The organism is Rhizobium phaseoli, from assembly GCF_003985125.1.
Taxonomy (GTDB): Bacteria; Pseudomonadota; Alphaproteobacteria; order Rhizobiales; family Rhizobiaceae; genus Rhizobium; species Rhizobium phaseoli.
Window position 1 is genome coordinate 1 of record NZ_ML133581.1, and the last position, 112,078, is coordinate 112,078.

104 protein-coding genes, 1 other RNA gene and 1 pseudogene (1 of these 106 cut by a window edge) are annotated in these 112,078 nt (G+C 62.0%); 59 read left to right on the plus strand and 47 right to left on the minus strand.

Annotated features, from left to right (window positions below; translation table 11 throughout):
* On the plus strand, positions 1–338 hold a 338-nt coding region (locus tag EFD56_RS23180), incomplete at its 5' end, for an IS3 family transposase (RefSeq protein ID WP_164736853.1).
* Positions 339–402: 64 nt separating this feature from the next.
* On the opposite strand, the gene EFD56_RS23185 is transcribed toward EFD56_RS23180, so the two are convergent.
* Together EFD56_RS23185 and EFD56_RS23190 are read right to left on the minus strand one after the other, a co-directional pair.
* Positions 403–870, minus strand: coding sequence for a chemotaxis protein CheW (locus tag EFD56_RS23185; RefSeq protein WP_004668786.1), 468 nt, complete (start codon positions 868–870; stop codon positions 403–405).
* Positions 871–872: 2 nt separating this feature from the next.
* The gene (locus EFD56_RS23190; protein ID WP_126906387.1) at positions 873–2,837 is read right to left on the minus strand and encodes a methyl-accepting chemotaxis protein; all 1,965 of its coding nucleotides are present in this window, start codon (positions 2,835–2,837) and stop codon (positions 873–875) included.
* 378 nt (positions 2,838–3,215) lie between these two features.
* Between EFD56_RS23190 and EFD56_RS23195 the strand changes: the two genes are divergently transcribed.
* On the plus strand, positions 3,216–3,818 hold the full coding sequence (locus EFD56_RS23195) for an SCO family protein (RefSeq protein WP_126906388.1): 603 nt from the start codon (positions 3,216–3,218) through the stop codon (positions 3,816–3,818).
* Positions 3,819–3,886: 68 nt separating this feature from the next.
* The gene (locus EFD56_RS23200; protein ID WP_037140262.1) at positions 3,887–4,765 is read left to right on the plus strand and encodes a 50S ribosomal protein L11 methyltransferase; all 879 of its coding nucleotides are present in this window, start codon (positions 3,887–3,889) and stop codon (positions 4,763–4,765) included.
* A 255-nt stretch (positions 4,766–5,020) separates the two neighbouring features.
* On the opposite strand, the gene EFD56_RS32730 is transcribed toward EFD56_RS23200, so the two are convergent.
* The gene (locus tag EFD56_RS32730; RefSeq protein ID WP_004668779.1) at positions 5,021–5,194 is read right to left on the minus strand and encodes a hypothetical protein; all 174 of its coding nucleotides are present in this window, start codon (positions 5,192–5,194) and stop codon (positions 5,021–5,023) included.
* Between the two features lie 278 nt (positions 5,195–5,472).
* On the opposite strand from EFD56_RS32730, the gene EFD56_RS23205 reads away from it, so the two are divergent.
* A complete protein-coding gene (locus tag EFD56_RS23205) occupies positions 5,473–7,308 on the plus strand; it encodes an aminopeptidase P family protein (protein WP_126906389.1) in 1,836 nt (611 codons plus the stop codon).
* A gap of 24 nt (positions 7,309–7,332) precedes the next feature.
* On the opposite strand, the gene EFD56_RS23210 is transcribed toward EFD56_RS23205, so the two are convergent.
* Together EFD56_RS23210 and EFD56_RS23215 are read right to left on the minus strand one after the other, a co-directional pair.
* Entirely contained in the window at positions 7,333–7,641 is a 309-nt protein-coding gene (locus EFD56_RS23210) for an AzlD family protein (protein WP_126906390.1), read from the minus strand.
* A gap of 3 nt (positions 7,642–7,644) precedes the next feature.
* Complete coding sequence (locus tag EFD56_RS23215) at positions 7,645–8,376, minus strand: AzlC family ABC transporter permease (RefSeq protein WP_012484483.1); 732 nt, start codon at positions 8,374–8,376, stop codon at positions 7,645–7,647.
* 132 nt (positions 8,377–8,508) lie between these two features.
* Between EFD56_RS23215 and EFD56_RS23220 the strand changes: the two genes are divergently transcribed.
* Positions 8,509–8,772: a DUF2164 domain-containing protein gene (locus tag EFD56_RS23220; RefSeq protein ID WP_004668769.1), complete on the plus strand. Its 264-nt coding sequence runs from the start codon at positions 8,509–8,511 to the stop codon at positions 8,770–8,772.
* An 11-nt stretch (positions 8,773–8,783) separates the two neighbouring features.
* Here EFD56_RS23220 and EFD56_RS23225 read toward each other — a convergent pair whose 3' ends face one another.
* Positions 8,784–9,449: a dihydrofolate reductase family protein gene (locus EFD56_RS23225; protein ID WP_126906391.1), complete on the minus strand. Its 666-nt coding sequence runs from the start codon at positions 9,447–9,449 to the stop codon at positions 8,784–8,786.
* A gap of 156 nt (positions 9,450–9,605) precedes the next feature.
* Between EFD56_RS23225 and EFD56_RS23230 the strand changes: the two genes are divergently transcribed.
* On the plus strand, positions 9,606–11,198 hold the full coding sequence (locus tag EFD56_RS23230; RefSeq protein ID WP_126906392.1) for a hypothetical protein: 1,593 nt from the start codon (positions 9,606–9,608) through the stop codon (positions 11,196–11,198).
* A 12-nt stretch (positions 11,199–11,210) separates the two neighbouring features.
* On the opposite strand, the gene pncA is transcribed toward EFD56_RS23230, so the two are convergent.
* Positions 11,211–11,837 carry a bifunctional nicotinamidase/pyrazinamidase gene (gene pncA, locus EFD56_RS23235; RefSeq protein WP_004668764.1) on the minus strand — a complete coding sequence of 209 codons (627 nt, stop codon included), beginning with the start codon at positions 11,835–11,837 and terminating at the stop codon, positions 11,211–11,213.
* 251 nt (positions 11,838–12,088) lie between these two features.
* Here pncA and EFD56_RS23240 point away from each other — a divergent pair, with 251 nt between their 5' ends.
* Positions 12,089–12,436, plus strand: coding sequence for a hypothetical protein (locus EFD56_RS23240; RefSeq protein WP_012484479.1), 348 nt, complete (start codon positions 12,089–12,091; stop codon positions 12,434–12,436).
* 24 nt (positions 12,437–12,460) lie between these two features.
* On the opposite strand, the gene EFD56_RS23245 is transcribed toward EFD56_RS23240, so the two are convergent.
* The gene (locus EFD56_RS23245; RefSeq protein ID WP_126906393.1) at positions 12,461–14,941 is read right to left on the minus strand and encodes an ATP-dependent helicase; all 2,481 of its coding nucleotides are present in this window, start codon (positions 14,939–14,941) and stop codon (positions 12,461–12,463) included.
* Positions 14,942–15,176: 235 nt separating this feature from the next.
* On the opposite strand from EFD56_RS23245, the gene EFD56_RS23250 reads away from it, so the two are divergent.
* The 9 genes from EFD56_RS23250 (at position 15,177) to EFD56_RS23295 (ending at position 29,220) form a co-directional block, all read left to right on the plus strand.
* Positions 15,177–15,653, plus strand: a complete 477-nt coding sequence (locus EFD56_RS23250; RefSeq protein ID WP_097602298.1) for a VOC family protein — start codon at positions 15,177–15,179, stop codon at positions 15,651–15,653.
* A gap of 411 nt (positions 15,654–16,064) precedes the next feature.
* The gene (locus tag EFD56_RS23260) at positions 16,065–18,008 is read left to right on the plus strand and encodes a PrkA family serine protein kinase (protein ID WP_004673346.1); all 1,944 of its coding nucleotides are present in this window, start codon (positions 16,065–16,067) and stop codon (positions 18,006–18,008) included.
* Between the two features lie 12 nt (positions 18,009–18,020).
* Positions 18,021–19,295 carry a YeaH/YhbH family protein gene (locus tag EFD56_RS23265; protein WP_037140254.1) on the plus strand — a complete coding sequence of 425 codons (1,275 nt, stop codon included), beginning with the start codon at positions 18,021–18,023 and terminating at the stop codon, positions 19,293–19,295.
* Positions 19,292–20,842 (plus strand): SpoVR family protein, encoded by a 1,551-nt coding sequence (locus tag EFD56_RS23270; protein ID WP_064822380.1) that lies wholly within the window; start codon positions 19,292–19,294, stop codon positions 20,840–20,842. Before EFD56_RS23265 ends, EFD56_RS23270 begins: the two co-directional genes overlap by 4 nt.
* 285 nt (positions 20,843–21,127) lie before the next feature.
* A complete protein-coding gene (locus EFD56_RS23275) occupies positions 21,128–22,033 on the plus strand; it encodes an adenylate/guanylate cyclase domain-containing protein (RefSeq protein WP_064822379.1) in 906 nt (301 codons plus the stop codon).
* Positions 22,034–22,329: 296 nt separating this feature from the next.
* Positions 22,330–23,535 carry an efflux RND transporter periplasmic adaptor subunit gene (locus EFD56_RS23280; protein WP_004673340.1) on the plus strand — a complete coding sequence of 402 codons (1,206 nt, stop codon included), beginning with the start codon at positions 22,330–22,332 and terminating at the stop codon, positions 23,533–23,535.
* Complete coding sequence (locus tag EFD56_RS23285; RefSeq protein WP_126906394.1) at positions 23,532–26,687, plus strand: efflux RND transporter permease subunit; 3,156 nt, start codon at positions 23,532–23,534, stop codon at positions 26,685–26,687. Before EFD56_RS23280 ends, EFD56_RS23285 begins: the two co-directional genes overlap by 4 nt.
* A 273-nt stretch (positions 26,688–26,960) precedes the next feature.
* Entirely contained in the window at positions 26,961–27,959 is a 999-nt protein-coding gene (locus EFD56_RS23290; protein WP_037140247.1) for a flagellin N-terminal helical domain-containing protein, read from the plus strand.
* 595 nt (positions 27,960–28,554) lie between these two features.
* Positions 28,555–29,220: a YiaD family glycine zipper/OmpA-like lipoprotein gene (locus tag EFD56_RS23295; protein ID WP_126906395.1), complete on the plus strand. Its 666-nt coding sequence runs from the start codon at positions 28,555–28,557 to the stop codon at positions 29,218–29,220.
* A 52-nt stretch (positions 29,221–29,272) separates the two neighbouring features.
* On the opposite strand, the gene EFD56_RS23300 is transcribed toward EFD56_RS23295, so the two are convergent.
* A complete protein-coding gene (locus tag EFD56_RS23300) occupies positions 29,273–29,680 on the minus strand; it encodes a DUF2000 family protein (RefSeq protein ID WP_064818616.1) in 408 nt (135 codons plus the stop codon).
* A 45-nt stretch (positions 29,681–29,725) separates the two neighbouring features.
* Here EFD56_RS23300 and EFD56_RS23305 point away from each other — a divergent pair, with 45 nt between their 5' ends.
* Positions 29,726–30,625 (plus strand): AraC family transcriptional regulator, encoded by a 900-nt coding sequence (locus EFD56_RS23305; protein WP_126906396.1) that lies wholly within the window; start codon positions 29,726–29,728, stop codon positions 30,623–30,625.
* Positions 30,626–30,646: 21 nt separating this feature from the next.
* Here EFD56_RS23305 and EFD56_RS23310 read toward each other — a convergent pair whose 3' ends face one another.
* The 5 genes from EFD56_RS23310 to EFD56_RS23330 form a co-directional block, all read right to left on the minus strand.
* Positions 30,647–31,258 carry an ATP-dependent Clp protease proteolytic subunit gene (locus tag EFD56_RS23310; protein WP_004673331.1) on the minus strand — a complete coding sequence of 204 codons (612 nt, stop codon included), beginning with the start codon at positions 31,256–31,258 and terminating at the stop codon, positions 30,647–30,649.
* A gap of 45 nt (positions 31,259–31,303) precedes the next feature.
* Positions 31,304–31,663 (minus strand): SRPBCC family protein, encoded by a 360-nt coding sequence (locus EFD56_RS23315; protein ID WP_126906397.1) that lies wholly within the window; start codon positions 31,661–31,663, stop codon positions 31,304–31,306.
* A complete protein-coding gene (locus EFD56_RS23320) occupies positions 31,660–31,974 on the minus strand; it encodes an ArsR/SmtB family transcription factor (protein ID WP_064818612.1) in 315 nt (104 codons plus the stop codon). Before EFD56_RS23320 ends, EFD56_RS23315 begins: the two co-directional genes overlap by 4 nt.
* A gap of 221 nt (positions 31,975–32,195) precedes the next feature.
* A complete protein-coding gene (locus tag EFD56_RS23325) occupies positions 32,196–33,281 on the minus strand; it encodes an AbrB family transcriptional regulator (RefSeq protein ID WP_126906398.1) in 1,086 nt (361 codons plus the stop codon).
* Between the two features lie 231 nt (positions 33,282–33,512).
* Positions 33,513–34,415, minus strand: a complete 903-nt coding sequence (locus tag EFD56_RS23330) for a LysR family transcriptional regulator (RefSeq protein WP_126906399.1) — start codon at positions 34,413–34,415, stop codon at positions 33,513–33,515.
* Positions 34,416–34,507: 92 nt separating this feature from the next.
* Between EFD56_RS23330 and EFD56_RS23335 the strand changes: the two genes are divergently transcribed.
* The 3 genes from EFD56_RS23335 (at position 34,508) to EFD56_RS23345 (ending at position 40,916) form a co-directional block, all read left to right on the plus strand.
* A complete protein-coding gene (locus EFD56_RS23335; RefSeq protein WP_126906400.1) occupies positions 34,508–35,542 on the plus strand; it encodes an aldo/keto reductase in 1,035 nt (344 codons plus the stop codon).
* A gap of 149 nt (positions 35,543–35,691) precedes the next feature.
* Entirely contained in the window at positions 35,692–37,104 is a 1,413-nt protein-coding gene (locus tag EFD56_RS23340) for an FAD-binding oxidoreductase (protein ID WP_126906401.1), read from the plus strand.
* Between the two features lie 113 nt (positions 37,105–37,217).
* Entirely contained in the window at positions 37,218–40,916 is a 3,699-nt protein-coding gene (locus EFD56_RS23345; RefSeq protein WP_126906402.1) for an AsmA family protein, read from the plus strand.
* Positions 40,917–40,979: 63 nt separating this feature from the next.
* Here EFD56_RS23345 and EFD56_RS23350 read toward each other — a convergent pair whose 3' ends face one another.
* The 4 genes from EFD56_RS23350 to ssrA all read right to left on the minus strand — a co-directional run bounded on the left by EFD56_RS23350 (position 40,980) and on the right by ssrA (position 42,558).
* A complete protein-coding gene (locus tag EFD56_RS23350) occupies positions 40,980–41,201 on the minus strand; it encodes a ribbon-helix-helix domain-containing protein (RefSeq protein ID WP_012484462.1) in 222 nt (73 codons plus the stop codon).
* A 105-nt stretch (positions 41,202–41,306) separates the two neighbouring features.
* Positions 41,307–41,501 (minus strand): DUF4169 family protein, encoded by a 195-nt coding sequence (locus EFD56_RS23355; protein ID WP_004677236.1) that lies wholly within the window; start codon positions 41,499–41,501, stop codon positions 41,307–41,309.
* Positions 41,502–41,551: 50 nt separating this feature from the next.
* Positions 41,552–42,067, minus strand: a complete 516-nt coding sequence (locus tag EFD56_RS23360) for an SspB family protein (RefSeq protein WP_126906403.1) — start codon at positions 42,065–42,067, stop codon at positions 41,552–41,554.
* A gap of 128 nt (positions 42,068–42,195) precedes the next feature.
* Positions 42,196–42,558: a transfer-messenger RNA gene (gene ssrA, locus EFD56_RS23365) on the minus strand.
* Between the two features lie 111 nt (positions 42,559–42,669).
* Here ssrA and EFD56_RS23370 point away from each other — a divergent pair.
* The 5 genes from EFD56_RS23370 (at position 42,670) to EFD56_RS23390 (ending at position 48,114) form a co-directional block, all read left to right on the plus strand.
* Positions 42,670–43,464, plus strand: coding sequence for a thymidylate synthase (locus EFD56_RS23370; RefSeq protein ID WP_037140230.1), 795 nt, complete (start codon positions 42,670–42,672; stop codon positions 43,462–43,464).
* 13 nt (positions 43,465–43,477) lie between these two features.
* Positions 43,478–43,996 (plus strand): dihydrofolate reductase, encoded by a 519-nt coding sequence (locus EFD56_RS23375; RefSeq protein ID WP_064827991.1) that lies wholly within the window; start codon positions 43,478–43,480, stop codon positions 43,994–43,996.
* A 149-nt stretch (positions 43,997–44,145) separates the two neighbouring features.
* Entirely contained in the window at positions 44,146–45,231 is a 1,086-nt protein-coding gene (gene hflK / locus EFD56_RS23380; RefSeq protein ID WP_004677233.1) for an FtsH protease activity modulator HflK, read from the plus strand.
* Between the two features lie 3 nt (positions 45,232–45,234).
* On the plus strand, positions 45,235–46,200 hold the full coding sequence (gene hflC / locus EFD56_RS23385; protein ID WP_126906404.1) for a protease modulator HflC: 966 nt from the start codon (positions 45,235–45,237) through the stop codon (positions 46,198–46,200).
* Positions 46,201–46,407: 207 nt separating this feature from the next.
* Positions 46,408–48,114: a DegQ family serine endoprotease gene (locus EFD56_RS23390; RefSeq protein WP_126906405.1), complete on the plus strand. Its 1,707-nt coding sequence runs from the start codon at positions 46,408–46,410 to the stop codon at positions 48,112–48,114.
* Between the two features lie 266 nt (positions 48,115–48,380).
* On the opposite strand, the gene serB is transcribed toward EFD56_RS23390, so the two are convergent.
* On the minus strand, positions 48,381–49,271 hold the full coding sequence (gene serB / locus EFD56_RS23395; RefSeq protein ID WP_126906406.1) for a phosphoserine phosphatase SerB: 891 nt from the start codon (positions 49,269–49,271) through the stop codon (positions 48,381–48,383).
* Between serB and miaA the strand changes: the two genes are divergently transcribed.
* Positions 49,270–50,166, plus strand: coding sequence for a tRNA (adenosine(37)-N6)-dimethylallyltransferase MiaA (miaA, locus tag EFD56_RS23400; protein WP_183819511.1), 897 nt, complete (start codon positions 49,270–49,272; stop codon positions 50,164–50,166). The genes serB and miaA overlap by 2 nt on opposite strands.
* A gap of 32 nt (positions 50,167–50,198) precedes the next feature.
* On the opposite strand, the gene pdxR is transcribed toward miaA, so the two are convergent.
* Positions 50,199–51,677, minus strand: a complete 1,479-nt coding sequence (gene pdxR, locus EFD56_RS23405) for a MocR-like pyridoxine biosynthesis transcription factor PdxR (RefSeq protein WP_183819527.1) — start codon at positions 51,675–51,677, stop codon at positions 50,199–50,201.
* A 95-nt stretch (positions 51,678–51,772) separates the two neighbouring features.
* Here pdxR and EFD56_RS23410 point away from each other — a divergent pair, with 95 nt between their 5' ends.
* Complete coding sequence (locus tag EFD56_RS23410; protein WP_126906408.1) at positions 51,773–52,387, plus strand: LysE family translocator; 615 nt, start codon at positions 51,773–51,775, stop codon at positions 52,385–52,387.
* 20 nt (positions 52,388–52,407) lie between these two features.
* A complete protein-coding gene (locus EFD56_RS23415) occupies positions 52,408–53,334 on the plus strand; it encodes a dihydrodipicolinate synthase family protein (RefSeq protein WP_126906409.1) in 927 nt (308 codons plus the stop codon).
* Here the strand turns inward: EFD56_RS23415 and EFD56_RS23420 are convergent.
* Entirely contained in the window at positions 53,319–55,358 is a 2,040-nt protein-coding gene (locus EFD56_RS23420; protein ID WP_004677220.1) for an ATP-binding protein, read from the minus strand. The two genes, EFD56_RS23415 and EFD56_RS23420, sit on opposite strands and share 16 nt — an antisense overlap.
* A 323-nt stretch (positions 55,359–55,681) precedes the next feature.
* Here EFD56_RS23420 and EFD56_RS23425 point away from each other — a divergent pair, with 323 nt between their 5' ends.
* Positions 55,682–57,472 (plus strand): acetolactate synthase 3 large subunit, encoded by a 1,791-nt coding sequence (locus EFD56_RS23425; RefSeq protein ID WP_126906410.1) that lies wholly within the window; start codon positions 55,682–55,684, stop codon positions 57,470–57,472.
* A 23-nt stretch (positions 57,473–57,495) separates the two neighbouring features.
* Complete coding sequence (gene ilvN / locus EFD56_RS23430; RefSeq protein WP_004677216.1) at positions 57,496–58,068, plus strand: acetolactate synthase small subunit; 573 nt, start codon at positions 57,496–57,498, stop codon at positions 58,066–58,068.
* Positions 58,069–58,238: 170 nt separating this feature from the next.
* Here ilvN and EFD56_RS23435 read toward each other — a convergent pair whose 3' ends face one another.
* Positions 58,239–59,087: an aldo/keto reductase gene (locus EFD56_RS23435; protein ID WP_126906411.1), complete on the minus strand. Its 849-nt coding sequence runs from the start codon at positions 59,085–59,087 to the stop codon at positions 58,239–58,241.
* 153 nt (positions 59,088–59,240) lie between these two features.
* Between EFD56_RS23435 and EFD56_RS23440 the strand changes: the two genes are divergently transcribed.
* A complete protein-coding gene (locus EFD56_RS23440; RefSeq protein WP_064827984.1) occupies positions 59,241–59,834 on the plus strand; it encodes a LysE family translocator in 594 nt (197 codons plus the stop codon).
* On the opposite strand, the gene EFD56_RS23445 is transcribed toward EFD56_RS23440, so the two are convergent.
* Together EFD56_RS23445 and EFD56_RS23450 are read right to left on the minus strand one after the other, a co-directional pair.
* Positions 59,826–60,302: a DUF2269 family protein gene (locus EFD56_RS23445; RefSeq protein WP_085742863.1), complete on the minus strand. Its 477-nt coding sequence runs from the start codon at positions 60,300–60,302 to the stop codon at positions 59,826–59,828. The two genes, EFD56_RS23440 and EFD56_RS23445, sit on opposite strands and share 9 nt — an antisense overlap.
* Positions 60,302–61,572, minus strand: a pseudogene (locus EFD56_RS23450) (SDR family oxidoreductase). The gene EFD56_RS23445 and the pseudogene EFD56_RS23450 overlap by 1 nt, the downstream one beginning before the upstream one ends.
* Before the next feature lie 420 nt (positions 61,573–61,992).
* Here EFD56_RS23450 and nthA point away from each other — a divergent pair.
* Genes nthA through EFD56_RS23465 form a run of 3 tightly spaced genes read left to right on the plus strand, consistent with a single transcriptional unit; the run spans position 61,993 to position 63,582 of the window.
* Positions 61,993–62,568, plus strand: coding sequence for a nitrile hydratase subunit alpha (nthA, locus tag EFD56_RS23455; protein ID WP_225881630.1), 576 nt, complete (start codon positions 61,993–61,995; stop codon positions 62,566–62,568).
* Positions 62,565–63,224, plus strand: a complete 660-nt coding sequence (gene nthB / locus EFD56_RS23460) for a nitrile hydratase subunit beta (RefSeq protein WP_004674779.1) — start codon at positions 62,565–62,567, stop codon at positions 63,222–63,224. Before nthA ends, nthB begins: the two co-directional genes overlap by 4 nt.
* Positions 63,211–63,582, plus strand: coding sequence for a nitrile hydratase accessory protein (locus EFD56_RS23465; protein ID WP_126906412.1), 372 nt, complete (start codon positions 63,211–63,213; stop codon positions 63,580–63,582). The genes nthB and EFD56_RS23465 overlap by 14 nt, the downstream gene beginning before the upstream one ends.
* A 3-nt stretch (positions 63,583–63,585) precedes the next feature.
* On the opposite strand, the gene EFD56_RS23470 is transcribed toward EFD56_RS23465, so the two are convergent.
* Genes EFD56_RS23470 through EFD56_RS23480 form a run of 3 tightly spaced genes read right to left on the minus strand, consistent with a single transcriptional unit; the run spans position 63,586 to position 65,291 of the window.
* Complete coding sequence (locus EFD56_RS23470; RefSeq protein ID WP_126906413.1) at positions 63,586–64,368, minus strand: anti-sigma factor family protein; 783 nt, start codon at positions 64,366–64,368, stop codon at positions 63,586–63,588.
* Complete coding sequence (locus EFD56_RS23475; protein ID WP_010025744.1) at positions 64,365–64,880, minus strand: RNA polymerase sigma factor; 516 nt, start codon at positions 64,878–64,880, stop codon at positions 64,365–64,367. The genes EFD56_RS23470 and EFD56_RS23475 overlap by 4 nt, the downstream gene beginning before the upstream one ends.
* Before the next feature lie 30 nt (positions 64,881–64,910).
* The gene (locus EFD56_RS23480; protein WP_004674773.1) at positions 64,911–65,291 is read right to left on the minus strand and encodes a COG4315 family predicted lipoprotein; all 381 of its coding nucleotides are present in this window, start codon (positions 65,289–65,291) and stop codon (positions 64,911–64,913) included.
* A gap of 203 nt (positions 65,292–65,494) precedes the next feature.
* On the opposite strand from EFD56_RS23480, the gene EFD56_RS23485 reads away from it, so the two are divergent.
* Positions 65,495–65,983 carry an RrF2 family transcriptional regulator gene (locus tag EFD56_RS23485; protein WP_126906414.1) on the plus strand — a complete coding sequence of 163 codons (489 nt, stop codon included), beginning with the start codon at positions 65,495–65,497 and terminating at the stop codon, positions 65,981–65,983.
* Here the strand turns inward: EFD56_RS23485 and EFD56_RS23490 are convergent, their stop codons facing one another.
* The 3 genes from EFD56_RS23490 to EFD56_RS23500 form a co-directional block, all read right to left on the minus strand.
* Positions 65,984–67,465, minus strand: a complete 1,482-nt coding sequence (locus EFD56_RS23490) for a mechanosensitive ion channel family protein (RefSeq protein ID WP_126906415.1) — start codon at positions 67,463–67,465, stop codon at positions 65,984–65,986.
* Between the two features lie 94 nt (positions 67,466–67,559).
* Positions 67,560–67,976, minus strand: coding sequence for a cupin domain-containing protein (locus tag EFD56_RS23495; protein WP_085743665.1), 417 nt, complete (start codon positions 67,974–67,976; stop codon positions 67,560–67,562).
* 141 nt (positions 67,977–68,117) lie between these two features.
* The gene (locus tag EFD56_RS23500; RefSeq protein WP_004674765.1) at positions 68,118–68,597 is read right to left on the minus strand and encodes a carboxymuconolactone decarboxylase family protein; all 480 of its coding nucleotides are present in this window, start codon (positions 68,595–68,597) and stop codon (positions 68,118–68,120) included.
* Between the two features lie 131 nt (positions 68,598–68,728).
* On the opposite strand from EFD56_RS23500, the gene EFD56_RS23505 reads away from it, so the two are divergent.
* Positions 68,729–69,655: a LysR family transcriptional regulator gene (locus EFD56_RS23505; RefSeq protein ID WP_126906416.1), complete on the plus strand. Its 927-nt coding sequence runs from the start codon at positions 68,729–68,731 to the stop codon at positions 69,653–69,655.
* 71 nt (positions 69,656–69,726) lie between these two features.
* Positions 69,727–70,854 carry an ATP-dependent DNA helicase gene (locus tag EFD56_RS23510; RefSeq protein ID WP_039620823.1) on the plus strand — a complete coding sequence of 376 codons (1,128 nt, stop codon included), beginning with the start codon at positions 69,727–69,729 and terminating at the stop codon, positions 70,852–70,854.
* Positions 70,855–70,904: 50 nt separating this feature from the next.
* Here the strand turns inward: EFD56_RS23510 and EFD56_RS23515 are convergent, their stop codons facing one another.
* Positions 70,905–71,597, minus strand: a complete 693-nt coding sequence (locus tag EFD56_RS23515; protein WP_126906417.1) for a MerR family transcriptional regulator — start codon at positions 71,595–71,597, stop codon at positions 70,905–70,907.
* Between the two features lie 454 nt (positions 71,598–72,051).
* Here EFD56_RS23515 and EFD56_RS23520 point away from each other — a divergent pair, with 454 nt between their 5' ends.
* Complete coding sequence (locus EFD56_RS23520; RefSeq protein ID WP_126906418.1) at positions 72,052–72,804, plus strand: pyridoxine 5'-phosphate synthase; 753 nt, start codon at positions 72,052–72,054, stop codon at positions 72,802–72,804.
* A gap of 50 nt (positions 72,805–72,854) precedes the next feature.
* Here EFD56_RS23520 and EFD56_RS23525 read toward each other — a convergent pair whose 3' ends face one another.
* On the minus strand, positions 72,855–73,760 hold the full coding sequence (locus EFD56_RS23525; RefSeq protein WP_126906419.1) for an SDR family oxidoreductase: 906 nt from the start codon (positions 73,758–73,760) through the stop codon (positions 72,855–72,857).
* Positions 73,761–73,883: 123 nt separating this feature from the next.
* On the opposite strand from EFD56_RS23525, the gene EFD56_RS23530 reads away from it, so the two are divergent.
* Positions 73,884–74,300 (plus strand): winged helix-turn-helix transcriptional regulator, encoded by a 417-nt coding sequence (locus EFD56_RS23530; RefSeq protein ID WP_064827970.1) that lies wholly within the window; start codon positions 73,884–73,886, stop codon positions 74,298–74,300.
* 2 nt (positions 74,301–74,302) lie between these two features.
* Here the strand turns inward: EFD56_RS23530 and EFD56_RS23535 are convergent, their stop codons facing one another.
* From EFD56_RS23535 to EFD56_RS23550, 4 genes are all read right to left on the minus strand, one after another.
* Positions 74,303–75,511 carry an MFS transporter gene (locus EFD56_RS23535; RefSeq protein WP_004674752.1) on the minus strand — a complete coding sequence of 403 codons (1,209 nt, stop codon included), beginning with the start codon at positions 75,509–75,511 and terminating at the stop codon, positions 74,303–74,305.
* A gap of 120 nt (positions 75,512–75,631) precedes the next feature.
* Positions 75,632–76,249 carry a TetR/AcrR family transcriptional regulator gene (locus tag EFD56_RS23540; protein WP_126906420.1) on the minus strand — a complete coding sequence of 206 codons (618 nt, stop codon included), beginning with the start codon at positions 76,247–76,249 and terminating at the stop codon, positions 75,632–75,634.
* A gap of 59 nt (positions 76,250–76,308) precedes the next feature.
* Complete coding sequence (locus EFD56_RS23545) at positions 76,309–77,226, minus strand: bifunctional helix-turn-helix transcriptional regulator/GNAT family N-acetyltransferase (protein WP_126906421.1); 918 nt, start codon at positions 77,224–77,226, stop codon at positions 76,309–76,311.
* A 229-nt stretch (positions 77,227–77,455) separates the two neighbouring features.
* On the minus strand, positions 77,456–78,175 hold the full coding sequence (locus tag EFD56_RS23550; RefSeq protein ID WP_037115748.1) for an aspartate/glutamate racemase family protein: 720 nt from the start codon (positions 78,173–78,175) through the stop codon (positions 77,456–77,458).
* Between the two features lie 154 nt (positions 78,176–78,329).
* On the opposite strand from EFD56_RS23550, the gene EFD56_RS23555 reads away from it, so the two are divergent.
* The 5 genes from EFD56_RS23555 to EFD56_RS23575 all read left to right on the plus strand — a co-directional run bounded on the left by EFD56_RS23555 (position 78,330) and on the right by EFD56_RS23575 (position 83,869).
* Complete coding sequence (locus EFD56_RS23555; RefSeq protein WP_004674742.1) at positions 78,330–78,794, plus strand: Lrp/AsnC family transcriptional regulator; 465 nt, start codon at positions 78,330–78,332, stop codon at positions 78,792–78,794.
* Between the two features lie 26 nt (positions 78,795–78,820).
* Complete coding sequence (locus tag EFD56_RS23560) at positions 78,821–79,378, plus strand: PH domain-containing protein (RefSeq protein WP_126906422.1); 558 nt, start codon at positions 78,821–78,823, stop codon at positions 79,376–79,378.
* A 128-nt stretch (positions 79,379–79,506) separates the two neighbouring features.
* Entirely contained in the window at positions 79,507–80,022 is a 516-nt protein-coding gene (locus EFD56_RS23565) for a BA14K family protein (protein WP_126906423.1), read from the plus strand.
* Positions 80,023–80,266: 244 nt separating this feature from the next.
* Positions 80,267–81,532, plus strand: a complete 1,266-nt coding sequence (locus EFD56_RS23570; protein WP_126906424.1) for an NAD(P)/FAD-dependent oxidoreductase — start codon at positions 80,267–80,269, stop codon at positions 81,530–81,532.
* A 381-nt stretch (positions 81,533–81,913) separates the two neighbouring features.
* Positions 81,914–83,869 (plus strand): elongation factor G, encoded by a 1,956-nt coding sequence (locus EFD56_RS23575; RefSeq protein ID WP_126906425.1) that lies wholly within the window; start codon positions 81,914–81,916, stop codon positions 83,867–83,869.
* Positions 83,870–84,053: 184 nt separating this feature from the next.
* Here EFD56_RS23575 and EFD56_RS23580 read toward each other — a convergent pair whose 3' ends face one another.
* Positions 84,054–85,100: an NAD(P)-dependent alcohol dehydrogenase gene (locus EFD56_RS23580; protein WP_126906426.1), complete on the minus strand. Its 1,047-nt coding sequence runs from the start codon at positions 85,098–85,100 to the stop codon at positions 84,054–84,056.
* Positions 85,101–85,317: 217 nt separating this feature from the next.
* Here EFD56_RS23580 and EFD56_RS23585 point away from each other — a divergent pair, with 217 nt between their 5' ends.
* The 3 genes from EFD56_RS23585 to EFD56_RS23595 all read left to right on the plus strand — a co-directional run bounded on the left by EFD56_RS23585 (position 85,318) and on the right by EFD56_RS23595 (position 89,068).
* Positions 85,318–86,226, plus strand: coding sequence for an AraC family transcriptional regulator (locus EFD56_RS23585; protein ID WP_126906427.1), 909 nt, complete (start codon positions 85,318–85,320; stop codon positions 86,224–86,226).
* 104 nt (positions 86,227–86,330) lie between these two features.
* The gene (locus EFD56_RS23590) at positions 86,331–87,386 is read left to right on the plus strand and encodes a glycosyltransferase family 2 protein (RefSeq protein WP_126906428.1); all 1,056 of its coding nucleotides are present in this window, start codon (positions 86,331–86,333) and stop codon (positions 87,384–87,386) included.
* Entirely contained in the window at positions 87,386–89,068 is a 1,683-nt protein-coding gene (locus EFD56_RS23595) for a hypothetical protein (RefSeq protein WP_126906429.1), read from the plus strand. The genes EFD56_RS23590 and EFD56_RS23595 overlap by 1 nt, the downstream gene beginning before the upstream one ends.
* On the opposite strand, the gene EFD56_RS23600 is transcribed toward EFD56_RS23595, so the two are convergent.
* Together EFD56_RS23600 and EFD56_RS23605 are read right to left on the minus strand one after the other, a co-directional pair.
* Entirely contained in the window at positions 89,063–90,067 is a 1,005-nt protein-coding gene (locus EFD56_RS23600; protein ID WP_126906430.1) for a sugar-binding transcriptional regulator, read from the minus strand. The two genes, EFD56_RS23595 and EFD56_RS23600, sit on opposite strands and share 6 nt — an antisense overlap.
* A gap of 81 nt (positions 90,068–90,148) precedes the next feature.
* On the minus strand, positions 90,149–91,183 hold the full coding sequence (locus EFD56_RS23605; protein WP_126906431.1) for a sn-glycerol-3-phosphate import ATP-binding protein UgpC: 1,035 nt from the start codon (positions 91,181–91,183) through the stop codon (positions 90,149–90,151).
* 151 nt (positions 91,184–91,334) lie between these two features.
* On the opposite strand from EFD56_RS23605, the gene EFD56_RS23610 reads away from it, so the two are divergent.
* The 6 genes from EFD56_RS23610 (at position 91,335) to EFD56_RS23635 (ending at position 97,856) form a co-directional block, all read left to right on the plus strand.
* Entirely contained in the window at positions 91,335–92,693 is a 1,359-nt protein-coding gene (locus tag EFD56_RS23610) for an extracellular solute-binding protein (protein ID WP_126906432.1), read from the plus strand.
* 13 nt (positions 92,694–92,706) lie between these two features.
* Complete coding sequence (locus tag EFD56_RS23615) at positions 92,707–93,672, plus strand: ABC transporter permease subunit (RefSeq protein ID WP_064827958.1); 966 nt, start codon at positions 92,707–92,709, stop codon at positions 93,670–93,672.
* 2 nt (positions 93,673–93,674) lie between these two features.
* Positions 93,675–94,595: an ABC transporter permease subunit gene (locus EFD56_RS23620; protein WP_064803652.1), complete on the plus strand. Its 921-nt coding sequence runs from the start codon at positions 93,675–93,677 to the stop codon at positions 94,593–94,595.
* A 27-nt stretch (positions 94,596–94,622) separates the two neighbouring features.
* Complete coding sequence (locus tag EFD56_RS23625; protein ID WP_126906434.1) at positions 94,623–95,351, plus strand: glycerophosphodiester phosphodiesterase family protein; 729 nt, start codon at positions 94,623–94,625, stop codon at positions 95,349–95,351.
* A 3-nt stretch (positions 95,352–95,354) separates the two neighbouring features.
* Positions 95,355–96,071, plus strand: a complete 717-nt coding sequence (locus tag EFD56_RS23630; protein WP_064827955.1) for an HAD family hydrolase — start codon at positions 95,355–95,357, stop codon at positions 96,069–96,071.
* Between the two features lie 153 nt (positions 96,072–96,224).
* Complete coding sequence (locus EFD56_RS23635) at positions 96,225–97,856, plus strand: FGGY-family carbohydrate kinase (protein ID WP_126906435.1); 1,632 nt, start codon at positions 96,225–96,227, stop codon at positions 97,854–97,856.
* 27 nt (positions 97,857–97,883) lie between these two features.
* On the opposite strand, the gene EFD56_RS23640 is transcribed toward EFD56_RS23635, so the two are convergent.
* Positions 97,884–98,342, minus strand: coding sequence for a hypothetical protein (locus tag EFD56_RS23640; RefSeq protein ID WP_064827953.1), 459 nt, complete (start codon positions 98,340–98,342; stop codon positions 97,884–97,886).
* Positions 98,343–98,511: 169 nt separating this feature from the next.
* On the opposite strand from EFD56_RS23640, the gene EFD56_RS23645 reads away from it, so the two are divergent.
* The 4 genes from EFD56_RS23645 (at position 98,512) to EFD56_RS23660 (ending at position 103,035) form a co-directional block, all read left to right on the plus strand.
* Positions 98,512–99,177, plus strand: a complete 666-nt coding sequence (locus EFD56_RS23645) for a TetR/AcrR family transcriptional regulator (RefSeq protein ID WP_038689891.1) — start codon at positions 98,512–98,514, stop codon at positions 99,175–99,177.
* A 50-nt stretch (positions 99,178–99,227) separates the two neighbouring features.
* Positions 99,228–100,247 carry a ketol-acid reductoisomerase gene (ilvC, locus tag EFD56_RS23650; RefSeq protein ID WP_004668557.1) on the plus strand — a complete coding sequence of 340 codons (1,020 nt, stop codon included), beginning with the start codon at positions 99,228–99,230 and terminating at the stop codon, positions 100,245–100,247.
* Positions 100,248–100,556: 309 nt separating this feature from the next.
* Positions 100,557–101,618, plus strand: coding sequence for a polysaccharide pyruvyl transferase family protein (locus EFD56_RS23655; protein ID WP_085742840.1), 1,062 nt, complete (start codon positions 100,557–100,559; stop codon positions 101,616–101,618).
* Positions 101,619–101,733: 115 nt separating this feature from the next.
* A complete protein-coding gene (locus EFD56_RS23660; RefSeq protein ID WP_126906436.1) occupies positions 101,734–103,035 on the plus strand; it encodes a Coenzyme F420 hydrogenase/dehydrogenase, beta subunit C-terminal domain in 1,302 nt (433 codons plus the stop codon).
* On the opposite strand, the gene EFD56_RS23665 is transcribed toward EFD56_RS23660, so the two are convergent.
* From EFD56_RS23665 to EFD56_RS23675, 3 genes are read right to left on the minus strand one after another with little or no spacing between them, the layout of a single operon-like run.
* Positions 103,009–103,983 carry a beta-xylosidase gene (locus EFD56_RS23665; protein ID WP_126906437.1) on the minus strand — a complete coding sequence of 325 codons (975 nt, stop codon included), beginning with the start codon at positions 103,981–103,983 and terminating at the stop codon, positions 103,009–103,011. The two genes, EFD56_RS23660 and EFD56_RS23665, sit on opposite strands and share 27 nt — an antisense overlap.
* 32 nt (positions 103,984–104,015) lie before the next feature.
* Entirely contained in the window at positions 104,016–104,615 is a 600-nt protein-coding gene (locus EFD56_RS23670; protein WP_126906438.1) for a histidine phosphatase family protein, read from the minus strand.
* Entirely contained in the window at positions 104,612–105,715 is a 1,104-nt protein-coding gene (locus EFD56_RS23675) for an inositol-3-phosphate synthase (protein WP_064818585.1), read from the minus strand. Before EFD56_RS23675 ends, EFD56_RS23670 begins: the two co-directional genes overlap by 4 nt.
* A 146-nt stretch (positions 105,716–105,861) precedes the next feature.
* Between EFD56_RS23675 and EFD56_RS23680 the strand changes: the two genes are divergently transcribed.
* Positions 105,862–107,610 carry a protein kinase family protein gene (locus EFD56_RS23680; protein WP_126906439.1) on the plus strand — a complete coding sequence of 583 codons (1,749 nt, stop codon included), beginning with the start codon at positions 105,862–105,864 and terminating at the stop codon, positions 107,608–107,610.
* A 26-nt stretch (positions 107,611–107,636) separates the two neighbouring features.
* Here EFD56_RS23680 and EFD56_RS23685 read toward each other — a convergent pair whose 3' ends face one another.
* The 4 genes from EFD56_RS23685 to EFD56_RS23700 all read right to left on the minus strand — a co-directional run bounded on the left by EFD56_RS23685 (position 107,637) and on the right by EFD56_RS23700 (position 110,672).
* Complete coding sequence (locus EFD56_RS23685) at positions 107,637–108,383, minus strand: TIGR04290 family methyltransferase (RefSeq protein WP_126906440.1); 747 nt, start codon at positions 108,381–108,383, stop codon at positions 107,637–107,639.
* Between the two features lie 26 nt (positions 108,384–108,409).
* Entirely contained in the window at positions 108,410–108,673 is a 264-nt protein-coding gene (locus EFD56_RS33730) for a helix-hairpin-helix domain-containing protein (RefSeq protein ID WP_126906441.1), read from the minus strand.
* Positions 108,674–108,896: 223 nt separating this feature from the next.
* Positions 108,897–109,484, minus strand: coding sequence for a class I SAM-dependent methyltransferase (locus EFD56_RS23695; RefSeq protein WP_064819440.1), 588 nt, complete (start codon positions 109,482–109,484; stop codon positions 108,897–108,899).
* An 87-nt stretch (positions 109,485–109,571) separates the two neighbouring features.
* Positions 109,572–110,672, minus strand: a complete 1,101-nt coding sequence (locus tag EFD56_RS23700) for a branched-chain amino acid aminotransferase (protein WP_126906442.1) — start codon at positions 110,670–110,672, stop codon at positions 109,572–109,574.
* A 319-nt stretch (positions 110,673–110,991) separates the two neighbouring features.
* Here EFD56_RS23700 and EFD56_RS23710 point away from each other — a divergent pair, with 319 nt between their 5' ends.
* Positions 110,992–112,078: the 5' portion of an aminotransferase-like domain-containing protein gene (locus EFD56_RS23710; RefSeq protein ID WP_126906444.1), read on the plus strand. The gene runs 134 nt beyond the window's last position; the window shows 1,087 of its 1,221 coding nt (coding positions 1–1,087); its start codon is at positions 110,992–110,994; its stop codon lies beyond the right edge, outside the window.

Consider the following 112,078-nt stretch of genomic DNA (forward strand, 5'->3'; position numbering starts at 1 on the left):
CCGTGAGCCGTTTGCAAGACGATGACCGGCCGATCCTGCATTCCGACCAGGGATGGCACTACCAGATGCCGGCCTGGCAGCGCATGCTTCAGAAACGTCACATCAATCAGAGCATGTCACGCAAGGGTAACTGTCTCGACAATGCTGCCATCGAAAGCTTCTTTGCCATTCTCAAATCCGAGTTCTTCCACCCCAACGACTTTGACAGCGTCAAGAGCCTGCAAGATGGGGTGGCAGACTACATCAACTACTACAATCATCAGCGGATCAAACTGAAACTCAAAGGGCTGAGCCCTGTACAATACAGGACCCAGCCCCTAAATCTCCCCAGCCTTTAGACCGTCCAACTTTTGGGGGTCAGTTCACGAGCCGGGCCTTCCAATGTCAATGTGGAGAAAAATTTCAAGCCGCCTGGTTCAGCTCGTCCGCAATCACGGTATCGAGGTTGAGGAAACAGACCATGGTCTTCTCAAGTGCGACGATGCCGCGGCAGAAGGCGCGCTGGGCTTCCGGGATGATTTCCGGCGGCGGCTGCAGGTCTTCGCTCTTGATGGTCATCATGTCGGAAACCTGCTCGACCAGCAGGCCGACCAGCTTGCCGGCGATGTCGGTGACGATGATTGCCGAGCGCTCGGAAGGCTCGGTCATCTTCATGCCGAGGCGGCAGGCCATGTCGATGACCGGGATCACCGCGCCGCGCAGGTTGATGAGGCCCAGCACGTAAGGCGGAGTATGCGGCATCGGCGTCACCGGCGCCCAGCCGCGGATTTCGCGGATGGCCATGATGTCGATGCAGAATTCCTGATCACCCAGGTGGAACGATACGATTTCGAGATAAGCGCCCGACTGCTTGATGGCGTTGTTGTTCATGGTCAGAATTCTTCCCAGTTGTCCCCGGCGGGAGAAGCGATGACTTTGGCGGCAGAACCGCCGTTGAATGCGCCCGCGACCTTGCCGATCAGGCTGCGCGCGGGAGAAGGTCTCGAATGCGAGGCGGCGGTAGCCTCTCGCGGCGTTTGCCGGGCGCTCATGCCCTCGCCGGTCTTGAATTGCTTGATCAGCTGCGTCAGGTTTTCCGCGTCGATGGCGAGCGCATGGCTTGCGGCGTTCGTCTCTTCCACCATGGCCGCGTTCTTCTGCGTGACCTGATCCATCTGGCTGATCGACGTGTTGATTTCGTTCAGTCCGACAGATTGTTCGCGCGCAGAGGTTACGATTGATTTAACATGTTCGTCGATGCGCAGAACATCTTCGCCGATCTGGCGAAGCGCTTCACCGGCGGCCGTCACCAGTTCGCCGCCGATCTTCACTTCTTCGCCGGATTTCCCGATCAAAGCCTTGATATCCTTGGCCGCACCCGCTGCACGGCCGGCGAGTTCGCGCACTTCCTGGGCAACCACGGCGAAACCCTTGCCGGCCTCGCCGGCACGGGCGGCTTCCACACCGGCGTTGAGCGCCAGCAGGTTCGTCTGGAAAGCGATTTCGTCGATGACGTTGATGATCTTGCCGATTTCGCGCGAGGCACCTTCTATCCGTTGCATCGCAGCCATCGCATCTCCGACGACGATGTCCGACTTCGCCGTATTCTCTCGGGTATGCGAGACCATGTGGCCGACTTCCTCGGCGCGGTTGGTCGCGTTGCGGACGGTGGCGGTGATCTGGTCGAGGGCCGCGGACGTTTCTTCCAGTGACGCGGCCTGCTGCTCTGTGCGCTTGGCGAGATCGTCGGCGGCGGCGCGCATCTGGCGGCTGTTCGCTTCGATCGAGCTGCTGTTGACGGCAATGTCGCTCATCGCCTTGCGCAGCGTCGCCGTCGTCTGGTTGAAATCCAGGCGCAGACGCTCCAGCTCCTCGCGGAACGGCTGGTCGATCGTAACGGTGACGTCGCCGCCCGACAGACGGGTGAGGCCGGCGCCGAGCGCGGCGACCGCGGCATTCAGCGCCTCTGCGTCGGCAAGCTTGGCGGCTTCGCGGGCGCGGTGCTCGGCGTCGCTGCGCTGGCGGTCGGTTTGGGTCTGGGCTTCGAGGTCGCGCTTCTCGATTGCGGCGAGCCGGAAGGCATCGGCAGCCCGGGCCATTTCGCCAATCTCGTCGCCGCGGTTCTTTTCCCTAACGTCGCTGGCAAGATCGCCGTTCATGACGCGCTGCATGCTTTCCCGAACGGCACCGATGCCGCGGCGGATCGAGCCGCCATGGATATATTGCAGCACGCCCATGGAGAGGATCGCTAGGATACCAAGGCCGATCTGCAGGAACAGAGCTCGCTGCGATATGGCATTGGCGGCTTCGACATGCTGGTGGGCGTAGGTGGCGCCTTCGGCGGCGAGCTTGTCGAGGGTTTGGGTCAGATTTTCGCCGGCGCCATCGATCTTGTCGTCGATCTTGTCAAAGTCGGCATCGGGCGCGCCCTGCTGAACCAGAGCGATGAGGTCGGTCTGGATCGCCTTGCCGATGTCGGCGACATCGGCGTCGTAGCTCTTCAGCAAAGCGCCGGCCTTCATGTCTTCCGCAAGCAGGCGCATATCCTTGGTGCCGTTGGAAAGCGTGGTCAGGGAGTCGCCGATCACCTTGATGCGTTCCGGCGGCACCACCTTGTCGTCCTTGTCGACGATGACGTCCATGGCGGCCAGCACCAGCGTCAGATTGGCAAGCCGCATTTCGTCGATCCGGTCGACGCTTGCCTGGATCTCGCTGGCGCGGCGCAGGCCGGCGTCGACCCGCGCATTTTCGTACCAGCCGACGCCGAGCATCGTTCCGAACCCGAGAAAGGCCGCGCCGCCGAGCGTCCAGAGCCGCTGGCTGACCGACAGGCTCTTAGGCACTGCTGAATTCGTCATCAAAAGACCCCCTCCACAAACCGCTTGGGTTCATGTTTTTCCTACCCTCATGCGGATGTCCGGGGGTTCGCCACTCGGCAGACTTCATGTCAGAACGGCACAATGGGCCGCACGCATTGCTAAATATAGATATGACGGCTTAAGTCTTTCCTAACGATATGTCTTTCGCTGTTGCCTGCCACGCTGCAAAGCATGTTATTCAAAACATGAGGTTTTTTGACCTTTGCCACTTGCGGCGGACGGATCTTCCGCAAGCGGTGTCCTTATCCGATGAGACAATTAATCACGGGTCAGAAAACATATTCTTGAATTGCGTGCATGGGGCCAAGACTATAATCACGCGGAACGCGCAAGCGCGTCGCGATCGAGGTTCATAAAATGAAGACATTCCGTATCGTCATCTGGGTCGCCGTGCTGATCGTTGCCGGCGTTCTCGGCGCAATCACGCTCTATCCCAAGAAGTCTTCCGATGTCGTGGCGGAGGCGCCGTTCGGCGTGCCCTTTACCTTGGTCTCCCAGAGCGGACAGTCGATCACCGAGCAGGCGCTACGCGGCAAGCCGACAGCGCTGTTCTTCGGCTTCACCCATTGCCCGGAGGTGTGTCCGACGACGCTGTTCGAGCTGAACGGATGGCTGGAGAAGGCCGATCCCAAGGGTGACAAGCTGCAGGCCTATTTCGTGACCGTCGATCCCGAGCGCGACACGCCCGAAATCATGAACGCGTACGTCTCCAACGTGTCCAAGCGTATCACCGGCATTTCAGGCCCGCCGGAGAAGATTGCCGAAGTCATCAAGGGGTTCCGCGTCTATGCCAAGAAGGTGCCTGTCGATGAGAAGGATCCGAACGGCGACTATACGATGGATCATACCGCCTCGGTTTTCCTGCTCGATTCGGCCGGCCGGTTTTCCGGAACGATCGCCTATGGCGAAAACCCGGACACAGCGGTAAAGAAGCTGGAGAATCTCGTCAGCAAAGGGTGACGGCTTCAGCGTGATAGGGCGTTGGCTCGACCGGTGGCGGGCAACGAAAACGGGAAAGACCGCCTATCGTGAGTGAAATCCGCCTTTACGTATCGACGACCGAGAGCCAGGCCGAACAGATTCTCGATCTTCTCAGTGAAGTCTTCGGCGAAGAAGACTTTGCCATCGGCACTACCGAGGTCGATGAGAAGAGGGATATCTGGGAAGCCTCCGTCTACATGATGGCCGAGGACGAGGCGCAGGTGCGCTCCCGCGTCGAGACGGCGCTGAAAAGCGCCTTTCCCGATGCTCAGCTGCTGCGGGAGGTGATCCCCGACGTCGATTGGGTGGTGAAGTCGCTGGAAGGACTGAAGCCGGTCGGGGCAGGACGCTTTCTGGTGCATGGCTCGCATGACCGCGACAAGGTCCGTCCCGGCGACATCGCCATCGAGATCGATGCCGGCCAGGCCTTCGGCACCGGCCATCACGGCACGACGGCCGGCTGCCTGGAAGTGATCGATCGTGTGGTGCGATCCCGCCGCGTCCGCAACGCGCTCGATCTCGGCACCGGCAGCGGTGTGCTGGCGATTGCGGTGCGCAAGCTCAAGAATATACCGGTACTCGCCACCGACATCGACCCGATCGCGACGCGGGTGGCGGCCGAAAACGTTCGCCGCAACGGCATCGCCTCGGGTATCGTCACCAGAACCGCGCCAGGCTTTCACTCGACTGCTTTTTCCGAGCATGGTCCCTTTGACCTTATCATCGCCAACATCCTCGCCCGGCCGCTGATCCGCATGGCGCCGCAGCTTGCCGCCCATCTTGCGCCGGGTGGTTCGGTGATACTTTCGGGGATTCTGGCCGCGCAGCGATGGAAGGTGATCGCCGCCTATAGCGGTGCGAGGCTCCGGCACGTCAGGACGATCTGGCGGAACGGTTGGGTGACGATCCATTTTGATCGGCCTTGACGAGGGAGAAATTTGGGCCTGACGGTGCGGCTTGCTCCCATCTTCGCTCAGCGGGGAGAAGAGGAAGCAAACCGCGACCTTGATCACCTTTCCTGATTTCCCGAAACAACAAAAAAGGCGGCGCCAGTGGCACCGCCTTGGACCGGTCTATCCGGTCAATGCCCGCGAGCTCGAAGGAGGAGGAGCGCTCGAGCGGGCTCTACTGCATTCCAATAGGCCGGTCCGGGGAGGGAGGAGACGGACGGGCTTTCAGGCTTAAAACGCGTAGCTGGGGGCGCCCTGGTGACGCGTGACGCGCTGGCCGGCACCGAGCAGCTTGAGGCTGTCCTCGTTCTGCGGGCGGCGGGCGCCGATCACGTGACGCACGGTCTGGCGTTCGCCAGCCTGCACCGGGCTGCTGTATGCGAAGCGCGAGAGAGAGGCGGTCATTTCGAAAAATCCTTTGTTTGCTGGTTCGTCCGAACCGTTCGATGGCGCCTATATAGCTATTCTGAAATGTGGAGGCAGAGGGTTTTACTCATGGGAGCCATGCGGCCAATGCATAAAGCGTGCCAAATTAACTTTTGCCGTCACAGTTCTGTCAAAATGCTGAGCGGCCCCAAGGGTTTCGACTCATTTCGTCGCTTTTTCTCCCCATCGATTGAAATTTCGCTAACATGGCCGGCATCCCATTAACCGGATTCGTCTCAACCATTCAGGTTTTCAGCATGTTCCAGTCCTTCGACGTCACCTCCACGCCGCATTTCGGCAGGGATCGGGTATCGGCACTGCGCGCCACTTTCGATTCGCTCGGAATCGACGCCTTCCTCGTGCCGCGCGCCGATGAATTCAACGGCGAATATGTTCCAGCATGTTCGGAGCGGCTGGCATGGCTGACGGGTTTCACCGGCTCGGCAGGCGTTGCGCTCATTCTGCGTGCGCAGGCAATCGTCTTCGTCGACGGGCGCTATGTGACGCAGCTGGCCGAACAAGTCGATGGTTCCGTCTTTTCCGGTGGCGATCTCGTCAACGAGCCGCCGCATGTCTGGCTTGGCGCGAACGGAGCCAAGGGTCTGAAGCTTGGCATCGACCCCTGGCTGCACTCCGGCGCCGAGGTTCGCCGTCTGGAAAGGGCGCTTGCGCAGATCGGCGGAACGCTCACCTTCCTGCCGCACAATCCGCTCGACAGGCTTTGGAGCGACCGGCCGGCCGAGCCGCTCGGCACTGTGACCATCCAGAATGTCGCCCAGGCCGGAGTGCTGGCGAGCGACAAGATCGCGACGATCGCCGCCAATCTTTCGAAGAAGGAACTCGCGGCGGTGCTGATCGCCGACCCCTCGTCGGTCGCCTGGATCTTCAACATCCGTGGCGCCGACGTGCCGCACACGCCGCATCCGCTGGCGCGCGCCATCATTCTTGCCGACGGGCGGGCAGAGCTATTCCTTGACAAGCGCAAGACCGGCATCGAAGCGGAGGCCTATCTTGGGCAGATCTGCACCCTGCTGCCGCCTTCGGCGCTGGAAGAGCGACTTGCCGCAGTTGCCAGTAATGGCGGCCGCGTGCTGGTCGATCCCGATATCGCTTCCTATGCGCTCGTCGAGATCATCCGCAAGGCGGGTGGAGAGGCTGTCGAAGGCATCGACCCAGCCAAGTTGCCGCGGGCGGTGAAGAACGATGTCGAGATCAACGGCTCGGCCGCCGCGCACCTGCAGGACGGCGCGGCGATGGTGGAGTTCCTCTACTGGTTGTCGCAGGAGAAACCCGGCACGGTCAGCGAGATCGCCGCCGCCGAACGGCTCGAAGCAGCGCGCGCCCGCGTCGGCCAAAGCATGCAGAATCCGCTGAAGGACATTTCTTTCGATACGATATCAGGCGCCGGCGAACATGCGGCGATCATGCATTACCGGGTGACGACCGAGACCAACCGGATGATCGAGGCCGGCGAACTCTTCCTGATCGATTCCGGCGCGCAATATATCAACGGCACGACCGACATCACCCGCACGGTGGGGATCGGCGCGGTTTCGGAGGAGCATCGCCGCTTCTTCACGCTGGTACTGAAGGGCATGATACAAATCAGCACGGCGCGCTTCCCCAAGGGGACACGCGGCTGCGACCTCGATCCGCTGGCGCGCATCGCACTGTGGCGGGCAGGGGCCGATTTCGCCCATGGCACGGGCCACGGCGTCGGCTCTTATCTCTCGGTGCATGAGGGGCCGCAGCGCATCTCCAGGCTTTCGACGCAGGAGCTGCTGCCCGGCATGATCCTTTCGAACGAGCCGGGCTATTACCGGCCGGGCAGCTTCGGTATCCGCATCGAAAACCTGATCTATGTGCGTGGCGCCGAGGAGATCGAGGGTGGCGACATGGCCATGCTCGGCTTCGAGACGCTGACCTTCTGCCCGATCGACCGCAGCTTGGTCATCCCAGAGCTTCTGACCCATGACGAACTGCACTGGTTCAACGACTATCACCGCCGCACCCGCGAGGCGCTGATGCCGCTGATCCACGATCACGACGTCAGAGCGTGGCTCGAAAACGCGACGCTGCCCTTGGAATATTAGAGTGGTGCCGCCTGAACGCCGGCGTTAAACGCCGGCGCTATGGCGCCAGATCATCACGACGATCCAGGCGGCGACCAGCATCCATGTATGGGTGAAACGCAGGCCGACGAAGAGGGCGACGGCGAGCGCCAGCTTCGAATCCCAGCCGCCGATGAAGAAGGCAGGCGCGACCAGCGTCGTCAGAACGGCGGCCGGCACGGCATTCAGCGCCACCTCCATGCGTGGCGGGATGCTCTTCATCCGGGTGATGAGGATGTAGCCGCCGATGCGGGTGGCGAAGGTCGCCGCCGCAGCGGCGAGGATGACGAGCGCCATGTGGAGATCGAATTCCATGGCTCAGACCTCGTGCACTTCGGATTGAAGGGCGTCGGCTTGAAGATCCGGCATTCGGCGCGGCAGCGGCAGCAGCGCGGCGAGCACGATTCCGGCGGCCGCACCGAGGCTCACATGCCAGGGCGAGCCGACATAACGATAGGCGAGGACGGAAGCCGCCGCGCTGACGAGTGCGACGGGCAGGAAATTGTCGCGCTTGCGGAAGCCGAGGACGATGCCGAGGAAATAGGCGGGAAGCAGGATATCGAGGCCGATCGCCTTGGGATCGCCGATGAAGCCCCCGAGCAGACCGCCGGCGACGCTGATCAGCACCCAGGGAATGTAGATGATGATGCCGAAGCCGAAATACCAGGCAAAGGTCAGCGGTTTGCCGGCCTCGCTGCGCTTCACCGCTTCGGCAAATTGCGGATCGACGAGCAGGAAGAAGGTGAAGAATTTCTGCACCGGCGTGAAATGGCCGATATAGCGCGCCAGTGCCGCCGAATAGAGCACGTGGCGAAAATTGACGGCGAGGATCGACAGCACGATCAGCCAGGCGTGGACATTGTGGCCGAAGAGCTCAATGCCGACCATCTGGCTGGCACCGGCATAGACGGTGGCGCTCATGAAGGCGGTTTCGGACAGCGACATGCCGTTTTCGACTGCGAGCGCTCCGAACAGCGCGCCGAAGGGTGCCGACGCCAACGCAACGGCCGAGCCGCCCCGCAAACCTTCAACAAAGTCGGCGCGATTCATGTGGATGATCCTGTTGGAAATTCCGTTTTCCCTTATGGTCTGAGATCTGCAACCGCAATTGAATTTCGTTGATTGATCAATCGATTTCGCTGAAGCATCAACGTGCTGATCGCAACCGGCGGAGAGGTGCCCATGAAGAAGATCGAATTTTCCAAGGACGCGAAAGCGGCGATGGTCTCGCGCATCCGCCGCTATTTCGAGACGGAACTCGACCAGCCGATCGGCGCCCTGCCGGCGGAGTTCCTGCTCGACTTCTTCGCCGAGGAAATCGGCGCCCACTATTATAATCAGGGTCTGCGCGATGCACACGCCGCCCTTTCGAAGAAGATGGAGGACCTCGCGGAGGACATCTATCTGCTCGAGCGCGACGAGAAGAACAGGGCCGCGAGCGCCTGAGCGGCGCCGCCTTAGCCTTCGCGCTTCATCCGCTCCCGGCGCGCCAGTTCGGCCTGCGAGGGCACCTGCATCGCGAAGCTGCCGGGTTTGACGTCGCCGGCGCGCTCATAGATGCTCATGATGACGCCGGTCGTCGATACGGAGTTGGCGGTAAGCCTCAGCGCTTGGGGTGTGGCACCCGCGCCGAACAGGCGCTTGCCGGGGCCGAGGATGAGCGGGAAGGTCAGGAGCCGGAGTTCGTCGATCAGGTCGTGGGCCAGCAGGGTTTGCAGCAGGCCACTGCTGCCCTGCGTCAGCAGGTCGGGGCCGTCTTCCCGCTTCAGCCGGGCGATTTGCGCGGTGACATCGCCGCGCAGCGGCACGGAATTTTCCCAGGTGAGCGGCTCTTGCGATGTGGTCGCGACATATTTGGTCGCGGTATTGAAGGCCTTTCCGATGGGGTCGCCTTGCCCGACAAAGGGCCAGTGAGCGGCGAAGATCTCGTAGGTCTTGCGGCCGAGCAGCAGAGCGAAGGGATCGGTAAAGATCCCGTCCATGAACCCGCCCATCGCCTCGTCCCAGTAATTGACGGTCCAGCCGCCCAGCTTGAAGCCGCCGGTCGGATCTTCCTCAGGCGCGCCGGGTGCCTGCATAACGCCGTCGAGGCTCACGAAGGCCGCAGTTACAAGCTTTCTCATCTCTCAACTCCCATGGTTGGTCGGTTCAGAAGCTAGGACGGATCGATATAAGCCGAACCGACATGGATGCATTATTCCGGCGAGGATATTTCACCTTAACGTCAAATTATCGGGGCGCCGCTATGGTCACGGCATTTCGATGACCGGGTGCTTCCGTTGGCTGTTATTGTCTCTAAAATCGATGAACCTCGATCAACAACGCTCGGCAAGACGTTGATCTTCCTGGTGTGGTTTGCGCTGGCCTGCGCGCTTTGCTGGTCAGAAACCGTGTGGCGAGACGAGGTTCGCGCCTTGTCGCTCGCCCTTCAGGGAGACAGTTTCATCGACATGCTTCGCCAGATGCATGGCGAAGGTCATCCGGCTCTCTGGTATATGCTGTTGCGCGCCGCTCATCTTGTCGTCGGCTCACCCGTCGTCCTGAAAATCGTCGCGCTGACGATCGCGGCTGCCTCGGCCTACCTTCTCGTTTTCAGGCTTGAACTGCCGCGCTCGATCATGCTGTTGTCGTTGTTCAGCAGCTTTTCGGTTTTCGACTACGCCGCGATGGCGCGAAATTACGGCATCAGCATGCTTTTGGTCTTCCTTATCGCCCTGAGCTGGGAGAGGGGAATGCGCAATGGCATGGTGCTCGGCCTGTTGTTTGCCTTGCTGGCAAATACCAACGTGCACTCGGTCGTGCTGGTCGGCGGCTTTCTGGCCTACTGGTTTTTCGATCTGGTCCTGGCGCGTCCGAGACCTTCTCTGCCGGCATATCGGGCCTTTGCGACAGCCGCGGTCATTGCCGCAGTCGGCGTTGTTCTGTGCGTTATGACGGTCTATCCCACCTTCAACGATGCCGGGCAGAACAATCTCGCAGGCAAGAATTTCGCCCCGCTTGTCCTTCATGCCTTTGCCGGGGCGACTTCCTATTTCATGGAATTCTACCCCGACGGTATCCTTCGGCTGGCCGTGGCCGATCCATCGATTGCTCGGGTTTTCGCCTCGCTGATGGCGGTGCTCATCTATGGCAGTCTGCTTGGGCTGGCCAACCGGCGACCCGCGATGTTGGCGGCCGCATCGGTTCTCCTCGGATTTTCACTGCTTTTTACGCTCGTTTACCCAGGTAGCTACAGACATCAGGCCCTATGGCTGGTCTTCATGATCGGCATGATTGCCTTGATCAGCCGCTCCCGATCTGCAGCCGTGGGCATTGCCGGTGTTGGGCCAGCCGGTGGCGTCGTCAAGATCGGACGGCTGTGCTTCATGATATTGCTGGCGCTGCAGGTCGCCTCCGGTATCGAAAAGGTTCATCAGTTCCTCTTCACCGACATACCGTTTAGCCGAGCCCGGGATCTCGGGTCATTCATTCAATCGCGCCCGGATCTCAGGGATGCGATCATCATGGCGGATCCCGATTATCTCGTGGAACCCTTGCCCTATTACATCCCCAATCGCACTTATCTTCTGCGAGAGCAGCGGTTCGGCGCGATCGTGCGGTATACCCGCAATGCGCGGCTTTCGCTCAGCCTTGCCGACATCCTGCAGACGGCGCGGCAACTGCAGCAAAGCGAGCACGCACCCATCGTCATTCTTCTCTCACCGCGGCTTGACCAAATTGCCGGCCCCGTCTCCTTGCATGAGAGTTACAATTGGCTGCTGTCGCTGACGCCTGAGGAGATTTCCGCATTCCGGAGCGAGACGACCCTCCTCAAGCGCTTCGGCCCGGTTGCCGGCAGCGATGAGACATTCGATGCCTATCTGTTGAATTAGGGGATCGGCGGTTTATTCGCGCAAGGCATCCGCGCTGTTGATCACGGTGATGCCGTGCACCCGCATCTCATCGATGGCAGCGGCGACGCCTTCAGGCGTGATGCCGCGGCTTGCGTCCTCGATGAAGCGCACGCGCACGCCCGGAATCATCTCCAGTGCGTCGAGCGCGGAGAATTTGACGCAGTAATCGGTCGCCAACCCGCAGACGTCGAGATCGGTCACACCCTGGTCTGCGAGGAAATCGGAAAGGCCGGTCGAAGCGTCGCGGTCATTGTCGCGGAAGGCCGAATAGCTATCGATCCCGGGATCCTCGCCCTTCTGCTGGATCAGGTCGATTTCTTCGGATTTGAGCGCCGGATGCAGTTCGGCGTCAAGCGTGCCCTGGATGCAGTGGTCGGGCCACATCATCTGGGGTTTGCCGGACAATTCGCCCATTTCGAAGGGGGCGGCACCCGGATGAGCGGAGGCGAAGCTGCCGTGGCCGGGGGGATGCCAATCCTGGGAGGCGACGATCAGATCGTATTTGCCGCTGTCGATCAGCCTGTTTGCGACGGGAACGACCTTGTCGCCGTCCGGCACCGGCAGATTTCCACCCGGACAGAAGCCGTTCTGAATATCGACGAGCAGCAGCGCTTTCATCAAGGCCAATCCCTTTGCGTTATTGCCGTGCAAATGCCAGATGCACCGAATGCATCAACTAGTGAATTCCCGGAAGCCCGCATGCAAGCGTTAATTCTGTCACTGATGGTAGTATTCGACGGAAAAAGAATACGCTAATTCAACCATTGCGATAGTTATTGGTGATGTAATAGCAACCGCAAAGGACCTGGTCTTGCTGAAGGCCGCGAATTCTGCCTTTCTTGCCTCAGCAGCAAGCCGGAACCCAAATCATGTCCGAGCCTCAGCCGGAGGAAAAGATCGATGCGACTTTCCGCAACGGATCGCTGACGGCGACCGGGATCATTCTCGGTTTCTCCCTCAATTTCATCAGCCTTTGGGTGTCCAATCCCAATGACTGGAGCCGCGTCGATTTGCTGCCGATGTCATTCCTGACCGTCGGCATCGCCATCCAGGTGAAGGTGTTTGCCGATCTTTTGGCGCGAGACTCGCTGCTCGCCGTCAAATACGACCGGGCGCGCCGGCTGTTCCTGATCGGATTGTCGATCGTCGCCACCGGAATGGGGATCGCCCTGCTGAACGACATCCTCGGGCTCAGCAGCATGCGGATGTTCGGGTGACGGTCCTGCGGTATCGTCGCGCGGTCAGACGCGCTCGACGAAACCGTCCAGCACCCGCTTCTGCCCCGCACGGTCGAAGTCGATCGTCAGCTTGTTGCCTTCGATGCCGGTAATGTTGCCATTGCCGAATTTCATGTGGAATACCCGATCGCCGAGGGTGAAGCGCGACGGCTCCGACGAGGTCGATTTTGCGACCAGCTCGCCGTCGATCGTGCGTCCCTTCGGGCCGCTTTCGCCATAGCCGATGCGTTCGACGGCGTGGCCGGAGCGGGTGCCCCAGTTGTCGCGCGTGGCGTCGGTCTTGTTGGCCTGGGCGCGTTTCCAGCCGGGCGTGGAATAGGAGTTGGCAAAGGGTTCGGCCTTGTCGAAGCGTGACTGGCCGTAGCCGCCGCGGCCGTAACCGCCGTAGCTCTGCTCCATCTCGGCAACCTCGACATGGGTTTCCGGCAGCTCGTCGAGGAAACGCGAGGGCAGTGTCGATTGCCAGAGGCCGTGGATGCGGCGGTTCGAGACGAACCAGATATGGCAGCGGCGCTTGGCGCGGGTGATGCCGACATAGGCCAGGCGGCGTTCCTCCTCCAGGCCGGCCCGGCCGCTTTCATCCAGCGAGCGCTGGTGGGGGAACAGGCCTTCTTCCCAACCCGGCAGGAACACAGTCTCGAATTCCAGGCCCTTGGCCGAATGCAGCGTCATGATCGAGACGGCGTCGAGGTTCTCGTTGGTCTCTGCGTCCATGACGAGGGAGACGTGCTCGAGGAAACCGCGCATCGACTCGAAGCTTTCCATCGAGCGGATCAGTTCCTTCAAATTTTCGAGGCGGCCCGGCGCTTCGGCGCTCTTGTCGTTCTTCCACATGTCGGTATAGCCGGACTCCTCGAGGATCTGCTCGGCAAGCTCGGTATGCGGTGTGTTTTCAAGCAGTTCCTGCCATCGGCGGAAAGATTGAATCACGTCGAAGAGGGCTTTGCGCGCCTTCGGCTTCAGCTCGTCCGTCTCGATCATGTCGGCAGCGGCCGCCAGCATCGGGATATCGCGGGCACGCGCATAGTCGTGCAGGGCGCGCACCGTCGTGTCGCCGAGGCCGCGCTTCGGCGTGTTGATGATGCGCTCGAAGGCAAGGTCGTCGGCCGGCTGCGCGACCAGGCGGAAATAGGCCATGGCATCGCGGATTTCGAGGCGCTCGTAGAAGCGCGGGCCGCCGATGACGCGATAGTTGAGCCCGAGGGTGACGAAGCGGTCTTCGAACTCGCGCATCTGGAAGGAGGCGCGCACAAGGATCGCCATGTCGTTCAGCAGGTGCTTGTTGCGCTGGAGCTGCTCGATCTCCTCGCCGATGGCGCGGGCTTCCTCCTCCGAATCCCAGGAGGCGTGGACCTGCACCTTGACGTCGTCGGGATCGGCGCGGTCGGTGAACAGCGTCTTGCCCAGGCGGCCTTCATTGTGGGCGATCAGATGAGCGGCGGCTCCGAGGATATGCTCAGTCGAGCGGTAATTGCGTTCGAGTTTGATCACCTTGGCGCCAGGGAAATCCTTCTCGAAGCGCAGGATATTGTCGACCTCGGCGCCGCGCCAGCCGTAGATCGACTGGTCGTCGTCGCCGACGCAGCAGACGTTCTGCGGCTCGCCCTTGCTGCGCTGAGCCAGCAGCCGCAGCCACATATACTGGGCGGTGTTGGTGTCCTGATACTCGTCGACGAGGATATAACGGAAGCGGCCGTGATATTCCTTGAGGAGATCCGGATTCTTGCGGAAGATCGCAATTGGATGCATCAACAGATCGCCGAAATCACAGGCGTTGAGCGTCGACAGACGCGCCTGATAGGCGAAGTAGAGATCGCGGCCGCGGCCATTGGCAAAGGCGCGGGCGTCGCCTTCGGGAATATCGGCCGGGCCGAGGCCCTTGTTCTTCCAGGTGTCGATCATGCCGGCGAACTGCTTGGCCGGCCAGCGTTTGTCGTCGAGGCCTTCGGCTTGGATCAGCTGCTTGATCAGGCGGACGACGTCGTCGGTGTCGAGAATGGTGAAGTCGGAGCTGAGGCCGACGAGCTCGGCATGGCGGCGCAGAAGCTTGACGCCGATCGAATGGAAGGTGCCGAGCCAGGGCATGCCTTCGACAGCGCCGCCGACGAGGAGCGCGATGCGCTCCTTCATCTCGCGTGCGGCCTTGTTGGTGAAGGTGACGGCGAGAATCTGCGAGGGGAAGGCGCGGCCTGTATTGAGGATGTGGGCGATCCGGGTCGTCAATACCCGTGTCTTGCCGGTGCCGGCGCCGGCAAGGACGAGAACCGGACCTTCCAGGGTTTCCACGGCTTCCGTCTGTTCGGGATTGAGGCCGGCGAGGTAATCCGGCCGCTTGCCGCCGTCACGCGCCGCCATGGCGCGGGCGGCGATCCCGCCGGCCGCGGCGGGCGCCCCTCCGGCGAGTGCGGCAGGCGGCTGCGGCCTGCGCGCCATCTCACCCGGCTCTTCGTCGAAGAAGGGAATATCGTCAAAACTATTGCTCATGGCGCGTAATGTAGTGATTCGGGAAGGAAAGACCAGAAAAGATGTTCTGCTTTCATTCCCGAACCACCGCTATTGCGGGCCGATGCGGACGGCAGGGCGGCCACCGGTGTGACTGCGATCGTCGTACGGCCGAGCAGCGAAAAAAACGAGCGCAGCCTGTCGGAACCGATGCAGGCGAGACGTCCTCGGGGCATCGGACAGGTGTCCGGCAAACCTTGCCAACAGGAGGCTGTTCATGCCGCAGGTCGTTTCAAATCTCTGGTTCGCGGAGCAAGCGCGCGAAGCCGTCGAATTCTACGTATCGGTCATTCCAGATTCCAGGATCGGCCGCACCACAATATTGCCGGCGGAAACGCCGAGCGGGCCTCCGGGCAGCGTCGAACTGATCGAATTCACGCTCGGCGATCAAGCCTTCCTGGCGATGAAGGCAGGCCCGCTCGACAGCTTCAACCATTCCTTCTCGATTGCCATCCTGCTCGACAGCCAGGCCGAGATCGATCGGATCTGGGATGCGTTTCTCGCCAATGGCGGCACGCCTGAAGCCTGCGGCTGGCTCAAGGACCGCTGGGGCCTTTCCTGGCAGATTGTGCCGCGGGCGCTTTCCGAGATGGTCGCCGACAGCGATCGAGAGCGGGCCAAGCGCGTCACCGAAGTGATGCTCGGCATGGTCAAGATTGATCTTGCTGCACTGGACAGAGCGTTCAACGGCTGAGGCCGGCGGAGGCGCGATTGCGAATCGGGCGCGTGATCGCCACGCGCCATTTTCCCCTGAAATTTACCGAATTTACTGACGGCGCATCGGCAGCCGCCCGATCGAAGCTGCCCTATCGGTTGCCGATCGCTGTTTTTTCGCATTCTCGAATCACGGGCGCCATTGCACACCTTTTTGACAACCATGTCACGTCGCTAAATGTGCTGATATCGCAATGACCCTTTTCTCAACTACAATATGAAACAGTTTCGCAGAGTAAAAAAATACCGGTGCATGCAATTTTTTGTGCATTGCTACAAACAGCCGGTGAGCGTCGAATATACCTACGAAACTATTGATTCTAAGGAACGCCGTGGCCATCTCGATGGTTATACGGCTTAGAGCCTGCGGCATAACCTTAATGGAGGTCCCATGCTGAGTGAATCCGTATTCGATGCGTTCACGCGCAGTTATGAAGCGCGACGCGAGACCGACATCTCGGTTTCGGAATATCTCGATCTCTGCAAGAAAGAACCGATCGCCTATGCGAATGCGACGGAGCGCCTGCTCGCGGCGATCGGCGAACCGCAGATGGTCGACACCGCCAGGGACGCGCGCCTCGGTCGGATCTTCATGAACAGGACCATCCGGGTCTATCCGGCTTTTGCCGGCTTTCACGGCATGGAAGAGACCATCGAACGCATTGTTTCCTTCTTCCGGCATGCGGCGCAGGGGCTCGAAGAGCGCAAGCAAATTCTCTATCTGCTCGGTCCCGTCGGCGGCGGCAAGTCGTCGCTCGCGGAGCGGCTGAAGCAGTTGATGGAGGTCCATCCGATCTACGTCCTGAAAGCGGGCGACGAGATCAGTCCCGTGTTCGAAAGCCCGCTCAACCTGTTCGACCCTGAGACAATGGGCTCGCTGCTCCAGGAGCAGTACGGCATCCCGCTGCGGCGCCTGAACGGGTTGATGAGCCCATGGTGCCTGAAGCGGCTCGACGACTTCGGCGGCGATATTTCCCGCTTCCGCGTCGTCAGGATACAGCCTTCGCGGTTGCGCCAGATCGCGATTGCCAAAACCGAGCCTGGAGACGAGAACAATCAGGACATCTCGTCGCTGGTCGGCAAGGTCGACATTCGCAAGCTGGAAACCTACTCCCAGAACGATCCCGATGCCTACAGCTATTCGGGCGGGCTCAACCGCGCCAATCAGGGCATTCTCGAATTCGTCGAGATGTTCAAGGCGCCGATCAAGATGCTGCATCCGCTGCTGACGGCGACGCAGGAGGGCAACTATATCGGCTCCGAAAATATCGGCGCCATACCCTTCTCCGGCATCGTGCTTGCGCATTCGAATGAGGCGGAGTGGCAGACCTTCAAGGCCAACAAGAACAACGAGGCGTTTATCGACCGTATCTGCGTCATCAAGGTGCCTTATTGCCTGCGCGTGACGGAAGAACAGAAGATCTACGAAAAGCTGATCGAGGGATCGGAGCTGGCGGATGCACCATGCGCCCCGGCAACGCTCGAAATGCTGGCTCGGTTTTCCGTGCTTTCGCGCCTGCGCAAGCATGAGAACTCGACCTTCTTCTCGAAAATGCGCACCTATGACGGCGAAAGCCTGAAGGAGAGCGATCCGCGCGCCCGCAGCGTTCAGGAATACCGGGATGCTGCCGGCATCGACGAAGGCATGGACGGGATATCGACCCGCTTCGCCTTCAAAGTGCTCGCCTCCACCTTCAATCACGACACCACGGATATCGGCGCCGATCCTGTTCATCTGATGTATGTGCTGGAACAGGCGATCCGTCGCGAGCAATTTTCGGACGATGTCGAGAAGCGCTATCTGGAATTCATCAAGGCCGATCTTGCGCCACGCTACGCAGAGTTCATTGGCAACGAGATTCAGAAGGCTTATCTTGAATCCTATGCGGACTACGGACAGAACCTGTTCGACCGCTACGTGGATTATGCCGATGCCTGGATCGAAGATGTGGACTTCAAGGATCCCGATACCGGCCAGCTTCTCGACCGCGAGCTCCTCAATCAGGAACTGACCAAAATCGAAAAGCCCGCCGGAATTGCCAATCCGAAGGATTTCCGCAACGAAATCGTCAAGTTCTCGTTGCGATCGCGGGCAGCCAACGGCGGAAAAAATCCGTCATGGACGAGCTACGAGAAGATCCGGGAAGTCATCGAGAAGCGTATGTTTTCGCAGGTCGAGGATCTTTTGCCGGTCATTTCCTTCGGATCGAAGAAGGATTCGGAGACCGAAAAGAAGCATAGCGAATTCGTCTCGCGCATGGCCGCGCGAGGTTACACCGAGAGGCAGGTTCGACGCCTTGTGGAATGGTACATGCGCGTCAAACAGGCAAGTTAATGCGGAGCCATTATGCACATTGTCGACCGGCGGCTGAATCCGCGCGGTAAAAGTCTGGAAAATCGGCAGCGGTTCCTTCGACGCATGAAGGGCGCCGTGCAGCAGGCGGTCAAACGCTCTCTGCAAAACCGCAACATTCGCGATGTGCTCGACGGCGGGGAGATCAGCCTGCCGATCGATGGAATGACCGAACCGAGCCTGCGCAGGGGCGAGGGCGGCATCAGCGATCATATTCTGCCCGGCAACAGGGCCTTCGTGGAAGGCGATATCCTCCCACGTCCGCCCGGCGGCCGAGGTGGAAAACCAAAGGATGCGGGCGAGGGCGATGGTGAGGACGGCTTCCGTTTCGTGCTGACGCGGGAGGAATTCCTCGATGTGTTCCTCGACGATCTTGAATTGCCCGATCTCGCCAAGCGGCGTCTAGCCGAAACCGAGGAGGAAACGCCATTCCGGGCCGGCTATTCGGTATCGGGATCACCCTCCAACATCGCCGTCGGCCGCACGACGAAGCTTGCGATGATGCGCCGTGTTGCGCTTGGCCGTCCGCGCCGCGAGGAAATCGAAGCACTGCAGCGGCAGATCGAGGAATGCGAGGATGACGAGACCCGCCTGGCGCTTGAGGCAAAGCTCAAATCGCTGACGGAAAAAAGCCGCCGCATTCCCTATATCGATCCGCTCGACGTGCGATATCGCCGTTTCGAAAACGAGCCGAAGCCTGTGGCCAAGGCCGTGATGTTCTGCCTGATGGATGTCTCGGGCTCTATGTCGGAGCACATGAAGGACCTGGCGAAGCGGTTCTATCTGCTGCTCTATCTGTTCCTGTCGAAACGCTACAAAAAAGTGGAAATCGTCTTCATCCGTCATACCGACAGAGCCGAGGAGGTCGACGAGGAAACCTTCTTCTACGGGCCGGCGACGGGCGGCACGCTTGTCTCCAGCGCGCTTGCGGCAATGCGAGCGATCATCGCAGCCCGTTTCGATCCGGCCGAGTGGAATATTTACGGCGCCCAGGCCTCGGACGGCGACAACGCCCATTCCGACGGAAACCTGACCGGGCATTTGCTGCGCGAGATTTTGCCGTTGTGCCAGTATTTTGCCTATATCGAGGTCGGTGAGGAAGGCGGCGATTCTTCCATATCCCGGTCACCGCTGTGGATGCTCTATGACGGGATTCGTTCCGAAGCGTTGCCGCTTTCGATGCGCAAGGTCTGCCGGCGAGGCGAGATATTCCCCGTTTTCCACGATCTCTTCCAGAAACGTGACGCACAGGCGAGGGTGACGCCATGACCATGACGATGAGGCCGAGAGACCGGCTCTTGTTCGAGGGTGCCGACTGGGATTTCGCAACGCTGCAGCGCATTCACGACGCCTGCGAGGCGATTGCGCTCGGCGAACTTGGCCTCGACGTCTATCCCAACCAGATCGAGGTCATCACCTCGGAGCAGATGCTGGATGCTTATTCCTCAACCGGCATGCCGCTTTTTTACCGCCATTGGTCCTTCGGAAAACACTTCGCGCATCATGAAACATTCTACCGCCGCGGGATGCGCGACCTTGCCTACGAGATCGTCATCAACAGCTCCCCCTGCATCTCCTATCTGATGGAAGAGAACACGGCGACGATGCAGACGCTCGTCACCGCTCATGCGGCCTTCGGCCATAATCACTTCTTCAAGAACAACTATCTCTTCAAGCTCTGGACCGATGCGGAGGGAATTCTCGATTACCTCGATTTCGCAAAGGGTTATATCACGCGCTGCGAAGAACGGTATGGCGAGACGGCGGTCGAACGGACGCTCGATGCTGCGCATGCGCTGATGTCGCACGGCGTGCATCGATACGCAGGCAAGACTGCGACCGATCTTCGCCAGGAGGAGAAGCGGTTGCAGGAGCGCCGCGCCCACGAAGAGCAGATGTTCAACGACCTCTGGCGCACGGTTCCCGTCGGCAAGGCGAAAAAGGCGGGTGACATCGGCTTGGAAAAGCGCCGCGCCGCGCTTGGCCTGCCTCAAGATAATATCCTGTATTTTCTTGAGAAATCTGCACCGCGACTGCAGCCATGGCAGCGCGAGATTCTTCGCATCGTTCGCCATGTCGCGCAGTACTTCCATCCCCAGCGGCAGACGAAGGTCATGAATGAGGGAACCGCAACCTTCGTCCACTACCAGATCATGAACCGGCTTCACGAGCGGGGGCAGATCAGCGATGGGAACTTCCTCGAATTTCTGAAGTCGCACGCCAATGTCGTCTTCCAGCCAAGCTACGACGATCGGCGGTTTTCGGGTTTCAATCCCTATGCGCTTGGTTTTGCGATGATGCAGGACATCGAGCGGATCGTCACGAAACCGACGGAAGAGGACCGCGCATGGTTCCCCGACATCGCCGGCCGCGGCGATGCGATGGCGGTTCTGCGCGACGTCTGGGCCAATTACCGCGACGAGAGTTTCATCAGCCAGTTCCTGAGCCCGAATCTCATCCGCCAGCTGCGGCTGTTTCATCTCTACGATGATCCGGAACAGACCGAGGGCGTGCTGGTTTCGGCGATTCACAATGAGCGGGGCTACTTGCGCATCCGGCGTCAGCTCTCCCGCGAATATGATATCGGCTGGACCGATCCGGCCATCGATATCGTTGATGTCGACCTGGCCGGCGACCGCCGGCTACTGCTGCAGCATATCGTCATGAACGGCTGCTATCTTCAGGAAAACGACACGAAGCTCGTTCTGCAACATCTCGCCGATCTCTGGGGCTACGACGTCTTGCTCCAGGAAATCGATGGTTCGAGCACCGTGGCCAGGGAACATACGGCGAGCCCGCGCAAGATCATTCAGTAACGGGGTAGGAATGATTGCCGCGGATTGCAGCCGCGACCCCGGCAATCCTCGTTGCCCGTCAAAAGCACTTGCGCGTATTTCAGAGCTTTCAATGTGAAGGGCGGGGCGAACGCTCGCCGTCAAACCTTCCGCTTCTGAAATGGCAATGATCCGCAATTTCGGTGGCAAGAACGGCCAAGCCTTCGTAATCTGCCGCTGCTGCGATCGCTTTATCCATCATTTTCAAACGGATTCAGCCTCTGCGGCGAAAGCTTCCGGATCGGAACGGTACGGAGACGAGGGATCATGGGTGAAACGCGGCGCAAGCTGACGACGATCTTCTGTGCTGACGTGCAGGATTATACGCGGCTGATGGGAGCCGATGAGGAGGGGACGCTTGCGACCCTGAAGCGCTGTCGCGAGGCGATGGGGCGGCTGATCGAAAGCCATGGCGGCCGTGTCATCAACACCTGGGGTGACGGGCTGATCGCCGATTTCCCGAGCGTCGTCGAGGCGGTGCGCGCGGCGGTCGACACACAGAATGAACTTGCCGGTTTCAACGCCCGCCGCCCGGCGGATGGACGCATGCTCTTTCGCATCGGCATCAATCTCGGCGACGTGATCGTCGAAGGCGATGATATCTACGGCGACGGCGTGAACATCGCCGCGCGCCTGCAGGCATCCGCTGCGCCCGGCGGTATCGTCATATCGAGCACGGTTTACGACCAGGTGCGCAACAAAGTGGCTGTCGGTTTCGAATTTCTCGGGCCACTGACCGTCAAGAACGTCCAGGACGGCGTGCCGAGTTATGCGGTGAAGATCGGCGACGGAAGCGACGAGCCGCCGCCTTTCCAGCGGCCAGCCGCGCCCCGGCCGCAGCCGGCGGCGGTCACCGAGACGAAGCCGGCGCCTGAGAGGCGAAGACTGTTCAGCGTCCTCGGCGTCATCGGCATCGTGCTGGTCGGCATCAACCTCCTCACATGGGACGGCGTTTTCTGGGCTCGCTTTCCCTTGCTCGCCTTCGCCGTCATTGCCGCGCTCGCCTGGAGCCGCGACCAGAGGCGTTTCGACCGCAGGATGACTGGGCTCGCAATCGTGGCGATCGGGATTATCGGCATCAATGTCCTGACCTGGAGCGGGACGTTCTGGGCCGTGTGGCCGATACTCGGGATTGCAGCGGCGTTCGGCCTGCGATGGTCGATGCGCCGATAGATTTTCTGCCCTCAATTTTGGTGGCTCTGCGCGATATTGACTGGCAAGCCGGCTGCGCTGAAGAGGTTTGCGACCTTCGTTCAAACAAAAGTGAGCGGCCGGGTTATTTCCATTCTTCGCTGATATTACAAATCGGTAATGCCGGGTGCTTATGCTTGCCGTTAAGCTGCAAAAGCGCGATATTGTCGCACCAGCGGGGAATCCTGATCCTTGGGGTAAAGATCCCTTCGATCGCCATCCGCAGCGCCTCTTTCGACCGACCCTGGTCCAACCTCGAGTCCCTCCGGGAGACGTGAATGGCCTTTTGGAAGCAGTTTGTACTTTCGCTCATCGTCATTATAGCCGGCTTTGCCGCATGGGTTTTCTTTGCGCCGGGCGCCGGCGATATGATGCGCGATGCAGGCATTCCAGAGAGCCTCGTTTCCAAGATTGTGCCGAAGGCTGAAATGACGGCCGATTCCGACGCTCCGGCCGGGGCGCAAGGTCAGCGGCGTGGCGAGGGCCAGGGGCAGAACCGCCGCAGTGGCGGCGGGCGCAACAGCGCGATTCTTGTCGCGATCGAGGCCGTCGTCCAGGGCGTCGTCAACGATCGGCTGAATGCCATCGGCACAGGTGACGCGATCCGTTCCGTCGTCGTGACGCCGCAGGCATCCGGGACCATTCGCGAGATTCTCATCAAGTCGGGCGACAGGGTCAAGGCCGGCCAGGTGCTCGCCAAGCTCGACAGCGAGGAGCAGGTGATCGCCCGCGGCCAGGCGGATGTGGCGGTCAGGGCCGCCGTCGAAAAATCCAATCTCTATCATAACATCAAGTCCAGCGTGTCGCGCATGGACGTGTTCGATTCCGAGATCGCCGAGCAGGGCGCCCGGCTGCAGCTGCAGGCGGCCGAGCTCAACCTCGCGCGGCGCGATATCGTGGCGCCGATCGACGGCATCGTCGGCATCGTGCCGGTCAATATTGGCGACAACGTCACGACGACGACGCCGATCGTCACTCTCGACGATCGTTCGGAGATACTTGTCGATTTCTGGGTGCCGGAGCGCTTTGCCAATACGGTCGCGGTCGGCCAGCCGGTCGAGGCGATGTCGGTCGCAAAGCCGGGGCAGATGTTCGCGGGCGTGATCGAGGCCGTCGACAACCGCATCGATGCCGCGAGCCGCACGCTGCGCCTGCGCGCCCGGATCGACAACTCGTCGGACGAGTTGCGCGCCGGCATGTCCTTCAGCGTCAGCATGAAATTCCCTGGCGACAAATATCCGGCGGTCGATCCGCAGTCCGTGCAGTGGGATTCGCAAGGGTCTTTCGTCTGGCAGGTGACCGACGACAAGTCGCATAAGGTGCGGGTGAGCATCGTGCAGCGCAATCCGGACTCCATTCTCGTCAAGGCCGACCTCAAGGACGGCGACAAGATCGTGACACAGGGCCTGCAGCGGGTGCGTGAGGGTGGGGCGGTGCGTGTTTCCGCCGATGTCGCCGCGAATGCGGAGGTCGCGACCCAATGAGCGTGACCGAGATTCATCACGGCGGATCGCCAGGAAAGCAGGGCTTCACCGCGCTGTTTGTTCGCCGGCCGATCCTGGCGCTGGTGTTCAACACGCTGATGGTCGTTGCCGGCCTTGCGGCCTATGTCGGCGTCGAAGTGCGCGAGCTGCCGGATGTCGACCGGCCGGTCGTCACTGTGCGCACCACTTTCGACGGCGCCTCGCCGCAGACGATCGACCAGGAATTGACCAAGGTGATCGAGGGCGCGGTCGCCCGCGTCAGCGGCCTGAAATCGATCTCGTCCACCTCGTCCTTCGGCCAGAGCCGGGTGACGCTCGAATTCTCCGATGCGATCGATCTCGCGGTCGCCGCCAACGACGTGCGCGATGCGATCGGCCGCATCACCCAAAACCTGCCCGACGAGGCGGACGCGCCGCAGATCGTCAAGGCGGATTCGGATTCTTCGGCGATCATGCGCCTCGCCGTCACCTCCACCAAGCTCAACATGGACGACCTGACGCAGCTCGTCGAGAACGAGGTGATCGATCGGCTGGCCTCCGTCGACGGCGTGGCCGATGTCGAGGAATACGGCGACCAGGAGAAGGTTTTTCGCGTCGACGTCGACCAGGGCGCACTGGCGAGCCGCGGACTGACGATCGGCGACCTGACGAAGGCGCTCGACAATGCCGCACTCGACGTGCCGGCCGGCTCGCTGAAGAGCAGGACGCAGGATATCGTCGTACGCGCCACCGCCAACCTGCAGACGCCGGCCGATTTTGCCAATGTCATGCTGCAGGACCGTGTCCGCCTCGGCGACGTCGCGACAGTGACGCTCGGACCGCGCGACGGCGATACTGCACTGCGTTCCAACGGCAAGCCGGGCATCGGCCTCGGCATCATCCGCCAGGCGCAGTCGAACACGCTGAACATCTCGACCGGCATCAAGGCCGCCGTTGAACAATTGTCGAAGACGCTGCCCGAGGGAACGACGATCGCCATCACCAGCGACGACGCCGTCTTCATCCAGGGCGCGATCCATGAGGTGGTGCTGGCGCTGCTGCTCGCCGCCGTCATCGTCACCGCCGTCATCTACCTCTTCCTGCGCGACTGGCGGGCGACGGTGATTCCGGCGGTCAGCATGCCGGTGGCGCTGATCGGCACGCTGGCGGCGATCTACATGGTCGGCTTCTCGATCAACATCCTGACGCTGCTCGCCATCGTGCTGGCGACCGGCCTTGTCGTCGACGACGCGATCGTGGTGCTCGAAAACATCGTTCGCCGGCGCGCCGAGGGCATGGGACCGCGGGCGGCGGCCGTGCTCGGCACGCGCGAGGTGTTCTTCGCCGTTATCGCCACGACCGCGACGCTGGCGGCCGTATTCATTCCGCTCTCCTTCCTGCCGGGGCAGGTCGGCGGCCTGTTCCGCGAATTCGGCTTCGTACTCGCCTTCTCGGTCGGGCTGTCGTCGATCGTGGCGCTGACGCTCTGCCCGATGCTTGCCTCACGCATGCTGACCAAACCGATGATCGAAGATCACGGCGCGCTTGGCCGCGTCGGCGGCGCCTTCGCCAGCCTCTACAAATGGGCGCTGCACGGCTGCCTCAACGCGCCTTTCGTCGTTATTTTCTTCTCGGTGATGTTTGCTGCCGCGGCATTGATCGCTTTCTCGACCGTCAAGAGCGAGCTGACGCCGGAAGAGGACCGCTCGATGGTGATGATGCGGCTGACGACGCCGCAGGGATCGAGCCTCGAATATACCCGCGACAAGATGCAGCTCCTTGAGGAATATCTGCAGCCGCTGGTCGACAGCCGCGACATTCGCAACGTCTTCTCGATTTCCGGCCAGGGCGGCTCGCTCAACAGCGGCTTCATGGTGCTGACCCTTGCCCCCTGGGGAGAGCGCCAACGGACGCAGGCCGAGATCGTCGCCGACATCAACCAGGCTGCCGCGAAGGTGCCGGCGCTGCGCGGCAACGCCATCTCCTCCAACAGCCTGCGCATCCGCGGCGCCGGCAGCGGCGTGCAGATGGCGCTGATCGGCAATGATCACGAGGCACTGACGGCGGCGGCCGCAAAGCTGGTGCAGGCCCTGGAGGCGACGGGTCAGTATGATACGCCGCGTCTGACCAACGAACCCAGCCAGGCGCAAGTGTCGGTGGCGATCGACCGCGAGCGCGCCTCGGATCTCGGCATCGACATCACCGGACTTTCGACGGCGATCCAATCGTTGCTTGAAGGGCGCTCGGTGGTTGACGTCTTCGTCGACGGCGAATCCTATCCCGTGCTCCTGACCTCCACGACAAGGCCGATCGACGATCCAACCGACCTCGAAAACGTCTTCCTGAAGACCGGCGACGGCAAGATCGTGCCGATGTCGGTCATCGCCACGATGAAGGAAGGTTCGGTCGCGCCACAGCTCAATCGCGAACAGCAGCTCGCCTCCGTCGCGATCACCGCCGGTTTGAAGAACGACATGTCGCTCGGCACCGCAGTCAGCCAGGTGACCGAACTCGCCGCACCGTTGCTGCCGCCGGGCGCGCGTCTGCTGCCGCTTGCCGAAGCGGCAACGCTGGAGGAGAACTCGAGCGGCATGGCGCTGACTTTCGGCTTCGCCATCGTCATTATCTTTTTGGTGCTGGCCGCACAGTTCGAAAGCGTGCTGTCCTCGTTGATCATCATGTCGACGGTGCCGCTCGGCCTTGCCTGCGCCGTCTTCGCGCTCATCATCACCGGCTCCAGTCTCAATATCTACAGCCAGATCGGCCTCGTGCTGCTGGTCGGCGTCATGGCCAAGAACGGCATCCTGATCGTCGAATTCGCCAATCAGTTGCGCGATCGGGGTGAGGATGTGCGGTCGTCGATCGAGAAAGCCTGCGCGCTGCGCCTTCGCCCTGTGATGATGACGATGATCGCCACCATCCTCGGTGGCGTGCCGCTGGTCTTTGCCCATGGCGCAGGTGCGGAAGCGCGCGTGGCACTCGGCTGGGTAATCGTCGGCGGTCTCGGTTTCGCGACGCTGGTGACGCTGTTCATCACGCCGGTCGCCTATCTGCTGCTTGCCCGCTTCGCCAAGCCGCACGCCCATGAGGAAGCGCGCCTGCACGAGGAAATGGCAGTCGCCGCGCGTGAGCGCGCAGCACAAGACGACGAGCAGCTGCAGGCTGCCGAATAAGCGCTTACATCCTGACTGAACACCCCCGCCGGATCCCCATTCGGCGGGGTTCCTTATGGTATATCAAGTCTTGCGGAATAAGATAAATTTCGTCTGAAGTTTAGCCGTTTATTAAGCATAAGCGGCAATGATCGTGATCAGGAACCGACTGGTCTTCTCCGTTTCTCGAAGGCCGCAATGCGTTGAATTCAGCGCCCCCGGACATGAGTGTCTGCGCGGATGGTTCAGTCCTGGTTCAGTTGCGTTCTGTTGCGTTTTTGGAGTTTAGTTCCCGTGAGTATTTATCAGCGCGTCTCCGTTGATGCGGCGCTCCATGTGCTGCGCGATATCAATCGCAATATGACGGTCACGCAAAATCACATCACGACTGGGATGCGTGTCGCCAAAGCGGCCGACAACGCCGTCTACTGGTCAATCGCTACCACCGCACGCACCGACAACAAGGCGGTTTCGGCGATCCAGGATGCACTCGGCATGGCCGCGGCGACGATGGGGACGGCTTATACCGGCGTCCAGAACGTCATCGACGTTGTCTCGGAGATCAAGGCGAAGCTGGTCGCGGCCACCGAGGACGGGGTCGACAAGTCCAAGATCGACGAAGAAATCAAGCAACTGCAGGAGCAGCTGCGCAGCGTTTCAGAATCGGCAACCTTCAACAGCGATAACTGGGTGATCCTCAACAACGACGCGACCCCGACGCAGCCGCGCCAAATCCCGGCCTCCTTTATCCGCAACGCCGACGGGACGATTTCGGTCGGCATGCTCAGCTATCATATCGACAACACGCCGGTCGGGGCCACGTCCTCCAAGGATGCGCGCTATCTGATCGACGACCGGGCCACCGGTTCGGGCGAATACGGCGTGCTGACCTCGGCCTATTTCGCAACCGAGCTCGGCACCTCGCAGGACTATGTGCTGATGACCAGCAAGAACGGCACCACCACGGGTCAGGTGGTGATCTCCCTGTCGTCGAGCACGACGAAAGGCCAGGTCAGCGAAATGATCAGCGTTGTCGATGCAGCGCTGACGCAGCTGACCACGGTCGGGTCCGCCTTCGGCGCGTTGGAAAAACGCATCGAGCTGCAGAATGACTTCGCCACCAAACTGCACGACAACATCACCGCCGGCATCGGCCGGCTCGTCGATGCCGACATGGAGGAGGAGTCGAGCCGGCTCAGGGCGCTGCAGACGCAGCAGCAGCTCGGTCTGCAATCCCTGAACATCGCCAACGCGACCTACGACACCGTCCGGCAGCTGTTCCAGAATTTCTAAAGGCTATCGCGCCCCACCCGCCCTCGTGGTTCGAGACGGCGCTGCAGGCCTCCTCACCATGAGGGCTAGTTGTTGTGCTCTGCCGCGAGGTATCGGCGGCGGGGCAGTGCGTTCTCCGATGGGCATGCGGCAACCTCTCTCCGGCCTTATCCTGAGGTGCCCCGCAGGGGCCTCGAAGGACGGGGCCGGCCACCGGTACTCGGACGTATCGGCACCCGCCCTCATGGTTCGAGACGACCTTGCGGCCCTCCTCACATGAGGGCTGGTTGTTGTGCACTGCTGCGAGCTATCGGCGGCCGGGCACTGCGTTTTCCGTTGGGCAAGCGGCAACCTCTCTCCGGCCTCATCCTGGGGTGCCCCGCAGGGGCCTCGAAGGACGGGGCCGGCCACCGGCATTCGGAGGTAGCGGCATGAGGGCTGATCTCTGCTGCCCGTCAGCTTGATCGAATTGCTAAAACTGGTGATATCAGCGCATTGCTGCAACATGGCTGCTGTTTCGGCGCCTGAAATTCCCCTATCAAGGGAACATCTTCATTTTCTTGCCGTAATCCTTGCCATTTGCTCGCATCAGCTTCGAACGGAGACCATCCTGTCCATGATCAAGAAATTCATACTTCTGGCTGTCGCAGCAAGCTATCTCAGCGGCTGCACGACGACCGACCCCTATACGGGTGAGCAGAAGGTTTCCAACACGGCCGGCGGCGCGGCGCTCGGCGCGCTTGGCGGCGCTCTCGTCGGCGTCGCCGTCGGCGGCGGCGGACACGGCAAGCGCAATGCGGCGCTGATCGGCGCCGGCATCGGCGCTCTCGCCGGTGGCGCGATCGGCAACTACATGGACCAGCAGGAAGCCGAGCTTCGCGCCCAGCTCGAAGGCACCGGCATTTCGGTGACCCGCAACGGCGACAACATCATTCTCAATATGCCGTCGAACATCACCTTCGACGTCGACCAGGATGCGGTGAAGCCGGGCTTCTATCCGACGCTGAATTCGGTGGCGATCGTGCTGCGCAAGTTCAACCGGACGCTGATCGACGTCAACGGCCATACGGATTCGACCGGCAGCCTGCAGCACAATCAGGACCTGTCGCAGCGCCGCGCGCTTTCGGTTGCCGATTATCTCGGCGGCCAGGGCATCGACCAGCGCCGCGTCTCCGCCGTCGGCTTCGGCCCGTCGCAGCCGGTCGCCTCCAATGCGTCCGAAGCCGGCCGCGCCCAGAACCGTCGCGTCGAAATCCAGATCGCGCCGATCACCCAGGGCTGAGCCCCGTCTCGCAGCGTTTGCGGAAAGGCCGGGTCATGCCCGGCCTTTTTCGTCAGTGCTGCATCGTCGCACCCTTGGTGATCTTGTCGACGATCTTCTTTTCGGCGCGTAGCGCGATGCCGACGACCTTGGCATCGTCGGGCGCATATTCGGCGAAGACGGCGCGGTTGGCCGCGTCGTGGCCGGTGGCGAACATCTCTTCGATGAAGAGTGAGGCAGTGACATCCCGTTCCAGCGCGCGGCGGTGGATCGCCTGCATCACCGCCTCGTCAGCGGACAGCACGATGATCGGCTGGATCGACAGCGGATTGTAGATGTTGCCGGCACGGTCCTTGTAGGGTTCACCGAGGATCTCGGGATGCCCGCCGGCGATGCCGGTCATCAGGAAGGCGGTGACGTTCAGCTTCTGCCAGGCGGCAAGATTGTTTCGCAGGACGACGGCGATTTTGGTATCAAACATCAGACGGTCTTTCACCTATATCAGGGTTATGGAGTCTCGGGCGACTTGAACCAGGATCTACATCCGCAGGTCTTCGAAGGTCTTGAACGTTTGTGCACGGGGCCATCCGGCAATGGCATCCTGACGGCGCCGGCCTTTCCCGGCATCGAGCGCATCGGTGCGCAATTCTCCGGCAACGCCTTCGAGCCGCACCGGCACGACACCTACGCGCTCGGCGTCACGCTGAAGGGCGTGCAGACCTTTACCTATCGCGGCGAGCGGCGCTTCAGCCTGTCAGGACAAGTGATCGTGCTGCACCCTGACGAGGAACACGATGGCGGGGCGGGAACGGAGGACGGGCTGCAATACCGCATGCTTTATCTGGAGCCGGCGCTACTGCTCGAATGCCTGGAGGCGGAAGGCCTTGGCCTGCCGTTCGTCGATGAGCCGGTCATCGGCGATCCGGCGCTGGCCGGCGTGCTGCTGGCCGCGCTCGGCGAACTCGACCGCGAACTGGACGAGCTCTTCGTCGATGATTTTGTGTCGCGGGTGACGGGCGGCTTGTCACGACACGCGCGGTTGCCGCGCCGCCCGCTCGGGGCGATCGCCTGGCGGCAGACACGGGCGGCGCGCGATTATCTCGAAGCGCATGCCACGCGGCCGGTTCATTCCGGCGAACTGGAAGCGGTCACCGGGCTCGATCGTTTTGCGCTGTCGCGGCATTTCCGGGCAGCTTTCGCCACGAGCCCGCATCGCTACCTCCTGATGCGGCGGCTGCAGCAGGCCCGCGCCATGATCGGCGCCGGTGAGGGCATTTCGGACACGGCGGCGGCGACGGGCTTTGCCGACCAAAGCCACCTCAACCGCCACTTCAAGAAGGCCTACGGCATGACGCCCGGGCAATGGTCAGCACTCGTTCATGGCAACAGAACGTCGCAGGCCTTGAGAAAACAAGTGTCGCTTTAGTCGGGATTTTTGCGGCAAGGCTTATAGGCTGCCCGTGTCTTCCCGAACCTTCAAAATACGGTCGATAAGACCCCATTCGAGCGCTTCCTCCGCCGTCATGAAGCGGTCGCGATCCATCCCGTGCTCGAAATCTTCGTAGGAACGTCCGCAATGCTCCGCGTAGAGCCGCGTCATGCGTTGCTTGGTCTTTAAAATTTCCTCGGCGTGAATCAGCATGTCGGAAGCCTGCCCTTGAAAGCCGCCGGAGGGCTGGTGAATGAGGATACTGGCATTGGGCAATGCGGCTCTTCCGCCGGGTTCGCCTGCCATCAGCAGGAACGATCCCATTGAACGGGCCGTGCCCATGCAAAGTGTATGAACCGGCGCACGGATGAAGCGCATGGTGTCGTACATGGCCAGGCCGCTGGTGACGACGCCGCCCGGCGAATTGATATAAAGGTTGATGGGCTTGTTGGGGTTTTCCGCTTCGAGAAACAGCAGTTGCGCGCAGACGAGCGCCGAAACGGTATCGTTCACCTCGCCATTGAGGAAGATAATCCGCTCGCGCAGAAGCCGGGAATAAATATCAAAGGATCGCTCCCCGCGGCTGGACTGCTCTATGACCATAGGGACGAGTTGCATCGCTTCGCGCATCGGCGACCTCCAGACTTTGAGAATTTTAGGGGGAGGCTCGCCGTATCAGGCGGCGAGCATGAGGGGCGGGCTGTTGCTGTTCGCCGACGCTTTTGTCATTCCAAGGAATCTGACGTTCGTCAGTTCGTGGACGATCCGAAGGCAAGTGCCGCCAGTAGCATTCGGGGTGACCGTAAACGTCACGGTGCTTTCAAGGAAAGGCGGGGTATCGTCACGCAGCTTGTAGCGAACTTCCTGGCCGGGAGTGACGGTGATCGCATCGGGATCAGCCAATGCCTCCTTCGGCAACCACCTTTCCCGAAGTTCGGGAATGGTGACGGCACGCCAGACTTTTTGCGGCGGATCACCCAAGTCAAACTCCAACTCGACGCCGCTATCCTGTTCCTTGGTCTTCCCATCGTTCATTGATCCATATCCTTCAGCAAGACTTTGAGTGCTGCGATACGCTCCGGCCAATAGGCGCGGTATTTTGCGAGCCACTGGGCGATGAGAGTCAACCCAGCGGGATCGACTTCGTAATTCACGAAACGCCCCTGTCGTTCTTCCCTCACGAGCTTTGCACTGCGCAGAACTGCGAGGTGTTGCGACATCGCCGGCTGGCTAATGCCCATACCCTCGCGCAAGGCGCTGGCGTTCATGCTCCCTGCCGCCAGCTTCTCAAAGATCGCACGGCGGGTCGGGTCTGCCAAAGCTCGGAAAAAGTCATGCTCGATCATGTGAACACATAAGCACGGACTTATGCGATTCGCAAGCTATTTCGAGACAGCTTCCTGTTGCTGCGGAAATCCGAAGTTCAACGACTGACCTCTCAGCATCGAAAAATGAAAGGAATTCCTTGTCGCAAAACCGCTGTTCAAGCGACGGGGTTTGCAATCGCCTGACGTCCGCATCGGGTCAGAGAAGACGAGGCTTCAAGTCCGGATTTTTGGGTCGATCATCAGGCGGGATTTTCGGCAAGGCCGGAGCGGCGGGCGATGAAGCGGGCGAGTGCCGGGCCGATCAGCAGAATGACGAGGAATCGTCCGGTCTGCATCGCCATCACGAAGGGCACGTCCACATCGCTGGAGGCCGCGATGATGGCGACGGAATCGGCACCGCCGGGGCTGGTGGCGAGATAGGCCGTCAGCGGATCGATGCCGGCGAAGACATGGAGCGCAGCGGCCATGCAGCCGCAGAGCGCCATCAGCAGCAGGATGCAGGCCGATACCCTCGGCAGGGCGCGCGCCACATGCGAAAGGATCGAGCGGGTGAAGCGCAAGCCGATGCTCCAGCCGACGAGCGCATAGGCGAGGGCGAGCAGCCACATCGGCAGTTCGATCTTGATCAAGCCCATGCCCTGCAGGAGAGCCCCGAGAAAGAGCGGCACGATGATCGTGCCGCCCTGGATGCGCAGGCGCCGGACGCCATAGGCGGAGATGGCGGCGAAGGCGATCGTCGCGGCAAAGGCCGACCAATCGACCGCGGGAAAGAGGACGAGCTGCGGCGGCTCGGCGCCGTCAGCGGCCACCCAAAGGCGCGAGATCACCGAGGCGCCGACGGCGACGAAGACGACACGCAGATATTGCATGAAGGCGACGAGCCGGGCATCGGCGCCATAGGCTTCCGACATGATCACCATGGCCGAGGCGCCGCCCGGCGAGGAGCCCCAGACGGCGGTCGTTCCGGGCAGCACCTGCCAGCGCGTCAACAGCCAGCCGAGGCCGGTGGCAATGGCAATGACCGAGAAGATGAACAGCAGGAAGAGCGGCGCATCCTTCGCCATGGTGCCGAGAATGTCGGGGGTGATGGTGCGGGCCATCATCAGGCCGACGAGGACCTGGCCGAGTTGCAGCGGCCAGACCGGCACGCGAAGCTTTCCCTTGCCGACGGTCAGCGCCAGCACGATGGCGGCGACCATCGGTCCGATCAGCAGCGAGGCGGGCAGATCGAAGAGTTCGAGGAAGACGGTGAAGGCGGTCGAGAGCGCCAGCAACAGCGCCCATTTCGGCAGGCCGACATCGCGCAGCAGGCGGCTGAATGGCATGTGTCCCGTATCTTTCCTGGCCGGCGCCAAGCCCTGAGGCTGAAGGTGGGAGGAAGCTCCGGCGTGACGAAGAGAGGCCGGCAGCAACGGCCGGCTGGCGCAGGTCCGGTATAGATGCGGGCTTCGGACGCGGTCAATTGCGAAATCTGGCTCTCGGTCCCTTGAGATGCGAATTTGATTCAAGTGATCGGCTTAAGTCGCTGTTTTTATGGAGCCGCCTTGTCCTATGCCTCAGAGGCGCACATGGGCGGCGAGGAAATCGAGGAGGGCGCGGACCCTGGCCGGCAGTGGGCCGCCCTGGCCGATATAAAGGGCGTAGAACTCCTCGATATCGCCGGGGTTTGCCTCTTCGAGCACCGGTACCAGGCGACCTGTCTCGATATCGGCGCGCACAGTGAAGGAGGCCAGCCGGGCAAGGCCGGCGCCGGATAGAGCGAGATGGCGCATGGCTTCGCCGTCTGCGACCTGAATGCCTGGTGTGATCGGGATCGTCACCGTCTCGCCGCTCTCGCGCATCGGCCAGCCCTCGATGGCGCGGGCATAAGAAAAGCCTATGCGGCAATGGCGACGGAGATCGGCGACCGTGCGCGGCTCGCCGTGACGGCCGAGGTAATCAGGCGAGGCAACGATAGTCTTGCGGGTGGCGCCGAGCTTGCGGGCGATCAGGCTGGAACTCTTCAAGGGCCCGGCGCGGATCGCGACATCGGCGCGCTCTTCCATCAGATCGACGACCCTGTCGGTATGGGCAATATCCAGGGTCACGGCGGGATGAAGCGTCATGAAGGCCGGCACGAGCGGCGCCAGCACATGATTGCCGAAGGAGCCGCTGGTGTTGATGCGGATGCGGCCCGCCGCTTCCTCGCCGGATGAGGCCTGGCGTTCGGCCTCGGCGATATCGGCAAGGATGGCAATGCTGCGCTCGTAGAAGGCACAGCCCTCCGGCGTCAGTTGCAGTCTGCGGGTGGAGCGGTTGACGAGGCGGATGCCGAGGCGTGCCTCCAACCGGGCGACGAGCTTGCTGACGGCGGACGGCGTCATGCGCCGCGCCGTGGCGGCCGAGGAAAAGCCACCGCGCTCGACGACGCTGACGAAGACTTCCATCTCGCCGGAGCGGTTGATGTCCTGACGGCTCATGATGAATTCAAATCACAAATGCTTTGCTGAAAGGCAATCTATTTCACCTTGAGCGCCGGGTCTATCTCAGGAGAAACACAGGAGACAGAGCCATGGAATATAGAAATCTCGGTGCATCCGGCCTCAGGGTGCCGGTCTTGAGCTTCGGCGCCGGCACTTTCGGCGGCAAGGGGCCGCTGTTTGGCGCATGGGGCAATACCGATGCCGAGGAGGCGCGACGGCTCGTCGACATCTGTCTCGAAGCCGGAGTCAATCTTTTCGACACGGCGGATGTCTATTCGGCCGGCGCTTCCGAGGAGGTGCTCGGCCAGGCGATCCGCGGCCGGCGCGATGCCGTGCTGATATCGACCAAGACGGCGTTGCCGATGGGCGAGGGACCGCAGGACTGGGGAACGTCGCGGGCGCGGCTGATCCGCGCGACCGAGCAGGCGCTGCGGCGGCTTGGGACCGACTATATCGACCTTCTGCAGCTTCACGCCTTCGATGCCTCTACGCCGATCGAGGAGGTGCTGGCGACGCTCGACGGGCTCATTGCCTCCGGCAAGATCCGCTATATCGGCGTTTCCAATTTTGCCGGCTGGGAACTGATGAAATCGCTGGCGGTCGCCGAGCGCCACGGCCATCCGCGTTATGTCGCCCATCAGGTCTATTATTCGCTGGCGGGGCGCGATTACGAATGGGAGCTGATGCCCCTCGGCGCCGACCAGGGCGTTGGCGCTCTCGTCTGGAGCCCGCTCGCCTGGGGACGGCTGACCGGCAAGATCCGCCGCGGTGAGCCGCTGCCCGCGGCAAGCCGTCTGCACGAGACGGCGCAATATGGTCCGCCTGTCGACGACGAGAAGCTCTACGATATTGTCGAGGTGCTGGACGCCATCGCAACGGAAATCGGCAAGACGGTGCCGCAGATTGCCATCAATTGGCTACTCGGCCGGCCGACGGTATCGAGCGTCTTCATCGGCGCCCGCAACGAAGAGCAGCTCAGGCAGAACCTCGGTGCCGTCGGCTGGAGCCTGTCGAAGGAGCAGATCGAAAGGCTCGACGCCGTCAGCGCCGCGACGGCGCCCTATCCCTATTTCCCTTATCGACGGCAAGAGGGCTTCGCCCGGCTCAATCCGCCGATCGTCTGAGGTGCCGCGCAGAGCGGAGCGTCCTATGACAAAAGGGGAATGAAATCTTCTCCCATTCTTAACTGGACAGCCGCTTTGACTTGCCGCATACCCTGCCTGGTCCCACGAAACACGACGGAGTTTCTTGGAATGGCAGGGAGATCAAAGACATGGCGCTGAAGGACGCAAAGGCCGGCACACGCAACGAGGCGGGCATTGCCGCTGTGCTCGGCATTCTCAAGCAGAGCTTTGGCGAGCGCTTCCAGACCGGCCAATCCTTCCGCGAGCAGCATGCCCATACGACGACTTATATCCCGCCGCAGCTGCCAGACGGCGTGCTCTTTGCCGAGAGCGCCGAGGATGTGAAGACGGCGGTCAGGACCTGCGCGGCCCACAGGGTGCCGGTGATCGGTTTCGGCACCGGCTCCTCGCTGGAGGGGCAGGTCAATGCCGCCAATGGCGGTATCTCGATCGATTTCAGCCGCATGAACCGGGTGCTCGAGGTCAATTCCGAGGATCTCGACTGCACGGTCGAGCCGGGGATCACTCGCGAGGCGCTCAACATTCATCTGCGCGATACCGGCCTGTTCTTTCCGATCGATCCCGGTGCCAATGCTTCGATCGGCGGCATGGCCTCGACGCGGGCCTCGGGCACCAATGCCGTGCGCTACGGAACGATGAAGGACAATGTGCTCGCCGTCACAGTGGTCACCGCCCATGGCGAGGAAATCCGCACCGCCCGGCGCGCCCGCAAATCCTCGGCCGGCTACGACCTGACGCGGCTTTTCGTCGGCGCCGAGGGCACGCTCGGTATTCTGACCTCGGTGACGCTGCGTCTGCAGGCGATCCCGCAGAAGATTGCCGGCGGCGTCTGCGCCTTTCCGAGCATCAAGGCGGCTTGCGATGCCGTCATCATGACGATCCAGATGGGCATCCCGGTGGCGCGGATCGAACTGCTCGATGCCGTGCAGATGCGGGCGTGCAACGCCTATTCCGGACTTTCCTATGCCGAAAGCCCGACGCTGTTCCTCGAATTCCACGGCACCGACGAGACGGTGCCGCTGCAATCGGCAGCCTTCGGAGAGATCGCCGCCGAATGCGGCGGCGGCGAATTCCTGTGGACCGCCAATGCCGAGGAGCGCACCAAGCTCTGGAAGGCGCGTCACGACGCCTATTGGTCCGCAAGGGCCCTGGCTCCAGGGCTTGCCGCACTTTCGACCGATGTTTGTGTTCCGATATCGCGGCTTGCCGATTGCGTTTCGCAAACGCAGGCGGATATCGAGGCGCACGGGCTGCTCGGTCCGATCGTCGGCCATGCCGGTGATGGGAACTTCCATGTGCTGCTGCTGTTCGACGACAAGAGCGCCGAAGACATCGCCGCTGCCGAGAGCTTCGTGCAACGCCTCAACCAGCGAGCGCTCGAGATGGACGGCACGTGCACCGGCGAACATGGGATCGGGCAGGGGAAGATGGCCTTTCTGGAGCAGGAGCTAGGGGGGACGGTGGATCTGATGCGACAGGTGAAACAGGCGCTCGATCCGGACGGCATCTTCAATCCCGGCAAGATTTTCCATCACGGCTGAAAACGGAATATTCTCATGAACTTGGGCCTTGCCCCCGGCATGAATAGCGCTAGTGTCGGCAATAGAATCCCGAACAGTGTCGGCAACACAATCCCGAATGGAGAATCCTCGCATTGGTAGGCCGGTTCCTCGTCTTTCTGGGGGGAGTGATCGTCGTAGCGCTGTTTGTGGCGCTGCTTGCGCCGCTGTTCATCGACTGGACGGATTTCCGCAAGAACTTCGAGGATCAGGCAAGCCGCATCATCGGAAAGAAAGTCACCGTCCACGGCACGGTGGATGCCCGCCTGTTGCCGTTTCCATCGGTCACGCTGCATGACGTGCGCGTCGGCCAGGAAGCCGATGGCACGCCGATCGTCAGGGTCGAGCAGTTTTCCATGGACGCGGAGCTTGCGCCTTTCCTGTCGGGCGAGGCGCTGATCTTCGACATGCGGGTCGTCAATCCGAAGGTGCGTCTGAGGTTGCTCAAGGACGGCACACTTGATTGGATGCGTGGCAGCCGCGCCGAAATTCCGGCAAAGACGGTCGTTCTCGAAAATGTGCATGTCAGCGGCGGCGAGGTCGAGTTCATCGACGACCAGTCGGGCCGAGGCCGCCGCATCACCGGCCTGAATGCGGAGATGTCGGCCAAGTCGCTTGCCGGCCCGTGGCGCATCGAGGGCGATGCGGCGCTCGACGGCGAACACGGGAATTTCTCGATCTCGAGCAGCCAGCCGGACGAGAAGGGCGTGCTGCACATGCGCACGAAACTTTCCCCTGACAAGCACCCGGTCAACATCGATCTCGACGGCGAGCTGAAGCTCGTCGACCGCAAGCCGAATTACCAGGGCCAGCTTTCAGCCGCGATCGAACACCGCAACAAGTCGGCCAACAAGAATGAGCAGCCGCCGCGGGTCAAGGGTCGCTTCGAACTCACCAACGAACGCATCCGCATTCCCGAATACCGGATGGAGATCGGCCCGACAGACGATCCCTATGTCATCACAGGCGAGGCGACGCTCGACACCGGCAACGCGCCGGAGTTCCTGCTGACGGCCGACGGACAGCAGATCGACGTCAACCGCATCGGCAATGAAGGTGCGGCCGGCAAGACGACGCGGGACCCCGCGGTTTCGGCGCGGCAGCGGTTGAATTCGCTGATCGATATCGTCGCGCAGGTGCCGATCCCGCAGGTGCCGGGCAAGGCAAGCGTCAAGCTGCCGGCGATCGTCGCCGGCGACACGACACTGCGCGACGTGCAACTGGAGCTGGAGCCGGCCGGCACCGGGTGGATGATCGACAGCGCCGTCGGCACGCTGCCGGGACGCACCCAGGTGGAAGGTAAGGGCAAGCTCCTGCTTCAGGGCGAGCCCTCGTTCAACGGTCAGATCGTGGTGGCCTCGAACCAGCCGACAGGGCTCGCCTCCTGGCTTGCCGGCTCGGTCGACCCGGCCATCCGGCAATTGCGGCAGGCGGGTTTTTCCGCCAATGTCAGCCTCACTCATGAATTGCAGCGTTTCGAAAACCTCGAAATCGCCATGGGATCGGCGACGCTGAAAGGCCGGTTGGAGCGGCAGGCGGTCACCGGCCAGACGCCGACCCTGTCGGTAGCGCTGAACGGCGATACGCTCGATCTCGACGCACTGCAGGCGCTGGCCGGGCTTGCGACCGGGCAGGACACCGGCGACAACGTTCTCGATCACAAGATCGCCGCCCAGCTCAAGGCCGACAAGTTCACCGCCTTCGGGGTCGACGCCGAGAATGTCGAAACCACCTTCACGATCGCTGACGGAGCGCTTGCGGTCGACCGGCTGTCGGTCAAGAACCTCGCGGGCGCCGAGCTGACGGCGACGGGCCGGGCGGAAGGCTCGCTGCTCGACTACAAGGGCGCGGGTGAGATCACCTTCAAATCGCCCGATCCGGGCGGGTTCTTCACCATGCTGCGCGAGCACCTGCCGCACCACCCGGTGCTCGACCGGCTGGTGCGCAATGCCGGCTGGTACGGCAATACGGCATTGCGCGGCGCGCTGACTCTCGGCGGCGACGAAGGCAATGCGCTGACGGTGACGCTGGCCGGCGTGGCGAACGGCAGCCGTGTCAATCTCGACTATCGCATGTCCGATCTGCTGGCGCTGACCGGTAACGGTACGACGAGCCTCGAGGCGACGCTCGAAAACGCCGTGCCGTCCATCCTCTTCGGCCAGGCCGGCCTTGATCCGCTGCCGGTCGATGTCGGCGCCAACGGCCGCCTGACGCTCAAGGTGAAGGCCTCGGGCAATGATCCCGCCGATGCGGCGCTGACCTTTGCCACCGACCGGACCTCGTTTACCGCCAACGGCAAGGTCGATGTCCGGCCGCAAAGTTTCATGAATGGTCAGATCGCGCTTTCGCTCGACAGCGCCGATATCGACCCCTATCTCATCATGAACGGCATCGCCCTGCCGCAGACCGGAACGGGATTGCCGTTCGGCCTGCAGGTCAATGCCGCCGTCGACAGCGACAAGATCGCCTTGTCCGATATCAAGGGGCATGCGGCCGACAACGAGTTTTCAGGGGCATTGAGTTTCGACCGGAAGGCCGCCAAGACGACGGCGAGCGGCGCGCTGACGCTCTCCAAAGCCGACGCCGGCTGGCTGGGCGAGGCCGTGTTCGGCCAGATCGTCGATCCCGCCACCGGCGCGCTGACGAAGGCCCCGCTCGGCTTGCCCGTCTTCAAGGATCTCGATGTCAAGGTGAAGCTTTCGGCCAAGGAATTCTGGCCCGGCTTGCCGGAAACGGCGGTGTCCGATTTTACCAGCAACGTCGGCTACAAGGGTGACGAACTGCAGCTCAACGACATGGCCGGCAACTGGGATGGCGGCAAGCTCTCCGGCAACCTGCTCTTCACCAATGCCGATGGCACCGGCTTCCTGCAGACAAAGCTTGCGCTGGCCGATTCCGATCTTGCCGGCGTCATCTGGCTGCGTGACGGTGCGCCGATCGCCAATGGCAAGTTCGGCCTGTCGCTGTCGATGGAGGCTTCCGGCAAGACGATCGCTGAGATTGCCAGCTCGCTCAATGGTTCAGGGGAACTGAGGCTCGGCGATACCAGCATACGCGGGTTGAACCTTGCAATCCTTCCGCCGCTGCTTGCCGCGACCGACACGATGCAGGAACAGATCAATGCCGGCAAGGTGCACCCGATCGTCGAGACGCTGCTTAACAACGGCGAAGCGAAGCTGCCGCCGCTCGGCGTTCCCTTCAACATTACCGACGGGACACTGAGGGTGCAGAATGTCACCGTCGCCAATGACCTGGCCCGCGTCACCGCCGATGCGCAGATCGCGTTGCCGGAGGAGCGGATCAGCGCGACGGTCGGCATCGGTCTCAATCCGGGCACGGAGGTGCTTCCCGGCGCCGAACCGGCGCTGAGGCTCAATTTCTCCGGCATGCTGCCGTCGCCCGGCAAGACGATGGATGTGACCGATATCACCAGCTACCTCTCGCTGCGGGCCTTCGAGCGTGAGCGGCGGCGCGTCGAACGGCTGCAGGCGATCGTGCTCGAAAAGCAGCGGCTGCGCCGCGAGGCCGCGCTTTATCGCTTCAATGCCGCCGAACGCGTCAGGGCCGCTGAGATCGAGCGGCAGCGGCAGGCTGAGGAAGAGCGGCTGCGCGCACTGGCACAGGCAGCGGCTGCGCAGAAGGCGGCCGCCGAGGCGGAGGCCGCGCGCGCGGCGGAAACCAAGGACAAGGCCGATGCGCAGGCGAGGGCGGCCGCGGAAGCGGCGCGGCGCGGCGGCCAGGAACAACCCGGTCCGCTCAATTTCGATCAGCTACCGGGCGTTCAGGCGCAATGAAGGCTTGACGGACGCGTGGGTTTTATCGGCAATCGTCGCAGGTTTCGATGGACAATTGCGGCGTCACGGCTCGCCGCCGCCGGCCTTCGCCCAGGAAAGCACATAGAGCCGCAGCGCCGACGACAAGTTGCTGTCCGGCGGGCGGTGGTCGTCGATCTCGGAAATCAGCGCGGCAAGCGACAGCGAACGGCTTGCGGCGATCGTCTTCAGCTCGGCCCAGAATTCATCTTCCAGCGAAAAACTGGTGCGGTGGCCGTGCAGTGTCGCCGAGTGCTTGCGGATCATGACGGACGATTCACAGCCCAATCTGCTTTGAGGATCGATTCAAGAAATCTGCGCAAGTGGCTGATTGCAGAATCCATTCCGGCTCTTCAAGCTTCGCGTGAAGCCTCATGCGCCGTCGTCATCCGTCTCGATCCGGCCGTCGCGATGGGCTTTGTCGGCCTTCTCGTTCAGGCTGCGCGTGAGCTGCTTCTCGGCCTTGGTGCGGCCGAAGGAAATGCGGTTCTGCTCGGCCTGCTTCTCCTTTTCGGAGCGGAGTTGCTTCTTGCGGAACTGGCGCAGATTGATGATTTCGGCGCTCATGCGTGTGGCTGAATCCCTATGAAAAAGGGAGGCTGAACCTCCCTTTGAAATCACTGCTTCTTGCGGAAAGAGTCGAGCGAGACGACGGAGCCAGGTTTCTTCTCTTCGCCGTCGGCCGGTTTTGCGCCGGCGGTTTCGTCAAGCTTTGCTGCCGCATCGACCGGATAGGCGGTGATCTCGCCGGACGGCAGTTCCTCGCCATCGGCAAGCGGCACGTCGAATTCGAGCTCGAAATTGACGGAGGGATCGTAGAAGCCGCGAATGGCATTGAACGGAATGACCAGCTTTTCCGGAACGTCGGAGAAGGAAAGGCCGATTTCGAAATGCGTCTCGGTGATCTTCAGGTCCCAGAACTGGTGCTGGATGACGATGGTCATCTGCTCTGGATATTTCGACTTCAGGTGCTGGGAAATGCGCACACCGGCCGCACCCGTCAGAAAGGTGATGAAGAAGTGATGGTCGCCGGGCAGACGCCCCGTCGTTGCGACTTCCGCCAAAACCTTGCGGATGACGCCGCGAAGTGCATCCTGCGCCAGAATGTCGTAGCGGATATGATCCTGCCCCATGCTTTTCCTGTCTTTCGTCGGTTCGGAAGTCTTTTCACAAGGTTATATGCCACGTCCGGGCGCCTTGGGAAAGACCGGAACCGAGTCACGTTTTTTCGCAGCATACATGATTTCGTCAGGAGGGAGAAGGTGAAGGCTTCTGTTGCCAGGTGCCTTCGGACCCCGCCTAGAGGTGCGAACCACTAGGACTTTGATTGAAGTGTCACACCGCGATTAAGCAGCGAGACGAGCTTCCGCATAGTTGTCGTTTGCAACTACAATTTTAGCCCGATAACGGCGGTACAATGCCGAGCAAAAAGTCGATCTTTACACCCTTGTCGATCCTGTTTCGCCCCCATCAAAAGCCGGCCTTCGATGCCGCCGGTTTTTGGTGGAGGCGCCGGGTACCGCCCCCGGGTCCAATAGGTTTATTACACCGCTCATTTATTGCCATAGCCGGCCCGAAAGCCGGCAGGGTTGATATAGTGATTTCCTTCGCCCAAGGAAAGGGCAAACGTCATAAAAGCGTTATCTCCGGCGGCAGAAAGGACGGGAAAATACTGGCCGGCGATTGGTTTCCTCAATGCGAAGGCTTAAATTGGAGAAAACGGAATCAGCGCGCCATGCAGCAATATCTCGACCTCCTCAAGCATGTGATGGAAAAGGGCTCGGACCGGGGCGACCGCACCGGCACCGGCACCCGCTCGGTTTTCGGCTACCAGATGCGCTTCGACCTCGAAGAAGGCTTCCCCGTGCTGACCACGAAGAAGCTGCATCTGCGCTCGATTATCCACGAACTTTTGTGGTTCCTGAAGGGCGAAACGAATATCGGTTATCTCAGGGACAACGGCGTCTCGATCTGGGATGAGTGGGCCGACGAGAACGGCGACCTCGGGCCGGTCTATGGCGCCCAATGGCGCTCCTGGCCGGCACCGGACGGCGGCCATATCGATCAGATCGCCAATCTGGTCAAAGGCATCGCCAACAATCCGAATTCGCGCCGCCACATCGTCTCGGCCTGGAATCCGGCCGAAGTCGACAACATGGCGCTGCCGCCCTGCCATTGCCTGTTCCAGTTCTATGTCGCCGACGGCAGGCTCTCCTGCCAGCTCTACCAGCGTTCCGCCGACATCTTCCTCGGCGTGCCCTTCAATATCGCTTCCTACGCGCTGCTGACGATGATGGTTGCTCAAGTGACCGGGCTCAAATCCGGAGATTTCGTCCATACATTCGGCGACGCGCATCTCTACCACAATCATTTCGATCAGGCGAAGCTGCAGCTGACGCGCCGGCCGAAGCCGCTGCCCTTCATGCGCATCAATCCCGATGTAAAGGACATCTTCAGCTTCACCTTCGAGGATTTCGAGCTGATCGGCTACGAGGCCGATGCCAGCATCAAGGCGCCGATCGCCGTCTGATCCGGGATATTTCATGGCCGACATTCGCAGGACCATCATCGCCGCCGTTGCCCGCAACGGCATCATCGGCCGCGACGGCGACATGCCGTGGCGGCTGTCGAGCGATCTCAAGCGCTTCAAGGCGCTGACGCTGGGCAAGCCTGTTGTGATGGGCCGCAAGACCTACGATTCGATCGGCAAGCCGCTGCCGGGACGACCGAATGTAGTGATCTCTCGGCAGACGGCGATCGATCATCCCGATGTCGCTATGGCGCATTCGCTGGCCGAGGCGATGGACGCGGCTGAAAGGCTGGCGCGCGAAACCGGCGTCGACGAGATCTGCATCGTCGGCGGCGGTCAGATCTATGCGCAGGCGATCAATCTTGCCGACAGAATGTGCATCACCCATGTCGAGGCCGATCTCGACGGCGACGCGTCTTTTCCTGACATCGATCCCGATCTCTGGCAGGCGGCAGAGACAATCGCGGTGCCGGCCGGCGAGAAGGACAGCTATCCCACCCGCTACGTCGTCTACAAACGTCGCCACGCCTGAAAACGAACTATTTTCCAATTAAATTGACCAAGTTTCTCACGCTGCGTTGAAAGCCGGTGCGGCGATACCTATAACGGTCACCAACGCATCCGCCGGTCAGCCCCCACGGTCCCGGATGCGGGGAAGACTTAACGAACAACGAGGTTTTGATGCCCTGGAGCAATCAGAATGGCGGCGGCGGCCCTTGGGGCGGCGGCGGTAATAATCAGGGACCATGGGGTCAGGGGCCAAACCGCCCGCGCGGCAGCGGCGGCAAGGGCGGACCGCCCGATCTGGAAGACATTATTCGGCGCGGCCAGGACCAGCTGCGCAACATCGTTCCCGGCGGTTTCAATGGCGGCGTGACGGTGATCGTTTTGGCAATCGTCGCCGTCTTCTGGCTGATCCAGTGCGTATACACCGTCCAGCCGGACGAACGCGGCGTAGAGCTGCGCTTCGGCAAGCCGCGGGAAACGGTATCGATGCCGGGTCTGCATTTCCATTTCTGGCCAATGGATACGGTCGAGATCGTCAAGGTCACCGAGCAGTTGCTGAATGTCGGCGGCACGCAGGGCAGCAGCAATACGGCCGGTGGGCTGATGCTGTCGGGCGACCAGAATATCCTCAACGTCCGCTTCAACGTGCTCTATCAGATCAGCGATGCGCGCGCCTATCTCTTCAACGTCGAAAGCCCGGCGCAGACGCTGCAGCAGGTTTCCGAAAGCGCGATGCGCGAAGTGGTCGGCCGCCGTCCGGCGCAGGACGCATTCCGCGACCGCCGCCTGGAGATTGCCAGCGAAGTCGCCAACATCATCCAGGATACGATGTCGCGTTATAATTCCGGCATTTCGGTCAACAAAGTGACCATCGAAGATGTGGCACCGCCGCGTGAAGTGGCCGACGCCTTCCAGGAAGTGCAGCGCGCCGACCAGGACAAGCAGCGCCTGGTGGAAGAAGCCAACCAGTACGCCAACCAGAAACTCGGTCAGGCACGCGGTGACGGCGCCCGCATCCGCGAAGATGCAGCCGCCTACAAGGACCGCGTCGTCAAGGAAGCTGAGGGCGAGGCGCAGCGCTTCATCGCCATCGACGAGGAATATTCGAAGGCGCCCGACGTCACTCGCAAGCGGCTGTTCCTGGAAACGATGGAACAGGTGCTGAAGAATTCCAAGAAGGTCATCATCGAAGAGAAGCAGGGGGTCGTGCCTTATCTGCCGCTCAACGAGATCTCCAGACCGTCGCAGCAGGGAGGTTGAGCCATGACTTCGAACAGGCTTCCCGTCATTCTCGTCATCCTCGCCATCGTGCTGATCGGGCTTTATTCCTCGGTTTACGTGGTCAATGCCCGTGAGCAGGCGATCGTCGTGCGCTTCGGTGAGATCCAGTCGGTCAAGACCGAGCCCGGCATCTATTTCAAGCTGCCGTTCAGCTTCATGGATGCCGACCGCGTCCAGCTCGTCGAAAAGCAGAAGCTGCGTCTCGACCTCGACAACATCCAGGTGCAGGTCAAGGGCGGCGCGACCTTCGACGTCGACGCCTTCGTGATCTACTCGATCAACGATGCTCGCCGCTTCCGCGAAACCGTCTCGGGCGATCGCGATGCGGCCGAAGCGCGGCTGCGCACCCGTCTCGATTCGGCATTGCGCCGCGTCTACGGTTTGCGGGAATTCGATGCCGCACTTTCCGACGAGCGCGTGTCGATGATGCTCGAGGTGCGCGACGATCTGCGTCCGGATGCCGAGCTCCTCGGCCTGAACATCCAGGACGTGCGCATCCGCCGCACCGATCTGACGGCCGATGTTGCGCCGAACACCTATAACCGCATGCGCTCCGAGCGTCTGGCCGAAGCCGAACTCCTGCGCGCCCAGGGCACGGAAGACGGCCTGCGCCGCCGGGCGGTTGCCGACCGCCAGGTGGTGGAGATCACCGCGGATGCCCAGCGCGATGCGGAAATCCTGCGCGGTCAGGGCGATGCCGAACGCAACCGCGTGTTCGCCGACGCCTTTTCCAGGAATCCCGCCTTCTTCGAATTCTATCGTTCGATGGCGGCCTATTCCTCGGCGCTTTCATCGCAGGACACGACGCTGGTGCTGTCGCCGAATTCGGAATTCTTCCGTTATTTCGACAATGCCGCCGGCGCCCTGCAGCCGCCGGCAAACGCCGCACCCGCTCCGGCGGTGCCCGGCGCGACTGCTCCGGCAGCGCCCGCCCAGCCGGCGAACTGACGGCAGGGGATGCTGTCCGCATCCCCGGCAATTCCGAAGGGCCGGCCCGAGCGCCGGCCCTTTTTTCATGGAATGATTGAGATAATCCGGCTTTTGCGAGGGCACGTCATATTGCACGGGGATTTCGCGAAAAGGTGATTTCACCCTCCATCATTCCGCCTTATGCTGGTGCTCAATGTGCGCATTTACTGCTTATGAGGAAGCTTGATGGCCCCCACGAATCGCTCGCCCTTCAGACGAACGCTCGCGCTTCTGGCCAGCGTCGCCATCCTGGCGCAAGCCGGCGTGAGCGACGTTGCTTTTGCGCAAACCGCGCCTGAAGCCACAGCACCCGGGGTTGCCGCGCCTGCTCCGGCTGCGCCACCTGCGCCCGCGACACCGCAGCAGACCCCACCGCTTCAGGGCGTCGTGCCGAACAACGGTCCGGCTTCCGTCGCCGATCTCGCCGAAGGGCTGCTCGACGCGGTCGTCAATATCTCGACCTCTCAGAATGTGAAGGATGACGAAGGGGTCGGTCCGGCGCCGCGCGCGCCCGACGGATCGCCGTTCCAGGAATTCTTCAACGACTTCTTCAACAAGCAGCAGGGCAGCAAAGGCCCCAACCATAATGTCAGCTCGCTCGGCTCCGGCTTCGTCATCGACCCGACCGGCTATATCGTCACCAACAATCACGTGATCGAGGGCGCTGACGACATCGAGGTCAATTTCGCCAATGGCTCGAAGCTCAAGGCGAAGCTGATCGGCACGGATACGAAGACCGATCTTTCGGTGCTGAAGGTCGAGCCGAAGGCGCCGCTGAAAGCGGTCAAATTCGGCGATTCCAGCGAGATGCGCATCGGCGACTGGGTCATGGCGATCGGCAATCCGTTCGGCTTCGGCGGTTCGGTGACGGTCGGCATCATTTCCGGGCGCGGCCGCAACATCAACGCTGGCCCCTACGACAATTTCATCCAGACGGATGCGGCGATCAACAAGGGCAATTCCGGCGGCCCGCTCTTCAACATGAAGGGCGAGGTGATCGGCATCAACACGGCGATCATCTCGCCGAGCGGCGGCTCGATCGGCATCGGCTTCTCCGTGCCGTCCGAACTGGCTTCCGGCGTTGTCGAGCAGTTGCGTCAATTTGGCGAGACGCGGCGCGGCTGGCTCGGTGTGCGCATCCAGCCGGTGACCGACGATATCGCCGACAGCCTCGGGCTGGACACGGCCAAGGGTGCGCTGGTCGCCGGCGTCATCAAAGGCGGCCCCGTCGACGACGGTTCGATCAAGGCGGGCGACGTGATTTTGAAATTCGACGGCAAGACGGTCAATGAAATGCGCGATCTGCCGCGTGTCGTGGCGGAAAGCACGGTCGGCAAGGAAGTCGACGTCGTCGTGCTGCGCGACGGCAAGGAGCAGACCGTCAAGGTGAAGCTTGGCCGCCTTGAGGACAGCGATCAGGCTGCATCCGGTGGCGGGGCGCCCGATGGATCGCAGGACGACGGCGTGATCACCCCTGATCCCGACGAAAACAACGACATGGATGAGCCGGATACCGGCGATCAGGCCCAGCCCATGCCGGGTGCGCCCGCGCCGGACCAGCACCAGGGCCAGGTATCGCCGGATGCGGCAACCCCCAAGAACGTGCTCGGATTGTCGCTGTCGCTGTTGAGCCCCGAAACACGCAAGGCTTTCGGCATTGCCGAAAGCGTCGACGGCGTCGTCGTGACGGAGGTGGCGCCCGGCTCCGCCTCGGCCGAAAAGGGGCTGAAGCCGGGAGACGTGATCGTCGAGGTGGCACAGGAATTCATGAAGTCGCCGGACGCGGTCGCCGCCAAGGTGAAATCGCTGAAACAGGAGGGCCGCCGCAACGCCCAGCTGATGATCGCATCGGCCAATGGCGATCTGCGGTTCGTGGCAGTGCCGATGGAATAATGGAGCTCTGGCGGTAATGGTTTTGCCGCCGCAGTCTCCTGTTCTCCCTCATTCCTGCGCTCATCACAGGAATCCCGCCACCGCGCGTCTGCGCGGTGCGTGGCTTTATATAATCTTGAAGAAAGTCTTCTGCGCCCAGAGACTTGGGCGCGCTGGGTTCCTGTGACGAGCACAGGGATGAGGGAAGAGAGGGTCGCGCCAGTTTAGTGACAGCCTACTTGACGAACCTGCCTTGCTCATTCCTCTTCTGCAGCACAATTGGGCATTCAGCCCGTCACAAAATCCGTCTTCCGATAGCCCTGGATATAGAGCAGCGCCGTCAGGTCAGCGTGGTTGATGCGCATCTGCGCCTGGGCGGCGACCGTGGGTTTGGCGTGGAGGGCGACGCCGGAGCCGGCGAGCTGCAGCATGCCGAGGTCGTTGGCGCCATCGCCGACGGCGATCGCTTCCTTCGGCGAAATGCCGAGACGTACCGAAATTTCGTTCAGCGCATCGACTTTTGCCTGCTTGCCGAGGATCGGTTCGGCGACGAATCCGGACAGGATGCCGGCATCCTCGAGAAGCGTGTTGGCACGGTTCTCGTTGAAGCCGAGAGTGGCGGCGATGGGGCCTGTAAAGACGGTGAAGCCGCCGGAGACGAGGGCGGTGTAATGGCCTTTCGACTTCATTGTGGCGATCAGCTCCGGGCCGCCCGGGGTGAGCGTGATACGCCGGGCGATGACCTCGTCGACGACCGAAATCGGGAGGCCTTTCAGCAGAGCGACACGCTCGCGCAACGCCGGCTCGAAGGCGATCTCGCCGTTCATGGCGCGGGCGGTGATGGCGGCGACCTTCTCCTTCAGGCCGACTTCGGCCGCGAGTTCGTCGATGCATTCCTGGCCGATCATCGTCGAATCCATGTCGGCGATCAGCAGCTTCTTGCGGCGCGTCTCCTGCTCCTGGATGACCAGGTCAATCGGCGCGCCAGCGATGACGGCGAGAATATTGGCCTCCGCCGCCTGTGCATCCGTACCGTCACGCAGCGCGATGTCGCAGGCGACGCCGTCGGCCAGCCAGTAGAGACCGGAGGCTTCCACGATCTCGGCCGCCTGTTCGGCGATACCAGGGGTCAGAACAGGATTTGACGGATTGGCAACAAGCGTGGCAACGAGGGCCATGATGGAAAACCTTCTGAGCGTAGAGAACGCGATCCTGATAACCGGGCCGACCGCCAGCGGCAAGTCCGCGCTCGCTGTCGAATTGGCCAAGCGCTATGGCGGCGCGGTCGTCAATGCCGATAGCATGCAGGTCTACGACACCTTGCGGGTGCTGACGGCGCGCCCGTCGGAAGAGGAGATGCAAGGCGTGCCGCATCATCTCTACGGCCACGTGCCGGCAGGGGCCGCCTATTCCACCGGCGCCTGGCTGCGCGATGTCTCCGCGCTGTTGCCGGCACTGAAAGCCGCCGGGCAGCTGCCGGTTTTCGTCGGCGGCACCGGGCTCTATTTCAAGGCTCTCACCGGCGGCCTTTCCGACATGCCTGAGATCCCGGAGGAACTGCGGGAAGAACTCAGGATGCGACTGGTTGCGGAGGGGCCGGAGGGGCTCCATGCCGAACTTGAAGCAATCGATCCTGCCATGTCGGCAGGCCTCAATCGCCAGGACGGGCAGCGCATCGTCCGGGCGCTGGAGGTGATCAAGGCGACGGGGCGGTCGATTACCGATTTTCAGCGGCGGTCCGGGCCTGCGGTGATCGACGCCGATAAGGCGCGAAAGATCGTCGTTCTGCCCGACCGGGCGGTGCTGCATGCCCGCATCAATGGCCGTTTCGAAAAGATGCTGCAGCAGGGTGCCGAAGACGAGGTGAGGGCGCTGCTTGCCCTTGGCCTGCCGGTCGAGGCGCCTGTCATGAAGGCGATCGGGGTTTCGCAGATCACGGCGATGCTGAAGGGCGAGATGACGCGCGAGGAAGTGCTGGAGAAGGGCGCTGCGGCGACACGGCAATACGCCAAGCGGCAAATGACTTGGTTCCGCAATCAGATGGATGAGAGCTGGGAGCGGCTGGCCCCATAGGGCGTAAGCCCGGGCCTACCCTTCAAGTCCGGTTACGTTCCGCACTCCTGCAGCAGTTTGGCGAGTTCGCCCGCCGCCGCCTGCAACTGATCCGGTGGAAAACCGCCGAAACCCAACATCAGGCCAGGGCGCGCCGGCTGCGCGCCATACATGGGGGAGATCGCCCTCACTGCGAGGCCTGCCGAAAGGGCGCGCGCTGCCAGTCGCACATCGTCGGCGTCCTCGGGCAGCCATAGCAGGATGTGCATGCCCTGATCGCTCGGCTGAACATGGCACCCCGCCGGCAGAACCCGCTCGAGCGCCGCGAGCAGAACAGCGCGGCGTTCGGCATAAAGACCGCGAATGCGCCTGATATGCGCCTCGAAATAGCCTTCCCTCATATAGGCAGCCACAACGTGCTGTTCAGATATCGGCGAATGCCGGTCAAGAATGGCGCGTGCGCCGGCGAAGGCTTCGGCGAGCGGCTCCGGGGCGATGACGTAACCGAGCCGCAGCGACGGAAAGAGCACCTTGCTGAAGGTGCCGAGATAGATGACGCGCGACGGACGCAGCCCCTGCATGGAGGGAAAAGGGTGTCCGGCATAACGCAGTTCGCTGTCGTAGTCGTCCTCCACGATCCAGGCTCGGTTCTGGTCGGCCCAGGCGATCAGAGCGTTGCGCCGCGCCATGCTGAGCGGCATGCCCACCGGATATTGGTGCGAAGGAGTGACGAATGCGGCGCGCGCTTCCGGACACAGTTCGAGGCCGCGTTCCACATTCATTCCTTGTGCGTCGACCGGGATTCGATGCGTCCGCACGCCGAGATCGTCGAGCACCGCCGTCAGGCCGGGATAGGCGGGATCCTCGGCCCACACCGGGTCGTCATGCGACAGAAGAACCCGGCCAGCCATATAGAGACCCTGCTGCGTGCCTGACGTGACGATGACCTGCTCGGGCTCGCAATGAACGGCCCTTGCGCGGCGGACGTGGCCGGCGATGGCGATGCGCAGTTCGAGTACACCCATCGGATCATGGTAGCCCGACGGCGCGGCCTGCCTTGAGGCGCGCATTCGATTGCCGAGACGGCGCCAATTGTCGTCGGGCGCGATGCCGGAAGCGGGCACGGCAATAGCGAAGGGAACGGGCGGGTGAGGGGTCAGCGTACGGGCGATCGAGATCAGCCGTGCAGCCGGGGCAGGCAGGTCGATCGCCTCTGCGGCCGCCGGCGCGGGCGGTGGCGGCGGCAGTGCCGGCGCCATGTCCGTCAGGGCGGCGGCAACACGGGTTCCCGCGCCCACTCTCGCCTCGAGATAACCTTCGGCGGTTAACTGGTCGAAGGCTTCGACGACGGTGCCGCGGGCGATCTTCAAAGAGGTGGCAAGGCTACGCGTCGAAGGAAGGCGCTCGCCCGGCCGCAACTCGCCGCAGGCAATGGCGTTCCGCAGGGCCTGTGCAAGCCGGCGGCCGACATGGGCCGTTCTGTCGATCCCATGGAGAGACGGAATTTCGATGGTCGCCCGCCGCTTCGACATCGCAAAATGGTCCATTAAGATTCTAGAAAATGGCGCTTCATGATGAACCAATTTTAGTAGAGAAGGAAGGCCTCAGCGACTTCTGGAAAGCGGACATGCAGGATCTTCTCGTCGTCTATATCGCCTATATCGTCGCAGCCGGAAGCCCGGGACCAAGCAACATGGCGATCATGAATGTCGCGATGAGCCAAGGACGCCGACCGGCCCTGGCGCTTGCCGCCGGCGTGATAACGATGTCGACATGCTGGGGACTGATTGCCGTCACTGGAGTTTCGACATTGCTCGTTGGCTATGCTCATGCCCTGTTATTCCTCAAGATCGCGGGCGGGCTTTACCTCCTCTGGCTCGCCTGGAGGGCGGCTCGCTCGGCGGCTGCCGCGGATTCGCCGGCACGCGAACTGGCGCGGCCGTCGACGGACTTGGGCGTGCTCTACCGCCGTGGGATCCTGATGCATCTCGGAAACCCCAAAGCGGTTCTGGCCTGGGTCGCGATCATGTCGCTCGGCCTCAAACCGGGCGCTTCGCCCGAAATGGCGGTGACGGCGTTCGGCGGCTGTGTGCTGTTCGGCATATCGATATTCGCCGGTTATGCCCTGCTGTTTTCGACAGCGCCGATGGTGCGCGGCTATGCCAAGGCGCGCCGCTGGATCGAGGCAAGCCTCGCGGTGTTCTTTGCGGGCGCCGGATCGCGCCTGCTGTTCTCAAACTGACGCTTTTTCAGGATCACGCCATGTCTTCGGCTTCGCCCTTTCACGGCCTTTCGGCCTTTCCGTCCACGCCTGCGAATACCGACGGCCGCGTCGACACGGAAGCCCTCGGCCGCCTTCTTGAACGCTTGTGCGAGGCGGGCGTCGCCTCTATCGGCCTTCTTGGCAGCACCGGGATCTATGCTTACCTCACGCGCGAGGAGCGGTTGCGCGCCGTCATGGCCGCGGCCGAGTGCGTCGCCGGCCGTATTCCTCTCATCGTCGGGGCCGGGGCCCTCAGAACGGACCAGGCCGTTGGACTTGCCAGGGATGCCGAGGCGGCCGGTGCGGATGCTCTTCTGCTGGCGCCGGTCTCCTATACGCCGCTGACGCAGGAAGAAGCCTATGAGCATTTCCTGGCAGTCGCGAAGGCAACAAAACTGCCGGTCTGCATCTACAACAATCCCGGCACGACCCATTTCACCTTCAGCCGGGAGCTTCTGCAGCGCCTCTGCGATATCGAAACGATCAAGGCGGTGAAGATGCCGTTGCCTGCTGACGGCGATTTGCTGGGCGAACTTGCCGCCTTGCGGGAGAAGACCGATCTCGCGATCGGCTATAGTGGTGATTGGGGTGCAGCCGACGCGCTGCTTTGCGGCGCGGACGCCTGGTACAGCGTCATCGGCGGTTTGCTGCCGCGCACGGCTCTATGCCTGACCAGGGCGGCCATGGCGGGGGATGTCGATGAGGCCCGCCGCCTCGACAAGCTGTTCGAACCCCTATGGCAAATCTTCAAGGCATTCGGAAGCATTCGGGTCGTCTACATGCTGCTCGAGCATCTCTCGCTCGCCCGGGCGGAGCTTCCGCGACCGCTTTTGCCGCTGAAATCAGCGGATCGTCAGCGTGTGCTCGATGTCGTCGAGCCGCTGATCGCCCTGGAGGGCGGTCAGAAGGCTCAATCCTTGTTGTAAAGGCTGCTCAGCGGCTTTTTCAAAATGCTTTCGCGCAGCGATGCGCCGGGTTCCCGGCGGGTGATGGCCGGTTGATCCGCCTGCGGCGCAGGCCGCGGAAAGATCGGTTCCTCGCGACGCATCTCGCGGCGCAGTGCGTCGAGCCGAGGATCGACGGATGGAGGTGCGGCCGGGTCCAGCCGCGGCGTCTGCGGCAGCAGTTCGCGCCGGTAGGATTCGAGAGGCGCTGAAGCCGGCGGTAGCGAGGCAGGTGGAGGCGGGGCGTAGGGCTTGGCCTCGAGGTGCTCGTCGGCGTCATTCTCCTCGTCGGGACCTGCCGTCGATGCGCCGAAGCTCTGCTGGAAATTCGAAATGTCGGGCGCGACCGTCACCGCCCGCATGCGGGTGACGATCTTGCGCAGATCGACCGTATCCGGATCTTCCTCGCTGTGCTTGCTGTTGGCGCTGGCAGCCTTCGGCAGCAGATTTTCCTCGACTCGGGAAAAGCGCATGCGCATCGGCACGCTGATCGCCTCGCCGAAGGCGATCGCCTCGCCATTGCCGATCGACGAGATGAAGCTTGTCGTCGAGATCGACGAATTCGGGATGGCCGAGCGGATGATTTCCTGGTCGCGGTCGTTCGCCAGGCGCATGGCAAACAGCGTCGAGCACTGCGACAGGATCGTCTGGTCGAGCTCGCCCGGCCGCTGGGTAATGATCCCAAGCGAGACGCCGTATTTTCGGCCTTCCTTGGCGATGCGGGCGATTGCCTGACGTGTCGGCACGAAACCGAGGCTGGGATCGGAGGGGATGTAGCGGTGGGCTTCCTCGCAGACGACGAGCATGTGGATGGCGCCGTCGCTCCACAAGGCCACCTCGAAGGCCATGCGGCAGAGCACCGAGGCGACCGAATTGACCACCTCGGAGGGAATGCCGGCAAGCTGGAAGGTGCAGATCGGCTTGCTGTCGCCGGGAATGCGGAATATCTGCGCGATGGTGTCGGTGATCGTATCGCTGATCGTGTTGTTGGAAAACATGAAGTGATAGCGCGGATCGTTGATCGCAGCGATGAGGCGCATCTTCAGCGACCGTAGGGAAGGTTTCTCCGCGCGGCCCTCGAGGCGGCCAATGCGCTCGTCGATCAGGGCCAGGAGATCGGCCATGCGATAGGGAACCGGCGTATCGGCGGTAATCGAGCTCTTTTCCGTCGTCCGGCGCACCAGCGAATTGTCGCTGCCGCGGAAGGCGCGCTTGGCCTCCGGCATGATATCGCGCAGCATGTCGAGCTCTTCGGGCACCGGCGGGCGGCCGCGAAAGACGACTTCGGCAAACTCCTCCAGCCGCATCAGCCAGAAGGGCAGGTCGAGCGTATCGGTATCGATGGTGACGGCGTGCTTCGGAAATGCGGCGGCGAATTCATTGTGCGGATCGAGGATCAGCACGCGCAGTTTCGGGTCGGCCGCGATCGCCTTGTGCAGCAGCAAAGAGACGGCCGTCGATTTGCCGACGCCGGTCGAGCCGACGACGGCGAAATGCTTGGAGAGCATCGAGGGGATGTGGATCGCCGCATCGATGCTTTCGTCCTGGGTCAGCTTGCCAATGACAGCGGTCGTGCCCGTTCCGGCATCATAGATGCGCATCAGGTCGGCGGCGCGGATGCGGTGGGCGATGGCGCCGAGATAGGGATAGCGCGAGATGCCGGTCGAAAATTCCTCGCGTCCGTCTTCGTCGACCCGGACTTCGCCGAGAAGCTCGGTCTCGATCTTGAAATTATTGTCTTCGCCTTCGCCCCAGGCATGGCTGCCGGTTTTCATGGAGTAGACGAGCGCAACGACGCGGTTGCGGCCGACGCTGATCGAGATCAGCTTGCCGACGGACCAGAGTTCGGTGAGATCGGTGCCGCCCTCGACGGCGACGGCGGCAATCGTCGCTCTCGATCCGCTGCATGCAACGACACGGCCGAGAAAGCGATTTCCCGGCGCATGGCCGTCGCGTCGATCGTGCTCGCCTGCCTTGTCAGACATGCGCAAGTCGTTGTTGAGCAAAGGCTACTCCCTGCGGTAGCGTTAAAGGATAAAGTCGATCCTTTAACAAATCCTTCATCCTATCGATTTTCAGGGGCGAAGGCGCCGGGCAGTTTTTTATTGCGGCATGCGTTGACGCTGCGAAATTTTCTGTCTATCACTTCCGGCCATGAAAATGGCAACGGCTCTTATCGTGGTGGGAAAGCGCATGGGCAGGATGGTGTAACCATCCGGCGACAGCCACCCATGCGCTAGATGACAGGCTCCTCCGGGGCCTTTTTTTGTGCCCGAATTTCGGGCTTCCGGCCACAAACGCAAATCCCAGCATCAAACGGAACAGACAGATGAGCACGGACAATCAGGCGGCAGGCAATCGGATGACGGGGGCGGAGATCGTTCTCAAGGCGCTGAAGGACAATGGCGTCGAACATATCTTCGGCTATCCCGGCGGCGCGGTTCTGCCGATCTATGACGAGATCTTTCAGCAGGACGAGATCAAGCACATTCTCGTGCGCCACGAGCAGGGGGCAGGCCATGCGGCCGAAGGCTACGCCCGCTCCACCGGCAAGGTCGGCGTCATGCTGGTCACCTCGGGTCCGGGCGCCACCAATGCGGTGACGCCGCTGCAGGACGCGCTGATGGATTCGATCCCGCTCGTCTGCCTGAGCGGCCAGGTTCCCACTCCACTGATCGGCTCCGACGCCTTCCAGGAGTGCGATACGGTCGGGATCACCCGGCCCTGCACCAAGCACAACTGGCTGGTCAAGGATGTCAACCAACTCGCCGCCATCATTCATGAGGCCTTCCGCATCGCCCAGTCCGGTCGTCCGGGCCCCGTCGTCGTCGATATTCCGAAGGACGTGCAGTTTGCGACCGGCATGTATACGCCGCCCGCCGATTACGCGATCCAGAAGAGCTACCAGCCGAAGATCCAGGGCGATCTCAATCAGATCCATGCAGCAATCGAGATGATGGCGAATGCGCGCCGTCCGATCATCTATTCCGGCGGCGGCGTCGTCAATTCCGGCCCGGAAGCTTCCAAGCTGCTGCGCGAACTGGTCGAGCTCACCGATTTCCCGATCACCTCGACGCTGATGGGCCTCGGCGCCTATCCGGCTTCGGGCAAGAACTGGCTGAAGATGCTCGGCATGCACGGCTCCTACGAGGCGAACATGGCAATGCATGACTGCGACGTCATGGTTTGCATCGGCGCCCGCTTCGACGATCGTATCACCGGCCGCCTCAACGCCTTCTCGCCGAACTCGAAGAAGATCCATATCGATATCGATCCGTCCTCGATCAACAAGAACGTCCGCGTCGATATCGGCATTCGCGGCGATGTCGGCCATGTGCTGGAAGACATGGTCCGCCTGTGGCGGGCGCTGCCGAAAAAGCCGGAGAAAAACCGCCTCGCGGATTGGTGGAGCGATATCGCTCGCTGGCGGGCGCGCAACTCCTTCGCCTATACGAAGAACAACGACGTGATCATGCCGCAATATGCGCTGGAGCGCCTCTATGCCCATACCAAGGACCGCGACACCTACATCACGACCGAGGTCGGCCAGCATCAGATGTGGGCAGCGCAGTTCTTCGGCTTCGAGCAGCCGAACCGGTGGATGACTTCGGGCGGCCTCGGCACGATGGGCTACGGCCTGCCGGCGGCCCTCGGCGTCCAGATCGCCCATCCCGAAAGCCTCGTCATCGATATCGCGGGCGACGCCTCGATCCAGATGTGCATCCAGGAAATGTCGACGGCCATCCAGTATGATGCGCCGATCAAGATCTTCATCATGAACAACCAGTATATGGGCATGGTGCGCCAGTGGCAGCAGCTCTTGCACGGCAACCGCCTGTCGCACTCCTATACCGAGGCAATGCCGGATTTCGTCAAGCTGGCGGAAGCCTATGGCGCGGTCGGCCTGCGCTGCGACAAGCCGGATGAGCTCGACGACGCCATTGTCGAGATGATCGAGGTCAAGAAGCCCGTCATCTTCGATTGCCGCGTCGCCAACCTCGCCAACTGCTTCCCGATGATCCCCTCGGGCAAGGCCCATAATGAAATGCTGCTGCCCGACGAAGCCACGGATGAAGCGGTCGCCAATGCGATCGACGCCAAAGGCCGTCAGCTCGTATAACGACAAGGTAGGAACCCAGGACCATGAACGCACATCTTCAGCCCACCGGCTCTGCCTACTTCATCTCGCCGGAAACGACGGCAATCGAGAGCCATACGCTTTCGGTGCTCGTCGACAATGAACCGGGCGTCCTTGCCCGCGTCATCGGCCTGTTCTCCGGCCGCGGCTACAACATCGAAAGCCTCACAGTCTCGGAGACCGAGCATCAGGCGCATCTTTCCCGCATCACCATCGTCACGCGCGGCACGCCGCACGTGCTGGAGCAGATCAAGGCGCAGCTTGATCGCATCGTGCCGGTTCATCGCGTCGTCGATCTGACGGTGCGCGCCCGCGAACTTGGCCAGGAACGGCCGATCGAGCGTGAAGTGGCGCTGGTCAAGGTGATCGGCGAGGGCGAGACGCGCGCCGAGACGCTGCGCCTTGCCGATGCCTTTCATGCCAAGGTGGTGGACGCGACGATTGATCACTTCATTCTGGAGATCACCGGCAAGTCCTCGAAGATCGACCAGTTCATCGCGATCATGAAGCCGCTCGGCCTTATCGAAGTCTGCCGCACTGGCATCGCCGCGATGAACCGCGGCGCGCAGGGGATGTGAGGCACAAGCTTCATCCCTTCCTCGGCGTCAGCCTCGGCCATGCGTGCCAGCCAAGGGCTGGCAAGGGACGGAGACGACGCGGCAAAGCTCTTCTCCCGCTGGGAAGAAGGGGGAAGCGCGAGGTCGCGGCATATAGCTGGTAGGCGTGGAGCAGTTCGAGCCGCTGGAGATCAAAGCATCTCCAGCGGCTTTTTCCTTGCCGGCGGTGGGAAGGCGGCGTCGAGCGCCTGCCAGTCCTCGTCGGTGATGTCGAGCGAGACGCAGTCGCGGTTCTCAGCCACGCGATCGGCATTCGATGTCTTCGGGATGACGATGACGCCGTCGCGTTCGAGGAGGAAGGCGAGCGCCAGCTGGGCGGGCGTCGCCTGATAGGCCTTGGCGATGTGGATCAGTTCGGGATGGTGGAGGATGTGTCCCTGCTCGATCGGCGAATAGGCCATGACGGGAATGCCGCGGTTCTGGCACCAGGGCAGGAGATCATATTCGATGCCGCGGCGGGAGAGATTGTAGAGCACCTGGTTGGCCGCGACATTGGCGCCGTGGGGAACCCTGAGCAGTTCCTCCATGTCGTCGGTGTCGAAGTTGGAGACGCCCCAGGCGGCGATCTTGCCCGACGCTTTCAGCATTTCGAAGGCAGCGACGGTCTCGGCCAGCGGATAGTTGCCGCGCCAGTGCAGAAGGTAGAGATCGATCCGATCGGTGCCGAGTCGTTTCAGGCTATGCTCGCAGGCCTCGACCGTGCCTTTCAGGCTGGCATTCCAGGGATAGACCTTGCTGACGAGAAAGACTTCGTCGCGCCGTCCCCGGATCGCCTGGCCGACGATCTTCTCGGCGCCGCCGTCGCCATACATTTCGGCTGTGTCGATCAGCGTCATGCCGAGATCGATGCCGGCCTTGAGGCTTTCGATCTCGATTCTGGCATGACCGGCATCCTCGCCCATGGCCCAGGTTCCCTGGCCGAGCGCCGGCACTTCCGTGCCGTTCGGGAATTTGACGGAGGGGATGGGGTCGTCCTGCATGACTTTTTCCATTTTTCAGGAGATTGCGCAGCGTCCTTATCTTTCAACCAATCCTGTCACCATGACAATGATGTCATGGCGTCAAGAGTTTAGGGCAGTTATGCTGACCTAAATAAAGCAGGCTGCGGAAAAGAGCCGGCTTTGGGAGGTCGCATGCCGCTGGATACGTTTTTCGCCCTCGTTCTTTTTGCCTTCACGACGTCGATCACGCCGGGGCCGAACAATATGATGCTCTTTGCCTCGGGCGTGAATTTCGGCTTCCGCAGGACGATCCCGCATATGTTCGGCATCGGCGCCGGTTTCTTTTCGCTGCTGATCGGCGTCGGTCTCGGGCTCGGGGCGCTGCTGCACACGCTGCCGCTGGTCTATACGGTGCTGAAGTTCGCCGGCGGCGCCTATCTCGTCTGGATCGCCTGGAAGATCGCCTCCTCGCGTTCGCTGAGCGAAGGCAGCAACAGTGCCGCGCCGATGTCCTTCGTCTCGGCGGCGGCCTTCCAGTGGGTCAACCCGAAAGCCTGGGTTATGGCGGTCACGGCGATGGCGACCTACACCAATCCAGAACTTTATCTCGCCAGCGTGCTGATCGTCGGCCTGGCTTTCGCGGTGGTCAACGTGCCGAGCGTCTCGACCTGGGCGGGCTTCGGCTCGGCGCTGAGAGACTGGCTTTCCGATCCGGTGCGGCTGAAGTGGTTCAACATCACCATGGCGGTGCTTCTCGTGGCGAGCCTCTGGCCGATGCTAAAATAATGTGATCGACGGTTTCGTTAGCATCAGCCAGAAAATGCCGATGACGGCTGAGAAGGCCGGAAAGCCGAAAGCGAACCAGACGCGGTACAGCCTGAAATAGGCGGGCGGCAGGGCGCTCGCCGGTGCCGCCGCAGTGCGGGCGAGATCGCGCAGGCGAATCTGGATCCAGACGACCGGCAGCCAGAAGACGCCGGTGACGACGTAAAGCAGCAGCGACAGCGAAATCCAGCCTTCCGTCAGGTCCCAGCCGATCGATCGGGCGAGGAGATAACCGGTCACCGGCTGCAAGATTGCGGCCGTTGCGGTGAAGACCGTATCGGCGATGATGACGGTTCCGGCGACATGGGCGATCAGAACCGCGTCGCGCGTGCGATGCGCCATCACCATGAAGAAGGCGATGCCGACGCCGGTGCCGAAGAGCACGGTCGCGCCGATGACATGGGCAAGCAGCAGCAATTGCTCGAGCATCAGCGTTCATCCAGTGTGGCAAGCGCCGTCAGCGTCAGCACGATCGACGGCAGCACCTTGACGAGGGGCCCGAGCGGATCGAGCCAGAGCGCCGATTCAAGAAGCGTGCCACCGGTCAGATAGGCCAATGAGACGGCGAGCATGCCGAGAAGGGCGCGTTTGGCGAGCGGGCGAACAAGCACGGCGGCGCCGAGCGCCACGTCGACGAGGCAGGTCGCAAGCGTCAGCGCGGATGCCGCGGACTCCGGCATGAAGGGCAGGAAGTGGGCGGATGTTTTTTCCAGCGCCAGCAGCGGGATCAGGCCGGAGAGCAGCCAGAAGGCGGAGAGGCCAACGATGACGAGCGGTTTCAAGAGGTAGAGCCGAGCAAACCAGAGATCCTGCACCCCGGAGGGATTGGCCGAGAGCGTTGCCGCAGCGGATGTCGCGACGAGCCCTCTTTCTCTTTTCGCACTTCGTATGCCCTCCGACATAACGGTCATCGCCGTCGAACGCAGCGGCGAACGCCAGCCGAGCCGGCCTGCCATATCGGCAAGCCAGGTCACTGGTTTCGTAAGCCAGGGAGCGAGGGAAAGACGCGAGCGGGCGGCAGCCCGAGCCATTGCCGGTGTAGGCGCACGAGATCGGCAAGCGTCAGGGCTTCGTCGGCGGCAAGAACGATATCACCGCGGAGCTCACCTGCGACCGCCCAAGACACGGCTTGCGCTACATCATCCACCGACAGTGTTTCGACCGGGCTTTCGGCGTGGACAAGCGGCAGCGCCAGGGGAAAGGCGGCAAGCGCTCTCAGCAGCGACGAGCCGCCATGGGCATTGCGGCCGAGAACGAGGGCAGGGCGCAGGATGAGATGGGGCAGGTCGCTTGCTACCAGCGCCTCGTCGGCTAGGCGCTTGGTGGAAAGGAAGGGCAGATCGGCCGCCGCCCCGGTGGTCCGCGCCGATATCTGCACGATCAGAGGCCGCGACCGCTTGGCGGCGGCATAGAGCGCCAGCATCGCATCCGCCTGGGTCGCCGAGAGATCGTCCGAGAGCCCATCCTGCAGGGCGCCGGCGCAATTGACGATGGCATGCCGATCCTTGAGGAGATCCTCCCAGTCCTCAGGCTTCGTCATCTGGGCAAGATCGGCGCGCCGCCAGTCGATCGCCGGCTGTTTGAGTCGCGACTTCGCGGGATTGCGGCCAAGCCCGGTCACGGCATGGCCGTCCGCAACGAGCCGGGCCGCGACGACGGAGCCTAAGAAGCCGGTTGCGCCGAGAATCAGGATGTTCATGGCGGGAGATTAGCGGAAAAGTTTGATTGGGATAGAAGGGCTTGGCGGGGTTGTGGTGTATGGTAGAAAGAAGGGAGACGGTTTTACCGACCTGCTTTGAATTGGGGCGAGAGGTTGCCACGACTCCGCTTCTCCCCGGCGGGGAGAAGATGCCGGTAGGCAGATGAGGGGGTGAGCGGGAGCCGCGAATGCACGGAGCGCAAGCGAAGGGCAAATCATGAAGGGCGTGCCGTGCGGCCCCCCTCATCCGACCCTTCGGGCCACCTTCTCCCCGCTGGGGAGAAGAGGAGGAGCGTGCCACGCGCATTGAGGAAACAGGGCGGCCGATCGCCGTTCCGGGAGGATATTGCCGTGCACGACGACCACAATGACGATCACGACCATCACCACGATCATGCCCACGACAACCATTACTCCGACATGCAGGCCCGCGTCAAAGCGCTGGAGACGCTGCTGACGGAGAAGGGTTTGATCGATCCGGCGGCGATCGATGCGATTGTCGAGACTTATGAGACGAAGGTGGGGCCGAGGAACGGCGCGCATGTCGTGGCTAAAGCCTGGAGCGATCCTGATTTTGCCGACTGGCTGAAGCGCGATGCGACGGCGGCGATTGCGAGCCTCGGTTATACCGGCCGGCAGGGCGAGCATATGCGCGCAGTCTTCAACACTGTTGATACCCACAATCTCATCGTCTGCACGCTCTGCTCCTGTTATCCCTGGTCCGTGCTCGGCCTGCCGCCCGTCTGGTATAAGGCGCCGGCCTATCGTTCACGTGCCGTCATCGATCCGCGCGGCGTGCTTGCCGAATTCGGGCTGACGCTGCCGGCGGAGAAGAAGATCCGCGTCTGGGATTCGACGGCGGAGCTGCGTTATCTCGTGGTCCCCGAGCGGCCGGAGGGCACGGACGGAATGGACGACGTTGCACTTGCCGGTCTCGTCAGCCGCGACGCGATGATCGGTACGGCGGTGGCCGGCAGCCCGGAGGCGCTCGCATGAACGGACCGCACGATCTCGGCGGGCAGATGGGCTTCGGGCCTGTCGCGCCGGAAAAGGACGAGCCGTATTTCCATGCCGAATGGGAAAAGCGGGCGCTCGGCATCACCCTTTCCTGCGGCGCTTTCGGCGCCTGGACGATCGATGAAAGCCGGCATGCGCGCGAAAACATCCCGCCGGCCGATTACCTCGCCGCGAGCTATTACGAGATCTGGATCCGTGGCGTCGAGACGCTGCTTGCGCGGCACGGCTTTGCGACGCGCGAGGAACTGCTGTCCGGCCACAGGCTGCAGGAAGGTACCGCACCGAAGCGGGTGCTGAAGGCGGAGATGGTGCCGGCCGTGTTGGCAAGAGGCGGGCCTTGCGATCGTCCCGTCGAAACCGCGCCGCGCTTTGCCGTCGGCGAGACGGTGAGGACGAGGAATTTCAATCCGGCCACCCATACGCGGCTGCCGCGTTATGCGCGCGCCAAGACGGGCGTCGTCGAAGCGGTGCAAGGCTCCTTCGTCTTTCCCGACGACAATGCGCATGGCAAAGGCGAAAATCCGCAATGGCTCTACACCGTCGTCTTCGACGGCGGCGAGATCTGGGGCGAGGGGGCGGATCCGTCGCTGACGGTCTCGATCGATGCGTGGGAGAGCTATCTTGAGCGCGTGTGAAGTGCCCTCGCAGCTGGCGCAATCGCCAGGCCTGCCGAAGTCGCCGGAAGGCGCGCCGATCTTTCCCGAGCCCTGGGCGGCCGAAGCTTTCGCCATGACCGTGCATCTACATGAGAAGGGGCTGTTTGCCTGGAGCGAATGGGCGGAAACGCTTTCGCGGCAATTGCATCAGCCCGGCCGCGCCGACGACGGCAGCGATTATTTCGACTGCTGGGTGGCGGCCCTCTCCGAATTGCTGGTCAGCCGCGGCATAGCGGATGCCTCCGCCATTCTCGACCTGCAGCAAAGCTGGCAGCGGGCGGCCGAAGCGACGCCGCATGGGCAGCCGATCGAGCTCGCCAACGATCCGAAACGCTGATCCTCAAGAAGGGAACTGCCGGTAGCATTCCTCGGCGACGCCTCGCAGCGTCTCACGCGAGATTTCGCCGGTGACGGCGTAGCCGAGTTCGCCGTCGATCCAGTAGAAGGTTTCGAGATTGCCCGACGAGGCGAAGCGGAAGCTCGTCGTGCGGTTTTCCCTGTTGCGGCCGACAATGACCGTCAGGCGTTCGCCGGCCTGGTTCTCATACATGAACATCGCTCCCGGCCTGCCGTCGACCGGCAGCAGGCGGCCGCCGACCAGCTTAAAGCCGAGCGACTGCAGGTCGGGGATCTTCAAATTCTCGATTGCCAGCCGCTTTCCGAGCCAGGTGGCGAGATGAGCCTCCTCGTCGGCGAAGACCTCGACGGGGTGGCGAACCTCGGCGGCATAGACGGTGAAGGCGGTCGCGGCCTGTTTCGGCAGAGTCTCGGAGCCTGTAAGCTGCAGGTCCGGCTTCTGAAGAAGTGCGGGACCATAATGGCCGCTGACGGCGCCGAGCGCGAAGACGAGCAGGGCCGCGGCGGCGGCCATCCAGCGATTCGGCGCGGAGGGGGCCGCGCGTGGCGGGGCGACGAGTAGGGCATCGGTGTCCTTGGCCTTCTCATAGCCTGAAAACAGCGTCTTGATGCCGGTATTCTGCCCCTGCCATTCGGCGACCATCGCCGCCTCATCGGGATTGTCGGCAAGGAAGGCCTCGACGCGGGCGCGGGCCGTTTCCGCTAGCTGGCCATCGGCATAGGCGTGGAGATCGGCTTCGGTGACGATCGGGTTGGTCTCGTTCATTTCGGTCTCCGAAGCGTAATGACGTTATCGGCCTTCAGCCGCTCGGCGATGCGCTGGCGGGCGCGTGACAGGCGGGACATGACGGTGCCGATCGGGATTTCGAGCGCGGCGGCGACCTCGCTGTAGCTATATCCCTCGATGACGACGAGCATCAGCACGGCGCGGTATTCCTCCGAAAGGCTGTTCAGCGCATCGTCGAGCCGCGCGCGCTCCAGCGGATCGGCCGGCGGTTCGGGCGAGGCCATATCCTCCGCCGCGTCGAGTTCGACCATGCCGTCGCGCGCCCTGCCGCGCCGGCCGTTGCGATAGAGATTGGTCATGATCGTCAGGACCCAGCCGCGCAGATTGAGGCCGCGCCACTGGCCGCGGCGCGCCAGCACCTTCTCGACACAATCCTGGAGCAGATCCTCGCCATCGGCATCCGAGCGCGTCAGGCTGCGCGAATAGCGCCTCAGCGAGGGGAGGAGGGCCAGGACCTGGCCCTCGAAGCTTTCGGGTGCGGGTGTCTTCACGCCGGCTCTCTTTGTATCAGGCTCTGGCCATCAAGGCTTGGCAAGCTCCCAGTTGCCGCCAACGCCGTCGCCGGTAATGTCGCCCATCTTCTTGTCCTTGACCCAGAAATAGAGCGGCATGCCGTCCTTGGCCCATTGCTTCGTGCCATCCTTGCGATCGATGATCGAATATGCACCATCGGCCTTGGCATCGCCAGACGCCATCAGCGGCGGCCAGTTCTTGGCGCAATCGCCGTTGCAGTTGGAAACCCCCTTGGCGTCCTTCTTAAAGGTGTAGAGGGTCATGCCGTTTTCGCCGGCAAGAACCTTGCCCTTGGTGGACTCGACTGTCTTGACGGGAGCGGCGGCGAAAGCTGCGGTTGCGGCAAGGGCGCCAGCCGCCACGACGGACAGGAATTTCACGGATTTCATGATGTCTCTCCTCGGGTTGGGGCACGCAATTCTGCGATACCTTTGATGAGACACCGGAGCAGGCGGTTTTATTCCAGGCGGAGGAAAAAGGTCTGATGGCGGGCGCAGCAACATGCTGCTCTGGCGGTTCATTTACATCAGGCTTATTTGAGGATATTGTGTATCCTTAATCTATTCGCAAGCCCAGCCGCACGAGTCGTTGAATGATTTTGAAAAGCCAGGTCGAGTGGGCGCTTCATTGCTGTGCCATTCTCGCGGGCCTGCCCGAAGGCAGGTATCTCTCCACCAAGGCGCTCGCGGAGCTTCATGGTCTGCCGAAGGAATATCTCTCCAAGGCGCTGCAGAGCCTGTCGCAGGCGTCCCTCGTCGATACCACGCTCGGCCCGAGCGGCGGCTACAGGCTTGCCAGGGCCTCGTCCGAAATCAACTTCCTCGACATCGTCGAAGCGGTCGAGGGCAAGGCGCGCAGCTTCACCTGCACGAATATCCGCGAGAACAACCCGTGTCGGCCGGCCGGCTATTGCGACAGCAAGCCCTGCGCGGTCGCCCGTATCATGTGGGAAGCCGACGAGGCTTGGCAGGAGACGCTGAGGCGTGTGCGGCTTTCCGATCTCGTCGATAGCCTGTCGCAAGAGGTACCGCACGACATCTGGCAGAGCACGTTCCAATGGGTTCTCAAACGGGCCGGCTGATTATGCTCTGAAGATCGTCCTGATGGTTTTCAGGATGGCGTGCGCATTGCGCGCCTGTTCGGGCGGTAAAGCCGCGCCGTCACGAAAACGTTCGGCGCGGCCGGCGAGGTCTTCGGCGATTTCTTCGGCCAGCAGCGGGCGTTCGGCCAGCAGCGGCGCAAAGGCTTCCTGATCGATTTCATAGACCGTCACCGGTGTCAGCGCCTCCAAGGTGCAGACTTCCTGCATGCCGGCGAGCAGGCCGGTCTCGCCAAAAAAATCGCCGGGCGCCAGGCGCCCGCGCTCCTCGCCTCGATGCCGCGCGCCGATAACGCCGGCCCGCAGCATCATCAGCGAGGGCAGCATTTCGCCCTCCCGCACGATCACATCGCCCTTGCGAAACTCCCTGACGGAGGTGGTCTCGGCGAGCTTCTGCTTCTCATCGACCGTCAGGGCCGCAAAGATCGGAATGGCGTCGATCAGCGCAAGCGGCGTCACGCTCGGCGGCTGCGCGGTTTCTTCCGTCGGCAGGTTGGCAGTCAGAATCGACGCGGATGCAGGAACGGCCAGAAGCAGGCCTGCCGATTTGCAGTGGCGATAGACGCGATCGAGCACCTCGTTTCGTGCTGCCGCCCGCTGGCTCGGGCTCGTCACCCGAAACTGCAGCTCGACTTCGAGGGCGGTGGCATCGAGCCCTTTGAATGCGACGACCGGCGGCGGGTCGCGCACGATCGAATTGCAGCTCGCCAGCGCCGATACCATGACGTGGCGGATCGAGGATGGCATTCTCGTCGGCGCGATGCGGATGGCAAGAATGAGGAGGTGGGTCTCGTCCGGCCGGCTGACATTGGTCAGGGCGAGCTTGGCCAGAAAGCTGTTCGGCAGGACGACGACATTGTTTCCACCGGTCAGGATATGTGTGGCGCGCCAGTTGCTTTCGATGACGCGGCCCTCCGTGCCATCGCTCAAAAGGATCCAGTCGCCGATGACATAGGGCCGACCGAGCGTCAGCGCGATGCCGGAGAAGACGTCGGCGAGAGTGTTCTGCAGCGCCAGGCCGAGAATGATGGCGACCACCCCGGAGGTGGCGACGAGGGTTCCGATCGGTACGCCGAAGACGAAGGCCAGGATCGAGAGCGCCATGCCGATATAGACGACGCCGATGACGAGGTCCTGCAGCAGGCGCGCTTCTCGCGGGCTGCCCTCCAGCACCAGATAGAGCCTGATGAAGCCGATGACGGCCCATGCCAGGTGGACCCACCAGAGCGACTTCGCGAGAATGACAAGCAGGGCCTGCGGATCGCGGGAGTCGTAGCCCTGAAACCTGTGTGGCTCGATGCCACTGACGACGAGGATCACTGTCATCACGCCGAAGAACAGGATCTGCACCACCAGCCGCGTCGTCGGCCGCTGGCTGGAGAGGAAAAACCAGACGAGGATGCCGGCAAATCCGACTGTTATGAGCGATATCAACGGGTTGCCGAAGAGCGCGTCGTAAATCATCTCTCTGTCTCCGGATGGGCGGCGGCACATGATCCGGCATGACGGCCGCCCGCGCAAGCATAAGCGCTCGGCGCGGGCGGCCATCGGCCGATCGTCACTTCTTCAGCGGGAGTGTCAGCTCTTTCTGCTTGGTGTCGACGACGAAGATGGCGAGTAGGCGGGCGGGTTTCGTCTTGCTGCCATTGGCACTGACGCCATGGCGGTCGCCCGGCATTTCGGAGAAGCTCTCTCCGGCCTGATAGACCTTGACCGGGCCGTCATTAACCTGGCTGCGGATCGATCCTTCGAGCACGGTGGCATAGATGAAGGCCGTGTCGGGATGGGTGTGGCCTGCGGAAAAACCGCCCGGGCCGTATTCGACCAGCACGCCCTTGATGCTCTTGCCCGGCACGTTCGGAAGCTCGTGCTCATAGACGAGCGTGACTTTGGCGGCCTTGTTGGCGTCATCGGCGCTGGCGCCGGTGGCAGCCAGAAGAGCAAGGCCGGCGGCGAGGATTGTTTGTCTGATCATCAGAATCTCCATGGTTGGGAACGACGCGCCCGAGCGGCCGCGTCGGTAGGCCACGTCACCTGGGCTGAGCATGACGGATCTCCGTTCGCTGCCGGGATCCCGGCAGCGTCAAAGTTGAATCTTCCCAATGAATTGTGCGGTTTAGTTCAGGCCGGCCTTGTCGAGGCCATAGGCCTTGTCGGCTGAGCCGGGCACCGTCTTGAAGCCGACATTGACGCGGTTCCAGGCGTTGATCGCCATGACCACGAAGGTCAGGTCTGAGATTTCCTTTTCCGAAAGCTGGCCGCGAATCCGTTCATAGATCTCATCGGAAATGCCGCCTTCCGGCAGCTTCGTCAGGGCTTCGGTCCACGCAAGGGCGGCGCGCTCGCGGGGAACGAACAGGTTCGATTCCCGCCAGATGGCGACGTGATGGAGCCGCAATTCGCTCTCGCCGAAGATTTTTGCCTGCTTCACATGCATGTCGAGGCAAAAGCCGCATCCGTTGATCTGCGAAGCGCGAATCTCGATGAGGGCCTGAAGCTTTTCGTCGATCACGCTGCTCTTCAGCGCCATGCTGAATTCCATGAATTTCTTGAAGAGCTCGGGGGACTGCTGGGCGTAATTCAGTCGCTGGGTCATAACTTTCTCCTTCAATTAAGGACACTTTATATCCTTATGGATAAAAGATATCCGTAATTGCTGGACTGTAAAGCCGTTCTCGCTTAGTCTCACCGCATAAAGCCTATGCGCAAAAGTATGAGGGGGCAGGGATGGATATTGTTTCGGCATTGCGAACCTTCCAACGCGTCGTCGAGACGGGGTCCTTCTCGGCGGCGGCGCACGATCTCGACGTGACGCAGCCGGCGGTCTCGCGGCAGGTCGCAGCGCTGGAAGGCCATTTCAACACGCGCCTCCTGCACCGCACGACGAGCGGCCTGTCGCTGACGGCGGAAGGGGAGCGCATGTTGCCGATGGCGCTCAGGATACTCGAAGCGGTGGAGGAGCTCGGCGATGCGGCCGGCTCTGAGGGCGCCATGGCTTCCGGGAAGGTCAGGCTCAGCGTTCCCGCGCCGCTCGGCCTCCATCTCAGCGAGCGACTCGGCGATTTACTTGCCGCCCACCCGAAACTCTCGGTCGAGCTGCTCTTCAGGGAGGAGAGTTCCGACATGATCGAAGAGCGCCTGGACCTTGAAGTGCGCCTCGGCCCGGTCGCCGACAGCAGCCTCGTCTGCCGGCGGATCGGCTGGACGACGGCCTTCCTCGTCGCGTCTCCCGCCTATCTCGCGCGCAAGGCGGCTCCGCGTACGCCGCGGGACATCAAGGATCACGAATGCCTGTGGTACACCAGGGCAGGCGAGGCCAACAGCTGGTCTTTCTCGAACGGCTCGGAAGACATATCGGTCCGGATCTCGCCGCGGCTGACCGCCTGCAATGCCGTCGCCATTCACCGGGCGGCCCTTGCCGGAGCGGGACTCGCAGTGCTCTCGCACATCATCGCGACGCCCGATATCGCTGCCGGCCGGCTGGTTCCGGTCATGAAGGATTTCCAGCCGAGCCGGCTGCCGGTGACCGTCGTCTATCCCTCGCGGCGCAACATGCCGCTGCGCGTCAAGACGGTTCTGGATTTTCTCATCGGCGCCATGACGCAAGACCCGTCGATGTGTACGAGCGGCATGGAGCGGCCGTGGGAGGGATGATCGCCCGGCCTAAGCGATTTGCCGTTTTCCGCCTTGCCTAAATCAGGCGAATCCTGCCAAGTCCTGCGATCATGCAATTTGCGCCGCAACAAGATGAAGCCCTGAAGGCCGTTTCGAAATGGCTGAACGAAGGGCGCTCGCCGCTCTTTCGCCTGTTCGGCTATGCCGGAACGGGCAAGACGACGCTTGCCCGGCATTTCGCCGAGAATGTCGACGGCGATGTCCTGTTTGCCGCCTTTACCGGCAAGGCCGCGCAGGTGCTGCGCTCGCGCGGCGCCTCCAACGCCAAGACGATCCATTCGCTGATCTACCGCCCGCGCGGCGAAGAAGCGGTGGAGGATGAGGAGACCGGCAAGACTTCGATCGCGCCGATGTTTTCGATCAACCGGCAAAGCCCGGTCGCGAAAGCCGCGCTGATCATCGTCGACGAATGCTCGATGGTCGACGAGGCGCTCGGCAAGGACCTGATGAGCTTCGGCACGCCGATCCTGGTGCTCGGCGATCCCGGCCAGCTGCCGCCGGTCTCGGGCGGCGGTTACTTCACCAATCAGGAGCCGGATTACCTCCTGACCGATATCCACCGCCAGGCGCGCGACAATCCGATCATCAAGCTCGCCATGCAGGTGCGCGAAGGCAATGAGGTGATGTACGGCGACTACGGCACCGCCAAGGTGATCTCGAAGAACGAGGTGACGCAGCAGCTGGTGCTCGATGCCGACCAGGTGCTCGTTGGCACCAACAGGACGCGGCGGCGCTACAATCAGCGTCTGCGCGAGCTGAAGGGTTTTAACGCCGATTATCCGCAGACCGGCGACAAGCTCGTCTGCCTCCGGAACGACCCGGCCAAGGGCCTGCTGAACGGCTCGCTCTGGCAGGTGATGACCTCGTCGAAGGAAACGACGAAGCCCGGCATCAACCTCCTCGTCCGCCCCGAAGACGACGACATGGATCGGGGAGCGGCCAAGATCAAGCTTCTGAAGCAGGCCTTCGAGGATGTCGAAGGCGAGATCCCGTGGAACACCCGCAAGCGTTATGACGAGTTCGACTACGGCTACGCCCTGACCGTTCACAAGGCGCAGGGCTCGCAGTGGAACGACGTCGTGCTCTTCGACGAGAGCTGGGCCTTTCGCGATACGCGCGAGCGTTGGCTTTATACCGCGATCACGCGCGCGGCGGAGACGCTGACGATCGTTCGCTGAACCCGGTTTCGGCGGGGAAGGGGACGGTGGCGGCCGTCGCCTGGCAGGCGTCAGGCTTGCACGATCCCGAGCAGGACAGCCTTGGCGATCGCTTGAAAGCGGTTGTTGGCGCGGAACTTCAGGATGATTCCGGCTTCGAGATCCCTCGTCTCGTCGTGTTTCAGATCGAGCGCTCGAGCGATGCGCTGGGTGGAATAGCCTTCCGCCATCAGTTCCAGGCAACGTCTTTCCTGCGAGGTCAGACTGGAGTTATCCTGGTTGTCGTTGAGCGGCTGCGTCTCGACGCTGCCGTCGTAATCGAGAAGATCGCCGACCTGCTGGAGCTGGCGGTGCAGCGTCGACATCTCCGCCGTCAGTTCGCGCCGGCGCACCTGGAGGGCCTCGCGGAACATTGCCTCGGCTCTTTCCTGCGAATCGGCTTTGCAGAGCTCGTCCATCAATTCCTGGATCACGGCAATCGGCATGCCCGTCTCGCGGCAGACGGTGATGACAGCCATGCGCATCACGTCGTCCTGGCCGTAGACCCGCATCAGGCCGATGCGGCTGGCCGAAATCAATCCCTTCTCTTCGTAGAAATGCAGCGTCCTGTGCGTAACGCCGAATGCGTTGGCCATATCGGCAATGGGCACCGGACCCTCCGGCAGATCCGGCGGCAGCGCGGCCGAAGGCAGGAACCGGTATTTCGACCGGGCCTCCGAAGCGAAACCGGCGGCAGCAAACAGGCGTTTGGAACCGTCTGGCATGAACCCTCCTAGGGCACCTTGTTGCACCTCATGCGGATTTGCCAGTTGCTTCCCGGGCGCGGCGAGTGGGGTTTCCTCTAGGCGGTCTTTTCGGTGGGAAAGAAGCAGTACGCGGCCTACGTTTACGCGACACGATGTCCACGTTATGCGTGAACGATCTATTTTAGAAGTGCTAAAAATAATCTCTTTGAAATGGGATAGCAACGGAAAGGCATATTTTGCCGGCATGCCTTCTGTGCTGCAGCATAACATGTGCTGCGCCGCCGCATTAGGCGAACGTCTTCGAAGGCGACGGGAACTACTGTTTGCGGTACGCCTGCCGCCGAAGTCTGGCTGAAATGCTTGGATTTCATCAACGATCGGCATCGGATGCATCTGCGAATCTCGTTGGCCATTGGAGGGCTCTTGGCTTAAAAGCAGGGCCTCCCGTTTCCGTGACCGATGGATGCCAGCCATGCCCGCCAAGCTCTCCGTGAACCTCAATGCCGTCGCCATGCTGCGCAACCGGCGCGATTTGCCGTGGCCGTGCGTCGAATCGCTCGGGCGAATCGCCCTTGCCGCAGGCGCCAGCGGCCTGACCGTGCATCCGCGCCCCGACCAGCGTCACATCCGCTTTTCCGACCTGCCGGTCATCCGCAACCTGATCGACGACGAATTTCCGAATGCCGAGTTCAACATCGAAGGTTATCCGACTGCGGAGTTCCTCGATCTCTGCGCCGGCGCGGCCCCAGAGCAGGTGACGCTGGTGCCCGACGACCCGTCGCAGGCAACCTCCGACCACGGCTGGGATTTCCGCAAGCACCAGGCGTTCCTGACCGATGTCGTCGCGCGGCTGAAGACGATGGGATGCCGGGTGTCGCTGTTTGCCGACGGCGACGGTGATGCCCAGGCGGTCGAGATCGCCAAGGCAGTGGGCGCCGATCGGATCGAGCTTTACACCGGCCCCTATGGCGGCTGCTACGACGCGCCGGAACGGGCAGCGCCGATCCTCGAAGCGCTCGGGAAGACCGCGGATGCAGCGCTCGCCATCGGCCTAGCCGTCAATGCCGGGCACGATCTAACCGTTGCCAACCTGCCGGCGTTGGTGAAGCGCATTCCAGCGCTTGCCGAAGTCTCGATCGGCCACGGGCTGACGGCTGATGCGCTGGAATATGGCATGGCCGAGACGGTTCGCCGGTTCTGCCGGGCGTGTGGGCAGAAGGTTTAAGGACGCAATTGGTCGTCAAGGGGGGTGACCTAACACGGCTCCCAATTGAGTTAGTGCCCGCCAGTTCCAGCCGACGTTAAAGCGGCCCTGTGCGCCACGAAGAACTCCTTCAGCGGCTGCGGCTGCCTGCCAGTCAGCTTGGTGAAGTCTTCGGTGACGATGTCGAAATTGCCGGCGCGGATGTTGGCGTCGGCGGAGACCAGCATGTCGGCGACGAAGCCGGGGAGGCCGGCGCCGCGCATGCCCTGGCCAAGCTGTTCGTCATTGACGTCGGCCACTTCGAGTGGCTTGCCTGATGCTTCGGAGACGATGGCCGCGATCTCGCGGTTGTTCAGCGACACCGCGCCGGTCAGCGTGTAGGTGGCGCTCTCGGATGTGCCGGCGGCGAGCGCTGCGGCAATCGCCAGGGCGCAGTCGTCGCGCGAGATGGTCGCGACCTTGCCGGCGCCGGTGGCGCTGTACCATTTGCCGCCCTGCAGGTTGTGCGGCATGCCATGCAGATAATTGTCGTGATACCAGGCGTCGCGGATGATCGTGTAGACGATGCCGCTCGCCTTGATGGCGTTTTCAGTGCCGAGATGGTCAGGCGCGAAGGTGACCAGCGAATTGTCCGGCGCCGGCATCGAGGTGTAGGCGATATGCTTGACGTCAGCCTTGGCGGCAGCGGCAACGGCGGCCTTGTGCTGGGCGAGGCGCTTGCCGGGGGTATCGAGCGCATCGGTGCTGATGATCAGCAGGCGGTCGATGCCGGCGAAAGCCTGCTCCAGGCCGGCCGCGTCATCGAAATCGGCCTTGCAGGTGAGAACGCCCTTGCTTGCGAACTCGGCGAGTTTTTCCGGGCTGCGTGTCGCCGCGACGATTTTGCCGGGGGCGACCTTGTAGGTCTCGATAAGGTGATGGATGACACGCTGGCCGAGCTGCCCGGCAGCGCCGGTGACCAGGATGGTTTCGCTCATGGATCGTTCCTTCTGCGTCGTGCAAGGTGGTCTCAAAAAGAGACTAACGCTAGAATAGGAATTGACTTCACCGTGTAAAGGAGGCAGCTTTTCGGCTGTAAGTTACCAAAAGGGAACCGAGAGATGAGCGGCGCAGTCCTCAGTCTGAAAAACAGGATGCCGGGGGCGCGGCGCGAGATCGACCTTGCTGGCCTCGATTTTTCCAATTGTCCGGTCCGGGACATGATGCAGCAGATCGGCGGCAAATGGTCGACGCTGCTGCTCGAGGTGCTGGCGGCCGAGCCGCGCCGCTTCGGAGAACTCAGGCGGATGCTTCCCGATATTTCGCAGCGCATGCTGACGCAGACGCTGCGTGATCTGCAGAGGGACGGTTATATCGCCCGCGAGGTCTTCCCGACCAAGCCGCCGAGCGTCGAATATTCGATGACCGATCTCGGCCGTTCGCTCTATCAGCCGCTGTCGCAGCTGTTGAACTGGGCGGAAGCGAACCATGATGCGGTACGCGCCGCCCGTTCGCGTTTCGATTCCGGCGAAGGCTAAGCTTACCTGCTGCGCCCTTCCGTCAGGAACAGCAGGAAGGCGAGCGCCGGGAAGGCGAAGCCGATCCAGGCGGTCATCGACCAGCCGCCGGTGGCATAGGCCCAGCCGCCGAGTCCCGAGCCGATCGCGCCACCGGTAAAGAAGGTGGCCATGAAGAGGCCGTTCAAGCGGCTGCGATGTTCCGGGTTTAGGCCATAGATGGCGCGCTGGCCGCAGACGAGATTGGTGGTGACGCCGAAATCGAGCATGATCGCCGCCACCGTCAGCAGGATCAGGGCGGTGAGCGAGCCGTCGGCGGCGAAATGGCTAATCAGGAAGGACGCCATGCCGAGCAGCATGGCGATCGTCGAGGCGACCTTCGTCATGCCGCGGTCGGCAAGCCGGCCGGCAATCGGCGAGGCGATGGCGCCTGAAGCACCGGCAAGTGCGAAGAGGGCGATACCGTTCTGCGTCAGGCCGAAGGCCGGGCTTGCAAGCAGCAGCGGCGTCGTCGTCCAGAACAGGCTGAAGGCGCCGAACATGCCGGCCTGGTAGAGGGCGCGGCGCTGCAGCACGCGCGAGGTCAATGCCAGATGCGCCATGGAGGCAAGCAGCTCGCCGTAGCCGAGCTTCGTCTTCGGCACGCGGACCGGCAGGTTGGCGCGCAGGACGATGGCGAGCACGATCATCAATGCCGCAGTGATGTAGTAGACCATGTGCCAGGACGACGCCTCGGCGAGAAAGCTCGCGAAGGGGCGGGCGAGCATGATGCCGCAGAGCAGGCCGCTCATGACGTTGCCGACGACCTGGCCGCGCGTCGCATCCGGCGCCATGTTGGCGGCGAAGGGCACGAGCACCTGGACGGCGACCGAGGCAAGGCCGATCGACAGCGAGGCGGTGAGGAACATGGCCGGCGTCGAAGACAGCGCAGCGCCGATCAGGGCGAACGCGGAGACGGAAATCAGCAGCAGCACCAGGCGGCGATTTTCGGTGAGGTCGCCGAGCGGCACGATCAGCAGCAGGCCGAGGCCATAACCGATCTGCGTCAGCGTGACGATCAGGCCGGTGGCGGCCGGCGTGAAGCCGAGATCAGCGCTGATCGGGCCGGCCAGCGGCTGGCCATAATAGAGATTGGCGGCCACCAGCCCGCAGGCGGCGGCGAACAGGAAGGTGAGCCAGGGGGATAGCGCTCGGGGAATGGCATTATCCGGCGTAGTGGCTGAAATGCTCATCAGAAACTCCGGTATGATTGAAAGGATTTGTCGCAAATCGTCTTGCCGCCGGCCACCTGTTTCCTGCAGCGGCGTGGTGGAGTGCGTGACTCCGGGAGTGCCGAGCACTCCGGGCGAGTGTCATGTCACCAGTTTCATCGCGGCTTCGGCGGTGGCCGCCATTTCTTCGCCGCTGCGGCCCGTCTTGCCGATGACGCGCATGCCCTTGGTGAGGCAGAGCAGCGCCAGCGATGTGGCGGAGACTTCGACATCCGAAGGAATCGAGCCGTCGGCCTGGCCGAGACGGATCAGGTCGGCCAGAAGCACCTCATCAGTCATGAAGGCGGTGGCGACGCGTTCGGCCGCCTCCTCGTCGAAGAGAGCGAGGTCGCCGGCGCTGCCGACGACCAGGCAGCCCTGCCTGCCGATTTCACCGTGGGACGAGCCGGCAAAGAAGGTGATCAGTGCGTGGAGCTTGTCGCGGCCGGTCTCGACGCTTGCGAGTTCGGCGTCGAGCAGGCCGCGGCGCACGGCGCGGTAACGATCGAAGGCGGCGAGGAAGATGCCGCGCTTATCGCCGAAGGCCTTGTAGACACTGCCGGCGGCAAGGCCCATGGCTTCGGTGAGCTCGCTGATCGAAGCGGCGTGGTAGCCGCGCTTGGAAAAGACGCGCAGGGCGGCATCGAGTGCAGCCTCCGTGTCGAATTCCCGCGGGCGGCCGCGGCTTCGGGTCTTCTCGTGAAGGGTCGTTGCGTTCATGCTTGCCTAATTAGGGAACGATCGTTTCCAAATCAAGCGAATTTTTGCGACGCAGAAATTCAAAGATCAAGCACCCAGGTCTGGCCGTTGGCCTCCGGCCCGAACATCCTATGTCTCTCCTCGGAGACAAGGCGGAAGCCAGCCTTGATATAGATGGCGCGGGCGGTCTCAAGCATGTCGTTGGTCCAGAGCGAAAGCTCGCGGTAACCCTTCTGCCCGCAGAAGCGGATGCATTCATCGACCAGCAGCTTGCCGAGCCCGAGGCCGCGGGCTGATTTGTCGACATAGAGCAGCCGTAGCTTGGCGATGCCATCGCCGCCATTGGTGACGAGGACCGAGCCGACATTGATGCCGCCACGTTCGGCGATCCAGCAGTATTCCATGGTGGGATCGAAATTGGCGAGGAATTTGCCGGCGACCTCGGCGACCAGCGCCTCGAAGCGCAGGTCCCAGCCATATTCCTCGGCATAGAAGCGGCCTTGGCTCTGAACGATCCAGCCGATGTCGCCGGCGCGGTGGGGGCGGATGATGGCGGGTGTCGGCTTGGTCGCCGGGTCGAGCAGCGCGCGGATCGTGTCCATGGCCGAGACGACGGCCTGTGGCTCGCCGGTGGCGAGCATGTCGAAACGGGCGGCGATCTGCGCATTGGCGCGCCGGCCGAGTTCCTCGAACTCTCTGCGTCCCCGATCGGTGACAGCGATGATCTGGCTGCGCAGATCGGCCGGATCGGGGCTGGTTTCGATCAGCCCTTCGGCGCGGAAACGCTTGAGGATGCGGCTGAGATAGGCGGGATCGAGATGCAGGTCGCGGACAAGAGTGGCGGCGCTGATGCCCTGATGCGAGCCGATCTCGAAGAGGATGCGGGCATCCGTCAGCGTATAGGGCGAGTCGAGATAGGCCTTGTTCAGCAGGCCGAGGAAATTCGTGTAGAAGCGGTTGAAATCGCGGGCGGTTTCGATGAGGGCGATATCGGACATGGCAATCTCCGGATGGAGATCTCACCACCGCTGAAAAGGCTCGCTCCTCGCTCGGCGTCATCCTCGGCCTTGTGCCGAGGATCTGCTGCCCTATTGAATGGAGGCAGATGCTCGGGACAAGCCCGAGCATGACGGAAGGAGGGGTGACCGTCTGACAGGCGGACGACATCTCCGGATGGAGATATTTGTCATCCATTTAGTGGACTGAGTCAAGTAAATCGGAGCGCCCTCAAGCAGCCTCTTCCGTTTCCTCTTCCTCGCCGCCGAGCGAAAATTCGACGGCCGCCCGGGCATGGATCGTGGTGGTGTCGAAGCCCGGCAGCGGCAGGCGGTCGGGATCGAGGATCAGGCAGATCTCGGTGCAGCCGAGGATGATGCTGTCGGCGCCGTTCTCGACGGCGCGGTCGATGATGTCGATCAGCTTTTCGCGCGAACGGTCATGCACCCTGCCGGCGCAGAGCTCGTTGAAGATGATGTCGTGCACGGTGGTGCGGTCGGCGGCCTCCGGCACCATGATGTCGAGACCGAGGCTCTTCATCCGCTCGGCGTAGAAGCCGTGCTCCATCGTGTAGCGCGTGGCGAGCAAGAGCGGGCGCTTGCGGCCGGCGGCATGCAGTGATTTCGCCGTCTCGTCGATGATATGGATCAGCGGCACGGAGACCTTGGCGGCGACTTCATCGGCGATCAGGTGCATGGTGTTGGTGCAGATCAGGATGCAGCCGGCGCCGGCCGCCTGGAGGCGCTCCGCCACATCGCCGAGGCGGCGGGCAGCTCCAGCCCAGTCGCCGGCTTTCTGAAGAGCGACGATTTCCTCGAAATTGACCGAATGCAGGATGAGTTCGGCTGAGGCAAGGCCGCTCCTGCGGGCACGCACCATCTCGTTGACGAGGCGGTAATAGACCGCAGAACTTTCGAAACTCATGCCGCCGATCAGGCCGATCGTTTCCATCTCTTCATGCTCCCATGCTTCGAGTTTCGAAAATGATGCCGCAATGCCGGCGCGGCGTGTTTGCGTTGTTTGTTCTTTGCGAGCAATATGTGGTACGATTTTGCGCGGTTTGGCGAAATCGCGCAAAATCAGGGCGCAATGTTTAGATCATACAATGCTCGACGATCGTGACAGACGTATTCTCGATATGCTGCAGAAGGATGCGGGCATATCCGTGAGCGATCTTGCCGAGCGCGTGGCGCTATCGGTTTCGGCCTGCTCGCGGCGCATCCAGCGGCTGGAGGAAAGCGGCCATATTCTTCGGCGCATCGTCGTGCTCGACCGGGAAAGCATGGGCGTGCCGACGACGGTCTTCGCCCTCGTCAAGACGGCGCACCACTCGGACGACTGGACCGAAACCTTCCGCCGGATCATCAGCGACATCCCCGAAATCGTCGAGGCGCACCGGCTGACCGGCAATCACGACTACATCCTGAAAATCGTGCTGCCGCGCGTCGAGCATTACGATGTCATCTACAAGCAGATCGTGCGCAAGCTGGAACTCTTCGACGTCTCGGCCTCGATCTCGATGGAAGAATTGAAACACGGAATGGCGATACCCGTGGGTTATGCGCGGTAAGCCGGCATTTTGAGGACTGCGATAATATGAGCATTGGCGATATTCATAGCTATTTCCTGCCCGGAGAAAAGCTTCTTTGGTCCGGCCGTCCCGCACAGGGATTTCGTCTGACAAGATGGGATTTCGCCCTGGTTCCCTTCTCGCTTTTTTGGGGCGGCTTTGCTCTCTTCTGGGAGACGAGCGTTTGGACGACGCCGGGGACGCCTGTATTCATGCGCCTATGGGGTATCCCGTTCGTTCTGATAGGACTTTATTTGATTGCCGGACGCTTTGTCGTTGATGCGGCCGTGCGGGCTCGTACGGAATACGCGCTGACCGACCGGCGCGTCATCATTCGCAGAAGCGGTTTGCTTCCGAATTTCTCTGCCACCCAACTCGAGCTGCTGCCGTCGATCAATCTGGAAGAGGGCCGCTTCGGGACGGGGACGATCACATTCGGCGTGTCTTCCCTGCAGCGGTACAAAACGGCGGGGGTCTGGACGCCCAGCCTGTCGAGGGAGCCTCAGCTTCTGGGGATCGACAGCGTGCGGCAAGTCTATAACCTCCTGGAGAAAGCAAGGCTCGATTGCCTGAAGAGCCGATGATTCTTCACGTCGTGGACAGCGATTAACTTGCCTCGATATGGAACGTTTTTCGACATACTACGTTCACCTTTGGTTCAGGAGGAGGGGAGGATAGTCTCTCCTCTTGGAGGAGTAGAGGAGGAACAGTCATGAGAAAGCTAACCGTCGCCGCGTTAAGCTTGATCATAGGTATCCCCGGCGTCACGCCGGCTCAGGCGTTTCCGGCTATCAACCCGCCCACGATCGAACCTCAGCAGCAGATAGAGAACGTGCAATGGCATGGCGGCCACGGCCACTGGCATGGCGGCCATCACGGTGGTTACCATCACGGTCATGGATCGGGCTGGGGCTGGGCCTTGGGTGGTCTGGCCGTCGGTACGATCATAGGCGGCGCATTGGCCCAGCCCTATTACGGCTCGTACTACGGCTCACCCTATGGCTATTACGGCTCGCCTTACGGCTATTATGGTCGGCCCTATGGCTATTACGGCTCGCCTTACCGCTATTATGGCCGGCCTTACCGCGCCTATGCGTCGTCTGCCTATTATGGCGGGGGCGGGAGCCACCAGGCCTGGTGCTATGCGCGCTACCGTTCCTACAGGGCATTCGACAATACGTTCCAGCCCTATAACGGACCCCGTCGCCAGTGCCTCGGTCCCTATTGATAGGCAGGGTACACATCTGATCTGTGAACTGGTTCCAGGCCGCTCCTCATTCGAGGTTTGGCCTGGGCACCGATAACTGCGTCTCCGCTCCACAACCTCCATCGGGCTCGATCCCCTTGAAAGCCGATAATTCCGAGTGCCCTCGATTGCCGCCAGCGCAAGGCAGGCATGCCGAAACGGCGGTTGCAACCTTTGCGGTGAAGGCCACATTGGCTTTCAGCGAAATGGCGCAAAGGGGCAGGTCATGAGCGATCATCATGTCGTGGTTGTCGGCGGCGGTTTCGGCGGGCTGCAGCTCGTCAACGGGTTGAAGGGCGCAGGCGTGAGGATCACGCTCGTCGACCGGCGCAATCATCATCTCTTCCAGCCGCTGCTCTATCAGGTGGCGACGACCATCCTTTCCACCTCGGAGATCGCCTGGCCGATCCGCCGCCTCTATGCCGACCGGCCAGATGTGACGGTGCTGCTCGGCGAGGTCAACGGTGTCGACAGCAGCACCAAGACGGTATCCCTCCGCAACGGCATGACTCTGAGTTACGACACGCTGGTGGTGGCGACGGGGGCGACGCATGCCTATTTCGGCCATGACGAATGGGAGCCGGTGGCGCCCGGCCTGAAGACGCTGGAGGATGCGACGACGATCCGCCGGCGCGTGCTGCTCGCCTTCGAGAAGGCGGAGATGGAGACCGATCCCGCCGTGCGCGACGCGCTTCTGACCTTCACCATCGTCGGCGCGGGGCCGACCGGCGTCGAGCTGGCCGGCATCATCGCCGAGCTTGCGCATTTCACCCTGCCCAGGGAATTCCGCAACATCGATACGCGCAAGACCCGCGTCGTGCTTGTCGAGGCCGGCCCGCGGGTGCTGCCGGCCTTGGCCGAGGAGCTTTCGGCCTATGCTGAAAAGGCGCTGAAGAAGCTTGGTGTGGAGATACATCTGGGCAAGCCGGTGACCGAATGCAGCGCCGATGGCGTCCGGATCGGCGAGACATTTATCCCCAGCCGCACGATCGTCTGGGCGGCCGGCGTTACCGCTTCGCCGGCGGCCCGCTGGCTTGGCGTGCCGGCCGACCGGGCAGGGCGCGTCGTTGTCGAAAAGGACCTGAGCGCGCCGGGTCTGCCCGACGTCTTCGTCATCGGCGATACGGCCTCCGTCATGCGCGAGGACGGCAAGCCGGTGCCGGGTATCGCGCCCGCCGCCAAGCAGCAGGGCGGTTACGTCGCCAAGGTCATCCGTGCCCGCCTGTCCGGCAAGCCGGCGCCCGCGCCGTTCAAATATTGGCACCAGGGGAGCCTGGCGACGATCGGCCAAAGTGCGGCGATCATCGATTTCGGCCGGATCAAGCTGAAAGGCTGGATCGCCTGGTGGATCTGGGGCCTCGCCCATATCTACTTCCTGATCGGCACCCGCTCGCGCTTCACCGTCGCCTGGAACTGGCTGTGGATCTATTTGAGCGGCCAGCACAGCGCCCGGCTCATTACGCAGCGGGAGACGATGCGGGAGGAGGGGTAGGTTCCTGCGCCGCCTCTCCGGCCTCATCCCGAGGTGCCCCGAAGGGGCCTCGAAGGACGAGGCCGGCCACCGCCGATTTACCTTGCGATATCGGATGCCGCCCAGCCACCCGCCCTCGTGGTTCGAGACGGCCCTCCGTTCATCGCTGCAATCGATTCGCTGGATCGATTGCTTTGCTCCTCACCCTCACCATGAGGGCTGATCGGTGTGCCGGGGCGCGCACGCCCAACCTTGACACATCTCCCCACCCGTCCTTAGCATCCCGCCCGCGTCTCCCCATCACCGGGATGCCGCATGCATCGTAACAACGGACAGAGGTTCCAATGCGCCGAGTCACTTCTCACGAAAATCACATCCGAATTTCTGAGAAGATGGTGGTTCATGCGCGCTATGAATTTGGGCATCCTCGCCCATGTGGATGCAGGCAAGACTAGCCTTACCGAAAGACTGCTTTTTAACGCCGGCGTCATCGACAAGCCCGGCAGCGTCGATAGCGGCGATACGCAAACGGATACGCTCGAACTCGAACGGCAGCGCGGCATCACGATCCGGGCCGCGGTGGTATCGTTTGCGATCGGCGGCAGGACCGTCAATCTGATCGATACGCCCGGCCACCCGGATTTCGTCGCCGAGGTGGAGCGGGTGCTCGGATTGCTGGATGCGGCGGTCGTCGTGGTTTCGGCGGTCGAGGGCGTGCAGGCGCAGACGCGCGTGCTGGTGAGGGCGCTGCGGCGGCTCGGCGTTCCCTTCGTCTTCTTCGTCAACAAGATCGATCGCCTCGGCGCCCGCTACGGGGAGGTGATGGAGGCGCTTGCCGCGCAGCTTTCGGTCCGGCCGATACCCATGTCTTCGGTCATCGATGCCGGCGGCAAGCTTGCCCGGGTGGAAGCGCTGGACCCGGGGAGTGAGCCGCTTTTTTCGGCGCTCTGCGAGGCGCTCGGGGAAAACGACGAGGCGCTGCTCGACGATTATGTGCTCGCCCCCGAGCGCCTGACCGGGGAAAGGCTCGGCCGTTCTCTGGCCGATCAGGTGGCGCGCGGTCTGGTGCATCCGGTCTTTGCGGGCGCGGCGATGACCGGCGCCGGCGTGCCGGCGCTGGCCTCAGCCATCGCGACGATCTTGCCCGAGCGGCATCCCGATCCGGACGGGCCGGTTGCGGGGAAGATCTTTAAGATCGAGCGCGGCTGGGGCGGCGAGAAGCTGTGTTATGTCTATCTGACATCCGGTACGGTGGGGCTACGGCAATATCTCGATCTGCCGAAAGGCGCGGATAGAGTGACCGCGATCCAGCTCTTCCAGGGCGGGCGCAGTCATGGCGCCGAGAGCTTCGGCGCCGGGCAGATCGCGCGCGTCAGCGGACTTGCCGGCGCCCGGATCGGCGATGCGGTGGGCGGCGATCAGGGGGCTACCGGAAGGGCTCACTTCGCGCCGCCGACGCTCGAAACCCGCGTGCTTGCGCGGCGGCCTTCGGAGAGGGCGGCGCTGTGGATGGCATTGAGAGAGATGGCCGAACAGGATCCCCTGATCAACCTGCATCGGAACGAAGAAGCCGACGAGGTTTTCGTATCGCTCTACGGCGAGGTGCAGAAGGAGGTCATCCAGGCGACCCTACTGGCGGATTTCGGCCTCGATGCGAGCTTCGAAGAAAGCACGGTCATCCTGGCCGAGAGGCCGGCGGCAACCGGAAGCGGCCTGCAGATCCTCTTCAAGGAGCCCAATCCGTTTCTCGCCACCATCGGCCTGCGAGTCGAGCCGCGCCCTGCCGGGGCGGGCAACAGCTTTGCGCTCGAAGTGGATGTCGGCCAGATGCCGGTCGCCTTCTACCGGGCGGTCGAGGAAACCGTGTTCGAAACGCTGAAGCAGGGCATTTTCGGCTGGCAGGTCATCGATTGCCATGTGGCGATGACGGCGGCGCGCCACAGCTCGCCCGCCAGCACCGCTGCCGATTTCCGCCAGCTGACGCCCTGGGTGCTGGCAACGGCGCTTTCTGCCGCGCAAACCGTGCTCTGCGAACCAGTCGACCACTTTCATCTCGAAACCCCGGCCGAAGGCCTCAGCGGCGTACTGGCCCTGCTGGCGAAATCCGCCGCGACGACGACAGATTCGGTGATCGCCGACGGCGTGGCACGGCTCGAAGGCACGCTGGCGTCTCAGATGGTCCAGAGCGTCCAGCAGCAATTGCCGGGGCTGACGAGCGGGGCAGGGACGATGGAGACGGCTTTCGATCACTATGCCCCGATATCAGGACCGCCGCGCCTGCGGCCGCGTTCGGGGCCTGATCCGTTCAATCCGGTGGAGTATTTGTTGCGGTTGCAGACCAGGAGAGCCTCATGCTGAGGTGCGCAGGCCGAAGGCCGGAGCCTCGAAGCATGGGGCGGGCGCTCCCATGGCGGCGGATTGGAGCGGCGTTGGCGGGCGATGCTTCGAGGCGATCCTGCGGATCGCACCTCAGCATGAGGGCCGGTGGCGGATGCCGGTCGCCAATAAAAAAGCGGCTCCCGAAGGAGCCGCCCTGCATTCCTCAAGCCGCCAGCGAGGCGATGTCGATGACGAAGCGGTAGCGGACGTCGCTCTTGACGACCCGCTCGTAGGCTTCGTTGATATTCTGGATGTCGATCTTCTCGATCTCCGAGACGATGTTGTGCTTGCCGCAGAAGTCGAGCATCTCCTGGGTTTCCTTGATCGAGCCGATCATCGACCCAGCCAGGCTCTTGCGCCCGCCGATGACGGAGAAGGCGTGGACCGGAACCGGGTGCTCGGGAACGCCGACCAGAACCATTGTGCCGTCAGACTTCAACAGGTTGAGATAGGCATTCCAATCGATTGCCGTGCCGACCGTGTTGATGATCAGGTCGAAGGTGCCGGCGAGCTTGGTGAAGGTCTCGGCGTCGCTCGTTGCATAATAGTCATTGGCGCCGAGCTTGAGACCGTCTTCCTTCTTCGACAGCGACTGGGAAAGGACGGTGATGTCGGCACCCATGGCAGCGCCGATCTTCACGCCCATATGGCCGAGACCGCCCATGCCGACAATCGCAATTTTCTTGCCAGGACCGGCTTTCCAATGCGCGAGTGGCGAGTAGAGCGTGATACCGGCGCAAAGCAGCGGGGCGCCGGAATCGAGCGGAATATTGTCGGGGAAGCGCAGCACATAGCCTTCCTTGACGACGATCGAGTCGGAGTAGCCGCCGAAGGTCGGGGTCGTGCCATCGGCTTCATAGCCGTTATAGGTCGGGACTAGTCCCGGCAGGTAGTGTTCGTAATCCAGATCACGCGCGGCGCAGCCTACGCAGGAATCGACGAAGCAGCCGACGCCGACGCGGTCGCCGACCTTGAATTTCGTGACCTTGGAGCCGACGGCGGAAACGACGCCGGCAACCTCGTGGCCCGGTACCATCGGGAATATCGAGTTGCCCCACTCGTTGCGGGCCTGATGAATGTCGGAGTGGCAGACGCCGCAATATTGAACCGCGATGACGACGTCGTCATCATTGGGCTCGCGGCGTTCGAAGGTAAAGGGGGTCAGCGGTTGCGACGCGTCGGTTGCGGCATAGCCTTTTGCGATAGCCATCTGAAGCTTCCTTTGGGGTTGGGAGGGGTTGAGCGGGATGGCGCACTATTGCCCGCAACATGGCGAGGGCGTTAGAGCGATCCTCTCGGCTTCTTGCACGATCCTGCAAAAGTGAGGCGCCCGGCTGTTTGCGAAATGGCAAAGACACTCTAGATAAGGGCGGTATCGCCCGCGCCAGACAGCTGACAGTCAGACAGCTGACAAAGAGAGTTGCCGCATGACTTTGCCCTTCAGCCCCTATCAGGAAATCGTCGATATCGCGATGCGCTTTGCGCCAGATGACGGCGAGTTCTCGACTAATATCGGCAATCTCCACATCAGCCGCCGGTCCAAGCCCAGCGATCCCTTCCACAGCAGCTATCGGCCCTGTTTTGCCTTCGTGCTGCAGGGGGCCAAGAGCCTGCAGCTCGGCACGGAACTCATCAGCTACGGGACCGGGGACTATCTGCTGACGTCGCTCGACCTGCCGGTCGCCTGGCGGGTCACGGAGGCAAGCCCCGAGGTTCCGCATCTCTGCCTGGGGCTGGCGATCGATTCGGAGAAGCTCCTGGAACTGCTCAGCCGCATCGATGTTCCCCGCCCGGCCGCCGATACCGACGGACAGCGCGGCATGGTGGTGAACGTCGCGCCGCCGGAGCTGATGGATGCCGCCGTTCGCCTGCTGCGCTTGCTCGATCGTCCAGGCGACATTCCCGCCATGGCGCCGCTGATCGAGCAGGAGATCCTCTACCGCGTGCTGACTGGGCCGCACGGCGCGCGCCTGATCAACATCGCCACGGCGGACAGCCACAGCAACAGGATCGCGCGGGCCGTCGCCTGGCTGAAGGAGAATTTCGCCCGGGCGCTGCGCATTGAGGACCTCGCCGAGCGCGTTAATATGAGCGTGTCGTCCTTCCATCACCATTTCAAGTCGGTGACGGCGATGACGCCCGTTCAGTATCAGAAGCAGCTTCGCCTGCACGAGGCGCGCCGGCTGATGCTGGTCGAGCGGCTCGATGCGGGCACGGCCGGCCACCGCGTCGGCTATCAGAGCCCGTCGCAGTTCAGCCGCGAATACAGCCGCCTCTACGGCGCATCGCCGGCCCGCGACATCGATGGCGTGCGCGAGATGATGGCGGCGGAATAGAGCACCGCGCCCGGCGCGATACACTTGCATTGCGCTGTATTAAAGGATGTTTGACCTTTGGCGGCTAGTCTGACGCCAAACATCCAGCAGGCACCGACGCGCGCATGACGCAAGCACCACTTCTTTCCATCGTCGCTCCTTGCCATAACGAGGAAGAGGGGCTGCGCGAATTCTGCCGCCGCGCGGCTGCTGCCGCGCAAAGCGTCGCCGACGATGCCTTCGAGATTATCCTCGTTGACGACGGTTCCTCCGACGGCACCTGGGAGATCATTTCGGAACTGGCGGCGAAGCTTCCGCAGGTGCTCGGCGTTCGTCTGTTGCGCAATCACGGCCACCAGCTCGCATCGACGGCAGGGCTTTCCGCCTCGCGCGGTGAGCGCGTGCTCTTGATTGACGCCGATCTTCAGGACCCGCCCGAGCTGCTCTTGATGATGATGCCGATCATGGAGCGCGGGGCCGACGTCGTCTACGGTCAGCGCACCCGTCGCGAAGGCGAAACCTGGTTCAAGCTCGCCACGGCTTCGCTGTTCTATCGCACGCTCTCCAGGCTCGCTTCCGTGACCATTCCGCGCGATACCGGCGATTTCCGGCTGATGCGCCGGCGCGTCGTCGATATCCTGCTGGTGATGCCGGAACGCGACCGCTTCATCCGCGGCATGGTCAGCTGGATCGGCGGGCGGCAGGTGGCGCTGCCCTATGAGCGCGACGCCCGTTTTGCCGGCACGACCAAATATCCGCTGCGCAAGATGATCAATTTCGCGCTCGATGCGATCACCAGCTTCTCGACCACGCCGCTGCGCATCGCCACATGGCTCGGCATGATCAGCGCCGGCGTCGCGATGGCGCTGCTCGTCTATACCTTCGTGCGCTGGCTGCAGGGCGAAACGGTCACCGGCTGGTCGTCGATCATGGCCGCCGTCAGTGCCTTCAGCGCCATCCAGCTGATCTGCATCGGCATCATCGGCGAATATCTCGGCCGTCTCGTGCAGGAGAGCAAGAAGCGGCCGATGTTCATGATAGAGACGATCCTGCGCGGCGGCGAACAGGCCGAGCTGCCGACGGCCTTTTCGGAAATGGGCACCGGCGACAAGCGCGCCGCGCTAGATGCGGCTTTTGCCTCAGGCGAACCACGCCCGAAGAACAACAGTCGGGCCGGATGATGGACCGGATTGCTGCGCCTGTTCATGCGGCACCCGGGCCTGAGGATCTGACCGCCCGGCAAGATTCCACGGTTGCGATCATTGCTTTCGTGGCGCTTGCCGCGGCCCTGGTGGTGCTGTTCCGCTTTCCGCCGGTTCTCGATTACGCCAACCACTACGCCCGCATCTGGCTGCTTTCCGGCGGTATCGGCGAGGAGCCGTTTCCCGAGATCTACGCGATCGATTGGAACCGCACCTTCACCAATGTCGGGATCGATCTTCTGGCGGCCTGGATAGGCCCGCTTGTCGGCGCCGACCGGCTGGCGCGCGCCTTGCTTTTCCTGGCGATCGTGCTGCCGCCGCTCGGCGCGATTGCGCTGCACCGGGTGCTGTTCGGCGGCCGGCACTATTGGCAGATCGCCATGCTCTCGCTCGGCTGGTGCGCGACGATGGTCGGCGGCTTCATCAATTTCCAGATCGGCCTCGGCATGGCCTTGTTCTTCGCCTGCGCCGACCTGCGGCTGCAGCGTGGAAATCCGGCATTGCTGTTTGCCTGGCGGCTTGCCGCCGCGCTGATGCTGACGGTGATGCACATCTTCTCCCTCGGCTTCTATATGGTTGTTGTCTGCGGCCTCGAATTTTCCTGGCGTTTCGACATCTTGCGGTCGAAGGCGGGGCTGATGCGGCTCGCCGGCCGTTTGACGCTGGCGATCGGCGCCTGCGCTCTGCCGCCGCTTGCGCTCTATCTGCGCACTACCGCCTTGCCGAATGCCGGCGGCGATGGCCTTGGGCTGGTCTGGAACGATGGCATCGTCCCGATCGTCATGAACCTGCTTTCCGCCATCACCACCTATGTCCCGGTCGTCGATGTCCTGCTGGTTCTGCCGCTGATCCTCATCTGCACGCGTGCCGCACGCGCCGGCGACATCCGCATGCATGCTGGGCTTGCGGTTGCCGCCTGCGGGCTGCTGCTTCTCTCCTGCATCTCACCGCTCCACATGCTCGGCACCGGATGGATCAGCTGGCGCTTTCCTGTTATGGCGGCGCTCGTCGCCATGGCAATGGTGTGCCCCTTCGCCAATCTGACGCGCCGCCAGGCGCTGTTGCTGGCGCTTATCGTCAACATCGCGGTTTTCGGCCGGACCGGCTGGATCGGCTGGAACTGGTGGCTGGCGCAGAAGGACGTCGCTGCCGTCGAGACCGTGCTCAAAAAGGTGCCGGCCGGTGCGGCCATTCTGCCCCTGGGGAACGAAGCCGAGATCGTCGGCGGCTTTGCCCATTCCAACCGGCATTTTGCCTGGGGACTGGACACTTTCCGGCATCTGCCGACGCTCGCCGTGCCCTTTTCGCATGCTTTCGTGCCGACGCTGTTCACGGCCAAAGGCAAGCAGCCGCTCACCGTTCTGCCGCCCTGGTCGGAGATCGCGGTTCCCGAGGGCAATCTCGTGTCGATCGGCGTGCTTTCCTGTCCTGAGATGATGCAGGTATACAAAGCCTATGCGCCTTATCTCTCCGACTGGCGCGGACGTTTCGATTTCATCCTCGTCGCCAATGCCGATATTCCCGACCGTTATGTCGGCACCACGATGCCGGCCGGCCTGACGCTGGTCGAGGATGCCGGTTTCGCCAAGCTCTACGCGATCGACAAGGCGGCGCCGGCGGAACCTCTTTCGGGGCCTGCCGGTTGCGCGGCGGCTCTATGAACCGCTGCCTGTCCTGAGATCGAGTGCAAGCTGTCGCGCCTGGCGGGCCGTGTCCTCGTCGCAGATCAGCACGTTGCCCAGGCCGGACAGCAGCACGGCGGCGATGGCCTGCGCCTTGTTCAGGCCGCCAGAGGCGAAGATGACGTTCGGAATGGCGCGCAGGGCTTCGAGTTCGGGCGCGATCGCGCATCTGTTGATCGCATGTTCGATCGGCCGCCCTGTCTTGTCGACGAATTGGCCGAGAACGTCGCCGCAGGCGCCGGCTGCAACCAGTTCCTCGATGTTGATGATGCTCGGCAGGCCATAGCGCATCAGCAGCGAGCGTTCGGTCATGTCGCCAATGCTGAGCACGATGACGTCATTGGCCTCGATCTGGCGAAAGGCCGTTTCGAAGACATCCTGGCGGATGATCGCGGTGCGCGACTCGGGGCTGCCAGCGTAGATCGGCGCTGCCAGATAGGCGCATTCGGCATTGAGTTGGCGGGCGAGATCGCTTGCGATATCGAACGTATTGATTTCGATGCCGTGTGTCAGCCCGCCCATGACCGAGTTGACGCAGAGATCGGGCCGTCTCAGCGACGGCATGTGGCGCACCATTTCGCGCAGCGTCGCCCCCCAGCCGACGCCGACGCCGCGGATGTTCCCGCCGTTCAGCAATTGCACGAGATAATCGGCGGCAGCCTGGCCGAGCAGGACGGGGATCAGTTCCGCATCCTCGGGCGTCGGTACGATGATCGCGCGATTGAGGTTGAATTCCGCCGCCAGCTGCTGCTCCAGGGCGACGCAGGAGGTCAGCCGGGAATTGAGCGTGATCGTCACGAGGCCGGAGCGGCGCGCCTCGGCAATGATCTTGTTGACGCGAAGCCGGTTGGTCGACAGCGCTTCGGCGATCTCGCCCTGCGTGCGTCCCTCCATGTAATAGAGCCAGACCACGCGTACCTGCATCTGCTCGTCGGGCAGCGCTATGGGCGCGAGAGAAGCACTTCGGTTCTGTGACATGCGATAAACTGCGCCTCCGCTTCGACGCCATGGATCTCAAATCCCCGGCGCTTGTCAATCGCAGGGGCTCTCGGTCAGCCGTCAATCGGTTCGCCGCCCCGTCGTCCTGTTGAAGGGATGCAGGTCATTCTTTCGCACATGACAGGACATGCGCTCGCCTTCCTGCAGGTGCCGATCGGTGGGGACGCTCGCCACGATGCGCCTATCGCTGCCGTCGATGCGCAGATGCACGTTGTTCTCGTCGCCGACGGTCTCGATCAATTCGACATAAGCGTCGAACCGAAGATCGTGCGCCGATCCGGCGCCGAGATCGACCGCACCCGGCCTGATGCCGACGAGATCCGTATCCCTCGGCAGCGGGAGGTCGCAGGGGCCGAGCTCGTCCAGATCGATGAGGTTCATCGGCGGAGAACCGATGAAGCCGGCAACGAAGACAGTTTCGGGGCGGCGATAGACCTCGATCGGCGTGCCGATCTGCTCGATCCGGCCGCCATTCATGACGACCAGCCGGTCGGCCAGCGTCATGGCCTCGAGCTGGTCGTGCGTGACGTAGAGGCTGGTCGTCTTCAGCTGCCGCTGCAACCTGCGGATTTCGACGCGCATCTGCACGCGAAGCTTGGCATCGAGATTGGACAGAGGCTCGTCGAACAGGAAGGCGGCGGGATCGCGGACGATGGCGCGGCCCATGGCGACGCGCTGGCGCTGGCCGCCGGAAAGCTGGCGAGGGCGCCGCTCCAGGAACTCGCCGATCTCCAGAATGCCGGCGGCGTTGGCGATCCGCCGGTCGATCTCGCCGCGTGGCACGCGGCGGTTCTTGAGCCCGTATTCGAGGTTTTGCCGAACGGTCATGTGGGGATAGAGCGCGTAGTTCTGGAAGACCATGGCGATGTTGCGGTCGGCCGGATCGACATGGCCGACGTCGTTTCCTGCGATCCTGAGGTGGCCCGAGCTGATGGCTTCGAGGCCGGCAATCATCCGCAGCAAGGTCGATTTCCCGCATCCCGAAGGCCCGACCAGCACGATCATTTCGCCGTCGGCAACGCTGAGATTGATCCCCTTTACCGCGGGAACCGCGCCGTAATTCTTCTTCAAGTCGATGAGTTCGATCGCTGCCATGGCATCCTCCTTCGTCGTCGTCATACATTTGTAACACGCTATTGACATTTGTAACAAGTAACCCCAACCTTGTTTTATCGCCACTCTGGGAGGGGTTGATCGGCGCTAAGTGCGCTGGTCGGCGAACAACGGCTATGGAGAGGAAAACGAAATGACGGCAAAGTCTTCGATAGGTGCCAGCATGGGGCGGACGATCCGCTCGTTCGCGGCGGGCGCGGCTCTGGTGACGCTCGGATTGGCAGCTGCGGGTGACGCCAGCGCGGCCGATCGCGTAAAGATCGAATGGTGGAATGCGGCAGGCGGGCGCCTCGCCGAGATCACCAACAAGCTGATTTCGGATTTCAACGCCTCGCAGGACAAATACGAGGTCGTCGGCATCGGCAAAGGCAATTACGAGGAGACCATGGCGGCGATGGTGGCCGCCTACCGCGTCCACCAGCAGCCGGTGCTGATCCAGGCCGCCGAGCGCGGTTTCCTCACCATGTATAATTCCGGCGCCATCATTCCGGTGCCGCAGCTGATGGAAAAGGAAGGCTACAAGATCGACTGGAACGATTTCGTCGCGCCGGTCGCCGGTTTTTACCTGGTCGACGGCAAGCCGGCGGCGATGCCCTTCAACAGCTCGACGCCGATCTTCTGGTACAATGCCGATCACTTCAAGGCAGCCGGCTTCGACAAGCCGGGCGAGACCTGGCAGGAGCTCGACAAGCAGCTGCGGGCCATCAAGGAGAAGGGCGTTTCGAAGTGCCAGATGGCGCTTGCGAACGACTTCTACTGGAGCCTGATCGAGAATTATGCGGCGATTCAGGACCAGCCCTACGGCACCAATGCGAATGGCTTCGGCGGCCTCGACACCGAATTCATCTTCAACAAGAGCCCGCTCGTCGTCGGCCAGGTGACGCGTCTCAAGACCTGGCTCGACGCCGGCATCCTGCAGATCGCCGGGCAGGGACTCTCGCCCGACCAGCTCTTCACCTCGGGCACCTGCTCGACCTATGTGGCCTCCACCGCGGCGCATGCTGCCGTCGAAAGCGGTGCGAAATTCAATTGGAGCGCAACCTTCCTGCCGCATGAGGAGGGTATCCAGCCGAAGAACAGCACCATCGGCGGCGGCGCACTCTGGGTCCTGAAAGGCAAGTCGGAGGAGGAATATGCGGGTGCCGCCGCCTTCCTGAACTTCCTCGCCTCACCGAAGACGCAGGTCTGGTGGAGCAAGCAGACTGGCTATGTGCCGGTGACGAATGCCGCCTACGCACAGGCCAAGTCCGAAGGCTATTTCAAGGATCACCCGACCCGCGAAATCGCCATTCTCCAGCTGACGCGCGGCACGCCGAGCGATAATTCGCGCGGTTTCCGCTTCGGCAATCATAACCAGTCGATGGCGCTTCTGGTGGAAGAGATCCAGGGTGTGTGGACCGGCCGGAAGACTCCGCAGCAGGCGCTCGATGCGGCAGCGGCGCGCGGCAACCAGATCCTTCGCCAGTATGAGCAGCTTCATGCAGCAAAGTAGAACCATGGGAAAGATGGAAGGCGCCGCCCGGCGCCTTCGCATCCCGGATCTTCTGTCGACAGGCCGCTCGGTCGCGCTTCCTTCGGAAGCCGGGTTGAAGTCCGCCCATTTCAACAGGCCTTGGCTTGCCTTCGGCCTGGTCGCGCCGCAGCTGCTGATCCTGCTGTTCTTCTTTTTCATCCCGTCCTACAAGGCGCTGTCGCTCGCCTTCGTTCAGGTCGATCCCTTCGGCGGCACGCAGATTTTCGTCGGGCTCACGAATTTCTACAATCTCTTCGCAAGCCCGGAATATCGTGGCAGCGCGCTGTTCACGCTCTGGTTCACCGTTGCCCAGAACGCCGCAACGCTTCTGCTTGCCGGTCTCTTTGCCTTTGCGACCGATTTCGTGATCAGGGGCAGGGGGATCTACAAGAGCATCATCCTGCTTCCCTATGCGATCGCGCCTGTAATCTCGGGCGTGATCTGGGCCTTCCTGTTCAATCCGGCGGTGGGGCCGGTCGCGCAGCTTCTGCATGGGTTCGGTTTCGAATGGGACCCGAACCGGCGGCCTTTCGATGCGCAGCTTCTGGTGACGATCGCCTCGGTCTGGAAGAATGTCTGCTACGACTACATCTTCCTTGTCGCGGCATTGCTGGCCGTGCCTGCCTCGCTGCTGGAGGCGGCAAAGCTCGATGGCGCAAGACCCGTGCGGCGCTTCTTCACCATTTCGCTTCCCCTGATCTCTCCGACGATCTTCTTCCTCGTGGTGATGAACTTCGTCTACGGCCTATTCGAAACCTTCGGCATTATCGACGCGGTCACCCGCGGCGGCCCGGCGGGGGCGACGAACAGCCTGGTTTACAAGGTCTATCAGGACGGTTTCGTTCAGCTCGATCTCGGCTCGTCGGCCGCTCAATCCGTGCTTCTGATGCTGATCGCCATCCTCTTCACCATCGTTCAATTCCGTGCGCTCGAGCGCAGGGTAAATTACCAGGTGTAGCCATGCCCGAACGCCATCTCGGCCTTTCGATCTTCTGCCACGCCATATTGCTGATCGGCGCAGTTTTCGTCTGCCTGCCGCTCTACTTCGCCTTCGTCGCCGGCTCGCTCACCTTGCAGGAGGTGCAGCAGGCGCCGTTCCCGGTCTTGCCCGGCTCGCATTTCTTCGAAAATCTCGCCGCCGCCTGGCAGCAGGGCGAGTTCTCCCAACTGTTCCTGAATTCGATCATCGTCACCGCCGGCATCGTCGTCGGCAAGCTGGCGATCTCGCTGATCGCCGCATTCGGCGTCACCTATTTCCGCTTCCCGTTCCGGATGACGGCGTTCTGGCTGATCTTCGTGTCGCTGATGCTTCCGGTCGAGGTCCGCATCATCCCGACCTATGAGGCGGTCGCCGATGCCGCCGGGCCGGTCCGTTGGCTCGCCGGCATCATCGGCCTTTCCGGCGTCGTCGAAGGACTGACGGGATACAGCATCGAAGCCTCGTTGAAATGGAACATGGTCAACAGCTATGCCGGCCTGATCCTGCCGCTGATCGCCTCTGCCTCGGCAACCTTCCTGTTCCGGCAGTTCTTCCTGACTGTTCCCGACGAGCTTTGCGAGGCGGCCAAGCTCGACGGTGCCGGCCCCTTGAAGTTCTTCAAGGATATCCTGCTGCCGCTGTCGAGCGCCAATATCGCGGCGCTCTCGATCATCCTGTTTCTCTATGGCTGGAATCAGTATTTGTGGCCGCTGCTCTTCACCACCGACAAGGAGATGGGAACGGCGGTCCTCGGGCTGAAGCAGCTCGTTCCGGTCTCGGACTCCGCGCCTGCCTGGAATATTGCGATGAGCGCTGCGCTGCTCGTCATGCTGCCACCGGCCGCCGTCATTCTCTTCATGCAACGCTGGTTCACCAAGGGGCTGGTGGACTCCGGAAAGTAACACGAAATTCCCAAGGATATTCAGACGATGGTGCATATCATCGGCCACCGCGGTGGCCGCAATCTCTGGCCCGAAAACAGTCTTTCGGGCTTCCGCAAACTCGCGCAAATGCCGGTCGATGGCGTGGAATTCGACATCCACCTGACGCGCTCGGGCGAAATGCTGGTCATTCACGACCCGACGCTCGAACGCACGACGGATGCGCGCGGCCCGGTCGCCGATCTCGGCCCCGGAAAACATCGCGAAGTCCGCCTCAAGGATAGCGACAGGGAGGTGATCCCGACCTTGGAAGAGGTGTTAGCTGTCTTCAAGGCCACGCCGCTCGAGCTTCATATCGAACTGAAGACCCATGCCGACGGGACGCCTTACGAAGGGCTGGCCGCCAAGGCATTCGCCGCCGTCGATCGGCTTGGTCTGATCGAGCGGTCGATCCTGACGAGCTTTCATCCCGATGTGCTTGCCGATATCCGCAAGGCCGCGCCCGGAATTCGCACCCTGTCGTCCTTCGACGCCAATTCGGCCGAGCGTCTCGGCCTTGCGAGCGGCCTCAGCCTGATGAAGCAGTGCTCGGATATTATCGCAATCGAGAAGTCGCTGCTTCAGGCGAAGTGGGACGAGATCACCCAACTCGTGCCGCTCGACCGGCTCGGCGCCTGGGTTCCGAACGAGATGAGCGATCTCGAATACTGGCTTGCCAAACCGATCCGGCAGATCACCACGGACCGGCCGGATCTCGCCTTGCAGGCGCGGAGGTGAGGCATGCTCGATAGCCGCATCGATCATCCCGGTACCCGAGGCGCCATGGACAGCATCGACCTCGTGATCTTCGATTGCGACGGCGTGCTGATCGACAGCGAGCCGATCGCCAGCCGCACGCTCGCGGAAACGCTGCAAGGCGCGGGCATTGCGATCAGCGCGGCGGAGGCCCATGTCAAATTCACCGGCAATTCGGAAAGCATCATCGCCGAAATGTGCCGGCGCGAATACGGCATCGCCGACGTCGCCGCGCTGTTCGCGAGGTGGCATCGTCATCTGTTCGAGGAATTCGCGCGCTCGCTGACGCCGATTGCCGGCATTGCCGAGGTTGTCAACAGGCTCGACCGCCCGAAATGCGTCGCCTCGAACAGCACGATGCAGCGGCTGCGCAACAGCCTGGGCAAGCTCGATCTCTGGAGCGCCTTCGAAGAGGGCGTGTTCAGCGCCGAAGTTGTCTCGCGGCCGAAGCCGGCGCCGGATCTGCTGCTGCATTGCGCCGAGCGTTTCCGGGCCCGCCCGGGCAAGTCAGTCATGATCGACGACAGCGTCCACGGCGTGGCGGCGGCAATCGCCGCAGGCATGACGGCCATCGGTTTCGTCGATCCGGCCGATCCGAGGCCCGGTCGCCGCGCGGTGCTCGATGCCGCCGGAGCTGCCGCCGTCGCGACAGGGGCAGGGGAGCTGACCGCCATTCTGGAAAATGTCGGAGGCAGGCTGTGACGGCGAGCTTGCCAGCGCGCGTTCACCTTGCCATGTCGCCGCGACCGCGTAATGTCAGCGTCCCCGGAGGCGGCGGTCTTTCCAGGCACAGACTTTGAAATCCGGCCGCAGCTGCCCATCAACCCGATCCCTGGCGATCTGAAACGAGAGACCATGAGCGACACATCTCATACCCCGGAAGCGGATGCCAAGTATGTCATCGGCGTCGATGTCGGCACCGGTAGCGCCCGGGCGGGCCTGTTCGATATGGCCGGCAGCATGCTTGCCTCCGCCAAGCGCAATATCAGCCTGTTTCATGAGGCCGGTTCCATCGTCGAGCAATCGAGCAGCGAGATCTGGCGCGCCGTTTGCGCCGCCGTGCGGGAGGCGGTTGCCACAGCCGGCGTCGAGCCGGCCTCCGTGGTCGGGCTCGGCTTCGACGCCACCTGCTCGCTCGTCGTCCTCGGCGAAGGCGGCAAGCCGCTGCCCGTCGGACCTTCGGAAGATCCGGACCGGGACATCATCGTGTGGATGGACCACCGCGCCGTCCCGCAGGCGGAGCGCATCAATGCCTTCGGGCATGACGTGCTGCGTTATGTCGGCGGCCGCATCTCGCCCGAGATGGAAACGCCGAAGCTTCTCTGGCTCCGGGAAAACCGTCCTCAGGTGTTCGATGCCGCCTGGCAATTCTTCGATCTTGCGGATTTCCTGACCTGGCGGGCGACCGGCGACCTGTCGCGCTCGACCTGCACGGTCACCTGCAAGTGGACCTATCTCGCCCATGAGAAGCGCTGGGACGGCAGCTATTTCCATCAGATCGGCCTCGGTGTGCTGGCAGACGAAGGTTTTGCCCGCATCGGCACGTCCATCGTCGAGCCGGGTTCGGCGCTTGGTCAGGGACTGACCGCTGCTGCGGCTGAAGAGCTCGGCCTGATACCTGGCACGGCCGTGGCGGCCGGGCTGATTGATGCCCATGCCGGCGGCGTCGGCACCGTCGGTGCCGATCCGCAGGCCAACCTTGCCTATGTTTTCGGGACCTCTTCCTGCACGATGACCTCGACGGCGGAACCGTCTTTCGTTTCCGGCGTCTGGGGTCCTTACTATTCGGCGATGGTGCCGGGCCTCTGGCTGAACGAGGGCGGCCAGAGTGCCGCCGGCGCGGCGATCGACCAGCTGCTCTCCTTCCATCCGGCCGCCGGCGAGGCGAGGGAGCTCGCGACGAGCGCGGGCACCGCGCTGCCGGTCCTGCTTGCAGACATGGCCGCCGGCAAGGCGGGCCATGCCTCCGATGCCGTCAGGCTGGCGGCCGGCCTGCATATCGTTCCCGAGTTCCTCGGCAACCGCGCGCCCTTTGCCGATCCGCATGCCCGGGCTGTTATCGCCGGTCTCGGCATGGAGCGGGATATCGACAGTCTGGTTGCGCTCTACATCGCCGGGCTTTCTGGCATCGGCTACGGCCTCAGGCAGATCATCGAAACGCAGGCCGAGGCGGGCGTCAGCGTCGAAAACATCGTCATCAGCGGCGGCGCCGGCCAGCACGATTTCGTGCGCCAGGTGCTCGCCGATGCGAGCGGCAAGCCGGTGGTCGCCACGAAGGCCGAAGAGCCGGTGCTGCTCGGGGCAGCCATTCTCGGGGCCGTCGCCGGACGGCAATTTGCCGATGTGCGCGCGGCGATGAGCGAACTCACCAGGGTGGAAACACGCTTTCAGCCGTCTGGGGGTGAGATTTCCGATCTCCACCGCAAGCGTTACGAAGCCTTCAAGGCGCTTCAGACGCTGGCGCGCAAGCTTCGCAGCGATGGCTGACATCGCCGCACGACAAAGCTTTCGGGGCTAATTATTGATGGCGATGATCGCCCAATGGCTGTCTTGGCAAGCGTTATCCTCGCAGACCGCGCCCATCCAGACCGCGCCGTTGGCGAGCATGACGCCGTCGCTGTTAACGAAGAGGTCTTCATATTGCTGTCGGCCGACGGCGCGGCGGGTCTCCGGCGTCACCAGATCATCGAAATTCTCGATGAAATCCTCGGCGTTCTCGACATTGTAGATCTCACCATTGGCCTTCACTGTCAGCGGATATTCGGCAAGGCCGGCGACGGTCTCGGCATCGCCGGAGCGCATCGCCAGAACGAGCTGGCGCAGTGGCCGGTCGAAGCCTGCGGCATCGCCGTGCAGTTCCTCGATACGGTCATAGACCTGGTTGTCCGACTGCGCGGCGGCGCGACCGGTTAAGGTCGTTGTGGCGAGGAGCATCGCTCCGGCCAGGAGAAGGGCAGCAGAAAGGCGCGACATGGAGGCTCCGGCGAATATGTTCCGCAGTATTATGCAATTCCGAGGGGGTGCCCGCCTATCCAATTCTGGTGCCGCGCCGGTCTTTCCCGTATAAAAATCTGCCGGGGCTGCTTGACGGCCCAATCGGTTTGACGCATAAAGCTCACGAACCGTACCGTACGGTACGTATATGGGAGCCGTGACCGTGTCCGTCGATACTGCAGAGCCGAGCGAATTTTCGCCGCGCCAGAACGCTGTTCTGGAACAGGCGCTGCGGCTGCTCGTCGATGGCGGCGAGAAGGCGCTGACGACCTCGGGTGTCGCGCGCGCCGCCAATTGCTCCAAGGAAAGCCTCTACAAGTGGTTCGGCGACCGTGACGGTCTGCTCTCGGCGATGATCGCCTATCAGGCGAGCAAGGTGCGCACCTTCGAGCGCAACGGCGAGCGGCTGACGGCGGCGAGCCTGCACGACCATGTGGTCATCTTCGCGCGCGACCTGCTCGAGGTGCTCGCCGGCGATGTCTCGCTTGCGTTGAACCGGCTCGCCATCGGCCAGTCGCATCGCGACGGTTCGAAGCTCGGCAAGCTGCTGCTGGAGCGCGGCCGCCGCCAGATCGACCGGCGCGCCATGGCGCTGATCGATGCCGGCAAGAGGGCAGGGCTGCTGCGCTTTGCCGATGCCGACGAAGCCTATCATACGCTATACGGCCTTGTCGTTTCCGATCTGCATGTGCGCATGCTGCTCGGCGAACCCGGCCTCAAGGATACCGCCCGCCAGGCGGAGAAGGCGGTGACCGCCTTCCTCCGGCTCTACGGCACGGAAAAGGTACTAGCGGAGATGCCGGCTCTCGGCTGATTTCGCTTTAATGACAATCAACAGGACAAGCACAAGGGAAGGAACTTCAAATGCGCGTCTATTACGATCGTGATGCCGATCTCAACCTCATCAAGGCCAAGAAGGTCGCCGTTATCGGCTACGGCTCGCAGGGCCGCGCCCATGCGCTGAACCTCAAGGACAGCGGCGCCCAGAACCTCGTCATCGCTCTCAAGGCCGGTTCGCCCACCGTCAAGAAAGCCGAAGCCGACGGCTTCAAGGTCATGACCGTTGCCGAAGCCGCCGGCTGGGCCGACCTGATGATGATGGCGACTCCGGACGAGCTGCAGGCCGACATCTATAAGGCCGACATCGCTCCGAACATCCGCGACGGCGCAGCCATCGCCTTTGCCCACGGCCTCAACGTTCACTTCGGCCTGATCGAGCCGAAGGCTTCGGTCGACGTCGTCATGATCGCGCCGAAGGGCCCGGGCCACACGGTTCGCGGCGAATACCAGAAGGGCGGCGGCGTTCCCTGCCTCGTTGCCGTTCACCAGAACGCATCCGGAAACGCGCTTGAACTCGCTCTCTCCTACGCCTGCGGCGTCGGCGGCGGCCGTTCGGGCATCATCGAAACCAACTTCCGCGAAGAGTGCGAAACCGACCTCTTCGGCGAACAGGTCGTTCTCTGCGGCGGTCTCGTCGAGCTGATCCGCGCCGGTTTCGAAACGCTGACCGAGGCAGGCTACGCGCCCGAAATGGCCTATTTCGAGTGCCTGCACGAAGTGAAGCTGATCGTCGACCTGATCTATGAAGGCGGCATCGCCAACATGAATTACTCGATCTCCAACACGGCCGAGTGGGGCGAATACGTCACCGGTCCGCGCATCATCACCGAAGAAACCAAGGCCGAAATGAAGCGCGTCCTCAAGGACATCCAGACCGGCAAGTTCACCTCCGAATGGATGCAGGAATACCGTTCCGGCGCTGCCCGCTTCAAGGGCATCCGTCGCAACAACGACAGCCACCAGATCGAGGAAGTCGGCGCCAAGCTGCGCGGCATGATGCCCTGGATCGGCAAGAACAAGCTGGTCGACAAGTCGGTCAACTAAGCTGTTCCAGTGAAGCAAATAGCGAGACCGGAGTAAAAGCTCCTGCCTCCAGACTGCAGATAACCCCCGGCTGAGCCGGGGGTTATCTGATTCATGGCGACATGCTGAAGAAGCCTGCTCCCGAACAGATGCCAATCGGATACCGGTGGACTGTGTCCCATCACCACTGACAGGTTTTTCTGGGTTTTATGCGATTAGCGCCCTCAGGAGAACATCTGATCGCGAACGAGGAGGCGAGCTTCGGTTTGTCGGGAACGGAACTGAAGCTGGTCGGTTAGTGGAATCTATTCGATCTGCTTCAGGGACCAAATGCCTAAGGCCGGAATTCTCACCTTCCATCGCTGCATAAATTACGGGTCCTACTGGCAGGCACGCTGTCTGGTCGAAGGGCTCGCGTCCATGGGCGTAGAAGCCGTTCTTCTAGAACACATGTCCGATCGCGTGAATCGCGCGGAATGGCGGTGCGCGCTGCAACCGTTGCTTCCTGCCTCAACGCCGAAGGAAGACTACCCGCTCTACAAAGCGAAGATCCGCAAATTCTTTCACTCGTTTGCCAGCTTACCTCTTTCGTCGCCTTTTTCCTTGGAGAACCCAGCCGCAATGGACGACTATTCGCTCATAGTCGTTGGCAGTGACGAGGTGTGGAACCTTCGTCATCCCTGGTATGGCGGGTATCCGGTGTTTTATGGAGAGGGCCTGCGATGCGGGCGTCTTGTCTCCTATGCCGCGACGTTTGGAAGCCTGACATCGTCGGAGCGATTGGAGGGTTGGGCGGAAAAGCTACGAAAATTCTCTCATATTTCGGTCCGGGACCTCCATTCGGAGCAGATCATTCGCGAGACATTGGGACTGGAGCCCGAACTGGTTCTCGACCCGTGCCTGCAATTTCCCCAGACGATGAAGGCAAGCAGGGATGACGGGGAGGCGGCACCCTATATAGCCGTCTACGGGCACAGTTTTCCCACATGGTTTCAGGATACCGTGCGCCGGTGGGCAGGAGACCGGGACTATCCGCTTGTCAGTATCGGCTATCGGAACGATTGGGCTGATGAGCAATGGATTGATGCCGGCCCGGAGGACTTCGCCAGCTTCATTTCCGAAGCAAAGGCTGTCGTGACGAACTTTTTCCATGGATGCGTGTTCTCGCTTGTCAACGAGAAGCCGTTTGCATGTGTCCTCTCCGATTACCGCTCCAACAAGATTCGCGACCTGACGCGGCTCGTCCGAGCTGAACATCATGTTCTGACCGAAGATACCACCCTCTCGCATCTGGATGGTATCCTCGGCAACCCGCTTCCTCCGGGTATTTCGCAGCGGATATCTTCGCTACGCGATACATCCAACGCCTATCTCAGCCATGCCTTGCAATAGCCCCGGTCAACAGAAACGGCTCACGCCGGGCATCGCTCCCAGCGATATTACAGGCTCCGGTTTCTGCATCGGCTGCGGCACCTGCGTCGCAAGGTCAGCGAGACCTGATGTGCACATGCAACTAGATCGCTACGGGCAGATGAAGCCGACCGGCCCGAAGACTTGGTTGCGGGGCCGCGATGAAGAGTTTGCCCGAATCTGCCCGTTTTCGCCGGTGGCTCGGGACGAGGACAAATTAGCGGCCGAGTATTTCTCCCACGCGAAAAACCGAGACTCTTTCTTGGGGCGCTACGAAGCTGCTTTTGTCGGCCATGTCGAGGAAGGCGGATTTCGTTCGAGCGGCAGTTCCGGCGGCATGGTCACCTGGGTGGCAGCGGAATTGCTGCGCCTCGGGCTTGTCGACGGTGTTGCTCACGTCAAGGCGAGCGATGATCCGCAATCGGAAGGGCGCCTGTTTCATTATTCGCTGTCACGTAACCTGCAGGATCTTCAGGCTGGCGCCAAATCCCGATATTACCCCGTCGAGCTTTCCGGAGTCCTTCAGCTCATTCGCGAGGCACCCGGCCGCTATGCCGTTGTTGGGATTCCCTGTTTCATCAAGGCGGTGCGACTGGCTTGTGCCGATGATCCGATTCTAAAGGAACGAATTGCGTTCACGCTTGGGTTGTTTTGCGGCCATATGAAAAGTGCACGCATGGCCGAGAGCTTCGCATGGCAGATGGGACAGGACATCGGGAAGGTTAAACGGCTCGACTACAGGAAGAAAGCCCATGATCGGCCTGCGAACTGGTATCGGGCTGAGCTGACACTCGAAAACGGAGAGACGTGTGCCCAAGACTGGTGGCATCTGGTCGATGGGGACTGGGGTGCGGGCTTTTTTCAGAACTCTGCCTGCAATTTCTGCGACGACATCGTTGCAGAAACGGCCGATATCGCTTTTGGGGATGCCTGGAAGGAGCCTTACTCCTCTGATGGAAGAGGAACGAACGTGGTGATCATTCGCTCAACAGCACTTCTGGACATGATCGATGCGGGGATCGCTGAGAAGAGGATCGTGCTGTCTCATGTCGATTCCGACTTTGTCGTAGCTACCCAGGCTTCCGGATTCCGCCAGCGTCGCGAAGGTCTCGCATTCCGGCTGACCTGGCCTCGTATGGGTATGCGCCCGCGCAAGCGCGTCCGTGCAGGCAGCCATGGCCTGTCTCGGCAGCGCATGGGGGTCTACATCATGCGCAATTGGATCAGCTTCTGGAGTCATCGCGTCTTTTTGATCGCCGATTTGCTGCATAGCCCCAGACTTTACATTCTATGGGCTCGGGCGGCCTTGGCATGCTATCACGGGATCGCTTATTCCCGGGGGCCGATTGGCAGGATCGCCCAGCGCCTGGGCTTAGCCGGCTCCGAGGGGCGCGCGTGATTCAAGCCCCAGCAGCCGGGCAGCTGACTTGCCAACGCGCGACACATATCCGCTATTCCTGCGCGGCGCATAGCGTTCGACCATTTCCTCGCAGAACCCGGCGAATTCTTCAGGCACCAGTGGCGCACTGGTATGGTGCGGCGCGATACCTCTATGCTCCGGCGTGAAGCAGAATGTCACCGTTACGTCGAAATCTTCGAGAGCCTGCATCTGTCGGTCGAACCAATCGAGGGCATTGGGCCGGAACCGATCCGCCCAGGAAAGCCCGGTGCGCACAGATTTCACGCCCAACCGCTTCATCCAGGCCGCGGCCTCATCCAGCCGCGGGTCTTCGAAATGAAACCATTGCACCAGCCCTAAGTCCGGCGTGTGTTTGGCAAACTCCTCAAGCGCTGGTTTGGGCGTTCCGTCTTCGCGCAGAATGCCCATATAGTAGTGCCGATAGTAGGAGGAGCCTTCGGCTTCGCGATGACGCGTCGTCGCCTCCCATGATCGGGGGAGGTCGTAGAGGCTGTACCATTGGCAGCGCTCGATTCTACCCTTGAGCAACTCGGCGGTTCGTTGCAGACCCCACAACTGCACTTCCTCCGCACCGAAGGTCGAGACACCCACTTCGCTGACCCAGATCGGCAGATCGGTGACAGCGCGGATTTCGTTGATTTTCTCCGGCCACTCATGAATCTGCCAGAGGTTCCAGTCGAGGGGGAAGCCATGCAGCGCGACGGCATCGAGGTGATCGAGCACGCCGTAATTTTTCATGCGGCTGATGAAGAAGGGGTCGATCGGCGATATTCCGCCGAGCACCTTCGTTAATTCCGGATTCCTGGCTGCGATGGCGTCGGCCGCGAGGATTGCCATTTGCGCAAACAGGCTCCATTCAGGATCGATCTCAGGATCCCAGTGCGATTTGTTGTTCGGCTCGTTCCAGATCATTGCAGCTTCGATCATTTGATTTCCCCGGGGCAGGTTTAACAAACGGGTTATAAGGTCACTTCGTTGAGCGTCATCACTTTTGCACCCCAGTCGCCGATCACGATTGTCGTGACGGAGGCGGGCGCAATATCAAATCTGGGCCAAGCGTCGATCGGCAGTCCCAGAACATGACAAACCGCCGACTTGATGACATCGGCATGAGACACAAGCGCTATTCGCCTGTCGTTACCGACGCTGGTCAAAGTCTCCATCAGGCCGAAGATCCGTGTCTGGACGTCCAACATCGTCTCGCCCCCTGGCGTGCGGGCGAGGCTGCGCGTGGTATTCCAGCGGCGCCACAGGGGATCGTCATTGAGAACTTCAAACGTCTTGCCGGACCAGTTGCCGAAATTCACCTCGTCCAAGGCATCGTCTGTTTGCGGCAGAGACAGGTCGCAGGCCGACGCTATACCGACTGCCGTCTCCCGTGTCCGTTCGCGCGGGCTGGTGTAAATCGCATTGATCTCCTCGCGTCGCAGCCTCTGCGCGAGACGCTGAACCTGTGAGCGGCCGGCGTCGCCAAGCGAAATCCCGGCTGTCCGACCCGCCAGGAAAGTGCCGACATTATCATGCGCGGCGTGACGTATCAGGAAGAACGTCGCCGTCATTCCGCGGCTCCGCGCAGAACATCTTCCTGGTCATCGATGAAACTTTGCGTTCGACGGCGGGCCTCATGATCGGTGAATTGTTGCGGCGGCGATTTCATGAAATAGCTCGACGGCCCGGTCAGGGCTCCGCCCAGGCCTCTGTCAAGCGCCAGCTTCGCGCAGCGTATCGCATCGATCACCACGCCGGCGGAGTTGGGGGAGTCCCACACCTCGAGCTTGAGCTCTGCATTGAGCGGCACGCCTCCGAAAGTCGTACCCTCGAGACGAATATAGGCCCATTTCCGATCGGTGAGCCACGGGACGTGGTCACTTGGCCCGACATGAATATCGTCCGCAGGAAGCGGAATATCCAATTGGCTGGTGACCGACTGGGTCTTGGATATTTTCTTCGATTCCAGCCGCTCGCGCTCTAGCATATTGAGAAAATCGGTGTTTCCGCCAAAATTGAGCTGATAGGTGCGATCCACACGCACGCCCCGTTCGCGGAAGAGATTGACCAGCATTCTGTGGACGATCGTTGCCCCCACCTGGCTTTTGATATCGTCGCCGATGAGCGGCAGCTTGCGGGCAGCAAACTTCTGCTGCCATTCCGGTTTGGAGGCTATGAATACCGGAATGCAATTGATGAAGGCGCAACCAGCCGCCAGCGCCTGTTCGGCGTACCACTTCGTTGCCTGTTCCGAGCCGACGGGAAGATAGGAAACCAGCACTTCCGTCCGGGTTTTCCTAAGGATTTCCGCCACATCCGCTGAAGGCTCCGTCGATTCCTCGATCCGATCTTGAAGATACTTGCCTATCCCATCCAACGTCCTGCCGCGTTTCACCTCGACCCCGATCGGTGCGACATCTGCAAAACGTTGAGTGTTGTTTGGCTCGGCGTAAATCGCTTCCGCGACATCACGCCCGACCTTTGAAGCCGCGACATCGAAGGCGGAGGATATCGCAATGTCGTGCACGTGATATCCACCGAGGTCAATGTGCATGAGGCCTGGAACCGGCTCGTTTTCCCGAGCGTTATCATAGTAGGTAAGTCCTTGAACCAATGACGAGGCGCAATTGCCAACTCCCACCAATCCAACGCGAATGGATTTTGAACGCATGGCTCCCTCCAGGGGCTGCTTGCTGCGGCATCTACAAAGCTAACAAGCGGGAACCGCAGCGGTTCCCGGCCTTTCCGATTTTTTCGAACACGTCCGACGATCTCCAATCAGTTCGGGCAGGCATTGCGGCAAGGAGGGAGGAGTGGATGCTCGTCTATGGTGATGTCGAGCACATCGAGAGCGCGGCAGCAGTACGCGCATCCATTTCAAGCATGATGATGGCATGCATCGAAATGCAGCCCAGCCGCCAGCGCCACGAAATCCTGGTTCGAGCCTTCATCCTGACTGGAGAACTGGTCCAGGGATTGGCCGATCAGGAGTTTGCAAGCAAAGGCGCCGACGACCTGTCCGAGCTTCAGGACGCTGGCGCGAAACTTCTGCTCATACAAGCACGCGCCATTATGCAATCATGGCGAAACGGGTTTGCCGGTATTTTGTCCTTTCCGGATGATTGGGCAGCCGAGCTTGAGTCTCTAGACAGCGTCGATCCGGTGCGGATGAAGCGTGCAGAGGGTTACGCCTTTTATGCCTTGTATCCCGAGAGCTATATCGAGGCGGCTTCGATCTCAAATCTGACGCCTAGAACAGTTGTGATAGGAATAAGAAGCATCGGGACCGGACTTGCTGCCCTGGTTTCCGCAGCCTTGGGTGCCGAGCCTGCCTATTCGCTGCGGCCAACTGGCCACCCCTTCCAGCGGCAGCTGCACGTCACACCGGCTCTTTCCGAGCGCATTCTTGCGGAGCCTGAAACCGATTTTGCCATCGTCGATGAAGGGCCGGGGCTGTCGGGGAGTTCGTTCGGCTGCGTTGGGGATTGGCTGCAGGCAAACGGTGTGACATCTGGTCGACTTCATTTTTTTCCGAGCCACGCAGGTGAACCGGGCCCCCATGCAAGCGAGCCGCATCGGACCCGTTGGCGAGATCGGCCACGCCATGTCGTCAGCTTCGACGATCTAATGCTCAAGGCCAAAGACCCAAGACGTCGTCTGCACACATGGGCGGCCGATGCTGTCGGAGTTGCACGATCCTCGTGGCGGGACCTGTCCGGTGGTGCATGGCGAGCTGTTCGTTATCGCGATCCGTCACTTTGGCCGCCGAGCTATATGCAGATGGAAAAACGCAAATTCCTGATGGAAGCCGAAGGAGGGGCCTGGCATGTCAAGTTTGCCGGGCTTTGCGGGAGCGACGTGGACAAGGCAAGAAGAGGCTCTTTGCTGAGAGAAGCCGGCTTTATTCCGAAGATTGCCGGCACTTGTTACGGATTTATCATCGAGGAATGGCTGGATGGAACACCCTTCGACACTAGCGGTCTGAGCAGGCGCCACATCGTGGATCACCTCGGACGTTACCTCGGTTTTCGCGCCCGTCACCTCCCGGCACGAAACGGCGGCGCCTCGATCCAGAAACTTTGCGAAATGGCTGTTTTCAATATCGCCGAAGCGGCAGGATCGGATACAGCAGGAAATTTGAGGCGGGTGATAGGTGCGCCCGAGCGGCTATCACGGCGATTGCGACGCGTCGATACGGATAATCGTCTTCATCCATGGGAATGGCTGACCGCCACGACCGGGCGCATCATGAAGACGGATGCGCTCGACCATAATGCGGCCCATGATCTGATCGGCTGCCAGGATATCGCCTGGGACGTCGCGGGCGCCTGTGTGGAATTCCAACTCTCGAGCAAGGAGCGCGATCGTCTTGCCGATCTCGTCGGTCGGGAAGCGGACTGCGATTTGCGCGACGATGTACTCAGGTTTTTCGAGGCATGTTATCTCGGTTTCCAGATAGGTCTGTGGTCGCAGGCGAAAGCCTGCGTCGATTGCGCCGAGATGGAGCGCATCGAAAGCACCATCAAACGTTACCTGGATCGCTTGCCGGGATTGGTTCGACCCTGACTGCGGAAGCAATCTGGCGTGAAATTCTATTGGCAAAGTGATGGAGGCGGTTCCGCCATCTGGTGGCGGGTTCCATGTTCTACCAGATAAACTTCCGGTTCCGGATTGGCACGAATGACAAACCCGGCGCTTCTTAGCATCGCTTCGACCGCCGCCTTGTTCGGAATGAACCAGTTGGTGGGGTCGCCAGCGTAACGTTCTTCCACAAAATAAAGCTTCGGAAAGCCGCGCTGCTCAAATATCGCCGTGTCGGAGAAATCGTAATTTTTGCTGAGCGCCGCGACTTGCTCTTCACCTCGCTGCATGCATTGAAACAGCATCTTTCCACCAACGACATGCTCATGCAGAAGGTCGAGCGCCAGTAGCGGATGCCGCAGGTGATAAAGGACACCCATGAAAAGGACCAGGTCGAATTTCTCCTTGAGTTTTTCAACCTCATAGACCGACATCAGCTTGAACTCGATATCCTCACCTGTCTGTGTGGCTGCGAACTCGGCTTGCCGGAGATAATGGGGGTCGGAATCGATTCCGACGACCCGCCCGGCATTTCTTCTCTTCATTTCAAGCGAGTAGAACCCGGCGTTGCAGCCGATGTCCAGAACGCTGCACCCGCGGAGATCTTCAGGCACAACCTGCTGAAAGTGGGCCCATTTGAAGGACGGGTAGTCGCCAAGGAAATGATCGGGCGCGGTCTGAACGCCGTTAATTCGCAGATTGTGAAACCATGGGCCCAGGGCTGCGATGTCGCTTTCCAGTCGAGCCTTCTCGTTCATTCCCTACTCCAATCCGCACGCCTCGATCATTCTTTCGAATGCGTCGACGAGACGTGTGTTCGGTTACGTTTAAATCTTCTAATCGCCGACCGTATCTGCTCGACGGATCGAGGGCCAATCCCCGGGAGCTGGAGGAGTTCAGCGTTCTTCATGTCTGCCAATTGGCTCATCCGATGAATTCCACTTCTGGCAAGGGAACGGGCAATCCATCCAGGGAGACAGGTGGTCAATAAGAGATCTTCGGTATCTCCCCCACCAATCTTCGTCCGCTTTTGAGATACCTGCGGCATGTTCAGCTTTAGCCGGCTTTGTCAGATTGTGATCGAACCCTCTTGATGGTTTTCGGTTCCCGCTGAAGAAGAAAAATCCCAAACCACCTTGTCGCCATGGAGTCGACATGATCGGGCAGCGGGTGAAATCCTTCGCCGCGACGTCAACTCACCGGTCTGGTCGCGAGCCCGGACGATAGGCACGTCGCCGTTGACAGGGTATCGGCCGCACACGGGGCCACCGTTATCGTTGCGCACTCACCGTCAGCCAGCGTGTTGGCTTGCCGTCATATCCGCCGCCTTCGCTTTCCCCGACGGCGAAGTTGCGCCAGCCGCCCGCGGTCAGAAGCGCCGACAGCCAATCGGCGGAGGGATAGTTGTAATAGCGTCCGAAGCCGTCATGACCTTCGGCTTCTCCCGCCTTGAAGCTTGCGTGGAGGATGCCGTCGGGTCTGAGCGCATTGCGAACACGGGCGAAAACGTTCGGAAGTTCGGATCTCGGAACATGGAGCAGGCTCGCATGCGCCCAGACGCCGTCGTAGGCGCTGTCGGCGTCGAGCTGCTGGAAGAGCATGACCCTGACAGGCCTTCCGATCAGCATCTCCGCCTTTCTTGCAAGCTCGGCCGAGCCATCCGTGGGTGTCACGTCGAAACCCTGCGACAGCATATAGGCGCTGTCCTGCCCACCACCGCAGCCGAGTTCGAGGATTGCGGCACCTGGTGCGAGCCGCGCGAGGAAGGCGTCGAGCTGTTGCTTTGGCAGGCTACGTGCCCGGTTCGCGTATGTCTCGGCGTTTTCCTTGTAAAAGGCTGAGGTACGGTCAGGAGACATGTGGGTTGGCCGCTCGGGGATGTCGGTTAGCGTAGCGGCGCCCGGCATATCGATGCTGACGCCGCCGTTCGCGTACAACGTCCGAGTTCAGGCCGGGACTAGGCGCGTCCAGCCGTGCTCATCGTTCGTTACGCCCTTCTGCAGACTGACGAGCTGCTGGCGCAGTTCGCTGGTCAATTTGCCGGTCTGGCCGTCTCCGACCAGGAATTCGCCGCCGGCATGTCGAACCAGGCCGATGCCCGCCAGGACGGCGGCAGTGCCGCAGGCGAACGCTTCGGCGAGCCTGCCGCTGGCAGCGTCGTCTTGCCATTCTGCGAACGAGTAGGGGCGCTGCTCGACGCGCAAGCCCCTTTCTTCGGCGAGCACGATCACGGAAGCTCGGGTGATGCCCGGCAGGATTGTGCCGCCAAGGGGCGGGGTTACCACCGATCCATCGTTCATCACGAAAAAGACGTTCATGCCGCCGAGTTCTTCGACCCAGCGATGCTCTGCGGCATCAAGGAAGACGACCTGATCGCAACCCTTCTTCGACGCCTCGGCCTGCGCCACGAGGCTTGCGGCGTAGTTTCCGCCGCATTTTGCGGCACCGGTGCCGCCGGCGGCTGCGCGGGTGTATTCGGTCTCGACCCAAAGGGAGACGGCCTTCGCGCCGCCCTTGAAGTAGGCGCCGACCGGAGAGGCGATGATGCAGAAGACATATTCCTGAGCCGGACGAACCCCGAGAAACGCCTCGTTGGCGAACATGAAGGGGCGAAGGTAGAGGCTGGCGTCGCCGGAGGGTATCCACGCCTTGTCGACGCGGACCAGTTCTTCGACCGCCTTCAGGAAGAGTTCTTCGGGCACGGGAGGCATCGCCATGCGGGTTGCCGACTGCGCGAAGCGGCGTGCATTCTCCTCAGGCCGAAAGAGCAGAATCCGGCCATCGTCCGCCTTGTAGGCTTTCATGCCCTCGAAGATCTCCTGCGCGTAGTGCAGCACGGCGCTCGCAGGATCGAGTTCCAGGGGCCGCCGGGGCGTAACCTTCGCATCGTGCCAGCCCTTCTCGGCCGTCCAGCGTGCCAGGACCATATGATCCGTGAAGAGCTTGCCGAAGCCGGGCGCCTCCAGTGCCTGAATACGGTCGGCGTCCGATACGGGAGACTTGTGGAGTTCGATTTTGATTTCAGGAGAGGCCGACGTCACGGTCATTGCTGGCACCTTGATAGTAAATTGAATAGTGGCGGCGACACTACCGCCGCCGAGCTGGTCTTGGAAAGGTCTGAATCAGCCGGTTTCGGTTTTGAACAGAGGAATAATCCTTGGATGTGGCTGCCGTCGAGCAGCAAATTCGGGACCGAGCGGCTTCGATACCGGATGGCGTCTGCACCAAGTGAAATCCCGAACATCCAAAAACCTTGGAGGACAAGATTTCCCACATGTCACTGTGACAAGAAAATAGGTCAGTATTGTTGACATAATTTCCGCCGCATGGTTTGTCGGCGGTATAGAAAAAATATGAGGAAACTCCATGCTGAACTGGGACACCATGTTTGCATCGCGCTCGTCGCGCATGCGCGCATCCGAAATTCGCGAGCTCCTGAAGCTTCTCGACCGGCCCGACATCATCTCCTTCGCCGGCGGCATTCCGGATCCGGCGCTGTTTCCCGATCAGCAATTCAAGCAGGCCTATGCCGATATTTTCGCCGGCGCTGCCGTCAATTCGGCGCTGCAATATTCGGTCAGCGAAGGCTACAAACCATTGCGCGAATGGCTGGTCCGGCAGATGGCCGATCTCGGCATCCCCTGCGAACTCGACAACGTCTTCATCGTTTCCGGCTCGCAGCAGGGTCTCGATTATCTCGGCAAGCTGTTCCTGTCGCCGAACGATACGGCGCTGGTGACATGGCCGACCTATCTCGGCGCGCTGCAGGCCTTCAACGCCTATGAGCCGGCCTATGACCAACTGACGCCCGGCGGCAACCGGACGCCGGAATCCTATCGCGCGGCGGCTGCCGCCGCCGGCGGCAAGGTGAAATTCGCCTATCTCTCCGCCGATTTCTCCAATCCGACCGGTGAAACGGTCGATCTCGCCGGCCGCAAGCAGGTGCTGGCACTTGCCGAGGAGCTCGACGTCGCCGTCATCGAAGATGCGGCCTATCAGTCGCTGCGCTACGATGGCGAGCCGATCCCGCCGATTCTGGCGCTGGAGATCGCCGAAAAGGGCCATATCAACGAGACCCGCACGATTTATTGCGGCAGCTTCTCCAAGACTTTGGCGCCTGGTCTACGCGTCGGCTTCGTCGTCGCCAATGCGCCGGTCATTCGCAAGCTGGTGCTGATGAAGCAGGCGGCCGATCTGCACTCGTCGACGATCAACCAGATGGCCATCGCCGATGTCGCCGAGCGCGGTTTCGATGCGCAGGTGGCCAAGATCAAGGCCGCCTACAGCCATCGGCGCAACTGCATGCTGGCGGCACTTGAGAAATACATGCCCGAGGGCACGAGCTGGACGAAGCCGGAAGGCGGCATGTTCATTTGGATCACGCTGCCGGAAGGCATGGATGGCGCCAAGCTCCTGGCGAAATCGCTCGACACCGCCAAGGTCGCCTTCGTGC

Excerpts from the sequence above, each read along its gene's own strand:
- EFD56_RS23675 (WP_064818585.1), bottom strand. The coding sequence starts at position 105,715 with ATGCGTTCAAAATCCATTCGCGTTGGATTGGTGGGAGTTGGCAATTGC.
- EFD56_RS23610 (WP_126906432.1), top strand. The coding sequence starts at position 91,335 with ATGACGGCAAAGTCTTCGATAGGTGCCAGCATGGGGCGGACGATCCGC.
- EFD56_RS23245 (WP_126906393.1), bottom strand. The coding sequence starts at position 14,941 with ATGAGCAATAGTTTTGACGATATTCCCTTCTTCGACGAAGAGCCGGGT.
- EFD56_RS23560 (WP_126906422.1), top strand. The coding sequence starts at position 78,821 with ATGAGCATTGGCGATATTCATAGCTATTTCCTGCCCGGAGAAAAGCTT.
- EFD56_RS23530 (WP_064827970.1), top strand. The coding sequence starts at position 73,884 with ATGAGCGGCGCAGTCCTCAGTCTGAAAAACAGGATGCCGGGGGCGCGG.
- EFD56_RS23580 (WP_126906426.1), bottom strand. The coding sequence starts at position 85,100 with ATGGCTATCGCAAAAGGCTATGCCGCAACCGACGCGTCGCAACCGCTG.
- EFD56_RS23185 (WP_004668786.1), bottom strand. The coding sequence starts at position 870 with ATGAACAACAACGCCATCAAGCAGTCGGGCGCTTATCTCGAAATCGTA.
- EFD56_RS23615 (WP_064827958.1), top strand. The coding sequence starts at position 92,707 with ATGGAAGGCGCCGCCCGGCGCCTTCGCATCCCGGATCTTCTGTCGACA.
- nthB (WP_004674779.1), top strand. The coding sequence starts at position 62,565 with ATGAACGGACCGCACGATCTCGGCGGGCAGATGGGCTTCGGGCCTGTC.
- EFD56_RS23285 (WP_126906394.1), top strand. The coding sequence starts at position 23,532 with ATGAGCGTGACCGAGATTCATCACGGCGGATCGCCAGGAAAGCAGGGC.
- EFD56_RS23600 (WP_126906430.1), bottom strand. The coding sequence starts at position 90,067 with ATGTCACAGAACCGAAGTGCTTCTCTCGCGCCCATAGCGCTGCCCGAC.
- EFD56_RS23635 (WP_126906435.1), top strand. The coding sequence starts at position 96,225 with ATGAGCGACACATCTCATACCCCGGAAGCGGATGCCAAGTATGTCATC.
- EFD56_RS23555 (WP_004674742.1), top strand. The coding sequence starts at position 78,330 with ATGCTCGACGATCGTGACAGACGTATTCTCGATATGCTGCAGAAGGAT.
- EFD56_RS23695 (WP_064819440.1), bottom strand. The coding sequence starts at position 109,484 with ATGTCTCCTGACCGTACCTCAGCCTTTTACAAGGAAAACGCCGAGACA.
- miaA (WP_183819511.1), top strand. The coding sequence starts at position 49,270 with ATGATGGAAAACCTTCTGAGCGTAGAGAACGCGATCCTGATAACCGGG.
- EFD56_RS23220 (WP_004668769.1), top strand. The coding sequence starts at position 8,509 with ATGAAGAAGATCGAATTTTCCAAGGACGCGAAAGCGGCGATGGTCTCG.
- EFD56_RS23540 (WP_126906420.1), bottom strand. The coding sequence starts at position 76,249 with ATGAACGCAACGACCCTTCACGAGAAGACCCGAAGCCGCGGCCGCCCG.
- nthA (WP_225881630.1), top strand. The coding sequence starts at position 61,993 with ATGCAGGCCCGCGTCAAAGCGCTGGAGACGCTGCTGACGGAGAAGGGT.
- EFD56_RS23625 (WP_126906434.1), top strand. The coding sequence starts at position 94,623 with ATGGTGCATATCATCGGCCACCGCGGTGGCCGCAATCTCTGGCCCGAA.
- EFD56_RS23270 (WP_064822380.1), top strand. The coding sequence starts at position 19,292 with ATGACCATGACGATGAGGCCGAGAGACCGGCTCTTGTTCGAGGGTGCC.
- EFD56_RS23195 (WP_126906388.1), top strand. The coding sequence starts at position 3,216 with ATGAAGACATTCCGTATCGTCATCTGGGTCGCCGTGCTGATCGTTGCC.
- EFD56_RS23660 (WP_126906436.1), top strand. The coding sequence starts at position 101,734 with ATGCAACTAGATCGCTACGGGCAGATGAAGCCGACCGGCCCGAAGACT.
- EFD56_RS23275 (WP_064822379.1), top strand. The coding sequence starts at position 21,128 with ATGGGTGAAACGCGGCGCAAGCTGACGACGATCTTCTGTGCTGACGTG.
- EFD56_RS23320 (WP_064818612.1), bottom strand. The coding sequence starts at position 31,974 with ATGATCGAGCATGACTTTTTCCGAGCTTTGGCAGACCCGACCCGCCGT.
- hflK (WP_004677233.1), top strand. The coding sequence starts at position 44,146 with ATGCCCTGGAGCAATCAGAATGGCGGCGGCGGCCCTTGGGGCGGCGGC.
- EFD56_RS23590 (WP_126906428.1), top strand. The coding sequence starts at position 86,331 with ATGACGCAAGCACCACTTCTTTCCATCGTCGCTCCTTGCCATAACGAG.
- EFD56_RS23535 (WP_004674752.1), bottom strand. The coding sequence starts at position 75,511 with ATGAGCATTTCAGCCACTACGCCGGATAATGCCATTCCCCGAGCGCTA.
- EFD56_RS23210 (WP_126906390.1), bottom strand. The coding sequence starts at position 7,641 with ATGGAATTCGATCTCCACATGGCGCTCGTCATCCTCGCCGCTGCGGCG.
- EFD56_RS23505 (WP_126906416.1), top strand. The coding sequence starts at position 68,729 with ATGGATATTGTTTCGGCATTGCGAACCTTCCAACGCGTCGTCGAGACG.
- EFD56_RS23310 (WP_004673331.1), bottom strand. The coding sequence starts at position 31,258 with ATGCGCGAAGCGATGCAACTCGTCCCTATGGTCATAGAGCAGTCCAGC.
- EFD56_RS23685 (WP_126906440.1), bottom strand. The coding sequence starts at position 108,383 with ATGAACGAGAAGGCTCGACTGGAAAGCGACATCGCAGCCCTGGGCCCA.
- EFD56_RS23470 (WP_126906413.1), bottom strand. The coding sequence starts at position 64,368 with ATGAACGAGACCAACCCGATCGTCACCGAAGCCGATCTCCACGCCTAT.
- EFD56_RS23490 (WP_126906415.1), bottom strand. The coding sequence starts at position 67,465 with ATGATTTACGACGCGCTCTTCGGCAACCCGTTGATATCGCTCATAACA.
- EFD56_RS23495 (WP_085743665.1), bottom strand. The coding sequence starts at position 67,976 with ATGATCAGACAAACAATCCTCGCCGCCGGCCTTGCTCTTCTGGCTGCC.
- EFD56_RS23485 (WP_126906414.1), top strand. The coding sequence starts at position 65,495 with ATGATTTTGAAAAGCCAGGTCGAGTGGGCGCTTCATTGCTGTGCCATT.
- EFD56_RS23570 (WP_126906424.1), top strand. The coding sequence starts at position 80,267 with ATGAGCGATCATCATGTCGTGGTTGTCGGCGGCGGTTTCGGCGGGCTG.
- pdxR (WP_183819527.1), bottom strand. The coding sequence starts at position 51,677 with ATGTCGAAGCGGCGGGCGACCATCGAAATTCCGTCTCTCCATGGGATC.
- EFD56_RS23370 (WP_037140230.1), top strand. The coding sequence starts at position 42,670 with ATGCAGCAATATCTCGACCTCCTCAAGCATGTGATGGAAAAGGGCTCG.
- EFD56_RS23640 (WP_064827953.1), bottom strand. The coding sequence starts at position 98,342 with ATGTCGCGCCTTTCTGCTGCCCTTCTCCTGGCCGGAGCGATGCTCCTC.
- EFD56_RS23315 (WP_126906397.1), bottom strand. The coding sequence starts at position 31,663 with ATGAACGATGGGAAGACCAAGGAACAGGATAGCGGCGTCGAGTTGGAG.
- hflC (WP_126906404.1), top strand. The coding sequence starts at position 45,235 with ATGACTTCGAACAGGCTTCCCGTCATTCTCGTCATCCTCGCCATCGTG.
- EFD56_RS23240 (WP_012484479.1), top strand. The coding sequence starts at position 12,089 with ATGTCCGAGCCTCAGCCGGAGGAAAAGATCGATGCGACTTTCCGCAAC.
- EFD56_RS23480 (WP_004674773.1), bottom strand. The coding sequence starts at position 65,291 with ATGAAATCCGTGAAATTCCTGTCCGTCGTGGCGGCTGGCGCCCTTGCC.
- EFD56_RS23415 (WP_126906409.1), top strand. The coding sequence starts at position 52,408 with ATGTCTTCGGCTTCGCCCTTTCACGGCCTTTCGGCCTTTCCGTCCACG.
- ilvC (WP_004668557.1), top strand. The coding sequence starts at position 99,228 with ATGCGCGTCTATTACGATCGTGATGCCGATCTCAACCTCATCAAGGCC.
- EFD56_RS23425 (WP_126906410.1), top strand. The coding sequence starts at position 55,682 with ATGAGCACGGACAATCAGGCGGCAGGCAATCGGATGACGGGGGCGGAG.
- EFD56_RS32730 (WP_004668779.1), bottom strand. The coding sequence starts at position 5,194 with ATGACCGCCTCTCTCTCGCGCTTCGCATACAGCAGCCCGGTGCAGGCT.
- EFD56_RS23575 (WP_126906425.1), top strand. The coding sequence starts at position 81,914 with ATGCGCGCTATGAATTTGGGCATCCTCGCCCATGTGGATGCAGGCAAG.
- EFD56_RS23435 (WP_126906411.1), bottom strand. The coding sequence starts at position 59,087 with ATGCAGGACGACCCCATCCCCTCCGTCAAATTCCCGAACGGCACGGAA.
- EFD56_RS23390 (WP_126906405.1), top strand. The coding sequence starts at position 46,408 with ATGGCCCCCACGAATCGCTCGCCCTTCAGACGAACGCTCGCGCTTCTG.
- EFD56_RS23645 (WP_038689891.1), top strand. The coding sequence starts at position 98,512 with ATGGGAGCCGTGACCGTGTCCGTCGATACTGCAGAGCCGAGCGAATTT.
- EFD56_RS23355 (WP_004677236.1), bottom strand. The coding sequence starts at position 41,501 with ATGAGCGCCGAAATCATCAATCTGCGCCAGTTCCGCAAGAAGCAACTC.
- EFD56_RS23250 (WP_097602298.1), top strand. The coding sequence starts at position 15,177 with ATGCCGCAGGTCGTTTCAAATCTCTGGTTCGCGGAGCAAGCGCGCGAA.
- EFD56_RS23340 (WP_126906401.1), top strand. The coding sequence starts at position 35,692 with ATGGCGCTGAAGGACGCAAAGGCCGGCACACGCAACGAGGCGGGCATT.
- EFD56_RS23410 (WP_126906408.1), top strand. The coding sequence starts at position 51,773 with ATGCAGGATCTTCTCGTCGTCTATATCGCCTATATCGTCGCAGCCGGA.
- EFD56_RS23515 (WP_126906417.1), bottom strand. The coding sequence starts at position 71,597 with ATGCCAGACGGTTCCAAACGCCTGTTTGCTGCCGCCGGTTTCGCTTCG.
- EFD56_RS23325 (WP_126906398.1), bottom strand. The coding sequence starts at position 33,281 with ATGCCATTCAGCCGCCTGCTGCGCGATGTCGGCCTGCCGAAATGGGCG.
- EFD56_RS23665 (WP_126906437.1), bottom strand. The coding sequence starts at position 103,983 with ATGATCGAAGCTGCAATGATCTGGAACGAGCCGAACAACAAATCGCAC.
- EFD56_RS23605 (WP_126906431.1), bottom strand. The coding sequence starts at position 91,183 with ATGGCAGCGATCGAACTCATCGACTTGAAGAAGAATTACGGCGCGGTT.
- EFD56_RS23330 (WP_126906399.1), bottom strand. The coding sequence starts at position 34,415 with ATGAGCCGTCAGGACATCAACCGCTCCGGCGAGATGGAAGTCTTCGTC.
- EFD56_RS23190 (WP_126906387.1), bottom strand. The coding sequence starts at position 2,837 with ATGACGAATTCAGCAGTGCCTAAGAGCCTGTCGGTCAGCCAGCGGCTC.
- EFD56_RS23550 (WP_037115748.1), bottom strand. The coding sequence starts at position 78,175 with ATGGAAACGATCGGCCTGATCGGCGGCATGAGTTTCGAAAGTTCTGCG.
- EFD56_RS23655 (WP_085742840.1), top strand. The coding sequence starts at position 100,557 with ATGCCTAAGGCCGGAATTCTCACCTTCCATCGCTGCATAAATTACGGG.
- EFD56_RS23260 (WP_004673346.1), top strand. The coding sequence starts at position 16,065 with ATGCTGAGTGAATCCGTATTCGATGCGTTCACGCGCAGTTATGAAGCG.
- EFD56_RS23595 (WP_126906429.1), top strand. The coding sequence starts at position 87,386 with ATGGACCGGATTGCTGCGCCTGTTCATGCGGCACCCGGGCCTGAGGAT.
- EFD56_RS23440 (WP_064827984.1), top strand. The coding sequence starts at position 59,241 with ATGCCGCTGGATACGTTTTTCGCCCTCGTTCTTTTTGCCTTCACGACG.
- EFD56_RS23215 (WP_012484483.1), bottom strand. The coding sequence starts at position 8,376 with ATGAATCGCGCCGACTTTGTTGAAGGTTTGCGGGGCGGCTCGGCCGTT.
- EFD56_RS23295 (WP_126906395.1), top strand. The coding sequence starts at position 28,555 with ATGATCAAGAAATTCATACTTCTGGCTGTCGCAGCAAGCTATCTCAGC.
- ilvN (WP_004677216.1), top strand. The coding sequence starts at position 57,496 with ATGAACGCACATCTTCAGCCCACCGGCTCTGCCTACTTCATCTCGCCG.
- EFD56_RS23700 (WP_126906442.1), bottom strand. The coding sequence starts at position 110,672 with ATGACCGTGACGTCGGCCTCTCCTGAAATCAAAATCGAACTCCACAAG.
- EFD56_RS23585 (WP_126906427.1), top strand. The coding sequence starts at position 85,318 with ATGACTTTGCCCTTCAGCCCCTATCAGGAAATCGTCGATATCGCGATG.
- EFD56_RS23510 (WP_039620823.1), top strand. The coding sequence starts at position 69,727 with ATGCAATTTGCGCCGCAACAAGATGAAGCCCTGAAGGCCGTTTCGAAA.
- EFD56_RS23265 (WP_037140254.1), top strand. The coding sequence starts at position 18,021 with ATGCACATTGTCGACCGGCGGCTGAATCCGCGCGGTAAAAGTCTGGAA.
- pncA (WP_004668764.1), bottom strand. The coding sequence starts at position 11,837 with ATGAAAGCGCTGCTGCTCGTCGATATTCAGAACGGCTTCTGTCCGGGT.
- EFD56_RS23680 (WP_126906439.1), top strand. The coding sequence starts at position 105,862 with ATGCTCGTCTATGGTGATGTCGAGCACATCGAGAGCGCGGCAGCAGTA.
- EFD56_RS23225 (WP_126906391.1), bottom strand. The coding sequence starts at position 9,449 with ATGAGAAAGCTTGTAACTGCGGCCTTCGTGAGCCTCGACGGCGTTATG.
- EFD56_RS33730 (WP_126906441.1), bottom strand. The coding sequence starts at position 108,673 with ATGCCGCAGGTATCTCAAAAGCGGACGAAGATTGGTGGGGGAGATACC.
- EFD56_RS23280 (WP_004673340.1), top strand. The coding sequence starts at position 22,330 with ATGGCCTTTTGGAAGCAGTTTGTACTTTCGCTCATCGTCATTATAGCC.
- EFD56_RS23205 (WP_126906389.1), top strand. The coding sequence starts at position 5,473 with ATGTTCCAGTCCTTCGACGTCACCTCCACGCCGCATTTCGGCAGGGAT.
- EFD56_RS23300 (WP_064818616.1), bottom strand. The coding sequence starts at position 29,680 with ATGTTTGATACCAAAATCGCCGTCGTCCTGCGAAACAATCTTGCCGCC.
- EFD56_RS23445 (WP_085742863.1), bottom strand. The coding sequence starts at position 60,302 with ATGCTCGAGCAATTGCTGCTGCTTGCCCATGTCATCGGCGCGACCGTG.
- EFD56_RS23360 (WP_126906403.1), bottom strand. The coding sequence starts at position 42,067 with ATGGGGCAGGATCATATCCGCTACGACATTCTGGCGCAGGATGCACTT.
- EFD56_RS23350 (WP_012484462.1), bottom strand. The coding sequence starts at position 41,201 with ATGATCCGCAAGCACTCGGCGACACTGCACGGCCACCGCACCAGTTTT.
- EFD56_RS23620 (WP_064803652.1), top strand. The coding sequence starts at position 93,675 with ATGCCCGAACGCCATCTCGGCCTTTCGATCTTCTGCCACGCCATATTG.
- EFD56_RS23500 (WP_004674765.1), bottom strand. The coding sequence starts at position 68,597 with ATGACCCAGCGACTGAATTACGCCCAGCAGTCCCCCGAGCTCTTCAAG.
- EFD56_RS23670 (WP_126906438.1), bottom strand. The coding sequence starts at position 104,615 with ATGACGGCGACGTTCTTCCTGATACGTCACGCCGCGCATGATAATGTC.
- EFD56_RS23375 (WP_064827991.1), top strand. The coding sequence starts at position 43,478 with ATGGCCGACATTCGCAGGACCATCATCGCCGCCGTTGCCCGCAACGGC.
- EFD56_RS23525 (WP_126906419.1), bottom strand. The coding sequence starts at position 73,760 with ATGAGCGAAACCATCCTGGTCACCGGCGCTGCCGGGCAGCTCGGCCAG.
- EFD56_RS23630 (WP_064827955.1), top strand. The coding sequence starts at position 95,355 with ATGCTCGATAGCCGCATCGATCATCCCGGTACCCGAGGCGCCATGGAC.
- EFD56_RS23335 (WP_126906400.1), top strand. The coding sequence starts at position 34,508 with ATGGAATATAGAAATCTCGGTGCATCCGGCCTCAGGGTGCCGGTCTTG.
- EFD56_RS23520 (WP_126906418.1), top strand. The coding sequence starts at position 72,052 with ATGCCCGCCAAGCTCTCCGTGAACCTCAATGCCGTCGCCATGCTGCGC.
- serB (WP_126906406.1), bottom strand. The coding sequence starts at position 49,271 with ATGGCCCTCGTTGCCACGCTTGTTGCCAATCCGTCAAATCCTGTTCTG.
- EFD56_RS23565 (WP_126906423.1), top strand. The coding sequence starts at position 79,507 with ATGAGAAAGCTAACCGTCGCCGCGTTAAGCTTGATCATAGGTATCCCC.
- EFD56_RS23545 (WP_126906421.1), bottom strand. The coding sequence starts at position 77,226 with ATGTCCGATATCGCCCTCATCGAAACCGCCCGCGATTTCAACCGCTTC.